Annotated in this window: 114 protein-coding genes and 1 tRNA gene (2 of these 115 cut by a window edge); 60 read left to right on the forward strand and 55 right to left on the reverse strand. The window is 71.7% G+C overall.

The features are described 5' to 3' along the window. Together BLW14_RS14080 and BLW14_RS14085 are read left to right on the forward strand one after the other, a co-directional pair. Positions 1-938, forward strand: partial view of a glucosyl-3-phosphoglycerate synthase gene (locus tag BLW14_RS14080; protein WP_093707629.1) — the 3' portion only. It extends 10 nt beyond the left edge of the window; 938 of the gene's 948 nt are visible here — the last part of the coding sequence; its start codon lies beyond the left edge, outside the window; its stop codon occupies positions 936-938. 64 nt (positions 939-1002) lie between these two features. After that, complete coding sequence (locus BLW14_RS14085; protein WP_093707631.1) at positions 1003-2397, forward strand: alpha,alpha-trehalose-phosphate synthase (UDP-forming); 1395 nt, start codon at positions 1003-1005, stop codon at positions 2395-2397. Here BLW14_RS14085 and otsB read toward each other — a convergent pair. The 3 genes from otsB to BLW14_RS14100 all read right to left on the reverse strand — a co-directional run bounded on the left by otsB (position 2394) and on the right by BLW14_RS14100 (position 4935). Further along, positions 2394-3227: a trehalose-phosphatase gene (gene otsB, locus BLW14_RS14090; protein ID WP_093707633.1), complete on the reverse strand. Its 834-nt coding sequence runs from the start codon at positions 3225-3227 to the stop codon at positions 2394-2396. The genes BLW14_RS14085 and otsB overlap by 4 nt on opposite strands. 202 nt (positions 3228-3429) lie before the next feature. After that, positions 3430-3690 carry a DUF3263 domain-containing protein gene (locus BLW14_RS14095; protein ID WP_093707635.1) on the reverse strand — a complete coding sequence of 87 codons (261 nt, stop codon included), beginning with the start codon at positions 3688-3690 and terminating at the stop codon, positions 3430-3432. A 27-nt stretch (positions 3691-3717) separates the two neighbouring features. Next, positions 3718-4935, reverse strand: a complete 1218-nt coding sequence (locus BLW14_RS14100; protein ID WP_256332773.1) for an extracellular solute-binding protein — start codon at positions 4933-4935, stop codon at positions 3718-3720. Positions 4936-5270: 335 nt separating this feature from the next. Between BLW14_RS14100 and BLW14_RS14105 the strand changes: the two genes are divergently transcribed. The 5 genes from BLW14_RS14105 (at position 5271) to BLW14_RS14125 (ending at position 10464) form a co-directional block, all read left to right on the forward strand. Further along, complete coding sequence (locus BLW14_RS14105; RefSeq protein WP_093707639.1) at positions 5271-6179, forward strand: SIS domain-containing protein; 909 nt, start codon at positions 5271-5273, stop codon at positions 6177-6179. Positions 6180-6362: 183 nt separating this feature from the next. Next, a complete protein-coding gene (locus tag BLW14_RS14110) occupies positions 6363-7256 on the forward strand; it encodes an ROK family protein (protein ID WP_371128121.1) in 894 nt (297 codons plus the stop codon). After that, positions 7256-8416: an N-acetylglucosamine-6-phosphate deacetylase gene (gene nagA / locus BLW14_RS14115; RefSeq protein ID WP_093707643.1), complete on the forward strand. Its 1161-nt coding sequence runs from the start codon at positions 7256-7258 to the stop codon at positions 8414-8416. Before BLW14_RS14110 ends, nagA begins: the two co-directional genes overlap by 1 nt. Before the next feature lie 161 nt (positions 8417-8577). Next, on the forward strand, positions 8578-9522 hold the full coding sequence (locus tag BLW14_RS14120; RefSeq protein WP_093707645.1) for a 1-phosphofructokinase family hexose kinase: 945 nt from the start codon (positions 8578-8580) through the stop codon (positions 9520-9522). A 90-nt stretch (positions 9523-9612) separates the two neighbouring features. Continuing rightward, positions 9613-10464: a class II fructose-bisphosphate aldolase gene (locus BLW14_RS14125; protein WP_093707647.1), complete on the forward strand. Its 852-nt coding sequence runs from the start codon at positions 9613-9615 to the stop codon at positions 10462-10464. A 67-nt stretch (positions 10465-10531) separates the two neighbouring features. On the opposite strand, the gene BLW14_RS14130 is transcribed toward BLW14_RS14125, so the two are convergent. Then, positions 10532-11524, reverse strand: coding sequence for a carbohydrate-binding protein (locus BLW14_RS14130; protein ID WP_093707649.1), 993 nt, complete (start codon positions 11522-11524; stop codon positions 10532-10534). Between the two features lie 143 nt (positions 11525-11667). Continuing rightward, positions 11668-13293 carry a diguanylate cyclase CdgB gene (gene cdgB, locus BLW14_RS14135; protein ID WP_093707651.1) on the reverse strand — a complete coding sequence of 542 codons (1626 nt, stop codon included), beginning with the start codon at positions 13291-13293 and terminating at the stop codon, positions 11668-11670. A gap of 315 nt (positions 13294-13608) precedes the next feature. On the opposite strand from cdgB, the gene BLW14_RS14140 reads away from it, so the two are divergent. Then, on the forward strand, positions 13609-14115 hold the full coding sequence (locus BLW14_RS14140; protein WP_093707653.1) for a flavin reductase family protein: 507 nt from the start codon (positions 13609-13611) through the stop codon (positions 14113-14115). Positions 14116-14129: 14 nt separating this feature from the next. Here BLW14_RS14140 and arfB read toward each other — a convergent pair whose 3' ends face one another. After that, positions 14130-14564 carry an alternative ribosome rescue aminoacyl-tRNA hydrolase ArfB gene (gene arfB, locus BLW14_RS14145; protein ID WP_093707655.1) on the reverse strand — a complete coding sequence of 145 codons (435 nt, stop codon included), beginning with the start codon at positions 14562-14564 and terminating at the stop codon, positions 14130-14132. 169 nt (positions 14565-14733) lie between these two features. Here arfB and BLW14_RS14150 point away from each other — a divergent pair, with 169 nt between their 5' ends. Both BLW14_RS14150 and BLW14_RS14155 read left to right on the forward strand, forming a co-directional pair. Beyond that, the gene (locus tag BLW14_RS14150; protein ID WP_018101589.1) at positions 14734-15309 is read left to right on the forward strand and encodes a TerD family protein; all 576 of its coding nucleotides are present in this window, start codon (positions 14734-14736) and stop codon (positions 15307-15309) included. Between the two features lie 240 nt (positions 15310-15549). Then, complete coding sequence (locus tag BLW14_RS14155; RefSeq protein ID WP_093707657.1) at positions 15550-17127, forward strand: M4 family metallopeptidase; 1578 nt, start codon at positions 15550-15552, stop codon at positions 17125-17127. A 32-nt stretch (positions 17128-17159) separates the two neighbouring features. Here the strand turns inward: BLW14_RS14155 and BLW14_RS14160 are convergent, their stop codons facing one another. From BLW14_RS14160 to BLW14_RS14170, 3 genes are all read right to left on the reverse strand, one after another. Beyond that, complete coding sequence (locus tag BLW14_RS14160) at positions 17160-18584, reverse strand: M1 family metallopeptidase (protein WP_093707659.1); 1425 nt, start codon at positions 18582-18584, stop codon at positions 17160-17162. A gap of 181 nt (positions 18585-18765) precedes the next feature. After that, positions 18766-19380 carry an ankyrin repeat domain-containing protein gene (locus tag BLW14_RS14165; RefSeq protein ID WP_093707661.1) on the reverse strand — a complete coding sequence of 205 codons (615 nt, stop codon included), beginning with the start codon at positions 19378-19380 and terminating at the stop codon, positions 18766-18768. 51 nt (positions 19381-19431) lie between these two features. Continuing rightward, positions 19432-19980 carry a GlcG/HbpS family heme-binding protein gene (locus BLW14_RS14170; protein ID WP_093707663.1) on the reverse strand — a complete coding sequence of 183 codons (549 nt, stop codon included), beginning with the start codon at positions 19978-19980 and terminating at the stop codon, positions 19432-19434. 252 nt (positions 19981-20232) lie between these two features. On the opposite strand from BLW14_RS14170, the gene BLW14_RS14175 reads away from it, so the two are divergent. The 3 genes from BLW14_RS14175 to BLW14_RS14185 are packed head-to-tail and all read left to right on the forward strand — an operon-like array spanning position 20233 to position 22643. After that, on the forward strand, positions 20233-21474 hold the full coding sequence (locus BLW14_RS14175) for a sensor histidine kinase (protein WP_093707665.1): 1242 nt from the start codon (positions 20233-20235) through the stop codon (positions 21472-21474). Beyond that, positions 21471-22112 carry a response regulator gene (locus BLW14_RS14180; protein ID WP_093707666.1) on the forward strand — a complete coding sequence of 214 codons (642 nt, stop codon included), beginning with the start codon at positions 21471-21473 and terminating at the stop codon, positions 22110-22112. Before BLW14_RS14175 ends, BLW14_RS14180 begins: the two co-directional genes overlap by 4 nt. Positions 22113-22145: 33 nt before the next feature. Beyond that, the gene (locus BLW14_RS14185; RefSeq protein WP_018519626.1) at positions 22146-22643 is read left to right on the forward strand and encodes a hypothetical protein; all 498 of its coding nucleotides are present in this window, start codon (positions 22146-22148) and stop codon (positions 22641-22643) included. Positions 22644-22652: 9 nt separating this feature from the next. Here BLW14_RS14185 and BLW14_RS14190 read toward each other — a convergent pair whose 3' ends face one another. The 3 genes from BLW14_RS14190 to BLW14_RS14200 form a co-directional block, all read right to left on the reverse strand. Further along, positions 22653-23303 (reverse strand): pentapeptide repeat-containing protein, encoded by a 651-nt coding sequence (locus BLW14_RS14190; protein WP_093707668.1) that lies wholly within the window; start codon positions 23301-23303, stop codon positions 22653-22655. Positions 23304-23384: 81 nt separating this feature from the next. Further along, positions 23385-23861, reverse strand: a complete 477-nt coding sequence (locus BLW14_RS14195; RefSeq protein WP_093707670.1) for a GNAT family N-acetyltransferase — start codon at positions 23859-23861, stop codon at positions 23385-23387. Between the two features lie 31 nt (positions 23862-23892). Then, positions 23893-24834, reverse strand: a complete 942-nt coding sequence (locus tag BLW14_RS14200; RefSeq protein WP_093710725.1) for an aminoglycoside phosphotransferase family protein — start codon at positions 24832-24834, stop codon at positions 23893-23895. Between BLW14_RS14200 and BLW14_RS14205 the strand changes: the two genes are divergently transcribed. Next, entirely contained in the window at positions 24833-25498 is a 666-nt protein-coding gene (locus BLW14_RS14205) for a rhomboid-like protein (protein ID WP_093707672.1), read from the forward strand. The two genes, BLW14_RS14200 and BLW14_RS14205, sit on opposite strands and share 2 nt — an antisense overlap. Positions 25499-25532: 34 nt before the next feature. Here the strand turns inward: BLW14_RS14205 and BLW14_RS14210 are convergent. Further along, positions 25533-25609 (reverse strand) — tRNA-Thr (locus BLW14_RS14210). Positions 25610-25789: 180 nt separating this feature from the next. Here BLW14_RS14210 and BLW14_RS14215 point away from each other — a divergent pair. The 3 genes from BLW14_RS14215 (at position 25790) to BLW14_RS14225 (ending at position 28323) form a co-directional block, all read left to right on the forward strand. Next, complete coding sequence (locus BLW14_RS14215; RefSeq protein WP_093707674.1) at positions 25790-26926, forward strand: ABC transporter ATP-binding protein; 1137 nt, start codon at positions 25790-25792, stop codon at positions 26924-26926. A 208-nt stretch (positions 26927-27134) separates the two neighbouring features. Beyond that, positions 27135-27566 carry a hypothetical protein gene (locus tag BLW14_RS14220; protein ID WP_093707676.1) on the forward strand — a complete coding sequence of 144 codons (432 nt, stop codon included), beginning with the start codon at positions 27135-27137 and terminating at the stop codon, positions 27564-27566. A gap of 46 nt (positions 27567-27612) precedes the next feature. Continuing rightward, positions 27613-28323 (forward strand): nucleotidyltransferase family protein, encoded by a 711-nt coding sequence (locus BLW14_RS14225; RefSeq protein ID WP_026242614.1) that lies wholly within the window; start codon positions 27613-27615, stop codon positions 28321-28323. Positions 28324-28393: 70 nt separating this feature from the next. Here the strand turns inward: BLW14_RS14225 and BLW14_RS14230 are convergent, their stop codons facing one another. From BLW14_RS14230 to BLW14_RS14255, 6 genes are all read right to left on the reverse strand, one after another. Next, entirely contained in the window at positions 28394-30016 is a 1623-nt protein-coding gene (locus BLW14_RS14230; RefSeq protein WP_093707678.1) for a DoxX family membrane protein, read from the reverse strand. Positions 30017-30206: 190 nt separating this feature from the next. Then, positions 30207-31163 (reverse strand): 23S rRNA (guanosine(2251)-2'-O)-methyltransferase RlmB, encoded by a 957-nt coding sequence (gene rlmB / locus BLW14_RS14235; protein ID WP_018519637.1) that lies wholly within the window; start codon positions 31161-31163, stop codon positions 30207-30209. A gap of 81 nt (positions 31164-31244) precedes the next feature. Continuing rightward, entirely contained in the window at positions 31245-32648 is a 1404-nt protein-coding gene (gene cysS, locus BLW14_RS14240) for a cysteine--tRNA ligase (RefSeq protein WP_093707680.1), read from the reverse strand. Between the two features lie 97 nt (positions 32649-32745). Next, a complete protein-coding gene (ispF, locus tag BLW14_RS14245) occupies positions 32746-33264 on the reverse strand; it encodes a 2-C-methyl-D-erythritol 2,4-cyclodiphosphate synthase (protein ID WP_093707682.1) in 519 nt (172 codons plus the stop codon). Beyond that, positions 33254-34000, reverse strand: a complete 747-nt coding sequence (ispD, locus tag BLW14_RS14250; RefSeq protein ID WP_093707683.1) for a 2-C-methyl-D-erythritol 4-phosphate cytidylyltransferase — start codon at positions 33998-34000, stop codon at positions 33254-33256. Before ispD ends, ispF begins: the two co-directional genes overlap by 11 nt. Positions 34001-34456: 456 nt before the next feature. Further along, positions 34457-34939, reverse strand: coding sequence for a CarD family transcriptional regulator (locus tag BLW14_RS14255; RefSeq protein WP_006380568.1), 483 nt, complete (start codon positions 34937-34939; stop codon positions 34457-34459). Positions 34940-35551: 612 nt separating this feature from the next. On the opposite strand from BLW14_RS14255, the gene BLW14_RS14265 reads away from it, so the two are divergent. Beyond that, positions 35552-36184, forward strand: coding sequence for a DUF461 domain-containing protein (locus BLW14_RS14265; protein WP_093707685.1), 633 nt, complete (start codon positions 35552-35554; stop codon positions 36182-36184). A 97-nt stretch (positions 36185-36281) separates the two neighbouring features. Here BLW14_RS14265 and BLW14_RS14270 read toward each other — a convergent pair whose 3' ends face one another. Further along, a complete protein-coding gene (locus tag BLW14_RS14270; protein WP_018519642.1) occupies positions 36282-36962 on the reverse strand; it encodes a two-component system response regulator PhoP in 681 nt (226 codons plus the stop codon). Then, positions 36959-38233, reverse strand: a complete 1275-nt coding sequence (locus BLW14_RS14275; RefSeq protein ID WP_093707686.1) for a two-component system sensor histidine kinase PhoR — start codon at positions 38231-38233, stop codon at positions 36959-36961. Before BLW14_RS14275 ends, BLW14_RS14270 begins: the two co-directional genes overlap by 4 nt. A 209-nt stretch (positions 38234-38442) precedes the next feature. Here BLW14_RS14275 and phoU point away from each other — a divergent pair, with 209 nt between their 5' ends. Next, positions 38443-39120 (forward strand): phosphate signaling complex protein PhoU, encoded by a 678-nt coding sequence (phoU, locus tag BLW14_RS14280; protein ID WP_093707687.1) that lies wholly within the window; start codon positions 38443-38445, stop codon positions 39118-39120. A 209-nt stretch (positions 39121-39329) separates the two neighbouring features. Continuing rightward, positions 39330-39479 (forward strand): hypothetical protein, encoded by a 150-nt coding sequence (locus BLW14_RS34485; protein WP_165946332.1) that lies wholly within the window; start codon positions 39330-39332, stop codon positions 39477-39479. Positions 39480-39514: 35 nt separating this feature from the next. On the opposite strand, the gene BLW14_RS14285 is transcribed toward BLW14_RS34485, so the two are convergent. Next, on the reverse strand, positions 39515-40873 hold the full coding sequence (locus BLW14_RS14285) for an MDR family MFS transporter (protein ID WP_093707688.1): 1359 nt from the start codon (positions 40871-40873) through the stop codon (positions 39515-39517). A 208-nt stretch (positions 40874-41081) separates the two neighbouring features. On the opposite strand from BLW14_RS14285, the gene BLW14_RS14290 reads away from it, so the two are divergent. The 4 genes from BLW14_RS14290 (at position 41082) to BLW14_RS14305 (ending at position 43284) form a co-directional block, all read left to right on the forward strand. Beyond that, entirely contained in the window at positions 41082-41840 is a 759-nt protein-coding gene (locus BLW14_RS14290) for a phosphoglyceromutase (protein ID WP_093707689.1), read from the forward strand. 97 nt (positions 41841-41937) lie between these two features. Further along, complete coding sequence (locus BLW14_RS14295; protein WP_093707690.1) at positions 41938-42738, forward strand: hypothetical protein; 801 nt, start codon at positions 41938-41940, stop codon at positions 42736-42738. Positions 42739-42796: 58 nt separating this feature from the next. Next, the gene (locus tag BLW14_RS14300) at positions 42797-43045 is read left to right on the forward strand and encodes a hypothetical protein (protein ID WP_018519649.1); all 249 of its coding nucleotides are present in this window, start codon (positions 42797-42799) and stop codon (positions 43043-43045) included. Beyond that, a complete protein-coding gene (locus BLW14_RS14305) occupies positions 43042-43284 on the forward strand; it encodes a hypothetical protein (RefSeq protein ID WP_093707691.1) in 243 nt (80 codons plus the stop codon). Before BLW14_RS14300 ends, BLW14_RS14305 begins: the two co-directional genes overlap by 4 nt. A gap of 19 nt (positions 43285-43303) precedes the next feature. Here BLW14_RS14305 and BLW14_RS14310 read toward each other — a convergent pair whose 3' ends face one another. Continuing rightward, positions 43304-44107, reverse strand: coding sequence for a hypothetical protein (locus tag BLW14_RS14310; RefSeq protein ID WP_093707692.1), 804 nt, complete (start codon positions 44105-44107; stop codon positions 43304-43306). A 200-nt stretch (positions 44108-44307) separates the two neighbouring features. Here BLW14_RS14310 and BLW14_RS14315 point away from each other — a divergent pair, with 200 nt between their 5' ends. Continuing rightward, positions 44308-45324: a phosphotransferase family protein gene (locus BLW14_RS14315; RefSeq protein ID WP_093707693.1), complete on the forward strand. Its 1017-nt coding sequence runs from the start codon at positions 44308-44310 to the stop codon at positions 45322-45324. A 7-nt stretch (positions 45325-45331) separates the two neighbouring features. On the opposite strand, the gene BLW14_RS14320 is transcribed toward BLW14_RS14315, so the two are convergent. Together BLW14_RS14320 and mshA are read right to left on the reverse strand one after the other, a co-directional pair. Continuing rightward, entirely contained in the window at positions 45332-45856 is a 525-nt protein-coding gene (locus BLW14_RS14320; protein WP_093707694.1) for a type III secretion system chaperone family protein, read from the reverse strand. 89 nt (positions 45857-45945) lie between these two features. After that, positions 45946-47310 carry a D-inositol-3-phosphate glycosyltransferase gene (mshA, locus tag BLW14_RS14325; RefSeq protein ID WP_093707695.1) on the reverse strand — a complete coding sequence of 455 codons (1365 nt, stop codon included), beginning with the start codon at positions 47308-47310 and terminating at the stop codon, positions 45946-45948. Between the two features lie 211 nt (positions 47311-47521). Here mshA and BLW14_RS14330 point away from each other — a divergent pair, with 211 nt between their 5' ends. From BLW14_RS14330 to BLW14_RS14340, 3 genes are all read left to right on the forward strand, one after another. After that, the gene (locus BLW14_RS14330) at positions 47522-48301 is read left to right on the forward strand and encodes a class I SAM-dependent methyltransferase (RefSeq protein ID WP_093707696.1); all 780 of its coding nucleotides are present in this window, start codon (positions 47522-47524) and stop codon (positions 48299-48301) included. 287 nt (positions 48302-48588) lie between these two features. Then, positions 48589-49668: a C40 family peptidase gene (locus BLW14_RS14335; RefSeq protein WP_093707697.1), complete on the forward strand. Its 1080-nt coding sequence runs from the start codon at positions 48589-48591 to the stop codon at positions 49666-49668. A gap of 394 nt (positions 49669-50062) precedes the next feature. Further along, the gene (locus BLW14_RS14340) at positions 50063-51406 is read left to right on the forward strand and encodes a PP2C family protein-serine/threonine phosphatase (RefSeq protein ID WP_093707698.1); all 1344 of its coding nucleotides are present in this window, start codon (positions 50063-50065) and stop codon (positions 51404-51406) included. Here the strand turns inward: BLW14_RS14340 and BLW14_RS14345 are convergent. The 3 genes from BLW14_RS14345 to BLW14_RS14355 form a co-directional block, all read right to left on the reverse strand. Beyond that, on the reverse strand, positions 51388-51723 hold the full coding sequence (locus BLW14_RS14345) for a DUF2516 family protein (RefSeq protein WP_026242615.1): 336 nt from the start codon (positions 51721-51723) through the stop codon (positions 51388-51390). The genes BLW14_RS14340 and BLW14_RS14345 overlap by 19 nt on opposite strands. A 113-nt stretch (positions 51724-51836) precedes the next feature. Next, on the reverse strand, positions 51837-52481 hold the full coding sequence (locus BLW14_RS14350; RefSeq protein WP_093707699.1) for a hypothetical protein: 645 nt from the start codon (positions 52479-52481) through the stop codon (positions 51837-51839). Between the two features lie 50 nt (positions 52482-52531). Next, complete coding sequence (locus BLW14_RS14355; RefSeq protein ID WP_093707700.1) at positions 52532-52963, reverse strand: helix-turn-helix domain-containing protein; 432 nt, start codon at positions 52961-52963, stop codon at positions 52532-52534. Positions 52964-53081: 118 nt separating this feature from the next. Here BLW14_RS14355 and BLW14_RS14360 point away from each other — a divergent pair, with 118 nt between their 5' ends. After that, on the forward strand, positions 53082-53402 hold the full coding sequence (locus BLW14_RS14360) for a hypothetical protein (protein WP_093707701.1): 321 nt from the start codon (positions 53082-53084) through the stop codon (positions 53400-53402). 30 nt (positions 53403-53432) lie between these two features. Here the strand turns inward: BLW14_RS14360 and BLW14_RS14365 are convergent, their stop codons facing one another. The 4 genes from BLW14_RS14365 to BLW14_RS14380 all read right to left on the reverse strand — a co-directional run bounded on the left by BLW14_RS14365 (position 53433) and on the right by BLW14_RS14380 (position 57139). Continuing rightward, positions 53433-54089, reverse strand: a complete 657-nt coding sequence (locus BLW14_RS14365) for a TetR family transcriptional regulator (protein ID WP_177153974.1) — start codon at positions 54087-54089, stop codon at positions 53433-53435. A 66-nt stretch (positions 54090-54155) separates the two neighbouring features. After that, complete coding sequence (locus BLW14_RS14370) at positions 54156-55409, reverse strand: GNAT family N-acetyltransferase (RefSeq protein WP_093707703.1); 1254 nt, start codon at positions 55407-55409, stop codon at positions 54156-54158. A 73-nt stretch (positions 55410-55482) separates the two neighbouring features. Further along, a complete protein-coding gene (locus tag BLW14_RS14375) occupies positions 55483-56469 on the reverse strand; it encodes an asparaginase (protein ID WP_093707704.1) in 987 nt (328 codons plus the stop codon). A gap of 46 nt (positions 56470-56515) precedes the next feature. After that, complete coding sequence (locus BLW14_RS14380) at positions 56516-57139, reverse strand: RsiG family protein (RefSeq protein WP_177153975.1); 624 nt, start codon at positions 57137-57139, stop codon at positions 56516-56518. 117 nt (positions 57140-57256) lie between these two features. Here BLW14_RS14380 and dtd point away from each other — a divergent pair, with 117 nt between their 5' ends. Further along, positions 57257-57706, forward strand: coding sequence for a D-aminoacyl-tRNA deacylase (gene dtd / locus BLW14_RS14385; RefSeq protein ID WP_093707706.1), 450 nt, complete (start codon positions 57257-57259; stop codon positions 57704-57706). 84 nt (positions 57707-57790) lie between these two features. Here dtd and BLW14_RS14390 read toward each other — a convergent pair whose 3' ends face one another. The 3 genes from BLW14_RS14390 to BLW14_RS14400 are packed head-to-tail and all read right to left on the reverse strand — an operon-like array spanning position 57791 to position 59895. Further along, positions 57791-58756, reverse strand: a complete 966-nt coding sequence (locus BLW14_RS14390) for a CAF17-like 4Fe-4S cluster assembly/insertion protein YgfZ (protein WP_093707707.1) — start codon at positions 58754-58756, stop codon at positions 57791-57793. 45 nt (positions 58757-58801) lie between these two features. Beyond that, positions 58802-59272 (reverse strand): Fur family transcriptional regulator, encoded by a 471-nt coding sequence (locus tag BLW14_RS14395; protein ID WP_093707708.1) that lies wholly within the window; start codon positions 59270-59272, stop codon positions 58802-58804. A 50-nt stretch (positions 59273-59322) separates the two neighbouring features. After that, positions 59323-59895 carry a heme-binding beta-barrel domain-containing protein gene (locus BLW14_RS14400; RefSeq protein WP_093707709.1) on the reverse strand — a complete coding sequence of 191 codons (573 nt, stop codon included), beginning with the start codon at positions 59893-59895 and terminating at the stop codon, positions 59323-59325. A gap of 298 nt (positions 59896-60193) precedes the next feature. On the opposite strand from BLW14_RS14400, the gene BLW14_RS14410 reads away from it, so the two are divergent. After that, entirely contained in the window at positions 60194-60556 is a 363-nt protein-coding gene (locus BLW14_RS14410) for a DsrE family protein (protein ID WP_093707710.1), read from the forward strand. Between the two features lie 9 nt (positions 60557-60565). Here BLW14_RS14410 and BLW14_RS14415 read toward each other — a convergent pair whose 3' ends face one another. From BLW14_RS14415 to BLW14_RS14445, 8 genes are all read right to left on the reverse strand, one after another. Continuing rightward, entirely contained in the window at positions 60566-60883 is a 318-nt protein-coding gene (locus BLW14_RS14415; RefSeq protein ID WP_093707711.1) for a DUF3099 domain-containing protein, read from the reverse strand. Positions 60884-61057: 174 nt separating this feature from the next. After that, a complete protein-coding gene (locus BLW14_RS14420) occupies positions 61058-61345 on the reverse strand; it encodes a DUF1416 domain-containing protein (protein ID WP_018519671.1) in 288 nt (95 codons plus the stop codon). 50 nt (positions 61346-61395) lie between these two features. Next, positions 61396-62241, reverse strand: coding sequence for a sulfurtransferase (locus BLW14_RS14425; RefSeq protein WP_093707712.1), 846 nt, complete (start codon positions 62239-62241; stop codon positions 61396-61398). Positions 62242-62401: 160 nt separating this feature from the next. Continuing rightward, positions 62402-62509: a putative leader peptide gene (locus tag BLW14_RS35735; protein WP_353961620.1), complete on the reverse strand. Its 108-nt coding sequence runs from the start codon at positions 62507-62509 to the stop codon at positions 62402-62404. 207 nt (positions 62510-62716) lie between these two features. Further along, positions 62717-63406, reverse strand: a complete 690-nt coding sequence (locus BLW14_RS14430; protein ID WP_093707713.1) for an LmeA family phospholipid-binding protein — start codon at positions 63404-63406, stop codon at positions 62717-62719. 167 nt (positions 63407-63573) lie between these two features. Continuing rightward, on the reverse strand, positions 63574-64878 hold the full coding sequence (locus tag BLW14_RS14435; RefSeq protein ID WP_093707714.1) for a hypothetical protein: 1305 nt from the start codon (positions 64876-64878) through the stop codon (positions 63574-63576). Between the two features lie 10 nt (positions 64879-64888). Further along, positions 64889-65143: a MoaD/ThiS family protein gene (locus BLW14_RS14440; protein WP_018101657.1), complete on the reverse strand. Its 255-nt coding sequence runs from the start codon at positions 65141-65143 to the stop codon at positions 64889-64891. A gap of 65 nt (positions 65144-65208) precedes the next feature. Further along, a complete protein-coding gene (locus BLW14_RS14445) occupies positions 65209-66093 on the reverse strand; it encodes an alpha/beta hydrolase (RefSeq protein ID WP_371128070.1) in 885 nt (294 codons plus the stop codon). A gap of 243 nt (positions 66094-66336) precedes the next feature. Here BLW14_RS14445 and BLW14_RS14450 point away from each other — a divergent pair, with 243 nt between their 5' ends. The 5 genes from BLW14_RS14450 to BLW14_RS14470 all read left to right on the forward strand — a co-directional run bounded on the left by BLW14_RS14450 (position 66337) and on the right by BLW14_RS14470 (position 71638). Further along, a complete protein-coding gene (locus tag BLW14_RS14450; RefSeq protein ID WP_093707716.1) occupies positions 66337-67122 on the forward strand; it encodes a response regulator transcription factor in 786 nt (261 codons plus the stop codon). A 24-nt stretch (positions 67123-67146) separates the two neighbouring features. After that, entirely contained in the window at positions 67147-68193 is a 1047-nt protein-coding gene (locus BLW14_RS14455) for a LacI family DNA-binding transcriptional regulator (protein WP_026242617.1), read from the forward strand. Between the two features lie 101 nt (positions 68194-68294). Beyond that, positions 68295-69434 carry a S1C family serine protease gene (locus tag BLW14_RS14460; RefSeq protein WP_093707717.1) on the forward strand — a complete coding sequence of 380 codons (1140 nt, stop codon included), beginning with the start codon at positions 68295-68297 and terminating at the stop codon, positions 69432-69434. 72 nt (positions 69435-69506) lie between these two features. Then, entirely contained in the window at positions 69507-70235 is a 729-nt protein-coding gene (locus tag BLW14_RS14465) for a response regulator transcription factor (RefSeq protein WP_093707718.1), read from the forward strand. Next, positions 70232-71638: a HAMP domain-containing sensor histidine kinase gene (locus BLW14_RS14470; RefSeq protein ID WP_093707719.1), complete on the forward strand. Its 1407-nt coding sequence runs from the start codon at positions 70232-70234 to the stop codon at positions 71636-71638. Before BLW14_RS14465 ends, BLW14_RS14470 begins: the two co-directional genes overlap by 4 nt. A gap of 298 nt (positions 71639-71936) precedes the next feature. On the opposite strand, the gene BLW14_RS14480 is transcribed toward BLW14_RS14470, so the two are convergent. Continuing rightward, positions 71937-72839 carry a phosphatidylinositol-specific phospholipase C gene (locus BLW14_RS14480; protein ID WP_093707720.1) on the reverse strand — a complete coding sequence of 301 codons (903 nt, stop codon included), beginning with the start codon at positions 72837-72839 and terminating at the stop codon, positions 71937-71939. A 173-nt stretch (positions 72840-73012) separates the two neighbouring features. After that, on the reverse strand, positions 73013-74878 hold the full coding sequence (locus BLW14_RS14485; protein WP_093707721.1) for a bifunctional metallophosphatase/5'-nucleotidase: 1866 nt from the start codon (positions 74876-74878) through the stop codon (positions 73013-73015). Between the two features lie 252 nt (positions 74879-75130). On the opposite strand from BLW14_RS14485, the gene mshD reads away from it, so the two are divergent. From mshD to pstB, 11 genes are all read left to right on the forward strand, one after another. Next, complete coding sequence (gene mshD, locus BLW14_RS14490; RefSeq protein ID WP_093707722.1) at positions 75131-76069, forward strand: mycothiol synthase; 939 nt, start codon at positions 75131-75133, stop codon at positions 76067-76069. Between the two features lie 90 nt (positions 76070-76159). Continuing rightward, positions 76160-76570: a GntR family transcriptional regulator gene (locus tag BLW14_RS14495; RefSeq protein WP_093707723.1), complete on the forward strand. Its 411-nt coding sequence runs from the start codon at positions 76160-76162 to the stop codon at positions 76568-76570. Then, entirely contained in the window at positions 76567-77457 is an 891-nt protein-coding gene (locus tag BLW14_RS14500) for an ATP-binding cassette domain-containing protein (protein ID WP_093707724.1), read from the forward strand. The genes BLW14_RS14495 and BLW14_RS14500 overlap by 4 nt, the downstream gene beginning before the upstream one ends. Next, positions 77454-78470 carry a hypothetical protein gene (locus tag BLW14_RS14505; RefSeq protein ID WP_256332778.1) on the forward strand — a complete coding sequence of 339 codons (1017 nt, stop codon included), beginning with the start codon at positions 77454-77456 and terminating at the stop codon, positions 78468-78470. The genes BLW14_RS14500 and BLW14_RS14505 overlap by 4 nt, the downstream gene beginning before the upstream one ends. A gap of 251 nt (positions 78471-78721) precedes the next feature. Continuing rightward, positions 78722-80977: an RNA degradosome polyphosphate kinase gene (locus BLW14_RS14510; protein ID WP_018519687.1), complete on the forward strand. Its 2256-nt coding sequence runs from the start codon at positions 78722-78724 to the stop codon at positions 80975-80977. Beyond that, positions 80943-81983: a CHAD domain-containing protein gene (locus BLW14_RS14515; protein ID WP_093707725.1), complete on the forward strand. Its 1041-nt coding sequence runs from the start codon at positions 80943-80945 to the stop codon at positions 81981-81983. Before BLW14_RS14510 ends, BLW14_RS14515 begins: the two co-directional genes overlap by 35 nt. Further along, a complete protein-coding gene (locus tag BLW14_RS14520) occupies positions 81980-82411 on the forward strand; it encodes an NUDIX hydrolase (RefSeq protein WP_093707726.1) in 432 nt (143 codons plus the stop codon). Before BLW14_RS14515 ends, BLW14_RS14520 begins: the two co-directional genes overlap by 4 nt. 220 nt (positions 82412-82631) lie before the next feature. Continuing rightward, complete coding sequence (pstS, locus tag BLW14_RS14525; protein ID WP_093707727.1) at positions 82632-83768, forward strand: phosphate ABC transporter substrate-binding protein PstS; 1137 nt, start codon at positions 82632-82634, stop codon at positions 83766-83768. Between the two features lie 129 nt (positions 83769-83897). Then, positions 83898-84884: a phosphate ABC transporter permease subunit PstC gene (gene pstC, locus BLW14_RS14530; protein WP_093707728.1), complete on the forward strand. Its 987-nt coding sequence runs from the start codon at positions 83898-83900 to the stop codon at positions 84882-84884. After that, entirely contained in the window at positions 84881-85960 is a 1080-nt protein-coding gene (gene pstA, locus BLW14_RS14535; RefSeq protein WP_093707729.1) for a phosphate ABC transporter permease PstA, read from the forward strand. The genes pstC and pstA overlap by 4 nt, the downstream gene beginning before the upstream one ends. A gap of 27 nt (positions 85961-85987) precedes the next feature. After that, a complete protein-coding gene (gene pstB, locus BLW14_RS14540) occupies positions 85988-86764 on the forward strand; it encodes a phosphate ABC transporter ATP-binding protein PstB (RefSeq protein WP_018519693.1) in 777 nt (258 codons plus the stop codon). 119 nt (positions 86765-86883) lie between these two features. On the opposite strand, the gene BLW14_RS14545 is transcribed toward pstB, so the two are convergent. Together BLW14_RS14545 and BLW14_RS14550 are read right to left on the reverse strand one after the other, a co-directional pair. Next, positions 86884-87882 (reverse strand): inorganic phosphate transporter, encoded by a 999-nt coding sequence (locus tag BLW14_RS14545; protein WP_093707730.1) that lies wholly within the window; start codon positions 87880-87882, stop codon positions 86884-86886. A 5-nt stretch (positions 87883-87887) separates the two neighbouring features. After that, entirely contained in the window at positions 87888-88508 is a 621-nt protein-coding gene (locus BLW14_RS14550) for a DUF47 domain-containing protein (protein ID WP_026242618.1), read from the reverse strand. Between the two features lie 200 nt (positions 88509-88708). Here BLW14_RS14550 and BLW14_RS14555 point away from each other — a divergent pair, with 200 nt between their 5' ends. Next, positions 88709-89086 carry a metal-sensitive transcriptional regulator gene (locus tag BLW14_RS14555; protein ID WP_018519696.1) on the forward strand — a complete coding sequence of 126 codons (378 nt, stop codon included), beginning with the start codon at positions 88709-88711 and terminating at the stop codon, positions 89084-89086. 11 nt (positions 89087-89097) lie between these two features. Here BLW14_RS14555 and BLW14_RS14560 read toward each other — a convergent pair whose 3' ends face one another. Together BLW14_RS14560 and BLW14_RS14565 are read right to left on the reverse strand one after the other, a co-directional pair. After that, a complete protein-coding gene (locus BLW14_RS14560) occupies positions 89098-89292 on the reverse strand; it encodes a hypothetical protein (protein ID WP_018519697.1) in 195 nt (64 codons plus the stop codon). A gap of 140 nt (positions 89293-89432) precedes the next feature. Next, a complete protein-coding gene (locus BLW14_RS14565; protein ID WP_093707731.1) occupies positions 89433-90293 on the reverse strand; it encodes an SCO4651 family lipoprotein in 861 nt (286 codons plus the stop codon). Positions 90294-90659: 366 nt separating this feature from the next. On the opposite strand from BLW14_RS14565, the gene BLW14_RS34490 reads away from it, so the two are divergent. Next, on the forward strand, positions 90660-90833 hold the full coding sequence (locus BLW14_RS34490) for a hypothetical protein (RefSeq protein WP_018101683.1): 174 nt from the start codon (positions 90660-90662) through the stop codon (positions 90831-90833). Positions 90834-90875: 42 nt separating this feature from the next. Continuing rightward, positions 90876-92465 (forward strand): FAD-binding oxidoreductase, encoded by a 1590-nt coding sequence (locus tag BLW14_RS14570; RefSeq protein WP_093707732.1) that lies wholly within the window; start codon positions 90876-90878, stop codon positions 92463-92465. Between the two features lie 90 nt (positions 92466-92555). Here BLW14_RS14570 and BLW14_RS14575 read toward each other — a convergent pair whose 3' ends face one another. The 5 genes from BLW14_RS14575 to BLW14_RS14600 all read right to left on the reverse strand — a co-directional run bounded on the left by BLW14_RS14575 (position 92556) and on the right by BLW14_RS14600 (position 99415). Beyond that, complete coding sequence (locus tag BLW14_RS14575) at positions 92556-93287, reverse strand: phosphatase PAP2 family protein (protein ID WP_093707733.1); 732 nt, start codon at positions 93285-93287, stop codon at positions 92556-92558. Between the two features lie 243 nt (positions 93288-93530). Then, positions 93531-94514, reverse strand: coding sequence for a C40 family peptidase (locus BLW14_RS14580; RefSeq protein WP_177154220.1), 984 nt, complete (start codon positions 94512-94514; stop codon positions 93531-93533). A 654-nt stretch (positions 94515-95168) separates the two neighbouring features. Further along, entirely contained in the window at positions 95169-97058 is a 1890-nt protein-coding gene (locus BLW14_RS14590) for an alpha/beta hydrolase (protein ID WP_093707735.1), read from the reverse strand. After that, positions 97055-97318, reverse strand: a complete 264-nt coding sequence (locus tag BLW14_RS14595) for a hypothetical protein (RefSeq protein ID WP_093710728.1) — start codon at positions 97316-97318, stop codon at positions 97055-97057. The genes BLW14_RS14590 and BLW14_RS14595 overlap by 4 nt, the downstream gene beginning before the upstream one ends. 336 nt (positions 97319-97654) lie before the next feature. Beyond that, positions 97655-99415: a hypothetical protein gene (locus BLW14_RS14600; RefSeq protein ID WP_256332781.1), complete on the reverse strand. Its 1761-nt coding sequence runs from the start codon at positions 99413-99415 to the stop codon at positions 97655-97657. A 160-nt stretch (positions 99416-99575) separates the two neighbouring features. Here BLW14_RS14600 and BLW14_RS14605 point away from each other — a divergent pair, with 160 nt between their 5' ends. Further along, a complete protein-coding gene (locus BLW14_RS14605; RefSeq protein WP_093707737.1) occupies positions 99576-100742 on the forward strand; it encodes a low temperature requirement protein A in 1167 nt (388 codons plus the stop codon). 7 nt (positions 100743-100749) lie between these two features. Here BLW14_RS14605 and BLW14_RS14610 read toward each other — a convergent pair whose 3' ends face one another. After that, positions 100750-101928, reverse strand: a complete 1179-nt coding sequence (locus BLW14_RS14610) for a hypothetical protein (protein ID WP_256332782.1) — start codon at positions 101926-101928, stop codon at positions 100750-100752. A gap of 299 nt (positions 101929-102227) precedes the next feature. On the opposite strand from BLW14_RS14610, the gene BLW14_RS14615 reads away from it, so the two are divergent. The 9 genes from BLW14_RS14615 to BLW14_RS14655 form a co-directional block, all read left to right on the forward strand. Beyond that, positions 102228-103010 (forward strand): DUF4232 domain-containing protein, encoded by a 783-nt coding sequence (locus tag BLW14_RS14615; RefSeq protein WP_093707738.1) that lies wholly within the window; start codon positions 102228-102230, stop codon positions 103008-103010. A gap of 89 nt (positions 103011-103099) precedes the next feature. After that, a complete protein-coding gene (locus BLW14_RS14620; RefSeq protein WP_093707739.1) occupies positions 103100-103534 on the forward strand; it encodes a DUF6892 domain-containing protein in 435 nt (144 codons plus the stop codon). 77 nt (positions 103535-103611) lie between these two features. After that, positions 103612-104301: a ribonuclease FAU-1 family protein gene (locus BLW14_RS14625; RefSeq protein ID WP_177153977.1), complete on the forward strand. Its 690-nt coding sequence runs from the start codon at positions 103612-103614 to the stop codon at positions 104299-104301. 279 nt (positions 104302-104580) lie between these two features. Continuing rightward, positions 104581-104889 carry a hypothetical protein gene (locus BLW14_RS14630; RefSeq protein ID WP_018101695.1) on the forward strand — a complete coding sequence of 103 codons (309 nt, stop codon included), beginning with the start codon at positions 104581-104583 and terminating at the stop codon, positions 104887-104889. Positions 104890-105079: 190 nt separating this feature from the next. Beyond that, a complete protein-coding gene (locus BLW14_RS14635) occupies positions 105080-105946 on the forward strand; it encodes a hypothetical protein (protein WP_093707741.1) in 867 nt (288 codons plus the stop codon). Positions 105947-105974: 28 nt separating this feature from the next. Next, the gene (locus tag BLW14_RS14640) at positions 105975-107294 is read left to right on the forward strand and encodes a hypothetical protein (protein ID WP_093707742.1); all 1320 of its coding nucleotides are present in this window, start codon (positions 105975-105977) and stop codon (positions 107292-107294) included. Beyond that, positions 107291-108841, forward strand: a complete 1551-nt coding sequence (locus BLW14_RS14645; RefSeq protein ID WP_093707743.1) for an SCO6880 family protein — start codon at positions 107291-107293, stop codon at positions 108839-108841. The genes BLW14_RS14640 and BLW14_RS14645 overlap by 4 nt, the downstream gene beginning before the upstream one ends. A gap of 38 nt (positions 108842-108879) precedes the next feature. Next, the gene (locus tag BLW14_RS14650) at positions 108880-110298 is read left to right on the forward strand and encodes an ATP-binding protein (protein ID WP_093707744.1); all 1419 of its coding nucleotides are present in this window, start codon (positions 108880-108882) and stop codon (positions 110296-110298) included. 1 nt (position 110299) lies between these two features. Continuing rightward, a protein-coding gene (locus tag BLW14_RS14655; protein WP_093707745.1) for a type VI secretion protein crosses the window boundary here: on the forward strand, positions 110300-110424 show its start. 1486 nt of this gene lie beyond the right edge of the window; only the first 125 of its 1611 coding nucleotides appear in the window; it begins with the start codon at positions 110300-110302; its stop codon lies beyond the right edge, outside the window.

The raw sequence follows: 110424 nt of genomic DNA on the forward strand, positions 1-110424 counted from the left end.
AGGTCGAACGCTGGCTGACCAGGCGTTCCTGGTCGGCGGCCGACCGCCCGTCCGCGAGCGCCCAGGCCGCGGCGCACGGTGCCCGGGGTACGGGCGTGAGCGTCGTCCTGCCCGCGCTGAACGAGGCGGAGACCGTCGGGGACATCGTCGCCACGATCCGGCGCGAGCTGATGGGGAAGGTCCCGCTGGTCGACGAGCTGGTGGTGATCGACTCGGGCTCCACGGACGCCACCGCCGAGGTCGCCCGCCGCGCGGGGGCGCGGGTCGTCCACCGCGACAGCATCCTGCCCCGGCTCCCGGCCGTCCCCGGCAAGGGCGAGGTGCTCTGGCGCTCGCTCCTGGTGACCGGCGGCGACATCCTGTGCTTCATCGACGCGGACCTGAAGGACTTCTCCGCGGACTTCGTCTCCGGCATCGTCGGCCCGCTGCTCGACGACCCCGAGGTGCAGTTCGTCAAGGCCATGTACGACCGGCCGCTCGGCGAGGTCGCGGGCCAGGGCGGCCGCGTCACCGAGCTGGTGGCCCGCCCGCTGCTCAACCTGCACTGGCCGCTCCTCGCGGGCTTCGTCCAGCCGCTGGGCGGCGAGTACGCGGTACGCCGCTCGCTCCTGGAGCGGCTGCCGTTCCCGGTCGGTTACGGGGTCGAGCTCGGGCTGCTCGTCGACGCGCTGCACACCGTCGGCCTGGACGCCCTCGCGCAGGTCGACGTCGGCGTCCGCGTCCACCGCCACCAGGACGGCCAGGCCCTCGGGCGGATGGCGGCCGCGATCTACCGCACCGCGCAGGTACGGCTCTCCCGCGGCCATCTGGTCCGCCCCTCACTCACCCAGTTCGAGCGCGGGACCGGCGGATTCGTCCCGCGCACCCACCCCGTCGACACGCAGGAGCGGCCGCCGATGCTGGAGATCGAGGAGTACGTGGCACGGCGCGCGGCCTGATCACGACCCCGGCCCGTCCGACTTCGTACGTTTGGGCGGATCGGGTTCGGGCTAGATTCCGGCCATGGTCTCCGAGCACGCCCCCCACCAGCCCGCTGCCCAGGTCCTCGTCGCGTCCAACCGCGGCCCCGTGACGTACACACGGGGCGAGGACGGCTCCCTCGAAGCGAAACGGGGCGGGGGCGGACTCGTCTCCGGCCTCAGCGCCGTCGACGACAAGATGTGGGTCTGCGCCGCCCTCGGCGACGGCGACCGCGAGGCGGTGCGCCGCGGAGTCGGCGAGCCGGGCGTCCGGATGCTCGACATCGACGCCGAGACGCACGCCGACGCGTACAACGGCATCGCCAACTCCGTGCTGTGGTTCGTCCACCACATGCTGTACCAGACGCCCGTCGAGCCCGTCTTCGACGCGGAGTTCCGCAGGCAGTGGGCCTCCTTCGAGGCGTACAACCGGGCCTTCGCCGAGGCGCTCGCCGAGGAGGCGGGCGAGGGCGCGGCCGTCCTGGTGCAGGACTACCACCTCTCGCTCGTCCCCGGCATGCTCCGCGAACTCCGCCCCGACCTGCGGATCGGCCACTTCTCGCACACCCCGTGGGCGCCCGTCGACTACTTCCGGCTGCTCCCCGACGACATCGCCGAGCAGCTGCTGCGCGGCATCCTCGGCGCCGACCGCGCCGCCTTCCTGACCCGCCGCTGGGCGGACGCCTTCATCGGCTGCTGTACGGAGATCCTGGGCGGCACCGGCCGCACCCGCATCGGCGTCCACGGCCTGGGGGCCGACGCCGGATTCCTGCGCCGCCGCGCGCACGAGGCGGACGTGGACGAGCGGATGGCGGCCCTGCGCGAGCAGATCGGGCCCGACCGGAAGACCGTCGTCCGGGTCGACCGCACGGAGCTGTCCAAGAACATCGTCCGGGGCCTGCACGCCTACCGCGCCCTGCTCGACGAGCGGCCCGAGTGGCGCGAGCGCGTCGTGCACGTGGCGTTCGCCTACCCCTCGCGGCAGGACCTCGCGGTCTACCGGGAGTACACCGCGGAGGTCCAGCAGGTCGCCGACGCGATCAACAAGACGTACGGCACGGACTCCTGGACCCCGGTCGTCCTCCACGTCAAGGACGACTTCGCCCGCTCGCTCGCCGCGTACCGGCTGGCCGACGTGGCCCTCGTCAACCCCATCCGGGACGGCATGAACCTGGTCGCCAAGGAGGTCCCGGTCGTCTCCGACGAGGGCTGCGCGCTGGTCCTGTCGCGGGAGGCCGGTGCGTACGAGGAGCTGGGCGAGCACGCGTTCACGGTCAACCCGTACGACGTCTCCGCCACCGCCGACGCGCTCCACGAGGCGCTGACGCTCCCGGACGACGTGCGCGCCGCCCGCTCGGAGCGCCTGGCCGACGCGGCGACCGCGCTGCCGCCGCAGCAGTGGTTCCTGGACCAGCTGGAGGCGCTGCGCGCGGGTTAGGGCCCGTCCGGCAGCCGCGCGGCCAGGTCGCGGAGGTACTCGACGACCGCGCCCGGACCGGGCAGGGCCAGGTCGGCGCGGCCGGCCAGCTCGGGCACCTCGGCACTGCCGCTGCAGACGAGCAGCCCGGGAACGGGGTCCTCGTCCCGCGTCCGGAGCTTCTCCACGGCGGCGTACGCGGCGAGGTCGCCCAGGTCGTCGCCCGCGTACAGCACGGAGGTGGCGCCGATCTCGCGCACGTACTCGGTGAGCGCGACGCCCTTGTCCATGCCCGGGGGCCGCAGCTCCAGGACCAGGCGCCCCGGTTCGACGATCAGCCCGTGCTCGGCGGCCAGCTCGCCCAGCGGCCCGCGCAGCGCGTCGAACGTGGCCTGCGGGTCGGCGGCGCGGCGGGTGTGCACGGCGAGGGCGCGGCCCTTGTCCTCGGTCCAGGTCTCGGACTCCGCCAGTACGTCGGGGAGTTCGGCGCGCACGGCCGCGACGCCCGGGTGCGGGGCGGGGGTGTGCACGGTCCCGGTGGCGGCGTCCCAGCGCTCTGCCCCGTAGTGCCCGAGGACGACGAGGTGGTCGAGCCCCTCGACCCCCGCGAACCCGCCGTACCGCACGGCGACCTCGGCGGGCCGCCCGGTGATCACCGCCACGGACCGGACCTTCGGCGCGAGGGCGGCGAGCGCCTCCACGGCACCGGGGTGCGCCCTGGCCTGCTCGGGGTCCGGCACGATGTCCGCGAGCGTGCCGTCGAAGTCGAGCGCGACGAGGGCCTCGGCCGGGCGGGCGAGGATGGCGTCGAGGCCGTGGTGGCCGGCGGGGGTGTGCGGATGGGTACCCATACGGACGAGCGTATCCGCCCCCGGGCCCACCGCCACGGGGGCTCCGCCCCCGGACCCCCGCTGCTCAATCGCCGCAGAGGCTGGAGGTGGCTGCCGCCCTCCCGGGGCTCCGCCCCGCACCCCGCTGCTCAATCGCCGCAGGGGCTTGATCTCGCTTCCGCCGGCGCTTGAGGCGCGGGGTGCGGGGCGGCGCCCCGGGGGCCTAGCGTCGGCCTCGTCGCGCATCGCGCACGCGCCGCAGCCGGTTCACCGTCACCGGGTCCTCCTCCAGGGCCCGCCGGTCGTCCAGGAGGGCGTTCAGGAGCTGGTAGTACCGGGTCGGCGAGAGGCCGAGCCGTTCTCGGATCGCCCGCTCCTTCGCCCCCGGCCCCGCCCACGACTGCCGCTCGACCGCCAGCACCGCGCGGTCGCGGTCGGACAGCGGGGCGGGGTCGGCGGGGCCGTTCGGGGGATGGGCGGTCATATCAGCCAATATATGGCGCGGCACTGACTACTCCGCGGCCTCCGCCGCGGTCGCCTCCCGCGATATGCGACCGAGCACGGTCTCCGGGCTCGACCCCGGCTCCACCGCCTGGCCGATGTTCTCCTTGATCGACTCGCTCGCCGCGGCCCAGGACGTCTTGCCGAACGGGTAGAACGCGGACTCCGGCAGCGCCTCCAGGAACTTGTGCAGCGGCTTGTACTTGGCGTCGTCCTCCATCGCCGCCGACGCGCTGTCCGTGACCGGCAGCAGGTCGTACATGTCGGCGAACTCGATGACGTTCTTGTCGTTGAACAGGAAGTTGAAGAACTTGCCTATCTGGGCCCGGTGGCCGTTCTGCTTGAAGCCCATGATCCAGTCGGCGACACCCATCGACCCCTGGGTGGGGCCCTTCTCGCCGGGCAGCGGGACCATGCCGACCTCGACGCCCTTCTTCTCGGCCTCCTCCATCAGCGTGGGGTGGCCGTTGAGCATGCCGACCTGGCCCTTGGTGAACGCCTCGAAGGCCTTCGCCCGGTTCAGCTTGCCGGGCGCGACGGGGCCGACGAGTCCCTTCTCGACGAGATTCGTCTTCAGCCAGTTGAACGTCTTGACGTTGTCCTCGGACTCGATGTTGTACGAGCCGACCTCGTCGGTGTAGCCGCCGCCACCGCTGAGCATCCACATCAGGGTCTCGGCCTGGGACTCCTCGGGGCCGAGCGGCAGCGCGAAGGGGTACGTCACCCCGTGCTGCTTGAGCGCGGCGGCGTCGGAGGCGATGTCGCTCCAGGTGCGGGGTGCCTGGAGGCCGGCCTGACTGAAGAACTTCTTGTTGTAGAAGAGCAGCCGGGTGCTGGCGACGAACGGCAGCCCGTACTGGATGCGGTTGACCCGCCCCGCGTCGACGAGCTTCGGCAGGAAGTTGGCCTGGGTGGGGATGCTGAGCATCTCGTCGGCGGAGTAGAGCTTCCCGGCCTTGGCGTAGTCCGCGTAGGCGCCGATCTGCGCGATGTCGGGGGCCTTGCCGTCCTTGACCATCTTGGCGACCTCGCGGTCGATGTCGGTCCAGGGCAGGACGGTGACGTCGACCTTGATCCCGGGGTGGGACGCCTCGAAGCTCCGGGCGACTCCGTCCCAGTACTTGTCGGACTTGTTCGCCTCGCCGGTGCCGTAGTCGGCCGCGACGACCGTCAGCGTGACGTCGCCCGAGCCGCCGTCGCTGCCACAGCCCGACAGCGTGGCCGTCATTCCCATCACGGCGACAGCCGCCGTCAGTCCCAAGTAACGCCGCTGCACAGCTCAGTCCGTCCTCGTCGATTGCATCGCCCGCGGCTCCCGCGTGCGCGCGGGGCCCTCCGGGTGAGCTGCGATTTTCCCCGGCACCGGCGTAGAGGTCTACACCATGGAGGTATCGCTTCCACAACGCAGCAGCATTGCACGGGCCGTGCGGCGGCTGCTAAGTAGGTCTCGACATACGAGCCCTATTGGTCCAGACCTTTCCTCAACTCCGGCCCGCCCCTTGGCCCGTGCGCCCCGCCTCCCGCCCAGTCGTCCCGACCGCTCACCGCAAGGAGCCGTTCCGCATGTCGCGCACCGCAACCGAAATTGCCACCCAGCCCAGTTGCTGGCGGCGTGCCGCGCAGGCGGGCGCGGAGTTCGAGGGCCTGCCGAGACCGGGCGAACGCGTCGCCGTCACCGGCTGCGGCACCTCGTGGTTCATGGCCATCGCCTACGCGGCACTGCGGGAGGCCGCGGGCCAGGGCGAGACGAACGCGTACGCCTCATCGGAGTTCCCGGTGGGCCGCCCGTACGACCGGGTGGTGGCGATCACCCGGTCCGGTACGACGAGCGAGGTGCTGGCACTCCTGGGCGGGCTGCGCGGGAAGACCGCCACCGTCGCGCTGACCGGCGATCCGAGGACACCGGTCATGGAGGCCGCCGACGCGGTCGCCGTGCTCGACTGGGCGGACGAGGAGTCGGTGGTCCAGACCCGGTTCGCCACCACCGCGCTGGCCTTCCTGCGCGCGGGCCTGGAGGCGGCCGGCCCGCTTCCGGCGGGCGTGAAGACGGTCGCCGAGGCGGCGGTGGACGCGGAGCTGGCGGTGACCGAGCCGCTGGACGAGGCGGTGGTCGCGGCCGAGCAGTGGACGTTCCTGGGGCGCGGCTGGACCTACGGGCTGGCCCAGGAGGCCGGGCTGAAGATGCGCGAGGCGGCGGGCGCCTGGACCGAGTCGTACCCGGCGATGGAGTACCGCCACGGCCCGATCGCGATCACCGGGCCGAACCGGGTCGCCTGGGTCTTCGGCGCCCTGCCCGAGGGGCTGGCCGGCGAGGTGGCGGCCGTCGGCGGGACGCTGGTCGCGCACCGCTCGGCGGACCCGATGGCCGACCTGATCCGCGCGCAGCGGCTCGCGGTGGTGCTGGCCGAGTCCAAGGGGTACGACCCGGACCACCCCCGCAACCTCTCGCGCAGCGTGATCCTGCCGGAGTAGGGCCGCCGGAGCAGACCCGCCGGGGGACGGTTCTCGACAATCCGGGACCGTTCCCCGTAACCGGTACCGGGATTTTGTATGGATGCGCAACAAACAGCGATAGTGGACTAGACCTTTTGGGTCCCTCGGGCGAAACTGTTTCCCGTGAAACACGTCATCGCCCTCGATGTGGGCGGCACCGGAATGAAGGCCGCACTGGTCGGGGCCGACGGCGCCCTGCTCCACGAGGCACGGCGCGCGACCGGCAGGGAGCGCGGCCCCGAAGCCGTCGTGGAGTCGATCCTGACCTTCGCCGCCGACCTGCGCGCGTACGGCGAGGAGCACTTCGGCGAGAGCGCCGTCGCGGCCGGAGTCGCGGTGCCCGGCATCGTCGATGCCGACAAGGGGATCGCCGTCTACGCGGCGAACCTGGGCTGGCGCGACGTACCCATGCGGCAGCTGCTCGGCGAACGCCTCGGCGGCGTGCCCGTGGCGCTCGGCCACGACGTCCGCACCGGCGGCCTCGCCGAGGGCCGGATCGGCGCGGGCAAGGGCGCCGACCGCTTTCTCTTCATCCCGCTCGGCACCGGCATCGCCGGAGCCATCGGCATCGCCGGAGCCATCGAGGAGGGCGCCCACGGCTACGCGGGCGAGATCGGGCACATCGTCATCCGCCCGGACGGCCCCGACTGCGGCTGCGGCCAGCGCGGCTGCCTGGAGACCCTGGCCTCCGCCTCAGCCGTCAGCCGCGCCTGGGCCGCCGCTTCGGGCGCCCCGGACGCGGACGCCGCCGACTGCGCCAAGGCCGTCGAATCGGGCGACCCGAAGGCGATCGAGGTCTGGCAGAACGCCGTGGACGCGCTCGCCGCCGGGCTCGTCACCGCGCTCACCCTGCTGGACCCGCGCACGCTCATCATCGGTGGCGGGCTCGCCGAGGCCGGGGAAACCTTGTTCACACCACTCCGTGCGGCCGTCGAGGAACGCGTCACGTTCCAGAAGCTGCCCCACATCGTCCCGGCGGCCCTCGGGGACACCGCCGGATGCCTGGGCGCAGGGCTGCTCGCCTGGGATCTACTCTCCACGGAGGTATCCGCCTGATGGCCGGACGCGCAGACAGCACCGTTCTCGCAGGGGCCCGGGTGGTACTGCCCACCGGCACCGTCGAGGACGGCCGGGTGACCGTCGAGGGCACCCGCATCGCCGGCGACGGGGCCGGGAACGCCCCGGTCGTGGACCTCTCCGGCCACTGGATCGTCCCCGGCTTCGTGGACATGCACAACCACGGCGGCGGCGGCGCGTCCTTCACCTCCGGCACCGTCGACGAGGTCCTCACCGGCATCCGCACCCACCGCGAGCACGGCACCACCACCCTGGTCGCCTCCACGGTCACCGGCGAGATGGACTTCCTCGCCGAGCGCGCCGGCATCCTCTCCGAGCTCGTCGAACAGGGCGACCTCGCCGGCATCCACTTCGAGGGCCCCTTCATCTCCCCCTGCCGCAAGGGCGCCCACAGCGAGGCCCTGCTGCGCCACCCGGACCCGGCCGAGGTCCGCAAGCTGATGGACGCGGCGCGCGGCACCGCGAAGATGTTCACCCTCGCCACCGAGCTGCCCGGCGGCATCGACTCCGTACGGCTGCTCGCCGAGCACGGCGTCATCGCGGCCATCGGCCACACCGACGCCACGTACGAGCAGACCGTCGAGGCGATCGACGCCGGTGCCACCGTCGCCACGCACCTCTACAACGCGATGCCGGCCATCGGCCACCGCGCGCCCGGCCCGATCGCCGCCCTCCTGGAGGACGAGCGCGTCACCGTCGAGCTGATCAACGACGGCACGCACCTGCACCCGGCCGCCCTCGAACTGGCCTACCACCACGCCGGCGCCGACCGCGTCGCCCTGATCACCGACGCCATGGACGCGGCCGGCTTCGGCGACGGCCGCTACCAGCTCGGCCCGCTCGCCGTGAACGTCGAGAACGGCGTCGCACGCCTCGTCGAGGGCAACTCCATCGCGGGCTCCACGCTCACCCTGGACACCGCTTTCCACCGCGCCGTGACCATCGACCGCATCCCCATCGAGGACGTGGTCCGCTCCATCTCCGCCAACCCGGCCCGCCTCCTCGGCGTGGACGACCGGGTCGGCTCGCTGGAGCCCGGCAAGGACGCCGACCTGGTCGTCCTCGACGCGGACTTCCGGCTCAAGGGCGTCATGCGCAAGGGCGAGTGGATCGTCCGGCCCGAGGCCGCGGCCGACTGAGGCTCCGCGCGGCGGCAACGTAACGAAGAGACGGCGGTTGGCCCCGGGGTCTGGGCCGACCGCCCCCTCTTTGGCATGATCGCCTGGGAAACCAGCACGGAAAGCGCGTTCCGGCAAGGAATCAGCGCTCAGCACGGATCGAAAGCGAAGGGGCGGCCGCGGTGATCCTCACGGTCACGCTGAACACGGCACTCGACCTGACGTACGGCGTCCCCGCCCTCGTACCGCACTCCAGCCATCGGGTCACCGATCTCTCCGAGCGCCCCGGCGGCAAGGGCCTCAACGTCGCCCGCGTCCTCACCGCCCTCGGCCACGACACCGTCGTCACCGGCTTCGCCGGCGGCGCCACCGGGGCCGTCCTGCGCGACCTGCTCGCCGCGCTGCCCCGGCAGAAGGGCGCCCTCACCGACGCGCTCGTCCCCGTCGCCGGCGACACCCGCCGCACCCTCGCGGTCGTCGACGCGGCCACCGGCGACACCACCCAGTTCAACGAACCCGGACCGCACGTCGGCGCCGACGAGTGGAACGCCTTCCTCGACGCGTACGCCGGCCTGCTGGAGACCGCCGACGCCGTCGCCCTGTGCGGCAGCCTCCCGCCCGGCATCCACGTCGGCGCGTACGGCGAACTCGTCCGGCTCGCCCGCACCGCCGGCGTCCCCGTCCTCCTGGACACCAGCGGCGAACCGCTGCGCCGGGGCATCGCCGCCCGCCCCGACCTGATCAAGCCGAACGCCGACGAGCTCGCCCAGCTCACCGGCTCCCGCGAGCCCCTGCGCGCCACCCGCGACGCCCGCCGCCGCGGCGCCCACGGCGTCATCGCCTCGCTCGGCCCGGACGGCATGCTCGCCGTCACCCCGGACGGCATCTGGCAGGCCTCGCCGCCCGCCGCCGTCAAGGGCAACCCGACCGGAGCGGGCGACTCGGCGGTGGCCGGCCTGATCTCCGGGCTCGTGGAGTCCCTGAGCTGGCCGGACCGGCTGCGCCGGGCGGTGGCACTGTCGACGGCGACCGTGCTGGCCCCCACCGCGGGCGACTTCGACCGCACGGCGTACGAGGAGCTGCTGCCGCGCGTGGCCGTCGAGGAACAAGGACCAGGAGCGGCCTGAGGGCCGCACCCGCAAGGGGACGGCCCGCACGCCGCCCCCGCCCCGCACCGGGCCCGCCCGCCGGACCCGGGGAAACAACAGAGGTCAGCAATGCCGCTCGTCAGCACCGGTGAACTCGTCTCCGCGGCCCAGGCCCGAGGGCGCGGGATCGCCGCCTTCAACGTCATCACGCTGGAACACGCGGAGGCCATCGCCACCGGCGCCGAACGCGCCGGCGCCCCCGCCATCCTCCAGATCTCCGAGAACGCCGTGAAGTTCCACGGCGGCCGGCTCACCGCCATCGCCGCCGCGGCCGCCGCCGTCGCCCGCACGTCCAACGCCCCGCTCGCCCTGCACCTCGACCACGTCGAGTCCGTGGACCTGCTCCACCGGGCCCACGACGAAGGCTTCGGCTCCGTCATGTTCGACGCCTCCAAGCTCACGTACGAGGACAACGTCCGGGCCACCGCCGAGGCCGTCGCCTGGGGTCACGAGCGCGGCATCTGGATCGAGGCCGAACTCGGCAAGGTCGGCGGCAAGGAGGGCGAGGCCCCGCTCGACGCCCACGCCCCCGGCGTCCGCACCGACCCGGACGAGGCCGCCGCGTACGTCGCCGCCACCGGTGTGGACGCCCTCGCCGTCGCCGTCGGCTCCTCGCACGCCATGACCGAGCGCACCGCCGCCCTCGACCACGCTCTGATCGGCCGGCTGCGCGACGCCGTCCCCGTCCCGCTCGTCCTGCACGGCTCCAGCGGTGTCCCGGACGAGGAGATCCGCCAGGCCGTCGCCGCCTCCGGCATGGTCAAGATCAACGTCGGCACCGCCCTGAACACCGCGTTCACCGGAGCCGTCCGCGCCCACCTCGCCGAAAACACCACGGGCGTCGACCCCCGCAAGTACATCGCCCCCGGCCGCGAGGCCATGGCCGCCACGGTGGCCGGCTTCCTCGCCCTGATGGGCTGAGCGCACCCGGGAAACGCACCGGCCCCCTCGCCCGTAGGCGAGGGGGCCGCAATGCGTGAGGCGCCGGTCAGCGGGTCTGGTGACCGGCCTTCAGCGACAGCTGGTCCAAATTGGCGTCGCACTGATCGCCCTCGTTGCACGAGATCTTCAGCGTGTTCGCGCCCTTGACGAGGTTGACGTAGGCGTACGTCGTCGTCCAGCCCTTCTCCAGATCGCCCTCGGGGGCCTTCGCGAAGTTGTTCATGTTGATGTCGCGCGGGTCCTCGGAGTTGACCGTCAGGGACGTCTTCGCGTCCTTGCCCGGCACGCCGTACGTCACGAACAGCGTGTACTCGCCGTCCTCCGGCACCTCCACCGACCAGGTCGCCGAACGGCCCACCTCGTTGAGGTTGATGTACTGCCCGTTCGCGCTCTTGGCGCCCTTCACGGAGTTGTCCAGCTGCGCCGTCCCGCCCAGCTGGAGCGAGGCCGCGTCCTGCTTCGGCAGCTCCACCGGGGGCGAGGAGGACGGAGACTTCTCCGGGGTCGGGGACTCCTCGACCTTCGAGCCGGGCCCCTCCGAGGACGTCGCCTCGGCCTTCTTGTCCTTGTCGCCGTCATCCGTCAGCAGCGCCGCGCCGATGCCGATGAGCACCACCGCGACCACCGCGACCGCGGCGATCAGCAGGCCCTTGGTGTTCGGACCGCCCCGGCCGGAACCGCCCGCACCGCCGCGCACACCCTGCTGCGGCACCTGCGAGGTGGCCGCGCCGCCGGGATACGTCTCCGGGGCGGCGTACTGCGGGCTGGGCTGACCGTACTGGCCGCCCTGCTGGCCCTGGGGCGCCTGCGGCGGGTACCCGTACGCCTGCTGCTGCGGCACCTGCTGCCCGTACTGGCGCTCGCCGACGGTCCGCACCTGGTTGTACGAGGTCCGGGGCACACCCGGCTGGGAGGCGGGTCCCGGGTAGCCGTAGCCGCCCTGTCCCGGCGGCTGCGCACCGGCCGCCTGCCCGTCCGCGTAGAGGTAGCCGAACGGATCGTCGTCCTCGGGTGTGCTCGCGCCGTTGTTCCCGGCCATCCCTGGGTCACTCCTCACCATGTCGCCGGCCGTCGCCGAATAGCGCCGGCCGTCGCCGACCGGCCGAGCCTACCTCGAATGGACGATGTCAAGAATTGACGCGGCCCCGGGCGGGAACCCGGACGGGGCCGCGCGGAGGAACGTCAGCCGGCCCTGCGGTGAACCTTCGACCGCGACCGCTTCTCGATGTACATCCGCTGGTCGGCGGAGCGCAGCACCTCTTCCGCGGTCATCCCGCACGCCGCCCAGCCGATCCCGAAACTCGCCCCGACCCGCACCGCGCGCCCATCCACCCGGATCGGCGGAATGATGGCGTTCCGCAGGCGAACGGCCAGGTCAGCCGCGTCCGCCGCGCCCAGCCCGTCCGCGAGGACGACGAATTCGTCACCCCCGAGCCGGGCGACGGTGTCCCCGTCCCGCACACACGTGGTGAGCCGGCGCGCCACCTCGATGAGAACCGCGTCACCCGTGTGGTGCCCGAAGCGGTCGTTGATCGACTTGAAGCCGTCCAGGTCGCAGAAGAGGACCGCCAGCCCCTTCGCCCCGTCGTCCCGCGATGTGTCCGGCGCCACGGCGTGCACATGGTGGTCGAACGGGTGGGCGCCCGGGTCCGGCAGGTAGTGCCCCCGGGTGTCGTCCCCGTACGCCGCGTCCAGCGCCTCCACGTCCGTGGTCGCCGCCGCGTCCGGCCGGGCGCACAGCCGGGCGCCGAGGCGGGCCCGCAGCTCCGCGCTGTTGGGCAGCCCGGTGAGCGCGTCGTGCGAGGCGCGGTGCGCGAGGTTCAGCTCGTGGCGCTTGCGCTCCTCGATGTCCTCGACGTGTGTCAGCAGGAACCGCGGCCCGTCCGCGGTGTCCGCGACGACGGAGTTGCGCAGCGACACCCACAGGTACGAGCCGTCCCGGCGGCCCAGGCGCAGCTCGGCCCGGCCGCCCTCGGCGGAGGTACGGAGCAGGGTGCCGATGTCCTCGGGGTGGACCAGGTCCGCGAAGGAGTAGCGGCGCAGCACCGAGGCGGGGCGGCCGAGCAGCCGGCACAGCGCGTCGTTGGTCCGCAGCAGCCGCCCCTGCTGGTCGCCGCCCAGCTCGGCGATGGCCATGCCGCTGGGGGCGTACTCGAAGGCCTGGCGGAAGGATTCCTCACTGGCCCGGAGCGCCTGCTGCTCGCGCTCGAGCCGGACCAGGGCCCGCTGCATGTTGGCCCGGAGCCTGGCGTTGCTGATCGCGATGGCGGACTGCGAGGCGTACATGTGGAGCGCCTCGCGGCCCCAGGCGCCCGGGCGGCGTCCGTTGCGCGGCCGGTCGACGGATATGACGCCCAGGAGGTCCGAGCCGCCGCCGGAGGCGTACATCGGGGCGTAGAGCCGGTCCTGCGGGTGCCACTCGTCCTCGAAGCGGGGCTCGGGGCCCTCGGTGTGCCACTGCGGTACGTCGTCGTCGAGGAGGACCCAGCCCTCGGTGTGCGGTATGAACCGCAGCCCGTCCCACGCCTGGCCCATGGCGAGCCGGCGCTCCCAGGACCCGCGGGAGCCGACCCGGCCGGTGATCAGGGCCTCGGCGGCGTGGTTCCCCGCCAAGGAGGCGACGACGAGATCGCCGTCGGGGCGGACGAGGTTGACGCAGGCGAGCTCGTACCCGAGGTTGGCGACGATCCCGTCGGCCACGGTCTGAAGGGTGTCGGCCAGGCTCCGTGCCGTGTTGAGGTCGGCGACGGCCTGGTGCAGCTGCCGCATCGTCGCGAGACGGACGTAGGGCTCCGACTCGGCGTCCATCGCTCGCACTCCCCGAGACCTCGACAGCACTCCAGAATTCATATCGACGTACGTGACGTACTTACTGCAGTGTCACGGCAACTGAATCACAGCGAGCTGTGCACCCGGTACACAGGGTCAACAAATATTGCACTCTGTGACTCAAGTCACAGCCGAGCCGGGTGTGATCGGAGCAGGTCAGCGCGCCGGTGGTCCTAGGACCCGGCTGGTCCCCTGGCCCGATGCGGGGGCGCGGGGCGCGCGGCTAGCGTTCTCGGTGTGTTGCAGACGAAGCCCCCCACACCACGTACCGAGCCCGTCCCCCATGCTGAGGGGGTGAGCAACGAAGAGTTCCGGGCCGCGCTGTCCCGGCTGGCGGCCGGCGTGGTTCTGGTCACGGCCCAGGAGCCGCCGCTCGACGAGGGCGGCCGCGGCGAGGACGTCGGGATGACCGCGACCGCCTTCATGTCGGTGTCCCTGGACCCGCCGCTGGTCATGGTGAGCCTGCGCAACGACTCCCGGATGGACGACCTGCTGGCGGAGCAGCCGCTGTGGGCGGTGTCCGTGCTGGCGGAGAGCCAGCGGCACATCGCCGGCCGGTTCGCCATGAAGGGCCGGATCAGCGACCGGCTGCTCTTCGAGGACATCCCGTACGTACGCGGCGAGGTCACCGGCGCCCCGCTGGCGGGCGGCGCGCTGGCGACGCTGGAGTGCCGCACGGAGCAGCGGGTGGTCGCGGGGGACCACACGCTGGTGATCGGCCGGGTGCTGAGCGCCCACGTCCCGAGCGGGGAGGGCGGGCCGCTGACGTACTTCCGGGGGAAGTACCGGCAGCTGGGCTGAGCGCCGGGACCGCTCTACCAGTCGCGGCCCGAGCGGCCCCGCTTGGTGTCGCCGCGCTGCTTCTTCTCCCGCAGCCGGCGTTCGTTGATGCCGCGGGGCACCTTCCGCTTCACGCGCGGCCTGGGCGGCGGCGCGGAGGCCTCCGCCAGCAGGGCCGCGAGGCGTACGGCGGCCGTCTCGCGGTTGCGCCACTGGGAGCGGTGCTCGGAGGAGCGGACCGCGAGCACGCCGTCGGTGAGCCGGCCGGCCAGCCGCTCCAGCGCGCGCTCCTTCCACACCTCGGGCAGCGCCTCGGTGGCCGCGAGGTCGAAGCGCAGCTCCACCTGGGAGTCGCTGGTGTTGACGTGCTGCCCGCCGGGCCCGGAGGACCGCGAGAAACGCCACATCAGCTCGGCCTCCGGCAGGGAGACCGAACCGCGGATGACATAGGGCCCGGACATGACACCCATGTTCCCCGCCCCACCAGGTGTTCGTCACTTCTTTTTGCCGTGCCCCGGCCCCTCTTCGGCAAAGAAAGTAAAGGCGGGCGGAACCTCCTGGTCCCCTGTCGGCGTTATGACCTGTGACGGTAGCTTCGTGACCGCGAAGCCCGCACCCGACAGATGAAAGGGACTTCCCATGGCAGTAAGCCTGTCCAAGGGCGGCAACGTCTCCCTCACCAAGGAGGCCCCCGGCCTCACCGCCGTCACGGTCGGCCTCGGCTGGGACGTCCGTACCACCACCGGCACCGACTTCGACCTCGACGCCTCGGCGATCGCGGTCAACGCGGGCGGCAAGGTCTACTCCGACGGCCACTTCGTCTTCTTCAACAACAAGGCGACGCCGGACCAGACCATCGTGCACACCGGTGACAACCTCACGGGTGCGGGCGAGGGCGACGACGAGCAGATCAACGTCAACCTGGCGGGTCTGCCGGCCGACGTCGACAAGATCGTCTTCCCGGTCTCGATCTACGACGCCGAGACCCGCAGCCAGAACTTCGGCCAGGTGCGGAACGCCTACATCCGCATCCTCAACCAGGCCGGCGGCGCCGAGATCGCCCGCTACGACCTGAGCGAGGACGCCGCCACCGAGACCGCCATGGTCTTCGGCGAGCTGTACCGCAACGGCGCCGACTGGAAGTTCCGCGCCGTGGGCCAGGGCTACGCCTCCGGCCTGCGCGGCATCGCCCAGGACTTCGGCGTCACCCTCTGACGCCCAGCAAGCCCTTACGAGGAGCCCCCGGCCGAACGTCCTGCGGCCGGGGGCTCCCGTATGTCCGCACACCCGGTCAAGGCCGGTCGGAGCCCGCCGGATAGCGGACATGACAGAGCCTCAGTCGGACAAGAACTGGTCAAGGAAATGTGAGGTAATTGTTCGTACACCGTCAATGACGGTCATCCAGTGGCAAGCTCCCCGCTCGTAACCCCCCACGGAACGAGCAACGGAGTTTGTATGACCCCCCACATGAACACCCGTCGCGCCGCAGCCCTGGCCGCCGTGGCCGCGATGGTCGTCGTCGGAGTGCAGACCGGTGCGGCGAACGCCCGCCCCGTCGCCACCGACGGCTCCCCCTCCGTCTCCGCCGCCACCCCGGCGTTCAGCAGCGCCTCCGCCCGTACCGCCGCCATCAAGTCCGCCCAGGCGGACACCTCCTCGACCGCCGACGCGCTCAAGCTCGGCGGCAAGGAGAAGCTGATCGCCCGTGACGTGATCAAGGACGCGAACGGCACCGTCCACACCCGCTACGAGCGCACCTACGACGGCCTGCCCGTCCTCGGCGGCGACCTCGTCACGCACACCGCCGCCAACGGCAAGCTCAAGAGCGTCACCAAGGCGACCGGCGCCCGCATATCCGTGCCGTCCACCACGCCGAAGATCAAGACCGCGGCGAGCGCCCGCAAGGTGATCTGGGCCGGCGGCTCCACTCCCGTCCTCGCCCTGGAATCCGTGAAGACCGGCGTCCAGAAGGACGGCACCCCCAGCCGCAAGCGCGTCATCACCGACGCCACCACCGGCAAGGTCCTGCAGAGCTACGAGGAGATCGAGACCGCCGGCGTCGGCAACAGCCAGTACAGCGGCAAGGTCGACCTCACCACCACCGCGTCCGGCTCCGGCTTCGAGCTGACCGACGGCGACCGCGGCGGCCACAAGACGTACGACCTCAACCAGGGCGAGAGCGGCACCGGCGACCTCGTCACGGACGACGACGACACCTGGGGCGACGGCACCGGCAACGACCGCCAGACCGCCGCCGTCGACGCCCACTACGGCGCCGCGAAGACCTGGGACTTCTACAAGTCCGCCTTCGGCCGCGACGGCATCGCGGGCGACGGCAGGGCCGCGTACTCCCGGGTCCACTACGGCGACGCGTACGTCAACGCCTTCTGGGACGACAGCTGCTTCTGCATGACGTACGGCGACGGCGAGGACAACAAGAGCGCCCTCACCGCCCTGGACGTCGCCGGCCACGAGATGAGCCACGGCCTCACCTCGTCCACCGCCAACCTGAACTACTCCGGCGAGTCCGGCGGGCTCAACGAGGCCACCAGCGACATCCTCGGCACCTCCGTCGAGTTCTTCGCCGACAACTCCACCGACGTCGGCGACTACCTCATCGGCGAGAAGATCGACATCAACGGCGACGGCAGCCCGCTGCGCTACATGGACAAGCCCAGCAAGGACGGCGGCTCGGCCGACTCCTGGGACAGCGGCGTCGGCGACCTCGACGTCCACTACTCCTCGGGCGTCGCCAACCACTTCTTCTACCTGCTGTCCGAGGGCAGCGGCGCGAAGACCATCAACGGCGTCGACTACGACTCCCCGACCTCCGACGGCTCCACCGTCACCGGCATCGGCCGGGACAAGGCCGTCCAGATCTGGTACAAGGCCCTGTCCGAGTACATGACCTCCACCACCGACTACGCGGACGCCCGCACCGCCACCGAGAAGGCGGCGACCGACCTCTACGGCGCCGACAGCGCCGAGCTCAAGGCCGTCGACGCGGCCTGGAGCGGCGTCAACGTGAAGTAACCCCTCCGCGAGGAGCGAGAACCAGGAGCCGGTCAGCCGTCCGCGGCGGGCCGGCTCCTGCCGTACAGCCACGCCTTCCACAGGTCCGACAGATCCTGGCCCGTCTCCTCCTCCACGTACGCCGTGAAGTCGGCCGTCGACGCGTTGCGGTGCCGGTACTTCTTCGTCCAGCCCTTCAGCAGCGCGAAGAACTCCTCGTCGTCGTCCACCGCCTCACGGATCTTGTGGATGACCATCGCCCCGCGTCCGTACACCGGTTCGTCCGAGATCTCCGCGGCCGACGGCGGATCGGCGGGCGGGAACGCCCAGTTGTCCTCGTCCTCGTAGGCGCCCTCGAACGACTCCTCGGCCGGGGTGTCCTCCTTCTCCTCCCCCCACAGCCATCCCGCGTACGTCGCCAGGCCCTCGTTCAGCCACATGTCGCGCCAGCTCTCCGGCGTGACCGAGTCGCCGAACCACTGGTGCGCCATCTCGTGGACGAGCGTTCCGAGGTCCGGCGGGCCGGGGAAGACCGGCCGGTTCTGGGTCTCCAGCGCGTACCCGGCGTCGTCCTCGCGCTCCACGATCGCGCCCGTCGCGGAGAACGGATACGGACCGAAGTGCTCCGCCTCCCACGCCACGACCTCGGGGATCCGGGCGACCGTCCGCGCGCTCGCCTTCGCCACCTCGGGGTCCACCGCCGTGAACACCGTGATGCCACCGGCCGTCGTGGACGTCTTCGTCCCGAACTCCCCGATGGCCAGGGTCGCGAGGTAGCTCGCCATCGGCTCGGCGGTGTGCCAGCGGAAGGTGGTGCGGCCCCTCTCGGTGACCGGCTGACCCGCCATCACGCCGTTGGAAACCGCCGTGAGCCCCTTCGGGACGGTGACCGTCAGGTCGTACGCGGCCTTGTCGCTCGGGTGGTGGTTGCCCGGGAACCAGGCCATCGACCCGGTCGGCTCCCCCAGGGCCAGCGCCCCGTCGTCCGTCGGCAGCCAGCCCTCCTCGGACTCGTCCGGGTCCGTGATGGTCTTCGGCGATCCGGAGTAGTGGACGACCGTACGGAACGTCTCGCCCTTGCGCAGCCGGTCCTCGACCTTCGCATCCGTACGCAGCGTCAACTCGTCGCCCGCCCGGTTCACGGCGGCCGGACGCCCCTCCACGGTCGCCGAGTCCACCGTCAGCCCGGCCAGGTCCAGATTGAACGAGCTGAGATCCTGCGTGGCCCGCGCGGTGATCTCGGCGGTCCCGCGCAGCGTCTGCTCGTCCGGGTCGACGTCGAGCGTGAGGGCGTAGTGCGTGACGTCGTAGCCGCCGTTGCCCAGCTTCGGGAAGTACGGGTCGCGCACGCCGGCCGCCCCCGGCTTGCCCTCCACCCCGCCTGTGCAGGCGGGCGCGAGAAGCGCGAGGGCGAGCAGCGGGAGGGTGGCGCGGGCCGCCCTGGGGGCCCTGCGACGTGCGGGGGTTCGGTGATCCACACCGATGATCCTATGTGCGGAATGTCGCAATCCGGAGGTACGTGGGCTCCGGCGGCGGTCGTTCGGCGCGCGGGCTCCGGGCGGCGACCGTCGCACAGCGTCCGGGCTCCGGGCAGCCTTCGCTCAGCGTCCGGGCTCCGGGCAGCCTTCGCTCAGCGTCCGGGCTCCGGGCGGGGGGCGCTCACCGCGCGCCTCCCTCGCCCGTCGCCGCCCGCAGCAGGCCCGCGATCCGGTCGAACCCGCGCCGCTCCGCGTGCTCCAGCGCCGTCACCCCGTCGCCGTCCGCGAGACCCGGCGTCGCGCCCGCCGTGAGCAGCAGCTCCACGATCTCCTGGTGCGGCCGGCCGCCGTCACCGAGGATCACCGCCTCCAGCAGGGCGGTCCAGCCCAGCCGGTTGACGTGGTCCACGTCGATGTCGGTGGCCCGCAGCAGCTCCCGTACGTACGCCACGTGTCCGCGCTCGCTCGCCGGGATCAGCGCGATCCCGCCGAACCGGTTGCGCAGCTTCAGGTCCGGCCCGGCCGGCAGCAGGACGTGCAGCATCTCCACGCTGCCCGTGACACCGGTGGCCAGCCAGGGGCTCTCCTCGCGCCGGTCCTGCGCGTCCGGGTCCGCGCCCGCCGCGACGAGCAGCCGGGCGGCCCCGACGTGGTCACCGTGGACGGCCAGGAGCAGCGGGGTGCGCAGCTCCTCGTCGCGGGCGTCGACCCGGGCGCCGCCCTCGACCGCGGTCCGCACTCCGTCGGTGTCGCCGGTGCGCGCGGCGTCGAGCAGCTGGTGATCGAGGGCGTTCATGTCCGTCTCCCGGGGTTCGGTCGCGTACGTACTGCTCGGGTCGCGTACGTACTACTTGGCGAGGGCGGCGACGCCGGCCTGCGCGAACTTCTCGTCCAGGTCGCCGCTCGGGGCGCCCGCGACGCCGATGCCCGCCACCGGAGCACCCTTGACCTGCACCGGGGCGCCGCCCGCGAGGAACAGCGTGCCAGGGATGTCCTTCAGGTTCGGGGCCTGGGCGAGGCGCTTGGCCAGCTCGGAGGTCGGGGCGTTCCAGGACACGGCGGTGTACGCCTTCTTCTCGGCCGACTCGTACGCCTGCGGGCCCGAGCCGTCGCCGCGCAGGGTCAGGATCGTGTTGCCGTTGCGGTCGACGACCGAGACGGCGACGCGCTGGTTCTCCTTCTTCGCCGCGTCCAGGGCGGCCTTCGCGGCCTTCGTCGCGGCGTCGAGGGTCAGGTGCGTGGTCTGCTGGAGGTTGCGGTTCGCGGTGTCGGCCTTGACGGTGGTGGCGGCCGGGGTGGAGGCGTTCGCGGACATCGCGCCGAAGGTGCCGGCCCCGAGGGCGGCGGCGACGACGGTACCGGTCAGGACACGGGTGCGCAGCGACATCTTCTTCATCAGGGGCTCCTCAGCGGGGGAAGGTCGGAGGCGGGTCGTTCCCGCGTCCTGTCATCCATCCTTGGCCCGGAACCGGGTCCGGACGGTCGTCGTACCGGCTCGTCCCCGCGCACGGGACGGCTGACGTCCCCATCGGCCGATCGGTTGATGCGCGGGCGTCCGTCCGGGGTGACGATGGAATGTCCACGCAGGTCAGCGGGGTCCCTTCGGGACCGGAGGGGGCTTTCACGGTCCGGAGAGCAGGGGTACGAGGTGGAGCAGCGGTACGAGGACGGGCTACGGCCCGCGCCGGAGCGGGACGCCGACGACGGGGGCACCCGCTCCCTGGCCCTCCTCATGCACGCCGCGTTCTTCCTGCTGCTCGGCGCCTCGCTCGCCCGGTTCCTGCTGCGGCACCCCGGGGAGGCCCGCACCCCGTGGATCATCGGGCTGTCCGTCGCGCTGGCCGCCCTCTACGTCCTCGGGCCGGTCCTCGGCTCCCGGCCGACGCCCCGCAGCCTCCTCTGGCTCGGAGTGCTCGTCGCCGTGTGGATGGTGGTGGTCGTCCTCGCGCCCAGCTTCGCGTGGTGCGCGGTGCCGCTCTTCTACACCGGGCTGCGCATCCTGCCGCCCCGCGCCGCGTACGCCCTCGTCGCCCTGCTCACCCTGTTCGTCGTCGCCGCGCAGCTCCGACTCGCCCAGGGCTTCGACCCGAACCTCGTCCTCGCCCCGCCCGCCGTCGCCGCCGTCGCCACCGCCGTGTTCGTCCACATGCGGCGCCAGGCCGCACGGCAGAGCCGGCTCATCGACGACCTGCTGCGCACCCGCCGCGAACTCGCCGCCACCGAGCGCCGCGAGGGCACCCTCGCCGAACGCCAGCGGCTGTCCATGGAGATCCACGACAGTCTCGCCCAGGGCCTGTCCAGCCAGCAGATGCTCCTCCAGGCCGCCGACCGCACCTGGGACGCCGACCCCGCCGCCGCCCGGCGCCACATCCGTACCGCCGAAGGCATCGCCGAACGCAACCTCGCCGAAGCCCGCCGCTTCGTCCACGACCTGGCCCCCGCCGACCTCGCCGAGGGCGGCGGCCTCGACGCGGCGCTCCACGCCCTCGCCGCCCGCGAGACCGCCGCCGCGCAGGGCAGGCTCACCGTCCGCTGCCACATCGAGGGCGCACCGCACACCGTCCTGCCCGACCGGACCCAGTCCGCCCTGCTCCGCATCGCCCAGGGCGCCCTCGCCAACGTCACCGAGCACGCCGGCGCCACCGAGGCGGCTCTCACCCTGACCCACCTCGACGACCGCACCGTCCTCGACATCGCCGACAACGGGCACGGCTTCACGCCCACCGCCGCCGCGGGCGCCCCCGCCGGGGTCCGCGGCCACGGCCTGCCCGCCATGCGCGCCCGGCTCCACCAGCTCGGCGGCACCCTGACCATCGAATCCGCCCCAGGCGAGGGCACGGTCGTCACCGCCACCGTGCCCGTCGCCCCCACCCACCGGGACCCCGCATGACCGCCGACCGCGCCGCCCACCGCATCCGCGTCCTGCTCTGCGACGACCACGCCGTCGTACGCGCCGGACTCCTCGCCCTCCTCGGCAGCGAGCCCGACATCGAGGTCGTCGGCGAGGCCGGCAGCGGTGAGGAGGCCGTCGCCCTCGCCACCCGGCTCACCCCCGACGTCGTCCTGATGGACCTCCAGCTCGGCACCGGCATCGACGGCGTCGAAGCCACCCGCCGCATCGCGGCCGGCCCCGGCACCCACGTCCTCGTCCTCACCACGTACGACACCGACGCCGACATCACCCGCGCCATCGAGGCCGGCGCCACCGGCTACCTGCTCAAGGCCGAACGCCCCGAGGAGCTCTTCGCCGCGATCCGCTCCGCCGCCCAGGGCCGTACCACGCTCTCCCCGCCCGTCGCCAGCCGCGTCATGGCCCGCATGCGCGCGCCCCGCCCCACCCTCACCGACCGCGAACGCGACATCCTCGGCCAGCTCTCCCAGGGCCTCGGCAACCGCGACATCGCCCGCGCCCTGTTCATCAGCGAGGCCACGGTCAAGACCCACCTCGGCCGCATCTACGACAAGCTCGGCGTGGACACCCGCGCCGGAGCCGTCGCCGTCGCCAAGGAGCAGCGCCTGCTGCCGTAACGGGCGACGCGCCGGGCATGACACCATCGAACCGTGCTCGACATCGGCTACTCCCTCTCCCGCCGCTTCCCGGACCCTCCGCAGACCGACTACCGCCGCGCGGACGTCCGCGCGCTGCGGCACGACCTGTTCTCCGGGGACGTCTACCTCGCGGACACCAAGGCGGACCGCGAAGTGTCCACAGCCTGGGGATGGGTGCCCGTGCTCGACTTCGCCTGGGCGCTGTGCGACATCGTCGAGCAGCTGGACCAGGACCCGCGCGGCAGCCGCTCGCACCGCCGCCAGCAGGCCGAACTCGACTTCACCGAGTCCACCGACCGCATGCTCTTCGAGCGCCGCTTCGGCTGGGTGGACATCGAGGCCGACTGGATGGACCCCGAGGAACCGCCCCTCACCTTCAGCCACTCGCTGCTGCGCCGCGAGGCCCGCGACTTCCTGCACGACCTGATCGCCGACCTCGCCGACATGCACGAGGGCCTGGCCGACAACCCCGCGGTCTGGAGCCTCCAGTCCCGCTTCCCCCGCCTCTGAAGAGCGCGTCTACGCCTCCACCCGCACCCCGATCTGCGCGGCGAACGCCGGAGCCAGCTCCATCAGCTGCACCGGACTGATCACCGCACCCGCCAGCCGCTCCACACCCCGCGCGATGTCCAGCTCCGCGGTCCCCCGCAGATCCACGTCCTCCATCCGCACCGCGCTGAAGTCCGCCCGCTTCAACACGCAGTCGCGGAACTCGACCCGCTTCAGCCGCGCACTCCCGAAATCCGGCTCCGCCAGCACACAGCCCTCGAAGACGACATCCGTCAGCCGGGCCTCCCGCAGATTCAGGTAGTCGATCTTCCCGCCCCGCACCAGCACCCGCTCCAGCACGGCACCGTGCAACTGCACCCCGCCCAGCCGCGCGTCCACCACCTCGACATCCCGCAGCGACGCCTCCGCGAGATCGGTGCCCACGCCCCGTACGCCCGTCAGCACCGAGTCGATGAACCGCGCCCGCATCAGCTCCGCCCGGTCCAGGGCGCACCCCTCCAGCGCGCAGTCCATGAACCGCGCACCCCGCCCCGACGCGTCCGCCAGATCGACGGACGCCCCGAACCTCACCCCGTCGTAATCCCCGTCCGCCTCCAGCCCACCGCCCTCGAACCCGACCAGCGGCGGCAGCCGCACCTCCGGCCGCCGCGCCGCCGCCACACCGCTCTTCCGACCACCACCGCGCACCATGACCCCATCGTGACGCACGCCACTGACAACGCCCGCGGGGACCGCGCGCGATCAGGCCCGGCCCAGCTCAGCCAGCGCCCCGTCCGTCAGCCGGTACACCGTCCACTCGTCCTGCGGACGCGCGCCCAGCGACTCGTAGAAGGCGATCGACGGGGCGTTCCAGTTCAGCACCGACCACTCCAGGCGCTCGTAACCCCGCTCCACACAGATCCGCGCCAGCTCCGTCAGCAGCGCCTTGCCGTGCCCGCCGCCCCGCCGGTCGGGGCGTACGTACAGGTCCTCCAGGTAGATCCCGTGCACCCCGCGCCACGTCGAGAAGTTCAGGAACCACAGCGCGAAGCCGACGGCCTCGCCGGTCTCGTCCGACTCCGCGATGTGCGCGAACGCGGCCGGCCGCTCGCCGAACAGGGCGTCCCGCAACTGCTCCTCGGTCGCACGCACCTCGTGGAGCGCCTTCTCGTAATCGGCCAGCTCGCACACCATGGCGTGGATGACGGGGACATCGGCGGGGGTAGCGGTACGAATCATGGGGGCAGCGTAAACAGCGCCCCGCCGCCCCCTACCCCCGGCCCAGCAGCGCCCGCGCGATCTCCGCCTGCTCCGGCCCCAGCCGCCGCGCCCCGCCCTCCACCGACCAGCACGCGTTCTGGAGCACCCGCCCCAGCGTCCACGCCACCGCCCGCCCCCGGTCCAGGCCCAGCACCCCGGTCAGCACATCGAACCGCGCCCCCACCGCGTCCGCGTCGAACCGGTTCACCAGAGCGGGCAGCAGCTCGAACCCCGGGTCCCCCACCAGCGGCTTCGGATCGATGGCCACCCACCGGCCACCGCCCTCCACCGCCAGCACGTTCCCGAAGTGCAGGTCCCAGTGCAGCAACCGGTCCCCCGGCTCCCCCGCCACCTCACGCACCGCCGCCGCACAGTCCCGTACGAGCCCCCGCTCCCCCTCGTCCGCCAGCGCCGCCACAACGTCCGGCGCACCGGCCAGCATCCGCGCGGCCGCCTCCCCCAGGCCCCGCAACCCGGCGTCCGGCCCCGGCCGCACCGCCGTCAGCCCGGCCAGCAGCTCCCCGGTCACCCGCACCGCCGCACCCGCGTCCGCCACGCCCTCCAGCGAACGGCCCGCGTCCAGTCGCTCCAGCAGCATCGTCCCGGTCGCCGGATCGTGCTCCAGCAACCGCACCGCCCCCGCTCCCGCCTCGCCCCAGCACCGCAGCGCGACCGGTTCGCCCGCCGTCTCCTCGTCCACCGGCTGCAACTTCAGCACCGCCGGGCACCCGTCCCCCACCCGCACCACCGGCAGCACCAGCGCGCACACCCCGTACATCGCCGCGCCGTCCCGCCGCAGCCCCCACCGCTCCAGGAACTCCGCCGCCAGCCCCGGCAACGCGGCCACGAACGCCCGCCCCGCCTCCCCGTTGTATGCGGACTGAGTAGCGATGAGCGCATCCGGAATGTCGATCACGCCACCGATCGTAGGAGCGTGCGTCAATCGGGCCATGCCCACCGGCCACCCCGCCCCGCCCGCACGGCCCCGCCCCACCCCCGCCACGTGGCTCCGCGCCACCGGCTCCTGGATCCGCAGCGCACCCGGCACCCACCTCTGGCTGACCGCCCTCTTCGTGACCACGGTCATCGTCCACCAGATGTCACCGGCCTTCGAGGAGGAGTTCCTCCGCCAGCGCTCCACCAACATCCACGAGCTGTCCCAGAACCCGGTGCGCGTCCTGATCAGCAGCGCCTTCTGGATCGACGGCGGCCAGTGGCTCCCCTACGCGGTCCTCTACACCGTCTTCCACGCCCCCGCCGAGCGCCGCCTCGGCACCCCGCGCTGGCTCGCCGTCGCCGCCACCGCCCACGTACTCGCCACCCTCGTCAGCGAGTCCGTCCTCGCCTGGGCCATCAACCACGGCCACGCGCCGCAGTCCGCCGTCAACACCCTCGACGTGGGCGTCAGCTACGCCCTCGCCGGCGTGGTCGCGGTCCTCACCTACTACGTCCCCCGCCCCTGGCGCCCCGCCTACCTCTTCGCGGTCCTGGTGATCTACACGGTCCCCCTGGTCACCAACCCGACCTTCACCGACATCGGCCACCTCACGGCGGCCCTGATCGGCCTGGGGTGCTACCCGCTGACGCGGCGCGGGGCACAGGCACGCGAGGCATGAAAAAACCAGGCCGGCGGAGCGCCGGCCTGGTGGGTGGAGCCCCCTGTCGGATTCGAACCGACGACCTACGCATTACAAGTGCGTTGCTCTGGCCAGCTGAGCTAAGGAGGCGTGCCGGAGCAGTCTAACCAACCCGGCACCCCGCACCGTGCAGAAATTTCACAGCCGGTGAACTACTGACAGATCCGAAACCGCCAGGTAGCGTCCTTGCAGGTTCACTCGCATGGACCAGACCACTCCCTTACCACGGATCGTCCGGCACGTACCTGCCGGTGGAGGAGAAGCATCAGCATGGCCAGTGTCACGTTCGACAAGGCGTCCCGCGTCTACCCCGGCTCCACGAAGCCCGCGGTCGACCAGCTCGAGATCGACATCGCGGACGGCGAGTTCCTCGTCCTCGTCGGTCCCTCCGGTTGCGGCAAGTCCACCTCGCTCCGCATGCTCGCGGGTCTCGAGGACGTCAACGGCGGTGCGATCCGCATCGGCGACCGCGACGTCACGCACCTGCCGCCGAAGGACCGGGACATCGCCATGGTGTTCCAGAACTACGCGCTCTACCCGCACATGACCGTCGCGGACAACATGGGCTTCGCGCTCAAGATCGCCGGTGTGAACAAGACCGACATCCGGGCGAAGGTCGAAGAGGCCGCCAAGATGCTGGACCTCACCGACTACCTGGACCGCAAGCCGAAGGCGCTCTCCGGTGGTCAGCGCCAGCGTGTGGCGATGGGCCGCGCGATCGTGCGTGAGCCGCAGGTGTTCCTCATGGACGAGCCGCTCTCGAACCTCGACGCCAAGCTCCGTGTCTCCACCCGTACGCAGATCGCCTCGCTCCAGCGCCGCCTGGGCATCACGACCGTGTACGTCACCCACGACCAGGTCGAGGCCCTCACCATGGGCGACCGCGTCGCGGTCCTCAAGGACGGTCTGCTCCAGCAGGTCGACTCGCCGCGCAACATGTACGACCGCCCGGCGAACCTGTTCGTGGCCGGCTTCATCGGCTCCCCGGCGATGAACCTCGTCGAGGTCCCGATCACCGACGGCGGCGTGAAGTTCGGCAACAGCGTCGTCCCGGTCTCCCGCGAGGCGCTGACCGCCGCCGCGAACCGCGGCGACACGACCGTCACGGTCGGCATCCGCCCCGAGCACTTCGACATCGTCGAGCACGGCGGCGCCGCCGCGAAGACCCTCACCAAGGACTCCTCCGAGGCCCCGGCCGGTCTGGCCGTCTCGGTCAACGTGGTCGAGGAGCTCGGCGCCGACGGCTTCGTCTACGGTGGCGCCGAGGTCGGTGGCGAGCACAAGGACCTGGTCGTCCGCGTCGGCGGCCGCGCCGTCCCGGAGAAGGGCACCAAGCTGCACGTCGTGCCCCGCCCGGACGAGCTGCACGTCTTCGCCACGTCGACCGGTGAGCGCCTCACCGACTGACGTCGCACACGCTGTACGGTGGCCCCGCACGATCTTCGTGCGGGGCCACCGCGTTGTGCGGGGGTTTGAAACGGCGGAGGCGAATTCCCCGGCACAACGGTCATTTCGCTCCGGTTCGTCAACACGCGATTCGAAAAGCACTCTCGAACCATCCCCCGCGAGAGTGACGTAATGTCGCCACGCCATCACCGGCCGCTACGCTCGCTGCGTGACCCACACCGTGCGCCGTATCGGCCGAACTCTCGCTTTCGTACTGCCCGTCGTCATGGTCCTGTCCGGGACCCTCGCGGTGACCGCCGTGCCGTGGGCAGCCGGCGACTCCGACTCGCAGCTGCTCGCCGCGTCGGCCCGCTCCGTCCCCGACGCCAAGGGCGCCGCCAAGGAGGCCAAGGTGCGCGCGCCCGAGGACGTCCTGCGCGACCGGCTCCTCCAGGACCTCCGCGCGAAGGACCCCGGCGTCGCCCTGACGGAGCTCCAGCGCGCCGTCGAGGGGCGCCCGTCGCTCGCCAAGCACTGCATGTCCATCGCGAAGACCCTGGGCAAGGCCGCCGTCGACAAGTACGGCCCGACGCGCGCGCACCGCTTCTCGCGCCCCGTCTGCGACACCTCGTTCGCCTCGGGCGTCGCCCAGTTCAGCTGACCGACGCGACACCCTCCGCTGCCGGGCACGGCTTATCGTGCCTGGCATGCATACGTTTCCGACGCAGGCCGTGATCCTGGCGGGTGGCCAGGGGTCACGGCTGCGCCCGTATACCGATGACCGCCCCAAGCCGATGGTCGAGATCCCGGGCACCGGGACTCCGATCATCGGCCATCAGCTTTCCTGGCTGGCCGCCGAGGGCGTCACGGACGCCGTGGTCTCGTGCGGGCATCTGGCCGAGGTCCTCCAGGAGTGGCTGGCCGACGCCGTGCTGCCGCTGCGCGTGACGACGGTGGTGGAGTCAGAGCCCCTGGGACGCGGGGGCGGGCTGAAGTACGCGGCGGAGCGGCTGCCTGCGCCCGACGAGCCGTGGTACGCGACCAACGGGGACATCTGGACGCGCTTCTCGCTGCGGGAGATGGCGGCGTTCCACGCGGAGCGCGACGCGACAGCGACCCTCGCGCTGGCCCGCCCCCGGATCCCGTGGGGCGCCGTGGAGACGGACGCGTTCGGCCACATCACGGACTTCATCGAGGCGCCGCCGTCGCCGTATCTGATCAACGCGGGCGTGTACGTGTTCTCCCCCGCCTTCACGGGGCTGCTGCCCGACCGGGGCGACCACGAGCGTACGACGTTCCCCCGGCTGGCCCGCGAGCGCCGGCTGGCGGGCTATCCGCTGCCGCACGGAGCGTACTGGCGGGCCATCGACACGGCGAAGGACCTGACGGAGGCCGCCAAGGAGCTGGACGGCCGGTAGGGCGTACGAGAAGGGGCGGGCCCGGAAGGAACAACCTCCGGGCCCGCCCCTTTTCCGTGGGCGCCCCCGGTCAGCCGAGGAGGCCGCCGATCGGGTTGCGGCCGGAGCCGCTGTCGTCGCCGCCGGAGGTGGACCCGGGGTCGGGTTCGGAGCCGCCGGTGGTGGAGCCGCCGCCGGTGCCGGTGGACCCGGAGGAGCTGGGGCCGGAGCTGGTGGCGGGGGGCTGCTGGGGGGTCGTCTGCTGCGGGGGCTGCTGGCCGGTGCCCTGGGTCTGGCTGGGCCGGCCGGTGCTCGCGCCCGCCGACTGGCCCGTCTCGCGGACGCTGTCCGACGAGGGGGTGGAGGCGTTGGCGGACGGGGTGCGCGGGGCGGTGCTGTGCGACGGCGTGGGGCGGTCGCCGGTGGGCGTCTTGGAGGCCTTGCCGCCACGGGACTTGTCGGGGAGCGGGGAGCCGGGGAGCTGGTTGGTGGGGACGCCGTTGGGGCCGGGAACGGTGACGACCCCGGAGGAGCGGACGGCGCCGCCGAGGACGGAGCCGATGAGCAGGGTCAGGCCGACGACGACGCTCGCGACGACGGCACCGCGGCGCAGGACGCGGCGGCGCAGGTCCCAGATCTCGGAGCGCGGGCCGAGCTTGCGCCAGGCCTCCCCGGCGAGCCGTCCGTCGATGGAGTAGACGGGGGCGCCCGCGATGATCAGAGGGCTCCAGGCGGCCAGGTAGATGATGTCGGGCGCGTCGTAGGCGGCGACAGTGCGCCAGCTGACGGTGACCAGGAGGGCGGCGGACAGCAGGGCGCCGACGCTGGCGGCGACGCGCTGCCAGAGCCCGAGGACGGTGAGGACACCGACGACGACCTGGAGGAAGGCGATCGAGAGTCCGGCACCGACCGGGTGCGAGAGCGCGAACTCGCGCAGCGGCTCGGCCAGCGCCCACGGGTGCAGCGAGTTGAGCCACTTGACCATGGAGCCGCGCTCGCCGCCGTCGAAGTAGACGGGGTCGCAGAGCTTGCCCATGCCGGCGTAGATGGAGATGAAGCCGAGGAAGACCCGCATCGGCAGGAGTACGACGCCGAGGTTCATGCGGCGGCCCGGGTAGTACGCGTGGCGCACGTCGTCCGCGCTGTCCCGGCGGCGGCCGCGGATGTCGCTGTCCTCGTCGGTGAGGTCGACGCCGGGCCCGTCGGCGTACGCGTCCCGCTGGTCGTAGCGGTCCGCGTCGTACGGGCCGGGCTCCACCGGGTCGTAGGCGCCGACGGCCCGGCGCATGGGGGGCAGCAGGGGGCCGCCGCCGGAGCGGGGCGCGCCGATGACGGGGGTGGGCTGGGTCTCTTCGAGGGGGAGCTCGTCGAGGCGCGGGATGACCTGGGTACCGGCGCCGCCGCGTCCGTGGTCGAACTCGTAGGAGGCGTACGGCTCGTAGGGGTCGTACGCGGTGTCGGGGCGGCCGGCGGTGGAGTTGCGTACGGCCTGGAGGAGTCCGGTGGCGCCGGGGTCGCCGGGCGCGGACTTGCCGCTCCAGACGACGGGCGCGCGCCTGCCGCGTCCGGCTCCGGCGGCGCTCATGGCGGGGATCCTGGGCGCGCCGGCGGGGGTCACACCGCGCAGCCGTGCGCGCTGGCCGGGGGCGAGCTGCACCCGGAAGCTGGCGTGGTTGACGATGACCTGCGCAGGGTCGCAGTCCACCTTGGTCATGCTCAGGGCGGGTAGTTCGTCGAACCGAGGCGTTCTGGTGTCCACACTCATCTAACCGAGTGATGTGTGATTAGGACACTGCCTCGACCGTGTCGAAGTGTCCGAGACCCGTCAATAGGTGGTGGGGGGTCACGCGGGGGCGCGCGCACGTGCGTTCGCGCCCCCGAGCGGCCCGGCGGGGCCCGGTGGATCAGGCGCGGCGGCGGGCGACCTCGTACATGACGATGCCGGCCGCGACACCGGCGTTGAGGGACTCGGCGCCGCCGGGCATGTTGATGCGGACGCGGTAGTCGCAGGTCTCGCCGACGAGGCGGCCGAGGCCCTTGCCCTCGCTGCCGATGACGATGACGACGGGTCCGGCGAGCGCTTCGAGGTCCTCGACGGTGTGCTCGCCGTCGGCGGCGAGGCCGACGACCGCGATGCCCTCCTTCTTGAAGGCTTCGAGGGAGCGGGTGAGGTTGGTGACCTTGGAGACCGGCGTCCGGGCGGCGGTGCCGGCGGAGGACTTCCAGGCCCCGGCGGTCATGCCGGCCGCGCGGCGCTCGGGGACGACCACGCCGTGGCCGCCGAAGGCGGAGACGGAGCGGACGATCGCGCCGAGGTTGCGGGGGTCGGTGACGCCGTCGAGGGCGACGATGAGCGGGTCCTCGCCGTTGTCGTAGGCGGCTTCGACGAGGTCCTGCGGGTCGGCGTACTCGTAGGGCGGGACCTGGAGGACGAGGCCCTGGTGGTTGAGTCCGCCGGTCATGCGGTCGAGCTCGGGGCGGGGGGCTTCCATCAGGTTGATGTTGCCGCGCTCGCCGGCGAGCTGGAGGGCCTCGCGGACGCGCTCGTCGTTGTCGATGTACTGCTGGACGTAGAGCGTGGTGGCGGGCACGCCGTCGCGCAGGGCCTCGAAGACCGGGTTGCGGCCGACGACCATCTCGGAGGTGCCCTTGACGCCGCCGCGCCGGGGGGCGGGGCGGCGGTTGGCGGCCTGCTTGGCCTTGGCGGTCGCGATGCGGTTCTTCTTGTGCTTCTTGCGCTGCTCGGCGGGCGGGGTGGGGCCCTTGCCTTCGAGGCCCCGGCGTCGCTGGCCACCGCTGCCGACCGTGGCGCCCTTCTTGTTGGACGTGCGGCGGTTCCTGCGCTGGCTGTTCCCGGCCATGACCTACCTGTTTCGTTGCTTCGGTCGTGCGTACGTATAAGTGAAGTGTGCCGCCCGGCGGACCGGGCGGCATGTGGTGGGCTACTGGCGCGGGCCGAGTGTCCACCGTGGGCCGGACGGACTGTCCTCGATGACGAGTCCGGACTGGTTGAGCTGGTCGCGGATGGCGTCGGCGGCGGCCCAGTCCTTGCGCTCGCGGGCGGACTGCCGCTGGTCGAGGACGAGCCGGACGAGCGTGTCGACCACGCCGTGCAGGTCGTCGCCGCGGTCGCTCTCGCCGGCCCAGTGGTCGTCGAGCGGGTCGAGGCCGAGGACACCGAGCATGGCGCGGACCTCGGCGAGGCGCGCGACGGCGGCCTCCTTGTCGTCGGCGGCGAGGGCGGAGTTGCCCTGGCGGACCGTGGTGTGGACGATCGCGAGCGCCTGCGGGACGCCGAGGTCGTCGTCCATGGCTTCGGCGAAGGCGGGCGGCACCTCGGCGGCGGGCGCGACGGTCTCGCCGGCCTTCTCGGTGACGCGCTGGATGAAGCCCTCGATCCGGGCGAACGCGGACTCGGCCTCGCGCAGGGCCTCCTCGCTGTACTCGATCATGGACCGGTAGTGCGGGGTGCCGAGGTAGTAGCGCAGGACGATCGGGCGCCAGGCCTTGACCATCTCGCTGACGAGGACCGAGTTGCCCAGCGACTTCGACATCTTCTCGCCGGCCATGGTGACCCAGCCGTTGTGCACCCAGTACTTCGCGAAGTCGTCGCCGAAGGCCTTGGCCTGGGCGATCTCGTTCTCGTGGTGCGGGAAGATCAGGTCGATGCCGCCGCCGTGGATGTCGAAGGCGGTGCCGAGGTACTTGTGCGCCATGGCGGAGCACTCCAGGTGCCAGCCCGGGCGTCCGCGGCCCCACGGCGTCTCCCAGCTGGGCTCGCCGGGCTTGGACGCCTTCCACATGGCGAAGTCGCGCTGGTCGCGCTTGCCCGTCTCGCCCTCGCCGGACGGCTGGCGCAGGTCGTCGAGCTCCTGGTTGGACAGCTCCAGGTAGCCGGGGAACGAGCGCACGTCGAAGTAGACGTTGCCGTCGGCCGCGTACGCGTGACCGCGCTCGATGAGACCGCGCATCATCTCGATCATCTCGGGGACGTGCCCCGTGGCGCGCGGTTCGTAGGTGGGCGGCAGGCAGCCGAGCGCGTCGTAGCCCGCGTTGAACGCGCGCTCGTTCTCGTAGCCGATCGCCCACCAGGGGCGGCCCTGTTCGGCGGACTTGGTGATGATCTTGTCGTCGATGTCGGTGACGTTCCGGACGAACGTCACGTCGTAGCCGCGGTAGGCGAACCAGCGGCGCATGATGTCGAAGTTCAGTCCGGACCTGATGTGCCCGATGTGCGGAGCGGCCTGGACAGTCGCGCCACAGAGGTAGATCGAGACACAGCCCGCTGCGAGCGGGACGAAGTCACGGATCTGCCGGGCGCTGGTGTCGTACAGGCGAATAGTCACCCCTCAAGGGTAGTGGGCCCGCACCAGTGCCCCGCGCCCCTGTGGATATTGCGGGCGCAGTTGTTACGAGGGCCGGTGCGGGCGTTCCCCGCGCGGGTCAGCCGGTGCGATATACGAGGGCGGTCGCGATACCCGCGATGCCCTCGCCGCGGCCGGTGAAGCCGAGGCCGTCGGAGGTGGCGGCGGACAGCGACACGGGGGCGCCGACGGCGTCGGACAGGACCCGCTGCGCCTCCTCGCGCCGCTTGCCGATCTTCGGGCGTACGCCGACGACCTGGACGGCCACGTTGCCGATCTCGAAGCCCGCCGCGCGGACGATGCGGGCGGCCTCGGTGAGGAGGGTGACCCCGGCGGCGCCTGACCACTCGGGGCGGCCGGTGCCGAAGTGCTGCCCCAGGTCGCCGAGACCGGCGGCGGAGAAGAGGGCGTTGCACGCGGCGTGGGCGACGACGTCGGCGTCGGAGTGGCCGGCCAGGCCGGGGCCCTCGCCGTCCCAGCGCAGACCGGCGCACCACAGCTCGCGGCCCTCTTCGAAGGCGTGGATGTCGGTGCCGATCCCGACGAGCGGGATGACGGGGGCGGGGCCCCGGGCTGGGCCGGGGTTCTCAGAAGCCATCGTTGGCCCTCCTGCGTGCGAGTACGGCCTCGGCCAGGACGAGGTCCAGCGGCCGGGTCACCTTGAAAGCCTCCTCGTGTCCGGGGACGACGACGACGGGCGCGCCGAGCTGTTCGACCATGCCCGCGTCGTCGGTCGCGCCCTCGCCGCTGACCGCGACCTCATCGTGCGCGCGGACGAGGGTGGCGCGGTCGAAGCCCTGCGGGGTCTGTACGGCCCTGAGCCGGGCGCGGGCCGGGGTGGAGAGCACCGGTTCGGGTGCGCCGGGGGGCCCGGGCTCGACCTCCTTGACGGTGTCGGCGAGCGGCAGGGCGGGGACGACGGCGAGGGCGCCGTCGCGGACGGCCTCGACGACCGCGTCCACGGTGTCGACGGGGACCAGGGGGCGGGCCGCGTCGTGGACGAGGACGGCGGAGATGGTGTCGGGGAGGGCGTCGAGGCCCCGCTTCACGGATTCCTGGCGGGTGTCGGCGCCGGGGACGACGAGGAAGTCGGTGCGCTCGGGCAGGGCGTGCTCGTCGAGGAGGTTGCGTACCTCGGCGGCACCGTCGGGCGGCGCGACGACGACGACCAGGGACACGTGCCGGGAGGCGGCCATGGCCCGTACGGCGTGGATGAGCATGGGCGTCCCGCCGAGCGCGCGGAGCGCTTTGGGGGCGCCGGGGCCGAGCCGTACGCCGCGGCCGGCCGCGGGGATCACGGCGGCCGTGCGGTAGGGACGCGGTTGTTCAGACATCGGTTGCACTCCGAGGCTTCGGCATGTTTGTGTCCACGGCCGACGTGGGTATGGCCACAAACGAGCCGGGCGCCGCGCCATGACTCGACCGGGACCCTTTCCGTGACCCCGGGCGGGTAGGTGCACGCCGCGGCCGCTCGGGGTCGGCCTCGCACGCCGGATTCAGCAAGATCGCGAGCAACGTACCAAGGACGTGTGACGGGGGATCATCGGCGGGCGCCGGGAAATCCGGCCGGATCTCGCCGTTGGTGGCTGAAACAGTATCCAGCCGGGTTGGCATATGGCTGGAATTCGCCGTTCGATTACGGTCCATCCGTACCGTTCGATGGTGTCCACAGGCCCGGACATGCCGCAGCGCCCGACGACACAGCGTGAATACGGCTGGTCAGCGGGCACCGCGGCACATTTTCCATGGCCGGTGCGAACCGGTCGTCAGGACGACCGGTGCCGTCCGGTTCAGGAGGCGAGGACCTCGTCGAGGAGCGCCTCGGCCTTGTCCTCATTGGTGTTCTCGGCGAGGGCCAGCTCGCTCACCAGGATCTGGCGGGCCTTGGCGAGCATCCGCTTCTCACCTGCGGAGAGTCCGCGCTCGCGCTCGCGGCGCCACAGGTCGCGCACCACTTCGGCGACCTTGATGACATCGCCGGAGGCGAGCTTCTCAAGATTTGCCTTGTAGCGCCGGGACCAGTTCGTCGGCTCCTCGGCATACGGTGCGCGCAGCACCTCGAAGACGCGGTCCAGCCCTTCCTGCCCGACTACGTCGCGCACACCCACGAACTCCGCATTGTCCGCCGGTACACGCACCGTCAAGTCGCCCTGAGCGACCTTGAGCACCAAGTAGGTCTTGTCCACGCCTTTGATCTGGCGAGTTTCGATAGCCTCGATCAGCGCGGCCCCGTGATGGGGATAGACCACGGTGTCGCCAACCTTGAACGTCATGTGACAGGTACCCCTTCCGTGGCTATCAAGCGTAACACGAGAATCGCCACTCCTGAATGGCGTTTTCGCAGGTCAGGGCATATCTCGGGGCTTGACAACTGCGACAGGGACGTGCTGCGGACGGCCCCGGGAAGACGGTATCCGCAGGTCGGAGCGGCTGTGCGGGGACGGAGAAACGCGGACGTTACACGCACTCCGCCTCGCTCCGAAGGAGCCGAACGTCCCGATTTGTCGGGTTCTGGTTGCTGAAGTTTCCGTAGCCCGTTCGGAGATGGATCACCCGTTCGGGCGTAACTGCCGATGGCCAATGAAATTGATCAACGTACGGCCGCGGCGGGGATTATGCACAATGAATGCGCCACCGTCCGTGAACAGCCACGAAGCACGGGGTGAACGCGCGGCCGGAATTTGATCAAGCGCGTTATGCGAAGCGCCCGCGAATGCGCGTACGCGGCCGGGGCCCGGGATCGCCGCTCCGTCAGGGGCGGGTCGGGTGCGGGGCGGCGAGGAGGGCTCGGTAACCTGACCGCTGACAGACCCTTAGGGCGGCTTTACACCACCCGCCCGACCCGTCCATATCACCGTCCGCTCGTTCAAGGAGTTGCCGCCGCCGTGAGCCGCAGCCTTCGACACGGCGCCCTCGCCGCCACTGCCATCGCGTTCTCGTTCGCCGCGCTCACCGCATGCGGTGCGGGCAATAACGCGCAGACGCTCGAAGTCAGGCCTGACAACGCCGCCACCTCGGCCGGCACGATCAAGATCCAGAACGTCAACGTCATCACCCAGCCCGAGCGCGACGCCAAGGGCCCGGCGGTCGTCTCCGCCACCGTGTTCAACACCGGCTCCAAGGCGGAGACCCTCGACTCCATCACCCTGACGGGCAGCAGCGGCTCCGTGCAGCTGAACCCCGCCAAGGGCTCGGGTCCGGTCGTCGTCCCGGCCGGCGGCCGGGTCGTCTTCGGCGGCAAGGGCAACGCCTCCGCCGTGATCGAGAACGGCGACGAGGCCACGCAGAACGGCAACGTGCAGCCCCTTGTCTTCAAGTTCAGCCGCACCGGCGAGGTCTCCCTGGGCGCCTCCGTCGTCCCGGCGGCCCACTACTTCAAGGGCTTCGGCCCCAGCGCGCTCCCGGAGACGCCGAAGACGCCGGACGCCTCGCCGTCCGGCTCCCCCTCCGGCTCCGCGTCGCCGAACAGCTCCGAGAGCCCGTCCGGCGAGGCGTCGCCCTCCTCCTCGGCGAGCTAGTCCGGCCGGCCCGGCTGAGCCGGGCCCGTACACACATGGCTGAGGCGCCTTCCCCGCCGGGGAGGCGCCTCAGCCATGTCGGACGTACGCGTACGGCCTACGGCTCGAACTTGTAGCCCAGACCGCGCACCGTCACCAGGAACCTGGGCGCGCCCGGGTCCGGCTCGATCTTGGCGCGCAGGCGCTTGACGTGGACGTCGAGGGTCTTGGTGTCGCCCACGTAGTCCGCGCCCCAGACCCGGTCGATGAGCTGCATCCGGGTCAGCACCCGGCCCGCGTTGCGCAGCAGCATCTCCAGCAGGTCGAACTCCTTGAGCGGCAGGTCGACCTTGCCGCCGGAGACCGTGACGACGTGCCGGTCCACGTCCATGCGGACCGGGCCGGCTTCCAGGGCCGCGGGGGCGACCTCCTCGGGCTCGCCGCGGCGGCGCAGCACCGCGCGGATGCGGGCGACGAGCTCGCGGGAGGAGAAGGGCTTGGTGACGTAGTCGTCGGCCCCTATCTCCAGGCCGACGACCTTGTCGATCTCGCTGTCCTTGGCGGTGACCATGATCACCGGCACGTTGGACCGGCTGCGCAGCTGGCGGCAGACCTCGGTGCCGGGGAGCCCGGGCAGCATCAGGTCGAGCAGTACGAGGTCGGCGCCGTTGCGCTCGAACTCGTCCAGGCCGTCGGGTCCGGTGGCCGCGATGGCGACCTCGAAGCCTTCCTTGCGGAGCATGTAGGACAGGACGTCGCTGAAGGATTCCTCATCCTCGACGACAAGCACTCGGGTCACGGAAGGGCCTCCGGGGCAGGGAAGGGTACGTAGGAGTCGGGGGTGGCGCCACGGTGGGACGCCTCGTCGCCGTTGACGATGAGCGGGCCGCCCGCCGTACGGTCGCGGTCGCGCGCGGAGCCCGCTTCGGGCAGCCGCAGGGTGAAGGTGGAGCCCTGTCCCTCCGAGCTCCACACGGTGACCTCCCCGCCGTGCGAGGCGGCCACGTGTTTGACGATGGCGAGGCCGAGGCCCGTGCCACCGGTGGCGCGCGAGCGGGCCGGGTCGACGCGGTAGAAGCGTTCGAAGACCCGTTCCCGGTCCTTCTCGGAGATGCCGATGCCCTGGTCGGTCACGGCGATCTCGATCTCGTCCCCGCCGGGCACGACCACACGGCGGGCGGCGATGCCGACGCGGGTTCCTGCGGGGCTGTAGTTGACGGCGTTCTCGACGAGGTTGCCGAGAGCGGCGGCCAGCTGGCCGCGGTTTCCCCATATCCGCAGGTCGGCGGTGCCGCCGGCGGCCATGGTGATCTGCTTGGAGCCGGCCTGCTGGCGGCAGCGGTCGATGGCCTCGGCGACCAGTTCGTCGACGCGGACGGGCTCGGCGTCCTCCAGCGGGTCGTCGTTCTGCACCCGGGAGAGGTCGATGAGCTCCTGGACGAGGTTGGTGAGCCGGGTCGCCTCGATCTGCATACGGCGGGCGAAGTGCTCCACCGCCTCCTGGTCGTCGGAGGCGTCGAGCACGGCTTCCGAGAGCAGGGACAGGGCGCCGGTCGGGGTCTTGAGCTCATGGCTGACGTTGGCGACGAAGTCGCGCCTGACCGCCTCGATGCGACGGGCCTCGGTGAGGTCCTCGACGAGCAGCAGGACCAGCCGGGAGCCGAGCGGGGCGACCCGGGCGGAGACGGCCAGCGCCTCGCCCCGGCCCGTGCCGCGGCGCGGGAGGTCCAGTTCGACCTGGCGTATCTCGCCGTCGCGGCGGGTGTCCCGCGCCATGTTGAGCATCGGCTCGACGGCGAGGCGGCCGCCCCGGACGAGCCCCAGCGCGTACGCGGCGGAGCTGGCCTTGACGACGCTGTCGCTCTCGTCGAGCACGACCGCGGAGGAGCTGAGCACGGACAGGACCGTGTCGACGCCCGGGGGGAGCGGGGCGTTGCTGTCGGGCCGCGGGGAGATGCGCGTCGGCTTCTTCTGGTCGCGCTCGCTCCAGCGGAACGCCAGCATGGCGATCACACCGGTTCCGACACCGGCGATCGCGGCAGCTGCGGCGACCGCCGCGTTCACGTCCATGTGCCCAGGTTATGCGGCACCTCGGACACACTCCCAGCGGTGCGGGCGCCTCCTCGGCCACTCGTCGCCCAGAGTTCACCGAGGGGCAAGCGACGGTTCACTTGGCCGGTCGGAATCCGACGCGTACGCCGGTCACGGTGGCGTCGTGGGGTTCGGAGCCGGTCGTCGGCGGGCCCCGGCCTCGGTCAAGGACTGGAGAGGGACATCCCATGCGTGACGCGTACCACGAGGAACTCGACTCGATCGGAGAGGACCTGGTCGAGATGGCCAGGCTCGTCGGGTCGGCGATAGGCCGGGCGACGACGTCGATGCTCGACGCCGATCTCAAGCTCGCGGAGTCGGTGATCGCCGCCGATCAGAAGGTGGACGACCTCCAGCACGAGCTGGAGGCGCGGGCCATCGCCCTGCTGGCGCGCCAGCAGCCGGTGGCGACGGATCTGCGGATCGTGGTGACGTCGCTGCGGATGAGCGCGGACCTGGAGCGCTCGGGCGACCTGGCGCAGCACGTCGCGAAGCTGGCCCGGCTGCGGTTCCCGCAGTCCGCGGTCCCGCACGACCTGCACGCCACGATCCTGGAGATGGGGCAGCTCGCGCAGCGCCTGATGGCGAAGGCGGCGGAGGTGATCGTCACCAAGGACGTCGACCTGGCGCTCCAGCTGGAGCAGGACGACGACGAGATGGACCTGCTGCACCGCGCGCTGTTCCGGCACCTGATGGACGACCGCTGGAAGCACGGCATCGAGACGGCCGTCGACGTGACGCTGCTCGGCCGCTACTACGAGCGGTTCGCCGACCACGCGGTGTCGGTGGCCAAGCGGGTGGTCTACCTGGTGACGGGCGAGCACGCCGACGAGATCCAGCAGCCCACCCCGGTGGACGGGGCTTGAGAGGATCCCTGCGCGGGAAGGGCGGGGCGCGGGACGGTGAGGCGCACGCCCGCGCGCACGGCTCGCACATGCGTTCCTGCGCGTGTGCGCCGTTGATGCGCCCGTCCGGGTGGGCATGCAATGGGGTGGGGCGGCACGACCTGTCCGTACGCCCCGGTCGCGGGCCCCGTGCGGGCGTGCGGCCCTGTCGTACGCCTTGAGGAGGAACCATGGCCGATTCCCCCATGACCGAACCCGAGCAGGAGGCCCCCGTCGAGGTGGTGCACCTGACCGTGCTGGGCGCCTGCGGCTGCGGCTCGGGCTGCGGGTGCGGCTGCCAGTCCGGTGCGCCGTGCCAGTGCGGGGGCTGCTCGGGCTGACGCCTGACCGGTCGCGAGCCGTTGGGCCGTACGGGTTACGAGGGCGACGCCTCCGCCTTCGTGACCCGTACGCCGGTGTCCTGCGGGGCCACCGGGGCGGTCTCCGTCGCCGCGGCGATCTCCGTCGCGGCGATCGCCTGCGCCACGGAGGGCTCCTTCGTCGCGTCCGTCCCCGCCGGCAGGCCGCGCATCAGCAGCCAGTAGCCGGCGGCGGCCACGGTGCCCAGCAGCGCGCAGGTCGCCCAGAGCCACCCGGCGCCGAAGTGGTCGATGACCACGCCGGACATCAGGGGGGCGACGAGCGCGGCGGCCGACCAGGACAGGGTGTACATGCCCTGGTAGCGGCCCCGGCCGTGCGCCGGGGAGAGCTGGACGACCAGGCCGTTCTGCACGGGCGCGTTGATGATCTCGGCGACGGTCCACACGCAGATCGTCAGCGCGTACACCCCGACCGAGCCGGCGAAGGCGGTCAGCCCGAAGCCGTACCCCGCGAACACCGAGGAGACGACGAGCAGCCGACGCGGGTCTCGGCCCTGGATGAACCGGGTGACGGGGATCTGGAGCGCGACGATGAGGACGCCGTTGACCGCGATCGCCGTACCGAAGTCGGAGCTGCTGAGCCCGTCGGCGCCCATGGCCACCGGCAGGCCCACGTAACCCTGCTGGAAGATGAGCGCGATCACGAACGACAGGCCGACGACGCCCATGAACCGGCCGTCGCGCAGCACGGTGGAGAGCCGTACGCCGTCGTCGGACGGGACACCGCCCGCCGTGGGCGCGCCCGGCCGCTCCGGACGGGACTCCGGCACCTTCAGGAAGACCACGATCGCGCAGACCAGGGTCATCGCGGCCTCGCCGAGGAAGCCCGCGAGGTAGCTGTACTCGGCGACGAACCCGGCGCCGGCCGAGGAGACCGCGAAACCGAGGTTGATGGCCCAGTAGTTGAGCGAGAAGGCCCGCACCCGGTCCTCGGCGGGGACGATGTCGGCGATCATCGCCTGGACCGCCGGGCGCGAGGCGTTGCTCGCCATGCCGACGAGGAAGGCGACGCCTGCGATGGCCACCGGATGCGACATGAACCCGAGCACGGCGACCGCCGCGGCGGTGGAGAGCTGGGCGGCGAGCATCGTGGGCCGCCGCCCGAAACGGTCCGTCATCACCCCGGCCCCGAGCGAGGAGACGACCCCGCCGAGGCCGTGCAGGGCGGCGACCAGACCGGCGTACGAGGCGGAGTAGCCGCGGTCCAGGGTCAGGTAGAGGGCCATGAAGGTGGCGACGAACGCCCCGAGGCGGTTGACCAGCGTGCTGGTCCACAGCCACCAGAACTCCCTGGGGAGACCGGAGACCGTTTCCCTGGTGGCCCGGGTGGCCCGTCCGAGACCGGTGGCAGACATACGGGTTCCCCCCAGGGACGTACGACGGATGACGCCGGGGAGGTAAGCGGCCCACCGGCGATCCGAACATTACGAATCCGCGGGGCTCCGCTGCCACTCAATTGACGGTCCCCGTCAAACGTCGGAGAGAGCCCCACCGCCCCGCCCGGCCTGTCCGCCCTGTGACCGGTCGCGCGCCGCTCGGACGGGTTCGATTACGCTCGGACTCATGGCCGACGCACCGTACAAGCTGATCCTCCTCCGCCACGGCGAGAGCGAATGGAACGCGAAGAACCTGTTCACCGGTTGGGTGGACGTCAACCTCACCGAGAAGGGCGAGAAGGAGGCGGTCCGCGGCGGTGAGCTGCTGAAGGACGCCGGCCTGCTCCCCGACGTGCTGCACACCTCGCTCCAGAAGCGCGCCATCCGCACCGCCCAGCTCGCGCTGGAGGCCGCGGACCGCCACTGGATCCCCGTCCACCGCTCCTGGCGGCTGAACGAGCGCCACTACGGCGCCCTCCAGGGCAAGGACAAGGCCCAGACGCTCGCCGAGTTCGGCGAGGAGCAGTTCATGCTCTGGCGCCGCTCGTACGACACCCCGCCGCCCCCGCTGGAGGACGGCACCGAGTTCTCCCAGAGCGACGACGCGCGTTACGCGACGATCCCGCCGGAGCTGCGCCCGCGCACGGAGTGCCTCAAGGACGTCGTCACCCGCATGCTGCCGTACTGGTACGACAGCATCGTCCCGGACCTCCTGACCGGCCGCACGGTCCTGGTCGCCGCCCACGGCAACAGCCTCCGCGCCCTGGTCAAGCACCTCGACGGCGTCTCCGACGCCGACATCGCGGGCCTGAACATCCCCACGGGCATCCCGCTCACCTACGAGCTCGACGCGGACTTCCGCCCCCTGAACCCGGGCGGCACCTACCTCGACGCGGACGCCGCCCAGGCGGCCATCGAGGCCGTGAAGAACCAGGGCAAGAAGTAGCACCCGCCCCCGAGAAGGCCCCCGACCTGCACCGTCAGGCGGGGGCCTTCTCGCGTGGTACTGCGGAGCACCGGCTTCCTCGCATAGGTTCGGCCCCGTGCCCGAACAGACGGCCGATCACCGGTCCACCATCGAAGCGATCCTCGACAACTGCCGCCGCTCGACGCTGCCGTATCAGCAGGCCCACCGCGGGGATTCCTTCGGGACGGCGTTCTGGTTCAACGATCTGGTGTCCGAGGACGACGACAGCGAGACGTACGTGCGGTACCTCATGACCGCGGGGGCGTCGACCCGGTACGACCTCGCCGAGATACGGCTGCGGCCCGAGCTGTCGGACACGCCCATGAGCGCGAACGGCCTGATGATGCCGCGGTTCCAGGAAGGCTGGATACCGCTCGGCGACTCCGGCGTCTCGGTCCTGCCCGCCGCCGTGCTGCACGCGCTCGCGCGGCGGAAGAAGTGGGCGTGGGCGACCGACGAGATCACCGACGGCATCGCCGCGAAGCCGGAGGACATCGCACTGCTGGACGACGGTCCCTTGCCGGCGTACGCGCTGGGCCACGACGTGGGGCCGGACCGCACGCAGCGCGAACAGGCCGTGGTCATCGGGGAAGTCGCGCGCAGCGGTGACGGCCGTGAGTTCGTATGGCACGGGCACGCACCCCAAGGATGCGCCGGGGCGCCGGTCTTCGTCGGGCTCCACCTGGCGGACCGCAGCTTCAAGCTCGTGTGTCTCGGTGTGCTGTTGCCCGCCGAAGGCGAAGGCGAGACGACGCGTCATCCCGTGGCTACCTTCGATCACATACGTACAGCCGTACGGGATCTGTCGCAGCGACCCGCTGACGACGCCGATGTCGCGGCGCCCGCCCCGACCCGGTGGTGGCGCAGGCGGAAGTGACGCCCGTCACCCCGCCCCCGTACCCTGACCCCACGCGGGGAAGAGCGGGAGGGCGGTCATGGGTGAGCCGTTGAAGACCTTTGTCGGGGGTGCCGAGGTCGAGGTGCCCAACAGCATTCCGGCGATCCGTGACGCATTGCCCGAGGAGCGGCGGGCGGAGTTCGAGCGGGCGATCAACGAGGCCGGGGTGCACGAGATCCAGGCCGTGATGCGGCACTGGATGCTGGAGGCCGTGCCCGATCCGGAGGCCGAACGGATCCTGGACCGGCTGGCGCGCGACGAGGCCGAGAGGCGGAGCGTCGCTTGAGCTTCCGGATCTCCTACGCGCCGCCCGCCGACGACACCCTGGCCAAGATGGGGGACGGTGACACCTTCCGGGACCGGATGGCGGTGACCCTGGGAGTCGAGCCGTACGGGCACGGGTCGACCGCCGTGAAGGGGGAGCACGATCGCCGTGAGGCGACGGTAGCCGGGGCGATCGTGCTCTACTACGTCTCCGGATCGGTCCTGACCGTCACCGTCGTACGGCTCGTCCCGCTGCCCTGACTCCGGGTCAGGCTCCGGGTCAGGCGAGCTTCTTCGCCTGTGCGCCGATCACCGCGGTCGGCAGGTCGTAGTCGCCGCCACCGTCCATGGCTGCGAGGTTCATCGAGCTGAACGAGGCGAGCGTGGTGCCCTGGCGCAGAGCGGTGAGCTTGAAGGTCATCTTGTCGCCGCCCGACTCCACGCCCACGGTCCAGGCCGCCGCCTCCTCGCCGCCCTCGACCTGCTCCTCGGTGATCTTGGTGACCTTCTGCTTGTCCCCGGCGACGGTGAGCGCGAAGCCGCCCGCGCACTCCGTCGCGGCGGTGCGCAGCGAGGCCAGCGCCTCCTCGGCGCCCTTGCCGTCGTACGAGGCGAGCGTGGTCAGCGTGGTCGTGATGTCGAAGGCGGCCTTGAACGCCTCCTCCGGGTCCGCGGTGTCCTTGTCCGCGCCCTTCTTCGGCTCACTGGCCGCCTTGCGCTGCGTGGAGGCCGCGGGCGAACCGGCCTTGGCGCCCATCAGCAGGTCGCCGAAGACGTCGCAGGCGGCCTTGTCCGCGGTCACGTCCTTGGCGTCGACCGCGTCGGCCGGACCCGCCTTGGTGATCTTGTGACCCTTGACGTCGCCCTGCGCCAGCGAGACCTTCTCCAGCTCGGCCGCGGACAGCGCCTTCGCGGACGCCTGGTCGGCGCCCTTGTCCGCGCCCTTCTCGGACGGCTGGGCCGAGGAGCCGGCCGCCTTGCCGCCGTCCTTGTCGTCGCCGTCCGAACCACAGGCCGCGGTGAGCAGGGCCAGGGACATCACAGTGGCGGCAACGGCGGTACGGCGTATGGCAGTGGGTCGCATGGCCCGTCCTTCTGTCTCAAAGTGTTTCGCCCGCACGAGAGCAGCCCCGCCGGGTTCGGCGCGGCTGTGAATGGGGGTGCGTGGGGGTGATCCAACTCTATGAGCCCGCTGTGGTTCAGCAAACCTTTACCGTGGGCATCGCAGGTGATCGTGACGACGTCGTGATCACTTCGCGCACACGGTTCAGGGGGAGGCAGTCCGTGGCGATCGATTCCGTTCTCTCCGATGTGCTGGGCTCATTGGGCATACCACCCGACGCGGTCGCCTCACGCGAACCGCTCACCGGGGGCACGTACAACGCCGTCACCCGCGTCCGCCTGACGGACGGCCGGGAGTGGGTGGTGAAGACGCCGCCTCCGAACTCCGGGGTGTGCCTGTCGTACGAACACGACCTGCTCGTCAACGAGGTGACGTACTACGACGCCTGCGCCTCGCTCGCCGAGGAGACCGCCGTGCCCGCCGTGGTACGCGCCGAGCCGGCCCCGGCCGCTCCCGCGGGGGCGTACGTGGTCATGACCGCGCGCCCGGGACAGCCCTGGCACGAGCTGACCGGTGCGATGGCCGACGGCGAGGAGGCGCGGCTGCGCACCGCGCTCGGGCGGATCGTCGGCCGGCTGCACGGCGTGCCCTCGCCGGGCGGGTTCGGCTACCCCTCGGGCGCGCTCGGTCCGCTCGCGCCCACCTGGCGGGAGGCGTTCACGGGGATGACGGACGCGGTCCTGGACGACGCGCGGAGGTACGCGGCGCGGCTGCCCCGTACTGCGGCGGACATCGGTGCCGTGCTCGGCGCGGTCTCGTACGTGCTGGACGACGTGACCCGGCCCGCGCTGGTCCACTTCGACCTGTGGCAGGGGAACATCCTGGTCACCGGCGGTCCCGGGGAACGCCGGGTGGGCGGGGTCATCGACGGGGAGCGGATGTTCTGGGGCGACCCGGCCGCCGACTTCGTCTCGCTCGCCCTGTTCGGGGACATCGCGGACGACAAGGACTTCCTCGCCGGGTACGGGGAGGCGGCGCCGGGCGGTCCGGTGGAGTTCGACGGCTCGCTGCGGCTGCGGCTCGCGCTCTACCGGGCGTATCTGTATCTGATCATGCTGGTGGAGACCGTGCCGCGCTCCACGTCCGGAGACCGGCTGGAGTGGACCTGGAACGAGGTCGCGCCCCGCCTGGAGGCCGCGCTGACGGAGATCGAGTCCGCGCCGCGCGGGCGGGAGTGACGCGGGATCAGCTCTCGGTACGCCTGGTCAGGTGCGCGAAGGCGTCGAGGTTACGGGTGGACTCGCCGCGGGACACCCGCCAGGCGTACTCCTTGCGGATCGCGGTCGCGAAACCGATCTCCAGCAGGGAGTTGAAGGCTCCGTCGGCGGCCTCCAGTACGGAGCCGAGCAGCCGGTCCACCTCTTCGGGCGTCACCACGGAGAGCGGCAGCTTGCCGGTGAGGTAGATGTCCCCGAGCGGGTCGATGGCGTAACTCACGCCGAACAGGCGCAGGTTGCGCTCCAGCAGCCAGCGGTGCACCGCCGCGTCGTTCTCGTCCGGGTGCCGGATGACGAACGCGTTGAGCGAGAGGCTGTGGGCGCCCACGATCAGGGAGCAGGTGGTGGCGAGCTTCCGGGTGCCGGGGAGCTGGACGACGTAATTGCCCGGCGCGGGGCTCTCCCAGTCGAGCCCGGCATCCGCGAGGGCCGCTTCGAGGACCTGGGCGGCCCGGGTGACCTCGTTCTTCGCCGGTACGGGTGCGTCAGCCATGTTTCGAGCGTACGTCAGCCGGTAAGGGCGCGCGGTCCGGGGCGGGGGCGCGCGGTTTCACCTGTGCCGGGTGCGGGAAGGGCGCGAGGTCACACGTGGCGGGTGCGGGTCCGCCTGCGGTGTTCCTGGATCGCCTCCGTGTACACCTCGGCGGTGGCGGCCGCCGCCGTGTCCCAGCCGAACCGCTGGGCGTGCTCCGCCGCCGCCCCGCCCATCCGGGCGACGAGCTCGGGCGCCGCGGCGAACCGCTCCAGCGCCTGCGCGTACGCCGCCGGGTCGTGCCCCGGGACGAGAAAGCCGCTGACCCCGTCGCGCACGGCCACCGGGAGGCCGCCCACGGCCGCCGCGACGACCGGCGTCCCGGCCGCCTGGGCCTCGACCGCGACCAGGCCGAAGGACTCGCTGTAGGAGGGCATGACCAGCACGGACGCGGCCCGGAACCAGTCGGCGAGCTGGTCCTGCCCGACCGGCGGGTGGAACCGTACGACGTCCGCGATGCCCAGCCGGGCCGCGAGCTTCTGAAGCCCCTCCGGCTTGGCGAGGCCGCTGCCGCTGGGGCCGCCGACGACGGGCACGACGATCCGTGAGCGGAGCGACGGGTCGCGGTCGAGCAGCACGGCGACGGCGCGCAGCAGCACGTCCGGGGCCTTCAGCGGCTGTATGCGGCCGGCGAAGAGGGGGATCAGCGCGTCCTGCGGCAGACCCAGGCGGTCGCGGGCGGCGGCGCGGCCGTCGGCGGGGCGGAAGCGGTCGAGGTTGACCCCGGGGTGGACGACCGCGACGGCGTGCGGATCGGCGTCGTAGAAGCGGACGAGCTCGTCGGCCTCCTCGGCGGTGTTCGCGATCAGCCGGTCGGCCGCGTCGACGATCTGTGTCTCGCCGATGACCCGGGCGGCGGGCTCGGGGGTGTCGCCCTCGGCGAGCGCGGCATTCTTGACCTTGGCCATGGTGTGCATGGCGTGCACGAGGGGAACGCCCCAGCGCTGCGCGGCGAGCCAGCCTACGTGTCCGGAGAGCCAGTAGTGGGAATGGACGAGGTCGTAGTAGCCGGGGCGCTGGCCGGCCCACGCCTGCATCACGCCGTGCGTGAAGGCGCAGAGCTGGGCGGGCAGCTCCTCCTTGGCCAGGCCCTCGTACGGTCCCGCGTCGACGTGCCGGACGAGGACGCCGGGCGCCAGCTCCACGGCGGCGGGCAGGCCGCCGGTGGTGGAGCGCGTGAAGATCTCGACCTCGATGTTGATGGCCGCGAGCCGCTTGGCCAGCTCCACGATGTACACGTTCATGCCACCGGCGTCGCCCGTCCCCGGCTGGTGCAGCGGGGAGGTGTGCACGGAGAGCATCGCGATGCGGCGGGGCCTGCGGTGACCGGCGGTGAAGGAGCCGGTGAGTCCTGCGGGGAACCTGAGACGCGGTGCGCCACGACTGCTGCCGAGCCGAGAGACGTACTGGGTCACGTCGTCCGTCCTCCTCGCTGGGCCCCGGTGCCGGCATGGTTCACGGCATGGCACCGAAGGGGCGCACGGTCCCTTCGAAGGTGGGGAACAGCGGAATCCCTCCTTTCATTTCCGCTTTGCCAAATCATTACGGTGTACACGCGGCGTGTCGTCACGATGCTCTGCTGCCCGCCCTGCGCCCGCATCCGCCCGGATCGTTACGCTCTGTGTCATGCGCCCGATCGGCACCGCGACCCGCGGGACCACCAACCCGAACCGGCTGCGCCGCATGGACCGCTGGATCGCCGCCACGCACGGCCCCGCCCTGCGCCGCGCCGACTCCCCCGTCGCCGTCGACCTCGGTTACGGCGCCGCCCCCTGGACCGCCGTCGAGCTGCTGGAGCGCCTGCGCACCGCCGAGCCGCGCACGACGGTGGTCGGAATCGAGATCTCCCCCGAGCGGGTGGCCGCCGCGCAGCCGTACGTGCGCGACGGCCTCACCTTCCGGCACGGCGGCTTCGAGATCCCGCTGCCGGAACGGCCGGTGCTGATCCGCGCGGCGAACGTGCTGCGCCAGTACGACGAGGCCGAGGTGGCGGCCGTCTGGCAGCGGCTGTGCGACCGGCTGACCCCGGACGGACTGCTGGTGGAGGGCACCTGCGACGAGATCGGGCGCCGGCACGTGTGGGTGGCCCTGGGGCCGGAGGGGCCGCGCACGGTGACGTTCGCGACCCGGCTCGGCTCGCTGGACCGCCCGTCCGATCTCGCCGAGCGGCTGCCGAAGGCACTGATCCACCGCAATGTCCCGGGCGAGCGGGTGCACGCGTTCCTGCGCGACTTCGACCGCGCGTGGGCGGCCGCGGCGCCGTACGCGTCACTGGGTGCCCGGCAGCGCTGGATCACGGCGGTGCGGGCGCTGTCCGGCGACTGGCCGCTGACGGACGGGGTACGTCGGTGGCGCCAGGGCGAGGTCACGGTGGAGTGGGCGGCGCTGAAGCCCGGGGGGTCGTGAGGGGGCGCGTATCCGCGATGCCACGGTGCGCCCCCGTCGCACCGGGATTCACCCGTTCGGTGGGAACGGCGGACTGGCACCGTTCGTCGGAGTCTGTGGAGCACCGATGGGGTGGGGTTGGCGGGGAGTGACGAATCAGCGAAGTGGTGCCCGTAGGCCGGGATGTGTCTGCCTCTGTTGCTTTTCGGTACGGCATGGCACGATCTCGTCGAGACCACATGTTACTGACGGTTAATCAGATTGTTGGGACTGCTCGAACAGTTGGGAACTGCTCGGAGGGGGAGCTCGTGTACCGACGTCACTGTGGAGCCGCCGCGATCACTCTGGTCTGCGCGCTGGCGGTCCTCGCCTCGCCCGCCCAGGCGTTCGCCGCCCCGGCACCGCCCGGAGCGGACGGACCCGACGCCGCCGTCACGGCCACGGGATCCGGCGGGAAGACCCTCGAAGAGGTGCGGGCCGAGATCGACGAGCTGTACCTCAAGGCGGGCGCCGCCACGGACGCGTACAACCTCGCCGAGGAGAAGGCGAAGAAGCAGTCGGGCGAGCTCGTCGAGCTGACGCAGGCCATAGCCGAGGGCCAGGCGAAGATCGCCGACCTCAAGAGCCGGGCGGGCGCCCAGGCCCGCGAGCAGTACCGCAACGCCGGACTGCCGCCCGGCGCACAGCTCATGCTCAGCGGCGACCCGCAGCTCTTCCTCGACGGGATCAGCCGCGCCCGCCAGGGCCAGCAGGCCACCAAGGGACTCCTGGGACAACTGACCAGGTCGCAGGAGGACTTGGAGACCTACACCAAGGACGCCAACACCAACTGGGCCAAGCTCGAGGCGAACCGGGTCAAGCAGGCCAAGGCGAAGAAGAAGATCAACGCGCAGATAGCGGCGGCGAAGAAGCTGGAGTCGCGGCTGGAGAAGGAGGAGCGCGCCCGGCTCCTCAAGATGGAGCAGGAGGAGGCGAACCGGGCCCAGACCACCTGGCTCGGCTCCGGAGCGCTGAAGGAGATCAACCGCGAGGCGAGCCCGCTCGGCAAGAAGGCAGTGGCCTTCGCGACCGCGCAGATCGGCAAGCCGTACGTGTGGGGCGCGGAGGGCCCCAAGTCGTACGACTGCTCCGGGCTCACGTCCCAGGCATGGGCGGCGGCGGGCCGCCCGATCCCGCGCACCTCGCAGGAACAGTGGCGCCTGCTCCCCCACATCGAGATCAAGGACATGCGCCCCGGCGACCTGATCATCTACCACGCGGACGCCACGCACGTCGGCATGTACGTGGGCGACGGCCGGATCGTCCACGCCCCGCGCCCCGGCCGCGACGTCACTCTGGCGGGCGCCGGCTCGATGCAGATACTCGGCGTGGTCCGGCCCGACGCGTAGTCCTCGGACGGACGGCGAGCCGTGGCGGTGCGCCGCGGGCGCGGGTGCGCCGGGGGCTGGTGCGCCGGGCGGCGGCGCCCCCCGGCGGACCGGGTCGTGCCCCGGCGGACCGGCCGGGGCCCAAGCGGACTGCGGCGGCGCCCCCAACCCCGCGTGAGGCGGGCCACTTCGCGCGTCACGGGCCGCGTGACCTTTGTCATGTCGGTGCGGCCCCCGTATCGCGGCGCAGCGTGCCTGATCCGTGGTGGGACGCGGCTTATGGCGGTGCGTATGCCGGACGGCGCCCGCGGGTCGGCATTCCGTTCGTGCGGGCCGTAACGCTATGGTCCCCGTCTGGCGGAACGTCGTTCGTCGTTCCGCCGCGCCCTCGGGGGAGGGAAGGAAACCCGAACCGATGCCCGTACCCGTACCGCAGCAGTGTTCCGCGCCCGCCGAGGAGACCAGCTCCGGCACCGGCCTCACGCTCCTGGTGATCGAGGACGACCCCGCGGGCACCTTCACCGCTCCGGAGCTCTCCGTCGCGGCCGGTGCCCGGGTCCGTATCCGTGCCGCCCGCAACCTCACCGAGGCCGGCCGGCTCCTCACCGACGACGTGGACTGCATCCTGCTGGACCTGGCCCTGCCGGCCGGCACGGAGACGCGCGGCGACCGGGACGGCGAGGAGGACGGGCTCGCCACGCTCAAGCACGTGCTGCGGATCGCGCCCCGGCACGCCGTGCTCGCCCTCACCGCGGAGGACGACGCCGAGCTGGCCGCCGAGGCGGTCCGGGTGGGCGCGCAGGACTACCTGTTCCGGGGCGAGCTGGACAGCAGGCTGCTCAGCCGGGCCATCCGCTACGCCGTGGAGCGCAAACGCGCCGACGTGGCGCAGCACCAGCTCACCGAGTCCCGGCTGCGCGCCCAGGAGAACGCCCGGCTGGAACGCGGGCTGCTCCCCACCCCGCTGCTCGACGGCTCCGACCTGCGCTTCGCGGCGCGTTACCGCCCGGGCCGCAGCCGCGCGCTGCTCGGCGGGGACTTCTACGACACGGTCCGCACCCCGGACGGCACGGTCCACGCGATGATCGGCGACGTCTGCGGGCACGGCCCGGACGAGGCGGCGCTCGGCGTGGAACTGCGCATAGCCTGGCGGGCGTTGACGCTGGCGGGGCTGTGCGGCGACGAGTTGCTGTCCACGCTCCAGCAGGTCCTGGAGCACGAGCGGGAGAGCGAGGAGATCTTCGCGACGCTCTGCACCGTGGACATCGCCCCGGACGGCCGCCGCGCGGGCCTGTGCCTGGCAGGTCACCCCGCACCGCTGATCACCCGTCGGGGACGGCCCGCGCAGCTGCTCCCGTACGAGGACGGCGGACCGGCCCTGGGCCTGCTCCCACGTGCGCGGTGGCCGCGCCGGCAGGTGGAGCTGGGCGGTTCCTGGAGCCTCATGATGTACACGGACGGCCTGATCGAGGGCCGCGTCGGCGACGGTACGCAGCGGCTGGGCCAGGACGGCATGGTCGCGATGGTCAACCGGCAGCTGGCCGACGGGCTGACCGGCGAGGACCTGCTGGAGGCCGCGGTCACCCAGGTGCGGGAGCTGAACGGCGGCGAGCTGACCGACGACGTCGCGGTCCTCCTGCTCGACCGCGACGAGGAGACCGCCCGCCCCCGGACCGCGGGCGGCGGACGGACGTTGAACATCCCGCGCCCGCGCCCCGGCCTGGCCGCACCTGCGGGGGTTCAGCGCCCGCCGTTGTAGGGGCCGTACGGACCGTCGCTGCTGGAGCCGCCGCGCCGGCGGCCACCGCCGGAGACGGCCTTGAGGGCCGGCCGCACGTCCACGAAGAAGACGATGCTGGCGATCAGCCCGGCGAGCTGGAGGAAGAGGAAGGGCACCCAGAGGTTCACCGCCACCGCGACGCCGAGGATGATCAGCCAGAACGACTTCTTCTGCTTGTCCGCGGCGCGGTAGGCGTCCTCCCGGGCCATCAGGGCCATGACCAGCGCGACCACGGCGAGGACGAGCATGGCCGTGTAGATCAGCCCGAGGAACGAGTTGAAGCCTTCGAGCAACATGATGTGCACCGCCTAGTCAGTGGATAGCGCCTCGCGGCCAAGGTACCGGGACAACGACCGGACCATCCGAAATGTGCCCACCCGCCGTCCCGGCACACCTGCCGGACACACGGCTACTTGGCGGAGGGCGGCGTGGCCTTCTTCGCGGCGGGCTTGCGCGCGGGCGCCTTCTTCGCGGCGGCGGGCTTCGGCTTCGCCGCGGCGGGCTTGGCGGTGGCGGCGGGCTTCGCGGCGGGAGCGGGCTTCGCGGCCGGGGCGGGCTTCGCGGCGGTGGCCGGCTCGGTCGCGGCCGGCTCCGACTCCTTGCGCGGCTCGACGACGACGGCGATCTCCACGATCTCGTCGGCCGTCTCGCCCCGCCACGTCCGCACGGTGCGCTCGCCGCGCTCGGCGACCTTCTCGTACGTCTCCCGGGCCCGTACCGCGTACTCGGCGGCCACGCCCACGCCGCGCAGCGCCAGGTCCTGGGCGTTCTCGCCGAGCTTCTTCAGGTCGGTGTCGAAGGCGCCGATCACCTCGGTGACCTTGGCCTGAAGGGTGGCCTGCGCCTCCCGGGCCTGCTCGGCGACCTTCTCCTGGACCGCCTTGGGGTCGGTGTTGCGCACGGCCTCGATGCGGTCGGGCGCCTCGGCCCGCAGCTGTTCGAGCAGCGCCGGGACCTTACGGGCCTGGCGGACGGCCAGGTCGGCGGTGCCGGCGGCGAAGTAGAGGGGGGTCGGGTCGGTGAGGGTCTTGCGCAGGTCATCGGTGATGGCCATGACTGTGGTCCTCCCGGATCATCAGGCTCGGTGTGAGGGTGGTGGAGCTCTCAAGCTGTATCGGCAGCACTGCCGTCCGCATTGAAGGGAGCGTCCTCGCCGGACGTGTCCCCGTCGCCTGCCCCGGGCTCGTCGTCCAACCCGTTCTCCTTGCGGAAGGAGGCGTAGATCTGGAGCAGCACGCTTTTCTGGCGCTCGTTGATCGACGGATCGGCGAGGATCACCGCCCGCGTCTCCAGCTCGTCCGGCTGCCGCTCGTCCAGGATCCCGGCCCGTACGTACAGGGTCTCGGCGGAGATGCGCAGCGCCTTCGCGACCTGCTGCAGCACATCGGCGCTGGGCTTGCGCAGCCCGCGCTCGATCTGGCTGAGGTACGGGTTGGACACCCCGGCGGCCTCGGCGAGCTGCCGCAGCGAGAGCTGCGCCGTGCGGCGCTGCTCGCGCAGGTACTCGCCGAGATTGCCGACGTTGAGTGAGGCCATGACTCGATGCTGCACCCACTTGCTAACTTTTGCAAGCAGCCGCTTGCAAAAGTGTCCCCCGCCACTCGGTGTCTCCAGGGCGACGACGCCCGGTGCCCCGGACCGTAGGCTCGGCGGCATGGACCAGTTGCTACCGCTCCTCGTCTGCGCCGGCGCCCTCGCGGCGGTCATGGGCTTCCTCGGCTGGGTGGCCGTACGGGCCCGGCGGCGCGGGGTCGCCGGGGCGGCGCTGCAGGCAGCGATGGCCTCGTACGACGAGGCGTTCCGGGTGACGTCCCACGAGTCGTACTACGAGATCCGGGCACAGGCCGACCGGCAGGCACCGATGGCCGCGCCGGACGACCCGTGGCGCTCCCCGTACGATCTGCCCCGGGCGTCGCGCGTCCAGGGCCCGCGGGGTGCCGGCAGGACGTTCCGGCGGTGGTGGCGCAGGGGCTGACCCGCGCACCCGGCCCCGGCCGCGCACGCCTTAGAGCGGGCCCTCCAGTCCCGACCTCAGCTGCGCGAACCCGCTCTCCGCCGCCTCCACCGCCTCCGCGTACAGCTCGTCCGCCGTCGCGCCGCTGTTGATGCGGTGCCAGTTCTCCGAGGCCAGGAGGCGCTGGACCACGATGATCTGGCCCGCCGCCAGGCGGGCTCGGAGGCTGCCGCCGAGGGCGCGGGCGAGGGCGTCCTCGGAGCGTCTCAGGTAGGCGTGGAGGCGGGCCACCAGGGCCGGGGTGCCGTAGAGGAGCGCGTGGTACGCCAGCACCTCCGGCGCGTCGCACAGGCCGGTGATCGGGTCGCGGCGCTCCAGGCCGTCCAGGAAATGGGCCCGGAGCGCGGCCAGCGGGGTCGTGCCGGACGGGCGGGCGGCGACCACCCGCGCGGCCTCGTCCTCGTGGTCGGCGAACCGGTGCAGGGCCAGGTCCTCCTTGGCCGGGAAGTACCGGAAGAGCGTCGGCTTGGAGATGTCGGCCGCCGCCGCGACCTCCGCCACCGACACCTTGTCGAACCCGCGCCGGAGGAACAGGGCGATCGCCGCGTCCGAGACCGCCTGGTAGGTCAGCTGCTTCTTGCGCTCCCGCAGGCTCATCGGCGCATGCCCGTCCGCCGACCCGTCCGACCTGGCCTTCTCTGCGCTCATGACTCCGAAGCGTACGCCCTTGACCTCAAGCGGAGTTGAGCCCTCCGCCCGCCCGGCCCCCGCACGTCAGAAGACGTCCGGGCACCAGGCCCGCCGCGCCGCCCGGAACACCGCGTCCGCCGTCGCCGCCGCGCCCTGGGTCAGCTCCTCCACCCGGCCGAGCGCCGCCAGCCGCAGGACCGATTCGTCACCGAGCCAGAGCGTCCCCAGCTCCCTTACGTCCAGGGCCAGGTCCGCCGAGCGGGTGGTCGAGGCGCAGGTGGCACCGTCCGGCGAGGCGTCCAGATGGAAGCGGCCGGTCGCGAGGCCCGCGTCGTCCCGGATCTCCAGCACCAGGGAACCGGGCACCGCGTAGGTGCGGGTCTCCAGCGCGCGTACGACGTCGAGGACGCGCACCCACAGGAAGTCCGCCTGGGTCACCACGCGCGCGGCACGCGGGTCCGGCAGCAGCAGTGGGAGCAGGTCGTCGGCGGGCCGGTTGCCGGTGCGGATCGTCGAGATCCAGTCCACCGAGCCTAGGAAGTGCCACAGCGACCGCTCGGCCGCCGGAGTCACCGCGACCATGTCGCGCACCTGCGCACCGTTCAACGGCTGCTTGGCGTCGCTCCAGTTCTCGTCGGCACGGTAGACCAGCATCCCGTCGACCGTGCCGTCGTCGCCCCGGTACACGGCGTAGAAGGGTTCGGTCCAGTGGTCCCGGGCGAAGACCCCCTCCCCCGTGACCTTGTCCCACCAGCGGGCGTCACGGCTCACCGCACCGTGCTGCCGGGCCCGCAGCCGGTCGTGCAGGGCGGGGCCCAGCTTCCGCGCCTCCGCGCCGTCCACCAGGTCGATCCGGCCGCCGTCGCCGTCCGCCGGGACCCGGCGGTGCGGGTCGAGGCCCGTGCGGTGGACGTCGATCTCCCAATGCGTGGTCCAGGCCGCCGGGCCGAACCCGTACCGCCCGTAGATCGGGTACTCCGCGGCGATCAGCGTCGCCGCCACGTCACCGCGCTCCTTCGCCTCGGCCAGATCCACCGCCATCAGCCGCGAGAGCAGGCCCCGGCGGCGGTGGGTCGGCGAGACGGTGACGTTGGTGACGGCGTCGGTCGGCACGGTGGCACCGCCGACCACCGTCAGCTCCTGGGCGAACGAGCGGAACGTCGCCACGCACCGCCCGGCGTCGAACGCCCCCCGCGTGCGCGCGAGATCCATGTACGGCAGGCGCCCGGTCACCTCCTCCTCGGGCGGCGTGGGCTGCCTCAGGAAGCCGGTGTTCAGGGCGCGCAGCCAGTCGGCGAACTCGGACGGGGTGACAGGGCGGATATCAAGGGCGTTCATGCGCCCCACGCTAGGCAGCGCGATGCGCGATGTCGCCCGGTTTTGGCGCCCGTACGCGGGGAAGGGACGCGTCTCAGAAGACCGCCCGGATCTCCCCCACCTCCGCCGCCCCGCCCAGCAGCGGGGCCCGGCCGATCCGCCCGACCACCGGGGCGTCGATCCCCAGCAGCCCCAGCGCGCGGGCCAGCACCGGGCCCAGCGCCCGGGTCGAACCGTCGTCGATCTTGAAGGCCAGCGCCCGGCCGTCCGCCAGGGCCACCGCCTGCACGGCCTCCGCGCCCATCTTGGACAGGGTCCCGGGCACCTCGCGCATCAGCCAGGTGTCGGGGCGCCGCGTGCCCGCCACGTACTCCGGGTGCGCGCGCATCGCGTCCGCCACCCGGCGCTCCGCCGTACCCGGCTCGGCCGTGACGAAACCGCGGAACGCCCGCGCGAGGCCCACCAGCGAAATCGCCATCAGGGGCGCCCCGCACCCGTCCGTGCCGACGGCGGCGACCTCTTCGCCGGCGGCCTCCTCGACGACCTGGTGCACCAACTGCTGGAGGGGGTGCGCCGGTTCCAGGTAGCCCGCCCGGTCCCAGCCGTTGAGCGCGCAGGCGGCGAGCATCGCCGCGTGCTTGCCGGAGCAGTTCATCGTGATCCGCTCGCGGACGTGGCCGACGGCCAGGTACGACTCGGCCTCGACCTGGTCCAGCGGCAGGTCCGGAGGGGTCCGGAGGTCCTCGGGCGACAGTCCGTGCTCGGCGAGCATCTTGCGTACGAGATCGAGGTGGAAGCCCTCGCCGGAGTGGCTCGCGGCGGCCAGCGCCAGCCGCTCCCCGGACAGGTCGAGCCCGGCCCGCAGCACCGCCGCGGCCTGCATCGGCTTGTTGGAGGAGCGCGGGAAGACCGGTGCCGCCGGGTCGCCCAGGGCCAGTTCCACGCTGCCGTCGGCGGCCAGCACGACCAGCGAGCCCCGGTGGTGGCCCTCGGTGAAGCCGGACCGCACGACCTCGGCCAGCACGGGCAGGCCGGGGGCCGGGTCGGATATGGCGGGGGTGCGGGCTGCGCTGGAGGTCATGGTGGCCTTCCGGGGACGGACGGGACCCGCCCCCGGAGGGATCGCCTCAGGCGAGCAGGTCGTCTACTTGTGCTTCCCCGTCACGGTACCTGCGGGCGATCTCCGCGCCGCACCCGTCCGCAGTGCGCTGGAGCCGGCGCCGGCGCCGGGAGACCTGCTGCTCGTAGCGGACCAGGCGCCCCATCGCGGTGTGCAGCTCTTCGTCCGTCCGGGCGTCCAGGTCGGACAGCTCGATCTCGGCGAGCGAATCGGCCGCGAGCCTGCGGTACTCGTCGCTGCGCGGCGTGGACAGCGTCACGTGCCGGGAGGAGCGCTGCGGGGACGGGGCGTCGGCGAGGATCTCCGACAGCCGGTCCACCACCGGCGACTCCGGGTCCCGGCGCCGGGCCAGCTCCGCCCGCAGGATGTCGATCCGCCCCTGGACGAGCCGCCGCACATAGCTCAGGTCGGCCTCGTCGCGCTGCGCGTCGCGGCGCAGGGCGCGCAGCTCCGGCAGGTTCAGGGTGCCGAGATCGGGCCGGGCTCCGTCGCCGGTGTCGTCGCCCTGCCCGGTCCTCTGTACGGGCGGGCGCATGGTGCTGATACTCGTACCGGTACCGCTGCTGCCGCTGATGCCGGGGCGCGCGACCGGCACTGCGCCCGGGGACTGCCCGGTTCCATGGGTGCTCATGCTTGTGTCCATCCCCTCGACCGGTGCGTCGGCGCACCGCCTCCCGAGCATGGTGCCACCCCGAGGGCCTCTGTGAGGTTGCTCTGTACCCGTTCGGCCCAAGATAGGTTGGTCTGTATGCGTGCAGTGGTACAGAGGGTGGATGGTGCGAGCGTCACGGTGGCGGACGCCGCGGACGGCGGCGGGGGTTCCCGTGTCGTCGGGGAAATAGTCGGCGAGGGCCTGTGTGTGCTGGTGGGGGTGACCCACGAGGACACCCCGGAGAAGGCGGCGCAGCTCGCCCGCAAGCTCTGGTCGGTCCGCATCCTGGAGGGCGAGAAGTCCTGCTCCGACGTGAATGCGCCGCTTCTGGTGATTTCGCAGTTCACCCTCTACGGGGACGCCCGCAAGGGCCGCCGCCCCACCTGGAACGCCGCCGCGCCCGGTGACGTCGCCGAGCCGCTGGTCGACGAGGTGGTGGCGCGGCTGCGGGCGCTCGGGGCGACGGTGGAGACGGGCCGGTTCGGGGCGGACATGCGCGTCTCGCTCACCAACCACGGCCCGTTCACCGTCATCGTCGAGGTCTGAGCCCTCGTACGTCTGAGCCCTCGTACGTCTGAGTCCTCGTACGTCCGAGCCCTCGTACGTCTGAGCCTTCGTACCCGGGGGTGCTTACGGCTCGACGACCGTCTCCTGGGCGGCCGCCGTGTCCCCGGCGAGCAGCTCCGCGTCGACCGCCACGTTCCGCTTCACCAGGGCCAGGGCGATCGGGCCCAGCTCGTGGTGGCGGGCGGACGTGGTGACGAAGCCCAGCTGGCGGCCCTCGGGCCCGTCCGACGCGAGCCGGACCGGGGTGCCGGGGCCCGGCAGGTGGACCTCGCTGCCGTCCAGGTGCAGGAAGACCAGGCGGCGGGGCGGCTTGCCCAGGTTGTGCACCCGGGCGACGGTCTCCTGACCCCGGTAGCACCCCTTCTGGAGGTGCACCGCGACGCCGATCAGGCCCAGCTCGTGCGGGATGGTGCGGTGGTCGGTCTCGAAGCCGAGCCGCGGCCGGTGGCCCTCCACGCGCAGCGCCTCGTGGGCCAGCACCCCGGCGAGCGGTCCGTGCGCCGCCGCGTACGTCTCCAGGTCGGCACGCGGCAGGAACAGGTCGCGGCCGTGCGGCGTCTCGCGTACGACGACGCCCTCCGGGACCTCGGCGATCGAGCCGGCCGGGAGGTACACCACAGCGAAGTCCTCGGTGCGGTCGGCGACCTCGACCCGGTAGAAGAACTTCATCGACTCCAGATAGGCGATGAGCTCGCTCTGCGTACCCGGTTCGACGTGCATCCACACCGTCTCGCCGTCGTCGACGAGATAGAGGGCGTGCTCGATGTGCCCGTTCGCGCTGAGGATCAGGGCCTCGGTGGCCCGGCCCGGGGCGAGTTCGGTGACGTGCTGGGTGATCAGGAGGTGCAGCCAGGCCAGCCGGTCGCTCCCGGTGACGGCGACGACGCCGCGGTGCGAGAGGTCGACCAGTCCCGAACCGTCGGCGAGGGCGCGCTGCTCGCGGAACAGGTCGCCGTAGTGCGCGGCGACACCTTCGTCGCGGCCCTCGGCGGGGACGGCGCCGGGCTGGGACAGCAGGGGGCTCTTCATGCGACCAGCGTACGACTGGTTGTCGGGCCCCGGCCGCCGGTGCTCTCAGTCCCCGGCCGCCGGTGCCGGACCTGCGGCGTCCGTACCCTTCTCCGCCGCCTTCGCCGTGCAGTCGGCGCAGCGGCCGAAGATCGCGAAGTGCTTCATGTCCGTCTCGAAGCCGAACGCGCCGCGCAGCTTCTCGGTGAACTCCTGGACGACGCTCACATCCGCCTCGATCACGTCCGCGCAGTCACGGCAGACGAGGTGGATGTGGTGGTGGCGGTCTGCCAGGTGGTACGTCGGGGCGCCGTGGCCCAGATGGGCGTGGCTGACGAGCTCCAGCTCCTCCAGGAGCTCCAGCGTCCGGTAGACCGTCGAGATGTTCACGCCCGACGCGGTCCGGCGCACCTCGGAGAGGATGTCGTCGGGCGTCGCGTGTTCGAGCGTGTCGACGGCTTCCAGGACGAGCTGGCGCTGCGGCGTCAGCCGGTAGCCGCGCTGCCGGAGATCGGTCTTCCAGTCGGTGCTCACCACAGCCCCCAGTGTAGATCCGCGCCCGGCGCCCTCTCCGGGGAAAGCGACGGCTACTTGAAGAACGCGATCCCGTCGTCCGGCAGGTCACCGAGGCTCTTGGCCATCGCCTCGACCTCCTCGGGCGTGACGGTCTTCTTCAGGTGCGCCGACATGTACGGACGCAGCTCGACCTCGGGCGTCGCCTTCTCGCCGACCCACATCAGGTCGCTGTTCACGTACCCGTAGAGCCGCTTGCCACCGCTGTACGGGCCGGAGGCCGCGGTACGGGCGACGGCGTCGGTGACCAGGTCGATCTGCGGCTTCTTGTCGGCCAGCTCGCCGTACCAGATCTCGATGACGCCCTGGTCGCGGGCCATGACGACCTCGACCTTGCGGTCCTTGTCGATGCGCCAGTAGCCGGTCTCGGTCTCCAGCGGGCGGACCTTGTTGCCCTCGGAGTCGAGGACCCAGGAGTGCGAGGTGTACTCCAGGAAGTCGCGGCCGTCGTGGCTGAACGTGACCTCCTGGCCGAAGTTGCACTTCTCGGCGCCCGGGAAGTCGGAGACGCCCGCGCCCGCCCAGTTGCCCAGGAGGAAGGCCAGCGGGACGAGGTCCGGGTGGAGGTCGGACGGAATCTCGATCATGAGCGGCTCAGACGATCTGTGAGGCGGGAGGCGGGGACGCCGGGAACAAGGAGGGGGTCAGCGCTGACCCTGGTACAGCTTCTTCACGGTCACGCCGGCGAAGGCGAGCACGCCGACGCAGACCAGGACCAGCAGGGCGGAGAAGAATGCCTCAAGCACGGGGGGCTCCTCGAACGAGCGGTATGGCGGCATACAGGGCCGGCCCCCAGCCTAATGGGTGGGGTCCGGCCCTGCCGTTCCGGGGCGTGCCGCCGCGCATCGGGGCGGGCCCGTGCGGGCGGCGATTACAGTTCCGTATATGCCGAAGAAGCTCGTGATCAAGGTGACCGCAGGTGCCGATTCCGCCGAGCGCTGCTCGCAGGCGTTCACCGTGGCGGCGGTGGCCGTCGCCAGCGGGGTGGAGGTTTCGCTCTGGCTGACCGGGGAATCCGCGTGGTTCGCCCTGCCGGGGCGCGCCGCCGAGTTCGAGCTTCCGCACGCGGCACCGCTGCCCGATCTGATCGAGTCCGTCCAGGCGGGCGGCCGGATCACGCTGTGCACGCAGTGCGCGGCCCGTCGCGACATCACCGAGCAGGACGTCCTGGAGGGCGTCCGGATCGCCGGGGCGCAGGTCTTCGTCAGCGAGATCATGGCCGACGGCGTGCAGGCGCTCGTCTACTGAGAGCCGTCCTCAGCGCCGCTTCCTGCCGTCCAGCTCGTCCCACCACGCGTCGGACTCGGGGTCGCCGGTGGCACCGCCGCCCCTGCCGGTCCGCCGCGTGTCACCGGGCGGGGGCTCCTGCCGTCCGCCGGGCTCGTCCCACCAGCGGTCCTCCGGTCCCTTGCGGTTGCCCACCATGGCCGCGACGGGCGGGATCACCATCGCGACCACACACATCGCGATGGCGGCGGGCATCGACCAGAGCCTCACGAAGGCCCAGGCCGATACGAAGAGGACGAGGCATACGCCCATCAGTACGAAGTAGGCGCGCCGGCGTCGGCGGTACATGAGTCCAGCGTAGGCCCGATCGGGCCGCTCGCACGTCCTGGAAAACGGACACTTCGTCCGGGCGGCGCCGGGACCCTCCGGGCAGCGCGAAGGGCCGTACCCGTGCCAGGCAAGCGTCCAAACCCCCTGGGGTACGGCCCTTCGGCCGGTCGTCGGCTGTCACCGACGGCGGTGCTAGACGGCGATGGCCACCTCGGCCAGGCCGCCGGTCTGCGCGACGACCGTGCGGTCGGCGCTGCCGCCGGGGACGAGCGCGCGGACGGTCCAGGTGCCCTCGGCCGCGTAGAAGCGGAACTGGCCGGTCGCCGAGGTCGGCACCTCGGCGGTGAACTCGCCGGTCGAGTCCAGCAGGCGGACGTAGCCGGTGACGGGCTCGCCGTCGCGGGTCACGCTGCCCTGGATGGTGGTCTCACCGGGCTTGATCGTCGAAGCGTCGGGGCCGCCGGCCTTTGCTCCACACATGGTGTTCAGTCCTTCTGGTCGGGTGGTCGTGCTGGTGCGGGACGTGCGGGTTACTTGTTGGCGCCGAGCTCGATCGGGACGCCGACGAGGGAGCCGTACTCGGTCCACGAACCGTCGTAGTTCTTGACGTTCTCCTGGCCGAGGAGCTGGTGCAGCACGAACCAGGTGAGCGCGGAGCGCTCGCCGATGCGGCAGTAGGCGATGGTGTCCTTCGACAGGTCGACCTGCTCGGCCTCGTAGAGCGCCTTGAGCTCTTCGTCGGACTTGAAGGTGCCGTCGTCGTTGGCGTTCTTCGACCACGGGATGTTGCGGGCGCTCGGCACGTGGCCGGGGCGCTGCGACTGCTCCTGCGGGAGGTGGGCCGGGGCGAGCAGCTTGCCGCTGAACTCGTCGGGCGACCGCACGTCGACCAGGTTCTGGGTGCCGATGGCCTTCACGACGTCGTCGCGGTAGGCGCGGATCGACTCGTCCTGCGGCTGGGCCCGGTACTGCGTGGCCGGGCGGGACGGGATCTGGTCGCCGTCGACGAGGTCGCGGGAGTCGAGCTCCCACTTCTTGCGGCCGCCGTCGAGCAGGCGGACGTCCTGGTGGCCGTAGAGCTTGAAGTACCAGAAGGCGTAGGACGCGAACCAGTTGTTGTTGCCGCCGTAGAGGACGACCGTGGTGTCGTTGCCGATGCCCTTCGCGGACAGCAGCGCCTCGAACCCGGCCTGGTCGATGAAGTCGCGGCGGACCGGGTCCTGGAGGTCCTTGGTCCAGTCGATCCGGATCGCGTTCTTGATGTGGTTCTTCTCGTACGCGGAGGTGTCCTCGTCGACCTCGACGATGGCGACCTGCGGGTCGTCGATGTGGGCCTCGACCCAGTCGGCGTCTACCAGGACGTCACTGCGGCTCATTGTGTTTCTCCTCCGGGGCAGTCTGCGGCGAGATGGTGCACGGATCGTGCGTGATGCGGATGTGCGGGACGCGGGCCGGGCCCACGAGCACGGGCGACATGCGGGATGGCCCCGACGTGCGGTCGAAGGGCCTGGGAATGCGGGAAACCGGACGTCCCGCTCAGACAGTGCGACAGAGCATGGCGGCGACGCGGCACAGGTCCACTGCCCGCCGCTTCGTGAGATCCGCCTGGCCACCCTGGGGGAGGCCGCTAATAGAGCACTGCATGGGTCCGATCGTAGGGACGTACGGGCGGACATGTCACCGTTGTGTCGCATCCTGAGACAGCATCGTCCGCATTGCGGAACGAGCGCCGCTGCGGAAAGGGTCCTCCGCAGTCGCGCGAGGCGTCGCGGCCGTCGGCCATCTGCGGACCGGACTCGCCCGTCTCACTATGTGGCGGGGCCACCGATCCCTACCCGTTCGCGGGGCCGGTCATCCCGACAGGCGCACGTCCGTGCCGGTCACCGAGATCTCCAGGCCGTCGGCGGTCGGCTGGATCTTCTCCAGCTTCAGGCCGTTCGGCAGCCCGCCGACCTCGCGCTCGAAGTCGGTCTTCTGGCGGACCAGCTTCTCCAGGCCGGGAATGCCCTCGCCCGGCACCTTGTCCGCGTGGACGCGGACGGTGTGGCCGTCGGCCAGGGTGACGGTGGACAGCACGCTGCGCGTGATCGGCTGCCCCAGGATGTCGACCGTTCCGGTCACCTTCACCTTGCCCTTGCCGCCGTACTCGACCGCGACCCCGTCGCTGGCGGCCTCAGTGAGGTCGTCGTACGAGATGACGGCCGTCCCGGTGGCGCGGGTCGCGGTGGCGCCGGAGAAGCCGTCGGTGAGGTGCACGTCGCGCAGTTCGGCGTCCATGGTGGAGATCCGCAGCGAGCGGCCGGCGGCGTGGGTCTCGATGCCGTCCATGCTGACGTCCACCTCGTCGAGCGACGATCCGGCGACCTGGGTGAGGAACGGGAAGCCCTTGATGGAGACGTCGGTGGAGCCGATCTGCGCCCCCGGGACCTTCACCCGGTCCTCGACCTGCGACTCGGCGACGTACACCGCCACCCGGTCCACGGCGATGAACACCGCCACCAGGACCACCAGGACGACGGCCGATATTCGCAGTGCACGCATGCCTGTCCTTCCCCCACCCTGCCGTCCGTACGGACCCCGGGGCCGCGGGCCACCTGACGGCCGCACGGCACTTTCCCCGGGTGATCGACGCGCGGAAGCCCCCCAACGGTTCCCCGTGGAGGGCTTCGCCATGCGCGTCGAGCGGTACGAATCCGGGCGGTACGGGACTACGTCAGCACGCGCCCCAGCAGATAGACGGCCGGCGCGGCCGCGGTCAGCGGAAGGGCCACACCCGCCGTCATGTGGACGAAGCGTGACGGGTAGTCATAGCTCGCCACCCGCAGCCCGATCAGCGCGCAGACCCCGGCGGCGAGGCCCAGCAGCGCTCCCTTCGCGCCCAGGTCGCCGGCGGCCCCCGCCAGCGCCCCAGCCCCCGCCGCGACGGCCAGGGCCGCCACGACGGAGACCGGCCCGGGCAGCGGCAGCGCCCGTACGAGCACGGCACCGGCCACGGCGACCGCGCCCACCGTCACCGCGTCCGGGACGGCCGCGAGGTGCCCGGCCGCCAGCACCGCGAGCGCGGCCGAGGCGACGGTGGCCAACAGGCCCTGCATCCGCTCGTCGGCCCCGGCCCGGCTGCGCAGCTGGAGGACCACCGTCAGCAGCACCCAGACGCCGAGCGTGCCGATGATCGCGGCCGGACCGTGCTCCCGGCCCGCCGCGAGGAGCGCCACATCGGCGACCAGGCCGCCGGCGAAGGCCAGCGCGATGCCCTGCCGGGCCGGCCACATGCCGTTGAGCCGGAACCAGCCCGCCGCCGTCACCGCCTGGAGCAGCACCAGCGGCACGGCCAGCGCGTACGAACCGATCGCCGCGCCGAGCGCGAGCAGCAGCCCGAGCACCGCGGTGATCGCGGCCGGCTGGATTCCCGGCGCGATGACCGGGGAACGCCCCTCTGCCCGGGCGCGCTGCGCGTCGGTGATCCGGGCGTTGCCGAGCGTGGTGGGCGCGCTGTAGCCGTCGGCATCAGTGCCGGCCGGGGCGACGGGCGCCGGAGCGGGGGCGGGCGCGGGTTCCGCGTGGACCTCGGGCGGCAGCGGGTACGAGCCGGTGCCGGGCGCGGGGGTGTGCTGCGGCGCGGGGGTGTGCTGCGGCGCGGGGGTGTGCTGCGGCGCGGGGGCGGCGTGGTGGTCCCCCTGCGGCGCGGGCCCGTCCGTGCGCCGGACCGTCGGCTGGTACTGGGTGTCCCAGGTCTGGCCCTGCCAGACCTGGGCGGCGCCCTGTTCCGGCTGCCCGGCAGAGGTGTCCGTGTACCCCTGCCCGCCGTACGCGGGACCGCCGTAGGACGGGTCGCCGTACGCCTGCTGCTGCGGGTACGCGTCCTGCTGCGGGTGGCCGTACTGCTGCGGCGCCTGCCCGTACTGCTGGGGGTCCTGCCCCTGCGGGTACTGCTGCTGCGGGTCCTGTCCGTACCCGTACTGCGGCTGCTGCTCGGGACCCGGGTAGTACGGATGCTGCTGATCGTTGCTCATGTGCTGCGGTTCACCCTCCTGCGAACGGCGGGAGCACCTCGACCGTGCCGCCCTCGGCAAGGCGTACGGTCTCATGGCTCCGGGTCCCGACGGGGTCGCCGTCGATGAGGAACGAGCACCTTCGCAGGACGCTGCTCAGCTCGCCGGGGTGCCGCTCGCGCACCGCGTCGAGCGCCTCCTTGAGGGTCGCGGCGGCGTACGGCTCCTCCGCGGTCCCGGCCGCGGCCTTGGCGGCTGCCCAGTAGCGGATCGTTCCCGCAGGCATGGCGGCGCTCCTTTCGTTCCGTCCGGTCGGTGCCCGTTCGGGTGACACCGGCTGCCCATCATGGTTCACCGTCGCGCCGCCCAGTCGGCGATGCGGGTGAGCAAGGTCTCGTCGGCCGCGTTCTCCGCGTGCCCCATTCCGCGCTCCAGCCACAGCTCCGCCGCATCGCCCGCGGCGGCGGCCAGCATGCGGGGGTGGTCGAGCGGGAAGTACGGGTCCCGGTCGCCGTGCACGATCAGCAGGGGCACCGGGGCGATCAGGGCGGCGGCCGCGACCGGGGAGAGCGGGACCGGGTCCCACGCCTCGCGGTGGATGCGGGTGCGGAAGCCGTAGCGCCCGACCAGCCGGCCCGTGGGGCGGGTCACCATCCAGTGCAGGCGGCGCATCGGAGCCGTACCCCGGTAGTACCAGCGCGCCGGGGCGCTCACGGACACCACCACGTCCGCGTGTGCATCCGTACGCGCCCCTGTGCGCCCCCCGCGCTCCGCAATGCACCCGTCGCCGCCACCGTCCCCGGCGTCCGCCGCCTGCTTCCCGTACAGCGCGCCGTGCCGCAGCACCACCGAGCCGCCCATCGAGAAGCCGACCGTCACCACCCGCCGGTGTCCGAGCGAGCGCGCCCATGCGACCGCCGCCGCCAGGTCCAGCACCTCGCGGTCGCCGACCGTGGACAGCCCGCCGGACCTGCCGTGACCACGGAAGGAGAAGGTCACCACCGCCGCGTACCGGGAGAACGTCTCCACCGCCCGCCGCACCGCCGGGCGGTCCACCGAACCGGTGAATCCGTGCGCGACGACGATCACCGTGCCGGTCGCGTCATCCGCCGTACACGGGTCGTACACCGCCTCGATCCGGGTCCCGTCATCCGCCCGCAACACGGCCCGCACCCCACCGTGCGTGACGGAGCGAACAGAGGAATCCGGAATTCTCCCCTCGGACACTGAACTCATGTGGGTTATTCTCCTGTGAAGAGGATCCGGGCAAAGCAGCCCCCGGGTCCTTTTGTGCTTTCCGGACGTTGTTACGGCGACGTTTCGACAAGCTCAGCGGGACACAAACGTACGAAGCAGAGCCGCATACTCCCCCGGGTCCCACCCGGGAGTGCCCCTCTCGCAGGGAACGAGGAGGACCGACGTCATGGGCGAGCCAACCGTGCACGATCACCGACCGACGAACCGGGCAGGTGAGCGGCGATGAGTTCCCTGCTGCTCCTGACCAACGCCCTCCAGCCGTCCACGGAGGTGCTTCCCGCGCTCGGCCTCCTGCTGCACAGCGTGCGCGTCGCGCCCGCCGAGGGCCCCGCGCTCGTCGACACCCCCGGTGCCGACGTCATCCTCGTGGACGGGCGCCGCGACCTGCCCCAGGTCCGCTCCCTGTGCCAGCTGCTGCGGTCCACCGGACCCGGCTGTCCGCTGATCCTCGTCGTCACTGAGGGCGGCCTCGCGGCCGTCACCGCGGACTGGGGCATCGACGACGTACTGCTGGACACGGCCGGCCCCGCCGAAGTCGAGGCGCGGCTGCGTCTGGCGACCGGGCGGCAGCAGATCACCGCCGACGACTCCCCGATGGAGATCCGCAACGGTGATCTCTCCGTCGACGAGGCGACGTACAGCGCGAAACTCAAGGGCCGGGTCCTCGACCTCACCTTCAAGGAATTCGAACTGCTCAAATACCTCGCCCAGCACCCGGGCCGGGTCTTCACCCGCGCCCAGTTGCTCCAGGAGGTCTGGGGCTACGACTACTTCGGCGGTACGCGCACGGTCGACGTGCACGTACGGCGGCTGCGCGCCAAGCTCGGCCCCGAGCACGAGTCGCTGATCGGTACCGTGCGCAACGTGGGTTACCGGTTCGTCGCTCCGGAGAAGGTCGAGCGGGCGGCGGAAGAGGCCAAGGCGGCCGCGCGAGAGGTCACCCGTTCGGAGCAGTCTCGCATCGTGGACGTTCCGGAAGAAGCCCCGGTCCGGCCCGCCAAGAGGTAGTTCCATCCGCGTAGACTGCCGCGCGTGGCCAAGGTGACGCGGGACGATGTGGCGAGACTGGCGGGGACGTCGACCGCAGTGGTCAGTTACGTCATCAACAACGGACCCCGGCCGGTCGCCCCGGCCACGCGCGAGCGGGTGCTCGCCGCGATCAAGGAGCTGGGCTACCGGCCCGACCGGGTCGCCCAGGCCATGGCCTCGCGGCGGACCGATCTCATAGGGATGATCGTGCCCGACGCCCGGCAGCCGTTCTTCGCGGAGATGGCGCACGCGGTCGAACAGGCCGCCGCCGAGCGCGGGAAAATGGTCCTCGTCGGCAACTCCGACTACCGCGACGAGCGCGAGGTCCACTACCTGCGGGCCTTCCTCGGCATGCGGGTCTCCGGCCTGATCCTCGTCAGCCAGGGCCCCAGCGAGCGCGCGGCGGCGGAGATAGAGGCGTGGGACGCCCGGGTGGTGCTGCTGCACGAGCGGCCCGAGGCGATCGACGACGTCGCGGTCGTCACGGACGACATCGGCGGCGCCCAGCTCGCCACCCGACACCTCCTCGAACACGGCAACGCGTACGTGGCCTGCCTCGGCGGTACGGAGGAGACCCCGGCCGTCGGCGACCCGGTCGCGGACCACGTGGAGGGCTGGCGCCGCGCGATGCACGAGTCCGGCCGCTCCACCGAGGGCCGCCTCTTCCAGGCCCCGTACAACCGCTACGACGCCTACCGGGTGGCCCTGGAGCTGCTCTCCGGCCCCGACAGGCCGCCGGCCATCTTCTGCGCCACGGACGACCAGGCCATCGGCGTGCTGCGGGCCGCGCGCGAGCTGCGCATCGACGTACCGGGCGAGCTGGCGGTCGCGGGCTTCGACGACGTCAAGGAGGCCGGGCTGACCGATCCGCCGCTCACCACGGTCTTCTCGGACCGGCCGGCGATGGCCCGGGCGGCGGTGGACCTGGTCCTCGACGACTCGCTGCGGGTCTCGGGGTCGCGGCGGGAGCGGCTGAAGCAGTTCCCGTCGGCGCTGGTGGTCCGCCGCTCGTGCGGCTGCGGTGAGCCCGCGGGGCGCGCGCTTCCGTAAAGGGTCGCCCGGTGGCCCTTTATATCGGGCATACGAGGTTCTGCCGGGCTTCTCAGGGCGCCCTCACGCTCCTCTCATCTTGGCCGGACAGTCTCATAGGCATGACAGAGAGCCAGCGCCCGAGCGGCGAGTACCCGATGTACCCCTCGTACGGCAACGGCGACGCGGCCTACCCGCCGCCGCCGTCATACCAGCCCGTCCAGCCGGTTCCGATGGGCCCCGGGACCACCGTGTGGCCCGCCCCCGCCCCGGCCGACGCGCACTACGGCGGTGCCGGCGACGGCGGCGGTGACGGCCCGTACGGGCACGGCACCGCCGAACCGCCCGCCGCCCGGCGCCGCCTCCGCAAGCCGGTCGCGCTCCTCGCGGCGGTGGCCATCGCGGCGGCGATCGTCGGCGGCGGCACCGCCACGGTGATCGCGAAGCTCACGGACGGCGGCACCGCGACCACCGCCGGGGGCGGCGTCATCCCCGGCACCACCGTCTCGCAGAGCAGCAAAGGCACGGTGGCCGGTGTGGCCGCGGCCCTCGCGCCGACCATCGTGGAGATCGGCGCGACCTCCACGGCCGGGCAGTCGACCGGGTCCGGGGTGGTCATCACGTCGGACGGCGAGATCGTCACCAACAACCACGTCATCGCGGGCGCCTCCCAGATCAAGGTCACCCTGAGCACCGGCAAGACGTACACCGCCGACGTCGTCGGCACCGACGCCGACAAGGACCTCGCGCTGATCAAGCTCCAGGGCGCGAGCGGCCTGAAGACGGCCACCCTGGGCGACTCCTCCAAGGTCGCCGTCGGCGACGAGGTCGTGGCGATCGGCTCGCCCGAGGGCCTGACCGGCACCGTCACCAGCGGCATCGTCTCCGCGCTCGACCGCGACGTCACCGTCGCCAAGGACGGCGACAGCGGCCAGGACCAGAGCCAGGGACAGGACCAGCAGGGTGGCGGCCGCCAGTGGCCCTTCGAGTTCGGCGGCCAGCAGTTCAACGGCAACACCGGCGAGTCCACCACCACGTACAAGGCGCTCCAGACCGACGCCTCCCTCAACCCGGGCAATTCCGGCGGCGCGCTGATCAACATGGACGGCGAGATCATCGGCATCAACTCGGCCATGTACTCGGCGAGCTCGGCGAGCGGTGGGAGCAGCTCCACCGCGGGCAGCGTCGGCCTCGGCTTCGCGATCCCGGTCAACACCCTGAAGGCCGACCTCGACACCCTGCGCGCCGGCAACGGCTCCTGAGGCGTGCGGGGCTGAGAAACTGGGCCCGCCGCGCCCCGGCCCCGTACCGAAAGAGAAGAGGACGAGACAGCGATGAGCCCCGCCGAAGACGATCCCCAGCGCATCCTGATCGTCGACGACGAGCCCGCCGTGCGCGAGGCCCTGCAACGCAGCCTCGCGTTCGAGGGGTACGGCACCGAGGTCGCCGTCGACGGACTCGACGCGCTCGCCAAGGCGGAGTCGTACGCCCCCGACCTCATCGTCCTGGACATCCAGATGCCCCGCATGGACGGCCTGACCGCCGCGCGCCGCATCCGCTCCACGGGCGCCACCACACCCATCCTGATGCTCACGGCCCGGGACACCGTCGGCGACCGCGTCACCGGACTCGACGCGGGCGCCGACGACTACCTGGTCAAGCCCTTCGAACTGGACGAGCTGTTCGCCCGCATCCGCGCGCTGCTGCGCCGCAGCTCGTACGCGGCCGCCGCGGGCCCCGTCCCCGACGACAACGTGCTCTCCTTCGCCGACCTGCGCATGGACCTGGCGACCCGCGAGGTCATGCGCGGCAACCGGCGCGTGGAGCTGACCCGTACCGAGTTCACCCTCCTGGAGATGTTCCTCGCGCACCCGCGCCAGGTCCTGACCCGCGAGCAGATCCTCAAGGCCGTCTGGGGCTTCGACTTCGAGCCGAGCTCCAACTCCCTGGACGTGTACGTGATGTACCTGCGCCGCAAGACGGAGGCCGGCGGCGAACCGCGCCTCGTCCACACGGTGCGCGGCGTGGGGTACGCGCTGCGCGCGGGCGGGGGCGAGGGGTGACGGGCCCGCTGCGCCGGTTCCGCGCGCTGCCCCTGCGCTCCCGGCTGGCCCTGCTGGTCGCCACGGCGGTCGCGGTGGCGGTGGCGGCGGTTGCGGTGGCGTGCTGGTTCGTGACGCGGGAGCAGTTGGAGAAGCAGCAGGACAGGGCGTTGCGCGGCGCCAACGTCGACGCGCGGTATCTGACCAACCTGTACGACTACTGCCGCGGGGCCAGCCAGATCCTGCCCCAGCCCTACACAGGGCTCACCGTCCAGCTCATCGACGACCAGGGCACGATCTGCGTCGCCCCCGGCTCCTCCAAGCTCCCCGTGAGCCAGGCAGACCTCGCCGTGGTCACCCACGACCGCCGGGACGCCCTGCGCACGGTGAAGGATGCGAACGGCGTCGAGATGCGCGTGTACACCGCTCCCGTGAAGGGCCCCATCGACCTCGCCGTCTCCATCGCCCGCCCCATGAGCGAGATCGACAAACCCCTCTCCACCCTCGCCTGGGTCCTCCTCCTCGTCAGCGGCATCGGCGTCGTCGGCGCCGGCGCCGCCGGTCTCTGGGTCGCCCGCTCCGGCCTGCGCCCCGTCGACGAGCTGACCGAGGCCGTCGAGCACGTGGCCCGGACCGAGGACCTGACCGTCCGCATCCCGGTCGAGGGCGAGGACGAGATCGCCCGGCTGTCCCGTTCGTTCAACTCGATGACCGCGTCCCTGGCGACCTCCCGCGACCGGCAGGCGCAGCTCATCGCGGACGCCGGGCACGAGCTGCGCACCCCGCTCACTTCGCTCCGCACCAACGTGGAGCTGCTCGCCCGCAGCGACGAGACGGGCCGGGCGATCCCGCCGGACGACCGCAGGGCGCTGATGTCCTCGGTGAAGGCGCAGATGACGGAGCTGGCCGCGCTCATCGGCGACCTCCAGGAGCTGGCCCGCCCGGACGCCGCCCAGCCGGGCCCGCTCCAGGTGGTGGCCCTGCACGACATCACCCGGGCCGCGCTCCACCGCGCCCGGCTGCGCGGCCCCGAGCTGACGATCACGGAGGACCTGGCCCCCTGGTACGTACGCACCGAACCGGCGGCCCTCGAACGGGCGATCGTCAACGTCCTTGACAACGCGGTGAAGTTCAGCCCGTCCGGCTCCACGATCGACGTGGTGCTGCACCGGGGCCGGCTCACGGTCCGGGACCACGGCCCGGGGATCCCCGCCGACGAACTCCCCCACGTCTTCGAACGCTTCTGGCGCTCCCCGTCCGCCCGCCAGCTCCCCGGCTCGGGCCTCGGCCTGTCGATCGTGGCCCGTACGGTCCAGCAGTCGGGCGGCGACATCACCCTGTCCCCGGCCGAGGGCGGCGGCACGGAGGCGTCGATCACCCTCCCGGGAGCGCCCCAGCCCCCGCCGGGCGCCCCGCAGGAGTAGCCGCATCGGAAAGAGGACGCAGGTGTCCAGGGCCACGCACTGCACATCGTTCCGTATGACTCGGATGCCATGACGGCCCGGCCGCCGCAGCGAACCGCATCCTCGGCCGGTTCGATCAGCTCGTCGAGGCCCCGGCTCCTTCGGGAGCGCCGCTTCTCCTTGTACGCCGGCACGTCGGCCAGCAGCACTCTGCGGTGGCGCCCGGGCGGGAGTACGGCACCTCACCCTCAGGCGGAAAACGGAGGGGCTGCGGGCCGGTCGAACCGGTCCGCAGCCCCTCCCCCCTCGCTGGGCCGGGTCAGGACGCCGGGTTGTGGCGGATCAGGGACTCCACGAGGCCGGAACGGGTAGCGGGGAAGTCCAGCGGCACGATGCCGAGGCCGGTCCAGCCGGCCGTCTCCGCCGAGTCCAGGAACGAGTGGACCTGCGGGTTCAGCCGGTCCGCGTTCCAGCGGGGCGGAAGCAGGGCCGCGGTGCTCACGTAGTTCATGAACAGCTTCCCGGGCCCGGCCGCCGCCCTGCGGAACTGGGCCTCGATCTTGGGGTACTTGGCGAACGGCTCCGCCATGTAGTCGTCCTGGATGTCGAAGAGCGCCGGGTCGGCGTACCGCACCCCGGGCAGCCCGCCGTTGTCGGCGAGCAGCACCACCTTGCCGCGGGCCCCGCCCAGCGTGGGCAGCACGTCGCCGATGTGGAACAGCGGTCGCCAGCCCCTGTTGTCGAGGTAGTCGTCGAAGACCGCCCGGAACGCCGCGTCGCTCTCCTCCGAGTACTCCTGCTTGACCCGCATCAGGACGGTCTCGGTCGGCCGCCCCGCCAGGAAGTCCCAGCAGGCACCGAGGACGTCACCGAACATCAGGTTCTGGTACGAGGCCCCGTGGTGGATCGCGAAGGAGCCACCGGTGATCCGGCACCGTACGTCCAGGAAGCGCACCCCGCTGTTCAGCTGCTCCGCGATCGTGGTGTTCTGGCACTCCGTCCAGGGGCCGCCGTAGCGGGCACCGGAGTCGTGCGAGCCGGGGATCGTGAGGCGCTGGAGCGCGGTGCCGTCCGCGATGCCGCTCATCCAGTTCTGCACGGTGAGCGCCTTCGGCGCCGCCGCGCGGGCCGGTGCGGCGCCGACGAGGGCGGCGGCGGAGACGGCCAGCGCCCCGGTCAGGAAGTGTCTGCGGCTCGCGGTGTACGTACGCGTCTGGCCCATGGGGTTGCCTCCGGCTGAGTGGGGGGTCGGGACCGGCCCGCGCATTATGTCCCGTACACGTCACGTGCGGAACAGGGCCGAGGACGCAGCGCCCGCACGCGGCGCGGAAACGACGGATGCGCGGGCCGGGGCAGCCGCCCCGGCCCGCGCATCCGCGTCCGCTCACATCCTGCTTACTGCACGATCGTGATCCGGTCCGTCGCCGGCGGGGCCAGCGGGGCCGAGGCCGTGGAGTGCGCGGCCAGGTAGGCGTTGAACAGGTCCAGGTCGGAGGCGCCGACGAGCTTGTTGGTGCCCTCGCCGAGCGCCGCGAAGCCGTCGCCGCCGCCCGCCAGGAACTCGTTCATCGCGACGCGGTACGTCTTGCCCGGGTCGATCGCCTCACCGTTCAGCTTGATCGTGTCGGTGACCACGCGAGCCGCGCCGGACTTCGTCATGTCCAGCGTGTAGGTGAGGCCCTTCGAGACCTGGAGGATCTTCGGGCTGGCCTCGTTGGAGCCGCTGACCTGCTGCTGAAGCGCGCTGACGAGCTGCGCGCCGGTCAGGTCGACGACGTTCATCATGTTGGTGAACGGCTGCACGGTGAACGACTCTCCGTACGTGACGACACCGTCGCCCTCACTGCCGGAGGCCTTGTACACCAGGTCCGCGCGGATGCCGCCCGGGTTCATGAAGGCGACGACCGCCCCGCCCTTGTCCGCCGGGGCCAGGCCCTCCAGCTGGGCGTCGGCGATCAGGTCGCCGAGCGGCTTCTCCGGGGCCGTGGAGCCGCGGCCGTTGATGTCCGCCGAGATGTAACCCTGCGGCCGGTTCGAGATCGGCGCCGCGAGCGTGTTCCAGCGGGCGATCAGGTCCGTCATGTCCTTGGCCGGCTTCTGGTCCCGGCTGACGAGGTGGTTCGCGGAGACCGGGTTCTTCGGGGCCGGGCCGTGGTGCTTCGAGCCCTTCTTGCTGCTCCCCTTCACCGCCGTACGCACGATGTCGCCGGTACGGCGGTCGTACGTGAGCGTCGTGTCCGTGTACAGCCGGCCGAACGAGGCGGCCGACGTGACCAGGCGCGGGTTGCCCGCCGGGTCCGGGATGGTGCAGACGTACGCCTGGTGCGTGTGGCCCGTGACCAGCGCGTCCACCTTCGGCGTGATGCCCTTGGCGATGTCCGTGATCGGCCCGGAGATGCCGTCACCGGCGCCCGGGCTGTCGCAGTCGTAGTTGTACGACGCCGAGGCGGGCGCGCCGCCCTCGTGGATGAGCGCGACGATCGACTTCACGCCCTGGCGGTCCAGCTCCTTGGCGTACTTGTTGATCGTCTCGACCTCGTCGTGGAACTTCAGTCCCTTGACGCCGTTGGCCGTCACGATGTTCGGCGTGCCCTCCAGGGTCACCCCGATGAAGCCGATCTTGACGCCGTTCTTCTTCCACACCGTGTACGGCTTGAGGATCGGCTTCCCGGTCTTCTCGCTCGTCACGTTGGCGGCGAGGTACGGGAAGTCGGCGCCCTTGAACTTCTTGCCCTTCTCGTAGCACCCCTCGACCGGGTGGCAGCCGCCGTTCTGGAGGCGGGCCAGCTCGACGGCGCCCTCGTCGAACTCGTGGTTGCCGACGCTCGTCACGTCGAGGTCGATCTTGTTGAGCGCCTCGATGGTCGGCTCGTCGTGGAAGAGCCCCGACAGCAGCGGGCTCGCGCCGACCATGTCGCCGCCGGCCGCGGTGATCGAGTACGGGTGGCCCTCGCGGGCGGTGCGCAGCGAGGAGGCGAGGTACTCGACGCCTCCGGCCGGGATCGCCTTCGTCGTGCCGTCGGCCTGCGTCTCGGTGACCGTACCGGCCGAACCGGCCGGCGGCTCCAGGTTGCCGTGCAGGTCGTTGAAGGACAGCAGCTGTACGTCGACGGTCGAGGCCGGCGTGTGGTGCCCGTGGCCGTGGCCGCGCCCGTGTGCGCCGGCCGGCATGGCGGCGACCAGCGCGCCCATGGTGGCGAGACCGGCTGCGGCGGCGAGCACCCGCCGGGACGCGCGGTTCTTCTGCGGAGTCGCTGACATCGGTCCCCTTGTGAGTTCAGCGGGTGGAAGTTCGAGCCGCAGCCTAGAGTCAACGCGCGTAGCGCGACAGATGTTTGGGGTTACGAACTGGTTGCCGACCGGTCGGAACCGGGATCATTCACCCATCCGCGGGCGGGAGCCCCCGGGCCCGAGCGCCTGTTTTCAGCCGTCCGGCGATGGAGGACGGAACCGTCGCGCCGGACCGGGCAAGAGGCCGGGACCCCCGGGCCACAGGCCCGTACGCTCGGACACATGACGACAGACGCACCCCTCCCCGCCCCCGGACGCGAGATCCAGACGCTCGACTCCCTCTCCCCCGACCAGGCCGCGGCCGTCTCCGACCTGCTCGCCGAGGCCGCTCGGTCCGACGGCCGGCAGGCCGTGTCGGAGCAGGGGCGGCTGCAACTGCGGGGCGGGGAGCGGGAGGGCGTACGGCACTTCCTGCTGTCCACCGGGGGCGTGCTCGCCGGATACGCGCAGCTGGAGGACACCGACCCCGTGGAGGCGCCGGCCGCCGAGCTGGTCGTCCACCCCGCGCACCGGGGCCACGGCCACGGCCGGGCGCTCGGGGCCGCCCTGCTCGCCGCCACCGGGAAGCGGCTGCGGGTGTGGGCGCACGGCGGGAAGGCCGCGGCGCGCCACCTCGCCCAGGTCCTCGGCCTCTCCCTGTTCCGGGAACTGCGCCAGCTGCGCCGCCCGTTGAGCCCGCTGAACCTCGCCGAGCCGGCCTTTCCGCCGGGCGTCACCGTGCGCACCTTCGTCCCGGGCGAGGACGACGCCGCCTGGCTCGCGGTGAACCGCGCGGCGTTCGCCCATCACCCCGAGCAGGGCTCGCTGACCCAGCGCGACCTGGACGACCGCAAGGCGGAGCCCTGGTTCGACCCGAAGGGCTTCTTCCTGGCGGAGCGGGAGGACGGCGCGGGCTCCACCGAACTGATCGGCTTCCACTGGACGAAGGTGCACGCCGATGAACAACTCGGCGAGGTGTACGTGGTCGGCATCCGGCCCGACGCGCAGGGCGGCGGCCTCGGCAAGGCGCTCACCGCGACCGGGCTGCGCCACTTGGCCGCCGAGGGGCTGCCGACCGCGATGCTCTACGTCGACGCGGACAACCCGGCGGCCCTCGCCGTGTACGAGCGGATGGGCTTCGTGACGCACGAGGTCGATCTGATGTACCGCACGGAGTCCTGACCGCTCCTCAACTCTTCTCGGGGCGGCGTCGCTTGACGCCGCCCCTTCCTTACGCCACCCTTTCACTACTCAATTAGTGAAAGGGTGCAGATGGCAGAGTCCGCGGCAGTCGAGTTCCGCATAGACCGGCGCAGCGGCGTCGCCACGTACCTCCAGATCGTCCAGCAGACCAAGCAGGCCCTGCGCCTGGGCCTGCTGGAGCCCGGCGACCGGCTGCCCACCGCCCGCGAGGTGGTCGAGGCCACCGCGATCAACCCGAACACCGTGCTCAAGGCGTACCGCGAGCTGGAACGCGAAGGGCTCGTCGAGGGCCGTCGCGGCCTCGGCACCTTCGTCACCGGAACGCTCGGCGGCGCGGCGGCCGCCGACGACTCCCCGCTGCGCGCCGAACTCACCGGCTGGGCGGGCCGGGCAAGGGCCGCCGGTCTGGACCGGGACGACGTGAGCGCACTCTTCACCGCCGTACTGGACAGCACCTTCGAGGGGGACCAGGACCGATGACAGGTACAGCGCTGATGGCCGACGGCCTCGGCATGAGATACCGGGGCAGGCGGGGCGGCTGGGCCCTGCGCGACTGCGCGTTCCGGCTCCCGGCCGGCGCGGTCTGCGCGCTCGTCGGCCCCAACGGCGCCGGCAAGTCCACCCTGCTCGCCCTGGCGGCGGGCCTCCTGCGGCCGGCCGAGGGAACGATCCGGGTCCTGGGCTCGGCGCCCGGCGAGGCCCGCGCCCGGATGGCGTACGTGGCCCAGGACAAGCCGCTGTACCCGGGGCTGACGGTCGCCGGGACGCTGTGGGCGGGGGCCGAACTGAACCCCGGCAGCTGGGACCGGGACGCCGCCGAGCGCGTCGCCGGACCGCTGCCGTCCGACGCGAAGGTCCGCGAGCTGTCCGGCGGGCAGCGCACCCGCCTCGCCCTGGCCCTCGCGCTCGGCAAGCGGGCCGAACTCCTGCTGCTCGACGAGCCGATGGCCGACCTCGACCCGCTCGCCCGCCACCAGCTGATGGGCGTCCTGATGGCCGAGGCCGCCGAGCACCGGACCACCATCGTGATGTCCTCGCACATCCTCGGCGAACTGGAGGGCGCCTGCGACCACCTGCTCCTCGTCGACGGCGGCCGCGTCCGCCTCGGCGGCGAGACGGACGACCTCATCGCCGCCCACGCCGTCCTCACGGGCCCGGTCCGCGACCTGACCCCGCACACGGTGGTCGAATCCCGCACCACGGGCCGCGCCCTGACCGCCCTGGTCCGCCCGGAGGGCCCGGTCGACCCGGCCTGGGACCGGGCCGAGCCCTCCCTCGAGGAACTGCTGCTCGCCCACCTCCGCTCCCCCGAGGTCCCCACGCTGCTCACGCCGAGCGCGACGGTCCACGAGGCGGTGCCGGCATGAGCGCGCTCACCGACGTCACACCCGCCGCGCCGCGTACGGCCCGGCCCGGGCCCGCCCTGGGCGCCGGTGCCCGCGTTCTCCTGCGCCAGCACCGGTGGGCCCTGTGGCTCATGGTCGCCCTCGCCCTGGTCTGGATCGCCGTCGTGGTCGGCTTCACGCTGTGGGCCGGACACGTCAACGACGCGTTCGAGGCGAGCCCCTGCACGACGACGGTGACCGACCGCGTCTGCGACGGCCGGTGGCAGGAGTTCGACCTCGCCCTGTCGGTCCGGCAGAAGGTGCTCGGCTATGCGGGCCTCTGCGTGACCGTGATGCCCGGACTCGTCGCCGCGTTCGTCGCGGGCCCGATGATCGCCAGGGAGTTCGAGAGCGGTACGTACAAGCTCTCCTGGACGCAGTCGGTGTCCCCCGTCCACTGGCTCCTCGCCAGGCTCGCGGTACCGGCCGCACTGCTGGTCGCGGGGGTGTCCGTCCTGTCCGCCGTCTTCGCCTGGGCACGGGCGAGGACGGAGGGCCTGTACCCGGTCAACCGGTTCGGCGACGCCGCCTTCGGCGCGCTGGGAACGGCACCCGTGGCGTACGCCCTGCTCGGGCTCGCTCTCGGAGCGCCGGCCGGACTCCTGGCCCGCCGCACCGTGCCCGCGACGTCCATGGCCGTGCTCGCCACCGCCGCGGTCGCCATGGCGCTGAACCGGGTGCGCGGCCGGCTCTGGCCGCTGAACACGCAGACCAGCACCGGCTCGAACCCGCCCCAGACGCCCGAGGGCACGTGGCTCGTCGAGACCGGCCGACTCACCGGCGGCGGTGGCCGGCTGCCGCTCGACACGTGTTGGGAGGCCGGATCCGGAGCCGACCGCTGTCTCGCGGACCGCGGCGTCACCGGCTACTACGTCGACTACCACCCCGTATCCCATTTCTGGCCCCTCCAGCTCACCGAGACCGGCATCCTGCTCGTCCTCGCCGCGGCCGCCACCGCCCTCGCCTTCCGGGTGCTGCGCCGCTACCACGCCTGAGGGGTTCCCAAACCCGCCCGGGGCTCCGGCCCCGGGCGGGCCGCCACACACGGCCACTCACCGCTTCCCGCACGTCATGTCGTCGTAACCGGGCATTCAGACGGCCTTGCGACCCTCGCAGGATGCAGCCAGCTGTGCCGTCCCCCCGCAACGGCCGAAATCCCGGCAGAACGCGCCCCGGCCGCGCCGTTCCCGCGATCTCGTCCTCCTCCGACGCGCCCCCGGAGCGCTCCGCGCGGAACAATGGGCTCATGAGCCAGCAGCCCAGCTCCGAGGTCCCGGTCCAGCCCGCCGCCCAGCCCTCCGTCGGCGCCCTCGCCGCACACCGGCCGCACGCCGTCGCCTCCCCCTCGTCCCACGGGCCCGGTCTGTCCACCGCGGCGGACCTCGATCCCGACATCGACGCGGACGCCGACGCCTACGAGCCCGATGTGGACGGGGACGAGCTGCCCCAGGGCCGGTTCCTGGACCGGGAGCGCAGCTGGCTCGCGTTCAACGAAAGGGTGCTCGAACTCGCCGAGGACCCCACCACGCCCCTCCTGGAGCGGGCCAACTTCCTGGCGATCTTCGCGTCCAACCTGGACGAGTTCTTCATGGTCCGGGTCGCGGGCCTCAAGCGCCGCATCGCGACCGGGGTCGCCACCCGGTCCGCGTCCGGCCTCCAGCCCCGCGAGGTGCTGGACCTGATCTGGACCCGGTCCCGCGAGCTCATGGCCCGGCACGCCGCCTGCTACCAGCAGGACGTCGCCCCCGCCCTGTCCGACGAGGGCATCCAGCTGATCCGCTGGCCGGAGCTGACCGAGAAGGAGCAGGCCCGCCTGTTCACCTTCTTCCGCCAGCGCGTCTTCCCCGTCCTCACCCCCCTCGCCGTGGACCCTGCGCACCCCTTCCCGTACATCTCCGGCCTCTCGCTGAACCTCGCCGTCGTCGTACGCAACCCGGTCAGCGGCCACCGCCACTTCGCCCGGGTCAAGGTGCCGCCGCTGCTGACCCGCTTCCTGGAGGCGTCGCCGCAGCGCTACGTCCCCATAGAGGACGTCATCGCGGCCCACCTGGAGGAGCTGTTCCCGGGAATGGAGGTGCTGGCGCACCACATGTTCCGGGTCACCAGGAACGAGGACCTGGAGGTCGAGGAGGACGACGCCGAGAACCTCCTGAAGGCCCTGGAGAAGGAGCTCATGCGGCGCCGCTTCGGCCCGCCGGTCCGCCTGGAGGTCGAGGAGTCCATCGACCCGTACGTGCTGGACCTGCTCGTCCGCGAGCTGAAGGTGTCCGACGCCGAGGTCTACCCGCTGCCCGGACCGCTCGACCTCACCGGGTTGTTCGGCATAGCGTCGCTGGACCGGCCCGAGCTGAAGTACCCCAAGTTCATCGCCGGCACCCACCGCGACCTCGCCGAGGTGGAGTCCGCGTCCGCACCGGACATCTTCGCCGCCGTACGCGAACGGGACGTGCTGCTGCACCACCCGTACGACTCCTTCTCCACCTCCGTCCAGGCCTTCCTGGAACAGGCGGCCGGCGACCCCGACGTCCTCGCGATCAAGCAGACGCTCTACCGGACCTCCGGCGACTCCCCGATAGTGGACGCCCTCATCGACGCCGCCGAGTCCGGCAAACAGGTCCTCGTCCTCGTCGAGATCAAGGCCCGCTTCGACGAGCAGGCCAACATCAAGTGGGCGCGCAAGCTGGAGGAGGCGGGCTGCCACGTCGTCTACGGGCTCGTCGGCCTGAAGACGCACTGCAAGCTCTCCCTCGTCGTCCGCCAGGAGGGCGACACCCTGCGCCGCTACTCGCACGTCGGCACCGGCAACTACCACCCGAAGACGGCCCGGCTCTACGAGGACCTCGGCCTGCTCACCGCCGACCCCCAGGTCGGCGCGGACCTCTCCGACCTCTTCAACCGGCTCTCCGGCTACTCCCGTCGCGAGACCTACCGCCGCCTGCTCGTCGCCCCCAAGTCGCTGCGCGACGGCCTGGTCGCCCGCATCACCAAGGAAGTCACGCACCACCGGGCCGGCCGCCCCGCCTACGTACGGATCAAGGTCAACTCGATGGTCGACGAGGCGATCATCGACGCCTGCTACCGGGCCGCCCAGGCCGGCGTCCCCGTCGACATCTGGGTACGCGGCATCTGCGCGATCCGCCCCGGCGTCACCGGCCTCTCGGAGAACATCCGGGTCCGCTCGGTCCTCGGCCGCTTCCTCGAACACTCCCGGGTCTTCGCATTCGGCAACGGCGGCGAACCCGAAGTCTGGTTCGGCAGCGCCGACATGATGCACCGCAACCTCGACCGCCGCATCGAGGCCTTGGTCCGGGTCACCGACCCCGCCCACCGCGCCGCCCTCAGCCGCCTCCTGGAGACCGGCATGGCCGACACCACCTCCTCCTGGCACCTGGGCCCCGACGGAGACTGGACCCGGCACTCCGTCGACGCGGACGGCAAGCCCCTGCGACACGTACAGGAAATGCTCATTGACGCCCGGAGGCGCCGGCGTGCGACGCCCTGACCAGCAGACCACGGCCGCCGCCCCGGCCCACGCACCCGGCACCACCGGCGTGAGCGCGGCGGCGGTACTCGGCCCCTACCTGCGCACCCAGGCCGCGGACTTCCTGCGCAGCCTGCGCCTGCACCGCGAGAGCACCGCCCCCACGGACGCCGGCTCCCGCGCCGCCGAACAGGCCGCCACCGCGCTGCGCCGCTCGTCCCGCCGGATCGGCTCCGCCCTGCGCACCTTCCGCACCGCGCTCGACCCCCTCTGGGCCGAGCAGCTGCGCACCGAACTGACCTGGCTGTCCGGCACCCTGGCCCGCGAGCACGCGTACGCGGACCGGCTGGCCCGCCTCCTCGAAGCGCTGCACGGCCTGTCCGGCGACCCCGTGCTCCCCGCCGCCCGCACCCCCGGCGACTCCGCCGGACAGGGCCGCCCCGTCCTCGGCGTCGGAGCCGCCCGCGCCGGCGCCCTGCTGGAACGGCAGCTCACCCTCGCCCGGACCCGCGCCCACTCCGCCGCCCTCCAGGCCCTCGGCTCCGCCCGCTTCCACGCGGTCGCCGACTCCGTCGCGCTGCTCGCCTCCGAGGTCCCGCTCTCGCCCGCCGCGGCCGGCCCCGCCCGCGAACTGCTGGGCGAACCCGCGTACCGGGCGGAACAGCGGCTGCTCGGGGCCGTCGCCGCGCTGCCCCCCGACGAGTCGGCGGAACCGTACAACGAGGCGCACGACGCGCCCTGGCACCAGATCCGGCTGCTGCTGCGGCTGCACCGGTACGCGCACGAGGTGGTGCACGGCGCCCCCGACCCGGTCCTGGCCGCCCCGGTCCGCGCCCTGGACCTGCACCGGGACGCGGCAGAGGCGGCCGGCGCGGCTGCCGCGGCCGCCCGCACACCGAGGATCGCGCCGGCGACCGCGTACGCCCTCGGCGTGCTGCACGCCGACCAGCGCCACGAGGTCGAGGCGGCGCGCACGGTGTTCCGCGGCAGCTGGCCCTACGCGACGACGGGCGCGGCCCGGTCATGAGCGGCACGGTGCGGGCGGCGGGCTGCGTGCTGTGGCGCCGGCCGCCCGCGTCCGCCGGCGGCGTGGAGCTCTGCCTCGTACACCGGCCGCGTTACGACGACTGGTCCTTCCCCAAGGGCAAGCTGAAGCGCGGCGAGTCCCCGCGGGACGCGGCGCTCCGCGAGGTGCTGGAGGAGACGGGCCACCACTGTGTGCCGGGGCCCGTGCTGCCCGTGGTCCGGTACGTCGCCAACGGCCGCCCGAAGGAGGTCACGTACTGGTCCGCCGAGGCCACGACGGGCTCCTTCACCCCGAACGACGAGGTGGACGCGGTGCTGTGGCTCCCCCCGACGGCCGCCCGCACCCGCCTGACCCAGCCCCGCGACCGCGAGGTCCTCGAAGCGGCGCTGACGACACTTCCGGGGAATGCCGGCCCGTCCGGCGTCTGAGGACGGAACCCGACGCCCACGACCGGGGTGCCGCGCGTGCCGCCGCCCGCGGAACCCAAGGGCCCGCCACGGTTCACCCCCCGTTCACCCACCCCCGTAAACCACGTCACCTGATCTGCCTAATTTCAGACCTACCGGGTGCAGCGATCAGCCACTGCACCGCCCGCGTCGCACGCCGCCCGCAAGCAGCCGCGGCGGCTTCTGGAAGGAACACCCGAAAGTGAAGCTTCAGCGCAAGAACCGGCTTCGTGCCACCGCGCTCGGTGCCCTCGCCGTCTCCGGCGCCCTGGTCCTCACGGCGTGCGGTTCGGACGACAACAGCGGCGACACCTCCACCACCGGCGGCGCCAAGACGAAGGCCGCGTCCAACGTCAAGTGCGACGGCGCCAAGGGCCAGCTGCGCGCCTCCGGCTCCAGCGCGCAGAAGAACGCCATGGACCTCTGGGTCAAGGAGTACATGGCCGCCTGCTCCGGCGTGGAGATCAACTACAACTCCTCCTCGTCCGGCGAGGGCATCGTCGCCTTCAACCAGGGCACCGTCGGCTTCGCCGGCTCCGACTCGGCGCTGAAGCCCGAGGAGGTCGCCGACTCCAAGAAGATCTGCAAGACCGGCCAGGGCATCAACCTCCCGATGGTCGGCGGCCCGATCGCGGTCGGCTTCCACCTCGAAGGCGTCGACAGCCTGACCCTGGACGCCCCGACCCTCGCCAAGATCTTCGACACGAAGATCAAGAAGTGGAACGACGAGGCGATCGCGAAGCTCAACCCCGACGCCAAGCTGCCGGACAAGGCGATCCAGCCCTTCCACCGCTCCGAGGACTCCGGCACCACCCAGAACCTCGGCAAGTACCTCGGCGCCGCGGCCCCGAAGGACTGGAAGTACGAGGCCGAGAAGAAGTGGCCCGCCCCCGGTGGCCAGGCCGCGTCCGGCTCCTCCGGCGTCGCCACCCAGGTCAAGCAGGTCGACGGCTCCATCGGCTACTTCGAACTGTCCTACGCCACCTCGCAGCAGATCTCCACGGTCTCCATCGACACCGGCGGCTCCGCCCCGGTCAAGGCGTCCTCCGAGAACGCCTCCAAGGCCATCGCCGCCGCCAAGGTCAAGGGCACCGGCAAGGACCTGGCGCTCGACCTCGACTACACCACCAAGGCCGACGGCGCCTACCCGCTGGTCCTCGTCACGTACGAGGTCGTCTGCGACACCGGCAACAAGGCCGACACCCTCGGCACCGTCAAGTCCTTCCTGACCTACACCGCCTCGGCGGACGGCCAGAAGCTCCTCACCGAGGCCGGCTACGCGCCGATCCCCGAGGAGATCAACGCCAAGGTCCGCGAGACCGTCGCCGGCCTCTCGTAACCAGCCGTACGACACCCGACGCAACCGGCGGCCGGTCCGGAACACCCCTCCGGACCGGCCCGCCACCCAGCCCCTCCGGTGCACCGCCGCCAGGGGAGCCCCGGCTCCCCCACACAGACCGGAAAGACCATGGCTTCCACCACACAACAGATACAGACCCCGCCGGGCAGGCGCTTCCGCCCCCGGTCCACGGGCCGCGCGGGCGACCGGATCTTCCTCGGCCTCTCCCGCGGCTCCGGCATCCTGCTCCTGGTGATCATGGCGTCGATCGCCGTGTTCCTCAGCTACCGCGCCGCCATCGCCATCTCGAAGGACGAGGGCAACTTCCTCACCACCTTCGACTGGAACCCGGCCGGTGACCCGCCCGTCTTCGGCATCGCCGTCCTGCTCTTCGGGACCGTCGTCAGCTCCGTCATCGCGATGGTCATCGCGGTCCCGGTCGCCGTCGGCATCGCCCTGTTCATCTCGCACTACGCCCCGCGCAAGCTGGCCGGCGCCATCGCGTACGTCATCGACCTGCTCGCCGCGGTCCCCAGCATCGTCTACGGCATCTGGGGCGCCCTCGTCCTCGTGCCGTACCTGGAGGGGCTGAACCTCTGGCTCGACCAGTTCTTCGGCTGGACGTACGTCTTCGAGAAGACCGAGATCGGCGTCGCCCGCTCGCTGTTCACCGTCGGCATCCTCCTCGCGGTCATGATCCTCCCTATCGTGACCAGCGTCAGCCGCGAGGTCTTCCTCCAGGTCCCCCGGATGAACGAGGAGGCCGCGCTCGCCCTCGGCGCCACGCGCTGGGAGGTCATCCGCCTCTCGGTACTGCCCTTCGGCCGCTCCGGCGTGATCTCCGCCTCGATGCTCGGCCTCGGCCGCGCGCTCGGCGAGACGATGGCCGTCGCCACCGTCCTGTCGCCGAACTTCCTGATCTCGCTGCACGTGCTCAACCCGGGCGGCGGGACCTTCGCCCAGAACATCGCCGCGAAGTTCGGCGAGGCCGACGCGTTCGGGCGGGACGCCCTGATCGCATCCGGCCTGGTCCTCTTCGTCCTCACCCTGCTGGTCAACGGCGCCGCGCGGCTCATCATCGCCCGCCGCAAGGAGTACTCGGGGGCCAACGCATGAGCCACGCCACCACCGTCCGGGACATCCCGACGCCCGCACCCGCCGCGCCGAAGCCCGGCCTCAGCAGCCGGTCGCTGCCCCGCCTCGCCCCGCTCGGCTTCGCCGTCGCCGCGATCGTCCTGGGCGTCGGCCTCGGCCTCGCCGCCGGCTGGCAGAGCCGTGTGCAGTGGGGCCTGATCTCCGCGCTGTTCTTCCTGGTGATCTCGTACGTCACCACCAGCGTCGTCGAGAACCGGCGCCAGGCCAGGGACCGCCTCGCCACCAGCCTCGTCTGGGTCTGCTTCCTGCTCGCCGTCGTCCCCCTCGCCTCGCTGCTCTGGACCACCGTCAGCCGAGGCTCCGAGCGCCTGGACGGCTACTTCCTGACCCACTCGATGGCCGGCGTCCTCGGGCCCGAGGCCAGCGGCGGCGTCTACCACGCCCTGATCGGCACCCTGGAACAGGTCGGCATCGCCACCCTGATCTCCGCCCCGCTCGGCCTGCTCACCGCCGTCTACCTGGTGGAGTACGGCAAGGGCGCACTCGCCAGGGCCGTCACCTTCTTCGTCGACGTGATGACCGGCATCCCGTCCATCGTGGCCGGCCTCTTCATCCTCTCGATCATGCTGATCGCGGGGCTGGAGCCGTCCGGCCTGATGGGCGCGCTCGCCCTCAGCATCCTGATGATCCCGGTCGTGGTCCGCTCCACCGAGGAGATGCTCAAGCTCGTCCCGAACGAGCTCCGCGAGGCATCGCTCGCCCTCGGCATCCCGAAGTGGCGCACCATCCTGAAGGTGGTCCTGCCGACCGCGATCGGCGGCATCGCGACGGGCGTCATGCTCGCCGTCGCCCGCATCGCCGGCGAGACCGCGCCGATCATCCTGCTGGTCTTCGGCAGTCAGCTGATCAACACCAACCCCTTCGAAGGCGCCCAGTCGTCACTGCCGTTCTACATCTACGAGCAGTACAAGATCGGTGAGGCCGCGTCCTACGACCGCGCCTGGGCAGCGGCCCTGGTCCTGATCGCCTTCGTCATGATCCTCAATCTGGTGGCCCGCGGCATCGCCCGCTGGAAGGCCCCCAAGGCCGGGCGCTAGGCCCGCCGGAAAGCAGCAGTGATTCAGATGGCCAAGCGCATTGACGTCAGCGGACTGTCGGCCTACTACGGCAGCCACAAGGCGATCGACGACATCTCCATGACCGTGGAACCCCGCTCGGTGACCGCCTTCATCGGCCCCTCCGGCTGCGGCAAGTCCACCTTCCTGCGCACCCTGAACCGGATGCACGAGGTCACCCCCGGCGGCCGCGTCGAGGGCAAGGTGCTCCTGGACGACGAGAACCTGTACGGGGCCGGCGTCGACCCGGTCGCCGTGCGCCGCACGGTCGGCATGGTCTTCCAGCGCCCGAACCCGTTCCCCACCATGTCGATCTTCGACAACGTGGCGGCGGGCCTGCGCCTCAACGGCTCGTACCGCAAGAGCGCCCTCAACGACATCGTCGAGAAGTCGCTGCGCGGGGCGAACCTGTGGAACGAGGTCAAGGACCGGCTGAACAAGCCCGGCTCCGGCCTCTCCGGCGGCCAGCAGCAGCGCCTGTGCATCGCCCGCGCCATCGCCGTCGAGCCGGACGTGCTGCTGATGGACGAGCCGTGCTCCGCCCTCGACCCGATCTCCACCCTCGCCATCGAGGACCTGGTGGGCGAGCTGAAGGAACGGTTCACGATCGTCATCGTGACCCACAACATGCAGCAGGCGGCCCGCGTCTCGGACCGGACGGCCTTCTTCAACCTGGCGGCGGTCGGCAAGCCCGGCAAGCTCATCGAGATCGACGAGACGGAGCGCATCTTCTCCAACCCGTCGGTCCAGGCCACCGAGGACTACATCTCCGGCCGCTTCGGCTGATCCGTCCCGGTCCCCCGTACGGCCTTGGGGTGCTGCATGGCGGTGCCACCACAAGGCGAAAAGGGTCCGCCCCGCACTCCCTCGGGAGTGCGGGGCGGACCCACGTACAGCAGCCGGCGTCAGCCGAACATCAGGTAGACGACCCCGTAGCTCCCGGCGGCGACAAGCGCCGCCGCCGGCATCGTGATGAACCAGCCGAGGATGATGTTCTTCGCGACCCCCCAGCGCACCGCGTTCACGCGCTTCGTCGCGCCCACACCCATGATCGCCGAGGTGATCACGTGCGTGGTCGAGATCGGCGCGTGGAAGAGGAAAGCCGAGCCGAACATGATCGACGCGCCCGTGGTCTCCGCGGCGAACCCCTGCGGCGGGTCGAGCTCGATGATCTTCCGGCCGAGCGTACGCATGATGCGCCAGCCGCCCGCGTACGTGCCCAGCGACAGCATCAGCGCGCAGACGAGCTTCACCCAGACCGGGATCGGGTCGTTCGGGGACTCGACGTCGGCGATGACCAGGGCCATCACCACGATGCCCATCGTCTTCTGCGCGTCCTGGAGGCCGTGACCGAGCGCCATGCCCGCGGCAGACACCGTCTGCGCGATGCGGAATCCGCGCTTGGCCTTGTGCGGGTTGGCCTTCCGGAACATCCACATGATGGCGACCATCACCAGATAACCGACCACCAGGCCGATCACCGGGGAGACGAACATCGGGATGACGACCTTGTCGAGCACCCCGTCCCAGTGCACCATCGTCCCGCCGGCCAGCGCCGCGCCGACCATGCCGCCGAACAGCGCGTGCGAGGACGACGAGGGCAGCCCGAAGTACCAGGTGATCAGGTTCCAGATGACGGCGCCGACGAGCGCGGCGAAGAGGATGCCCATCCCCTTGTGGCCCTCGGGCGTCGCGATCAGGCCCTCACTGACGGTCTTGGCGACCCCACTGCCGAGGAACGCGCCCGCGAGGTTCATCACCGCCGCCATCGCCAGCGCCGCACGCGGGGTCAGCGCCCGCGTCGAGACCGACGTGGCGATCGCGTTCGCCGAGTCGTGGAAGCCGTTGGTGTACGTGAAGCCGAGCGCGACACCGATGGTCACGATCAGTACGAAGGTGTCCACGTGGTTCAGGACTCCTTGACCGCGATGGTCTCCACCGTGTTCGCGACGTGCTCGAACGCGTCGGCAGCCTCTTCCAGCACGTCCACGATCTGCTTCAGCTTCAGCACCTCTATGGCGTCGTACTTGCCGTTGAAGAGGTGGGCGAGCAGCTTGCGGTGGATCTGGTCGGCCTGGTTCTCCAGGCGGTTGACCTCGATCCAGTACTCGGTGAGGTTGTCCATCGTGCGCAGACCCGGCATGGCCTCGGCGGTCAGTTCGGCCGCCCGCGCCAGCACCTCGACCTGCTGCTCCACGCCCTTGGGAAGCTGGTCGATCTGGTACAGCACGACCAGGTCGACGGCCTCCTCCATGAAGTCCATGATGTCGTCGAGCGACGACGCGAGGTTGTAAATGTCCTCGCGGTCGAACGGCGTAATGAAGGAGGAGTTCAGCTGGTGGAAGATCGCGTGGGTGGCGTCGTCCCCCGCGTGCTCCGCTGCCCGCATACGCTCCGCGATCTCGACTCGGGAGGCAGAATCCGCCCCGAGCAGTTCCATCAGGAGTTTCGAGCCCGTGACGATGTTGTCCGCGGATGCGGAGAACATGTCGTAGAAGCTCGTCTCCCTGGGGGTCAGACGAAAACGCACGTGGGGTCCTCGGGGTGCTTTGGATTCGGTCAGGCTGATGCTAGGCGCATCATCCGGCCACGGCTAACCGGCATTCTTCAGTGTCGCGCATCAGGCACAGTGATCAGCACGGGACCCCGGTCACGTTTCAGCTGAATTCGTTAGGATATACCCACCAGGGGTATTCAAACGGCAGGGTAAAGGGAAAACGGGAGGCAGCAATGACGACCACCGAGGCCACGGGCACGCAACCCGCACCGGACGCGGCACCCGGCGCGGCCCCCGTCGAAGCCGTCGTGACCGACCACGACCGCGGAATACACGGCTACCACCACCAGAAGACCGAGCACCTCAAGCGCCTGCGCCGCATCGAGGGCCAGATCCGCGGCCTCCAGCGCATGGTCGACGAGGACGTCTACTGCATCGACATACTCACCCAGGTCTCGGCGTCCACCAAGGCCCTCCAGTCCTTCGCGCTCCAGCTCCTGGAGGAGCACCTGCGCCACTGCGTCGCCGACGCGGCCCTCAAGGGCGGCGAGGAGGTCGACGCGAAGGTCGAGGAGGCCACCAAGGCCATCGCCCGCCTGCTGCGCACCTGATTCCGCCCCCGTCAGCCCTGGTGGTGGCCCTGCCGGGGAACGGTGGTGCGGTCGGTGCCCGCCTTCACGTCGAGCACCTCGTCGATACGGTCCGCGCTGAGCCGTTCCCCGATCGCCGCCGAGGCCGCGATCATCAGTTCCCCGCACAGCTCGATCTCGGCGAGCGCCACATGGTCCGATACGGCCGGGGCCCCGAGCGTCACCACGTCACTCACCTCTCACTGCCGTCACCGGCTTTCCAGGGTAGAGAGCCCGACACGCGCCGCGCATGGCACGGACGGACCATTTCGCCGCCACCGGAGGGCTAGGGCGTGTCCCAGGAGACGCGGGGCCGGTGCGATTCATCTCACGCCCGCCCCTGCTCGATCTCACCGGTGTAGATGTCCCGCTCCGCCGGCAGCCGTACGGCCACCGGCGCCCCGAACCCGTACAGCAGCGTCGTCGAGACCACCTCCGCCGCCGCGCCCTCGTTGGCGAAGCTGAACCGGTGGCGCACCTTGCGCAACCGGCCCTCCTCGTCCAGATACGCGTCGAACGGCACGGTCCGCGTGCGGAACCCTTTCGCCGCCGCCGCCAGCGACGCCCGCGAGCCGGGACCCGCCTGCCGCGCCGCCCGGCCGATGTCGGCCGTCCCCCGGTAGTGCCGTACGGTCACCCCGGCCAGGTCCGTCTCGCCCACGTACGTCACGGCCCCCGCGCCGCGCAGCAGTTCGGCGGCGGCCAGCGGATCGGTCACCCCGCCGGTGACGAGGTTCCCGTCCTCCAGCGTCGTCGTGTCGATACGCACCCACTTGCCGGCGGGCACCCCGGCGCCCCGGTTCATCATGTACAGCGCGCCCGGGGCCAGCAGCTCCGTGATCGGCCGGTGCTCCTCCTCGCCCGCCGCGTCCGGCGGCAGCACGACCTTCAGCCGCCCCGCCCCGGCCCGGAAGTCGTACGCCCCGGTTCCGCGGATCGTGACCCGGGTGCCACCGGCCGCCGTCTCCATCGACGTACTCACCCCGGCGCTCGCGACCCCCTCGCCGGCGAGCACCGACGCCGCCCGCCGCACCACATCGGAGGCCCCGTCCCGGGCGTCCGCCGCGGCGGCGGCGCGGTCGACGCCCCCGTCGCCCGCGCACCCGGCGGCCGCCGCCACCACGCCCGCCACGGCGAGGGCACGCAGTGCGCGCACCCCGCCTCCGGCCCTGTGCTGCTGCACCACCATCGCCTGCCATCCCCAACGACGTACCGCTTGCCCGAGGCCCCACCCGCTTCGCATAACGACAGCCCCTGGCGCCTGTAACGTCCTGGACCCCGATTGGCACCATGCGGTGGGCCGGGCGGGGGGCGGGGCGGGTCCGGGGGGTCTGCCGGGCGGGGGGGCGGGGCCGTGTCCGGTCCGAGGCTGTCCGGCCGGCCGGCGCGGGCCCGGTCCGAGGCTGTCCGGCAGGCCGGGGCGGGCCCGGTCCGAGGCTGTCCGGCCAGGCCGGCCCGCAGCGGCCAGGTCCGCGGCACCCGGGACGTCACCCCCCCGGTGGCCCGTTCCCCGGACCCCTCCCGGCCGGGCCGCCCCGCCCAGTACCGTGGTCGCGTGTACGACCAACACGCCGCCGAGGTCCCGCCGGCCCGGCCCGCCCATGAGCCCACCACCGTCGAACGCGGCTCGTTCTGCACCGCCCGCTGCGCCTGCGGCTGGTCCGGCCCCGCCCGCCGGTCACGCGACCGGGCCCGCGCGGACGCCGATGAACACCGCACCACGGCCTGAGCACCGGCCCTCCCCTCCCCCTCTCCCCCACCCGGAGGTCCGATGACCCCGCCGACCCGGCGCTCCCTCCTCGCGGCCGGCGCCGCCGCCGCCCTCACCGGTGCCACGACGACCGCCTGCGAGGGCGCCGACTCGACGGACCCGGCACCCGGCGACACCCCGGCGCCCACCAGGTCCGACCCGTCCCCGGCCCCCTCGAAGTCCGCGCCCTCCGGCCCGGCGGACTGGCCCGCGCTGGCCAAGAGCCTCGACGGCCCCGTGATCCGCCCCGGCGACACCGCCTACCCGACGGCCCGTCAGCTCTACAACACCCGCTTCGACGGCCAGAAACCGGCCGGGATCGCCTACGTCCGGCACGAGGACGACATCCGCGAGTGCCTCGCCTTCGCCCGCCGCGCCTCCGTACCGGTCGCGATCCGCAACGGCGGCCACTCCTACGCCGGCTGGTCGAGCGGCAACGGGCGCCTGGTCATTGACGTCTCGTCGCTCTCCCGCGTGGAGGGGAACGGCACGATCGGCGCGGGCGCCAAGCTCCTCGACGTCTACGAGGGCCTCGCCGCGCACGGCGTCACGATCCCCGGCGGCTCCTGCCCCACGGTCGGCATCTCCGGTCTCACCCTCGGCGGCGGCCACGGAGTCGCCGCCCGCGCCTACGGCCTGACCTGCGACAACCTCACCTCCGCCACTCTCGTCACCGCCGACGGCCACACGGTGACCGCCGACGCCAAACGCAACCCCGACCTCTTCTGGGCGCTGCGCGGCGCGGGCAACGGAAACTTCGGCGTCGTCACGAAGCTCCGCTTCCGTACGCACTCCGCCCCCCAGACCGTCACCGCGTACATGTCCTGGCCGTGGTCGCGCGCCCGGAACGTCGTCACCGCCTGGCAGGCCTGGGGCCCCGACCAGCCCGACGAGATCTGGTCCGCCGTGCACCTCGCGGCCGGCCCCGGCGGCAGCAACCCGACGGTCTCGGTCTCGGCGTTCAGCCTCGGCACGTACGGGGACCTCCAGAACGCCGTCGACCGCCTGGCCGACCGCATCGGCGCACCCGCCACCTCGGTCTCGCTGCGCCGCCGCGGCTACCGGGAGGCGATGCTCGTGTACGCGGGCTGCTCGGGCATCACCGACGCGCAGTGCCACCTGCCTGGCACCACGCCGGGCCGCACCGCGCAGGGCACCCTCCAGCGCGAGACGTACGCCGCCGCCTCCGACTTCTACGACCGCTCACTGCCCCCGGCGGGCGTATCGGCCCTGCTCTCCGCGGTCCAGGCGTTCACCAAGCTCTCCCCCGGCCGGGGCGGCGGCGGCTCGGTCGCGCTGACCGCGCTGGGCGGGGCGGTCAACCGCGTCGACCCGAAGGCCACGGCGTTCGTCCACCGCCGCTCCCGGATGCTCGCCCAGTACATCGGCGCCTGGCGCCCGGGTACCCCGGGCACCGCCCAGCAGAAGTGGCTGAAAGACACCCATGCGGCGATGCGCCCGTACGCCTCCGGCGCGGCGTACCAGAACTACACGGACCCGTCCCTGTCCAACTGGCGCCAGGCGTACTACGGCACGGGGACGACCCGCCTGGCCCAGGTGAAGAAGCGGTACGACCCGGAGGGGCTGTTCACGTACCCGCAGGGGGTGTAGGAGCGGGAGCGCGCTGCGACCGCCCTGACCCCGGAAACACCTGTGCCCCGGAAGCCGATGCCTTCCGGGGCACACGTCAATGCCGGTCCCTCAGGCCGCCAGGCCCTTCTCACCGTCGGAGCCGCCGCCGCGCGAACCGGGCCGCGGCTCGGGGATCCCGACCGCGTCGTCCCGGCCGGAGGCCACCACCCGGGGCCGGCGCGAACGGACGAGCGGGCCCAGGCGGGGCGACCGGGAGACCGCCCCCACCAGAGGCGTCAGCAGCATCATGGCCAGCGGGGCGAGGAGCAACGCGACGGCTGTACCGAGGGCGAAGCCGCCGATGACGTCGGTCGGATAGTGGACGCCCATGTAGATCCGGCAGAAGCCCTCCAGCAGAGCGAGCCCGATGGCCGCGATGCCGAACTTCCGATGGGCGACGAAGAGCCCGACGCCGAGCGCCATCGCCATCGTGGCGTGGTCGCTGACGAACGAGAAGTCGTTCTTGCCGTCGACCAGGACGTCGAGACCCGAGTGGTCCTTGAACGGCCGCGGCCGTTCGACGAATCCGCGGATCGGGATGTTGATGAGCAACGCGATACCGGCCGCGAGCGGAGCCCAGACGAGCCCGGCCACCGCCGACACCGACTCCTCGGCCGTGCCGCGCCGGCGAACGCTCCACCAGCACCACAGGACCACGAGGACCATGCCGAGCATGATCCCGTACTCTCCGACGAACTCCATGACCCGGTCGAACCAGGTGGGAGCGGACTTGGCGAGCCCGTTGATGTCGTAGAGCAGGCTGACGTCGGGGTTCGACCCATCCAGTGCGAGTCCAGCCATCTGCTGCTGCCCCTTGCCTTGTCTGCTGCTGCGGCACACGTCCCTGTGCGCCGCGATTCACGAACCCCCGTGTTGTTCGGTTCGCCCAGGTCGATCAATCACACGCCCACCAGAGAACGACGCGCACCGCGTGTACGTTCCACTCTCCACCGAATGATCACCATGACGTTATCGAAGAGTGACACAACGTCGCAGCTCAGGGCCCGGGCTTCACGGAGAGTTCCGGCCACCGGCACGCGTGGGTCAGGCCGCGGGCTGCGTGGTCGGCAGAGCCGCGGCGCCGTCCTTGGTCACGCGTGTGGCACCGAAGTAATCGGGCGTGTCGATCTTGTCGAACCGGATGACCGCCCCAGTGTACGGAGCGTTGATCATGTACCCGCCTCCGACGTAGAGGCCGACGTGATGAATGGCACGCGAATTCGTCAGATCGTCGGAGAAGAACACCAGGTCGCCGGGGAGCAGTTCGTCACGCGAAGGATGCGGCCCGGCGTTGTACTGGTCGTTCGCCACGCGGGGCAGCTCGATGTCGACCGTGCGGTACGCGGCCTGGGTCAGCCCGGAACAGTCGAACCGCCCGCCCTGCTCGGGCGTACCGTTGCCGCCCCACAGATACTTGGTGCCGAGCTTCTTCTGCGCGAAATAGATGGCCCCGGCCGCCTGCTGGGAGGGCTGCACCCGCCCGACGGGCCGCGCGAAGCTCTTCTCCAGGGACCGGATGATCTTGACGTAGTTCCTGGTCTCGGAGATGTTCGGGACCCCGCCGGACTTGATCACGCGGTACGCCCCCGCGTTGTAGGCGGCGAGCATGTTGTCCGTGGGGTCGCCGGCCACCTTCTTCACGTACCCGGCGAGCTCGCAGTCGTAGGACGCGGCGGACGGGATGGCGTCGGCCGGGTCCCACACGTCCCGGTCCCCGTCCCCGTCCCCGTCGATGCCGTGCCCGGCCCAGGTCCCGGGGATGAACTGCGCGATGCCCTGCGCGGCGGCGGCACTCTGGGCGCGGGGGTTCCAGCCGCTCTCCTGGTAGAGCTGCGCGGCGAGCAGTGCGGGGTTGATGGCGGGACAGAGGTTCCCCCACTTCTGCACGAGCCCCTGGTACTTGGCCGGCACCGCCCCCTTGGCCAACGCGACGGCCCCCCCACCGCCACCCCCCACGAGCCCGGCGGCAGCGGAGTAGGTCCCGACGACAAGCAACGCCACGAAACACGCAGCGCCCCCGACACCCATCCCCACGGCCAACCAGAATTTACGCACCCGTCAACCATCCCCCATCGGGGCGGGTTTCGGGGAGCGCTTTCGACGGTGTGTACGAGTCAACGGGGCGCACGGATGGCGCTCACGAAGCGCCGGCAGACCAGAAGTCGTCGCGGACGTTGGGCGCTGGGATCGGTTCGCCCACGTGCTGCGCCCCCCCGGGCCGCGGAAGAGGTTTTGAGACCGAGGACCGTTCCACGCAGGGCGTAGCCACCTCAAAGAACGCCTGCCCGCGCCCCCCGATAAGCAGCCTCACACGAAATTTGTCTGGTGTTTCAAAATAGGTCGCAGGACTTTGCGCACTGGCATTAACTCCTACTTGACGATACCCCGCCCTCTGCCACTCGCGCTCAACTACACCCAGAAAGCTTCCCCTACGCTCCTCCGAGATCACTGTTGTCACTGCCCTCCTGCGCGATACGTCGCAGCTACCTTCAGTTGACTCCCCGTGCACCCACTCTACCGGCGGCTCGATTCCAGAAAATGTCTCGTCGAGAATCCTATCTGCCCGGTCGGCAGCCTCTTGCATGTTCACTCCGCCACTCCTCCCCTCATCCCCGGATCCACTTGTCGGCGCACAACTCGAAAGCACCAGCACTGCTGCAATCATGGCGCTCGTTCGGACCTTCACCTCGGACCCTCCCGCTCAATCTCGTCTGACTTCCCGGCAACAATTCTTGCGATATTGTCCGCAGATTGCTGATCCTTCGTCGGGTCAAAGTAGTTGGAGTGCGCTTCAGCGGGGCGATGCCCTGACTCGAACACCCGAGGACCGTCGCTAACCGCGAACCTGGTAGCTCCGAAATCCCGGTGCGCGGGATCTGTGCCAAACCAAGTATCACTTTCCTCGGTGTGAGAATCCTGAGCCGCATACCCCGCGGCACCGCCAGCAAATCCACCGGCCACACCACCGAATACCGCCCCGACAGGCCCTCCGCTCAACCCCAGCACAAACCCCGTCGACGCACCTCCCACGACTCCCGTTCCCAAGCCACTTGCTTCCCGGTCGTTAGGCAACTTGGTGACCACATCGTTTTCCGCAGCTCCCACGAAGACGTGTTCCCTCCCAACACCAAGCTCATCCGCAGATCGCGCGTTCGTGCCGGGGCTTCCCACCAGAACAACGTCGTCCACTCCCGGGATCCCGCCTCTCTGCTGAGCCGCGACGCCTACCGTCAACGAGCCGTAGGAATGGCCGATCGCCGTTACGTGAGGATCCGAATTTTGATTCGTAGCAGAAATCCCCGCCATGAATTGGTTGTAAGTAGATGCCCCTGCCTTGGCATTCGCGTCACCCGACACATCCAAACTGCCCACCGGGTCCCCGATCTCCGTCTGCGGCGCGTCGTATCCGAGCCAAACGATTGACGCGACCGTCGAACTCGGATCCATCTCCTTGGCGCCGATTGCAGTATCACGCGCCCGCTTAAGGTCCCCCGTAGCAAAGTCCTTATCCAACGACGTATTCAACCCCGGCACATAAGCCGCAACATTCCGCGCCGTATCCGGGTTCCCGAACGACACGATCGCCCGGCCGTTTCCCTCGTCGCCGATGCCGAGGAGGTACATCGGCGGCTGGCCGCCCTCGTTCAGTTGACGTTGGATCTCCCGCAGCCCCGCCAACCGCACCCCGGACGTCTCGTCCGACCGTCCCTCCAGCTTGCCGATCAGGAGCTGGAGGTTGTCCCGGTTCGCGGTGTCGCGGACAAGGGACGGGATGCCGTCCAGGTTGCCGATCTGGTCCGGGTACACCGCGAGGTACTCCTCGCGCTGTTCGTCCGTCAGGTGCTCCCACCACTCACGCCTCGCCGCAGGCGACGCGTCGCGCGGGATACGGGACTTCAGGTAGCCGCGCGCAGCCTCCCGTACCGCCGCCGCGTCCCCCGCCGCATCGGTCCAGGTGCGGTCCGGGACCTTCAGGCCCTCCTCCGCCTTGAGCCGGCGCAGCACCCGCGCGAAGCGCCAGTCGATCTCCACGGCCGTCCCGACCGCCTTCGCGATCCGGTGCGCGATGTCCTGGGCCTTCGCGGCGTGCGGGTTCGGGCCGACCAGGCCCGAGGGAGGGTACAGACCGGGGTCCGACGTCACCCGCGCCGTGCCGCCCGGGGGTAACGGCGCGCCCTCGACGACACTCGCGCCCCCGGCGGGATACGTCACCGAGCCGTCCGGGTGCACGGTGTACTTCAGCGACTCCGCCTCGTCCAGCGCCCGCCGCAACGCCGTCTGCTGCACCCTCAGGTCGTGCGCGAGGCTGTTCAGCGCGGTGCGGACCAGACCGCACTCGGTGTACACGTACTGCAGGTTCCGGCCCATCCGCCGCAACCGCCCGACCGCCGCGTCGGCGGCCGCGCCATGCTGGTTCTCGCGCAGACCGGTGAGCAACTGCTTCTCGATGCGGTCCCGCCCCGCGTCCGCACGGTTGCTCGCCCTGCCCCAGCCGTCGGCCGCGCTCTCCAGCTCGGCGCATTTGATGTCGCGCAGCTGGGCCCACGTCAGCGCGGCGTCGAGCGCGGTCATCGCTCGACCCCATGGGTCCGGCGCGCGACGGGCGAGAAGGACGACCGCACGGACTCGTTGGTCTCGCCCTGCGCCCGCGCCACGGCGCGAAGGCTGCCCGCGAGCGCCCCGCACTCATGGCGGGCGGACTCGAAGCGCCGGACCCAGGACTCCTGCACGACGCCCAGCTCGGCGAGGGCGCGCAGGCCGGCGGTCCCTGCGGCCAGCCCCTCGTGCGCGGTCGTCAGTTCCGCACGTACGGGCCCGAGATGCGCACCCATCCCCTCCGCACCCCCGGCGGCCCGCAACCACGCACCCCCGCTGTGCCGCAGCTCGCCCCCGCCGACGGAACCCCCACCGACGGGACCCCCACCGGCGGAGCCCCCCGCGGCGGAGCCGCCCCCCGTACCGCCACCCGCCAGATCGCTCAGCCTCAGCCGCGCACCGCTCACCGTTCGCCCCGTTCCTGATCGTGAAGATCGTGGAGCGGCACTGTGCCAAACGCGGCAACCGCGACGCGCCGGACAAGAGGCTGCCGGGGAGCGGGTATCGCCTCGCTCCCCGGGTCTGCCAACGCCTCGCCCCCACCGACGGATCACCCGAACGGTGGACCGGCGCTAACGCCCGTACGTCCTCGGGTCCTCCCTGGTCAGCCGGTCCAACGCCGCCGCCGCGCGGCCCTCCGGCGGGGTGCCGTCCTCCGGTAGGCGCCAGATGATCTGCCGCGCGGTGCCGTCCTCGGCGTGGTACAGGAGGCTGATCGCCGTCTCGTCGGGGTCCCGGAATGCCGTCCCGGCCCAGCCGAGCCGGACGTTCCAACGGGTGAGGAGGTCCGGCCGGCCCCGCAGTCCGGCGGCGATCAGCCGGGCGGCCCGGCGGGCCGGCCACGACCAGCCGTCGTCGCTCTCCGCGCGGGCGACCTCGGCGTCGTACGCGGCGGCGTCGAAGCGGAGCTCGGGCAGCTCGCGTCTGCCGCCCGGCGGAACCGGGCAGCGCCACCCGGACCAGACGACCTGGTCCCCGTCCCGCCGCACGGTGACGTACAGCGCACCGCAGCAGCCCTCGGTGCAGTACGCCTCGGCGAGCTGCACCTCGTGGGGCTCGTCCGTGGCCCGCAGGAGGCCGGTGTCGAGCAGCTCCTCGGGCCCGTTGGCGGGCCCCCGGCCGAAGCAGTCCGGCACGAGCGGGCGCCCGTCGACGAGGATGCGCGCCTCGACCACGGCGGGATCGTCGGGGTCACGATGGTGGACCTCGATGCGCAACGGCGCGGAGGGGGCGCACGGGGAGCGCAAAACGCGCGCCCGCGTACGCCGCATCCACGCGAGCCGCCTCCGCCTGCCGGAATCGTCCCCCTCCAGGCCGAGTACGGCCTGCCACTCCGGCCGGCTCAGGACGGCCGTCAGCTCCGCGAGCGCCGCCTCCCGACGCCCCGGACCCCAGTCGTGCAGCATGACGGGCCCGGTACGCAGCTCCTGGACGGCGGACAGCAGAACCGCCTGATGGCCGGGGGTGGGCGTCAGCAGACCGGCATGCCGCGCGAGTTCCCCGTACGCACGCGGCGCGTCCGGGTAGGAGAGGATCTCGGGCCGGTAGTCCCGCAATGTCGTCATGCGGAACAGCAACCGCCCCGCCCGGGCCACCAGTACGGCACCCTGCGAGGGCGGCAGTTCATCGACCCCTGCCATCAGTTCGGCCAGCCCGGACGCCTCGGCGGCCCTCCGCCCCGTCTCGGGCGACACGTCCGCAGGCAGCGCGGCCACCCGTTCCCGTACGGCGGCACGGTCACCGGAGTCGAGCGCGGCGAGGAGCGGCTTCAGCTCGGGCGCCCCGTCGCGGTTGCGCAGGTCGAGCACGGCGGCGGCCGGCCGGTCCAGGGCGTCGAGCGCGTGGACGACGGGACGTACGAGGGTGCGCAGCACGCCGAGGGTACGGAGATACGGCACGTCCTCCGGTTCGCCCAGGTCCCGCAGGAGGGCGAGGCCGACGCAGACGGCCGGCCGGCTGTAGCCCGTACGCACCAGGACGCGCGCCAGGTCCCGCGCCCGTTCCTCGTTCTCCACCGGCAGCCCGGCGACGAGAAGGCACAGGGTGCGGTGCCGGACGGGCGGATCCAGGGACGCCAGCCGCCGGTGCACCTGCTCCGCCGCCTCGACGGCGTCCGGAGCGACCAGCAACTGCCCCAGCATGCCTTCTACTTCGTCCCTGGTCCGGGTGAAGTCACGGCTCGCCGGGTCGGACGGGACAGGGCGGGGTACGGGTGGTGCCGCGTCGGCCAGGGACCACCGCCCCTCGGGCTCGGCGCGCTGGACACGCAGCGCGCACGCGTAGAGGGACGAGGGCCGGGAAGTGAGCGCTCCGCGCTCTTCCGGGGCGCTCAACGGGCGGGGTGGTTCTCGATTCCACAGGTCATGGACGGGAGTGTGACAGGACCGCCCGCAGACGGGCCATCGCTTTTCCCCCGCACCGGGCCCCGTACACACCCAGGCCCGGGCGCGGCCCGCCCCGCCCTACCCCGCCCAGCCGGAAGAATGCGCCCCCATGAGCTCATCGCCCCCCTCCCCCAGCTTCTGGCACCGCCCGATGGTGGCCCGCCGCGCCGACGAGCAGCATCGCGCATCGACGATGCTGGAGCTGTTCTTCGACCTCTGTTTCGTCGCCGCCGTCGCCCAGGCCGCCTCCGCCTTCGAGCACGAACTCGCCGCCGGCCGCATCGGCCACGCCGTCCTCGGGTACGCGATGGTGTTCTTCGCGATCTGGTGGGCGTGGATGAACTTCACGTGGTTCGCCTCCGCCTACGACACCGACGACGTCCCGTACCGGCTCCTGACGCTCGTACAGATCACCGGCGCGCTCGTCCTCGCGGCGGGCGCCTCCGAGGCGCTGGAACACGAGGACTTCACCGTCATCACCTGGGGCTACGTGATCATGCGGCTCGCCATGGTCACCCAGTGGCTGCGCGCCGCCCGCTCCGACCCTGAGCGACGCCGCACCTGCCTGGGGTACGCCGCCGGGATCTTCCTGGTGCAGATCGGCTGGGTCGTACGGCTGGCCCTCCCCGACGACACCGGGCTCGCCACTTTCGCCGTCCTCGTACTGGCGGAGATCGCCGTTCCCGCACTGGCGGAACGCAAAACCACCACCACCTGGCACCCGCACCACATCGCCGAGCGGTACGGCCTGTTCACACTGATCGTGCTGGGCGAATCCATCACCGCCGCCACCGGAGCCGTACGCACCGCCCTGGACACCCACGCGGCGCTCGGCGACCTCGCCGCCCTGGTCGCGGGCGGCCTGCTGACCGTGTTCGCCCTGTGGTGGCTCTACTTCGCGCAGAGCGCTCCCCGGCTGCTGACCAGTCTGCGTACGGCGCTGCTGTGGGGGTACGGCCACTACCTGGTCTTCGCGTCGGCGGCGGCCGTCGGCGCCGGGCTGGCCCTCAACGTCGCGCACACCGAAGGCCACGGCCACATCTCCGACCGCACCGCGGCAGCCGTCTACACCGTCCCGGTCGCCGTCTTCGTCGTCCTCGTCTGGCTGCTGCACCACCGCACCGCCGGCCTGCGCCGCGCGGCCGACGTCCTGCACCCGGTGGCGGCGCTCGCGGTCCTGGCGGCCACGTTCGCACCGTCACCCATCCTGACGACGGGCATCGTCACCGCACTCCTCATCGCCGCGACGCTGCTCCTGGCCTCCCGGAAGGAATGACGCGCGCTCAGCGGCCGCCCCGCGCCACCTGCCCCGGCAGGACGATCCCCTGCGCGTGGGCGGTCTTCCCCGGCCGCAGGGTCCACGGCACCGGGGGCGTGGAGGTCAGCCAGCCCTCGTCGATGAGCGTGCGCACGATGACCCCGCGCAGCTCCCGGGAGAGCTTCCGCCACCCCAGGCCCTTGCACAGCTGCCCGTACGACGGCCCGTGGCCGTGCCCCGTACGGAAGGCCACGGTGAACTGCGCGGCCTCGCGGCCGCTCTCCGGGTGGGCGGCCCGCCAGGTGTCGTAGGCGTCGAGGGCCGACCTGGGCATGGGCAACGGGGAGGGCGGGGTCATGAACCCGTTCGCGACGCGGATGAAGGCGAGATGGCAGAGCCGGCAGTTCTCGACGGCCTCCACGTGCCGCAGCAGCGCGGGGCTGACGTCCGCCTTCCAGGCCGCCCAGCTCTCCGGCGTGGCCTCGGCGGCGGCCGCCGCTTCCCGCGCCGCCAGCCGTTCCTCTTCCTCGCGGGCGAGTGCGGCGAGCTCCTCCGGGGTACGGAAGAGGCCCGCGAGATGCCCCACCGTCGGGCCGAGCCGGTACGTCTGCCCCTTCACCTCGGCGAGGAATCCCTTTTCCAGGAGCGTGGGCACCGCCCCGTAACAGGCGACGGGCAGCTCGGCCGGAGCGTGGCCGACCAGCTCGGCGGAGGCGTGGGCCGCGAGGAACAGCGCGGCCAGCCGGACCCCCGACGAGCTCTTCCGCACGGGCTTGGCCACCCGCGTACGCATGGACCAGCCCGACACCTTCGACCGCGCCTCCTTACCCAGGGGCAGCGCATGGCCCTGACCGGGAGTCATGCCCGGCACGACGATGCCGGCCGGCTTGTCCGGGTCGCCGTCGATCAGCTCACCGGACACCTCCCACCCGGCCGCGGACAGCTCGGCCACAGCCGCTTCCGGGTCCTCCAGCCGCAACGACCGCAGGTCGGTCCCCGTGAGGTTGCCGGTGCCCGTCCGGGCGGCCCGGATCCCCACGACGACCGCGAGGAGCTGCGCGTCGACGGAGTTGAGCGGCAGGGCGGCCACGTACGACAGGAGCGCGCGGGCGGCCTCCCCCTGGCGCGGTGTGAGCAGGAAGGGCGGCGGGGCGGCGGCACCGTCCCCGGCGGAAGCGGTCGTCAGGGGCGGCACGGCTGACACGGCTGACACGGCAGGCTTGGGCACATCACATCTAACGGTGATCGCACCGCCGAAGTCACGCGCGCGGACCGAACCCTTCCCGAATGACCACCGGCTCATGCCTGTCCCCGGTAGCCCGAAGGGGTGTCCGAAGCCCGTCCGGAGGGACGTCAGCGGGACGTCAGGGAGGCGTTAGCAGAACATGAGCGGCGGACGAGAGTCTTCTTGTGTCAGCCCGGAGGGGGAGCGGTTCGCCGCAGGTCCCGGGCCCTGACCGCACCGAGCCGATCATCCGACCGCCACACACTTCGGGGAATTCCATGCGTACGATCCGCAACCGCAAGCGCACCGCCGCCCTCGGCACCGCCGTCACCGCCGTGCTCGCCCTCGCACTCACCGCCTGCGGCGACGACGGCGGCACCAAGTCGGCCGGCCCGGCGGACAACTCCGCGTCCGCCGAGGCCACTGTGGCCGCCAAGGACACGGCCAAGGGCACCAGCAAGGACGACGCCCAGGGCGGCACGGCCTCCGACGGCGCGAAGACGGGCGGCTCCACGGACACGGTCTCCTCCAGCTCCGGCAAGTCCACGGGCGGCGCCGCGAAGACGGGCGGGGCCACCGGCGGCAACACCAGCGACGACTACGCCTACAAGCACCCCTGCAAGAGTTCCGACCTGTCGGTGCGCGTGTACGCCCGCGAGGGCTCGGCCACCCAGCACGTGATCGAGGTCAACAACACCGGCAAGAACTCCTGCGGCCTGAGCTACTTCCCGCGGGTCAGCCTGGGCGCCTCGAACGCCACGGACCACAGCGGCGACATCACCCCGCTGGTCCCGGGCGGCCTGGGCGGCGCCCCCGCGTACCCGGTGAAGCCGAAGACCGCCGCGATCGCCGTCATCGACCTCAATCCCGGCGGCGGCAACGGTGTGACCTGGGTCAACGAGCTGAACGTGCTCGCCGACGGCGACCACATGCCCAACGCCGACCAGCTCAACTTCCCGCTCGGCCCGGACGTGAAGGTCGGCGCCCCGAAGCTGGGCCTGTACGAAAGCAGCATCGCGGACGCGGTGGCCTCGATGAAGCAGGCGAACACGAAGCCCTGACCGGACGGGCCGTGGCCGACGGCAGCGAAGCACCCGGGCCCTCGGGCGGACCAGGACGGTCTGTCCGAGGGCCCCGCTACGATCCCGGCATGCCTGCCTTCCGCGACTTCAACTTCAAGCTCCTCGTCATCGAGAAGCTCATGTACGACGACGAGACGCTCACGCCGGCGTTCCGCATAGCCGACTGCCTGAAGGCGAAGGGCATCGACGACCCGCAGACCTACGCCTACGACAACGACCTCGCCTTCACCGTCCTCGACGAGGCCCGCGCCCACTTCGAGGCGCTGGAGATCAGCCCGGAACTGCTGGCGACCGTGGAGACGCTCGCTCTCGACGGCGGGCTCCGCGTGTACCAGGAGTGCTCCCCCGTCTGGGACGGCGAGGACGACCTCTACGACGTGGGCTCCCTCGACGACCTGGACCTGCTGCCCAACCTGCGGCTGATCTCGGGGGTGGACGACTGCGGCATGGGCGCCGCGTTCGACCTCGACGTCCTCGCGAGCCGGGGCATCGCCACCGACTGACGGCCCGTGAGCCGGCCCCGCGCGGGCCCAGGCGTCCGTACGTGTCCGCCATGCGCGTGGCGGGCATGATCAAACGCATGAAAGAGGACAAGAGGGACGCCGCAAGCAGCACTCCGGGCCAGATCCTGCACTGGAACTTCTTCATAGGCGGCCATCTCAGCGCCTCCGTACCCGTGCGCCTCGTCGAACGCACGGACGCGGGACAGCTGGTGTGGATGAAGTCGGGCACCCCGATGTGGCACACCGCCCTGCCACGCGGCATCACCCACCTCCGGGACATCGACCCGCACGAACGTCCGGCCGACGGCTTCCCCGTGGTCGCCGGCCGTTGGCCGATGGGCGACGCCCTCTTCTACCAGCCGACGGGGGCCGCGCACTCGGTGCTCTGGCTCTTCGGCCGCAGACACAAGTTCCGCGGCTGGTACGTCAATCTCGAACGGCGCGTCCACCACGGCGCCGACATCGACATCAGCGACCACGAGCTGGACATCAACGTCGCGCCGGACCGTACGTGGGCCTGGAAGGACGAGCAGTCCTTCGCGGAGAAGACCGGCCACCCGGCGTACTGGACGGCCGAGGAAGCCCGCGCGATCCGGTCCGAAGGAACGACGGTCGCACAGCTCGCCGAGGCCGGAACCTTTCCCTTCGACGGGTCCTGGTGCGATTTCCGGCCACCGTCCTCATGGAGAACCCCTCCCCGCCCGCCTACCCCGCGCCACCCGCTGCTCCGACCGACGAGCGCTCAGACCTGGCACCCCACGACTTGAACAGCGCGTCTCGATCACTTCGGGGCATCTCAGCCGGTCTGGCGCGATGACGATCATTGCCCGGCGTCACTCTCCGTGATACACAGAGTAACCATACGCATTTCGCCCACACACCGATTCGATCCGCAGGTCAGGGCGGCCAGACCGGTCAAACGTGCGAGATCCGGGTAAAGAGAGCCATGAAGCCGTCGTACGAATCCAGTTTCATCAGCGAAGATAGAGAGTGACTCGTGCCGTGCGGCACGGGCGCCGAACTACCCAATAGGGGCGGTGACTTACATGATCCTGGCAGCTGAAAAGGGCGACATCACCACCATCATCGGCGGAATCGCCCCGAACTGGGGGCCGTTCGGGACCCTGGGCAACGAGGCGCGCGTCATGATCGAGGTGGTGATGGCGATCGCCATCCTGCTCTGCCTCGGCATCGCGGTCTGGGGAGCGGCCAAGCAACGGATCGGTGCCACGGCTCTGCGCGACACGTTCAGCGCGGAACAGGGCAAGGGGCTGATCGTGGCCGGCCTGACCGGTGTGTTCATCATCGGATCGCTCGGAACCTTGTTCACCATTGTGTACGGGATGGCGGTCTGACCGGGCGTCACCCCTGACCGGGTCCCTCGTCCGCCCGTCCGCCCCACCCCTCCCATCCGTCCGTCGTGCCCACCGGCAGAGGTTGCGTACCCCTGATGTCGAGTCACCACACCGCGTCCACGCGGAGAGCAGCACGGCTACCGTCGTACTACGACACGGTCCGAGCAACGGTTGAGAGGGCGTACGCGGCATGAGTCTCGGCGACGAGGACGGCTACGGCAGCGACGCGGGACGCACGAGCGACGCCTACAGCACCATCGGCGGCACCCGCCAGACCCGCACCCGCCTGCCCGACGGCCCGGCCGGCGACGCCTACGGCCCCCGCCGCCCGGCCCGCAACTCCCGCTCCCTCATCACCTTCGTCGGCGTGGTGGTCCTCCTCCTGGGCGCCATCGCCTTCGCCAACATGGGCGGCGACGACGGCTCCGGCGGCAAGTCGGGCTCCGGCACCAAGGACAAAACCGGTGCGGCCCCGACAGCGGCAACGGGCACGAAGCCGGTAACCGGCAAGAACGGCACCATCCCCTCGGGCTTCGCCCACGACCAGCAGGGGGCGGAGAGCGCGGCCTCCAACTACGCGGTGGCGCTGGGGTCCGCCGACATGTTCGTCGCGTCCTCCCGCCAGACCATCGTGCAGGCGACGCATGACCCTGCCGTAGTCGGCAAGCTGACTACCGACCTTGACACGGCCTACTCGCCGAGCTTCCTCAAGAACGTGGGTCTGAACGAAGACGGCAGCGCCCCAAGTGGCCTGACATTTGTTTCCCGCACCGTCCCAGTTGGCACGAAGGTGGTCGAGCATGCCGCTGACTCAGCGACCGTCGAGGTTTGGTGCACCGGTCTGGTCGGCATGGCTGGTGAAGGTTCCACGAAGCCGGTGACCGAGACCTGGTTCACGATTTCGGAGAAGCTCAGGTGGACCGGAAACGACTGGAAGATCGAGTCGTCGAGTCAGACGGAGGGGCCCACTCCGGTCAGCGGTGACAATCGGGCGTCCTCGGCCGACGAAATCGCTGGCGCGGTGGAGGGATACGGAGGTTTCGTTTATGCCCGATAGCCGTCGCCGGAGCATCCGCTCCCTGACCATGCTGTCCGTTATTCCCCTGACGGTCCTGCTGACCTCACAGGCTGTGGCGGCACCATCTCCATCGCCGTCGCCCAGCAAAGAGGGCAATGAGGCCTGCGACCTCATCGTGGGGCTTGCCAAGGACTACTGCGAAGGGGACGGCGCCGGCTCGCACAAGTCCACCCCGCCCAACAGCACCGACCCCGCCCTGGACCCCCTCACCTCCCTCGGCCGCGGCTGCGCCGACGCCGCCGCGTGGATCGTGGGCAAGCTCAGCGACGCGGTCAAGGACACCGCCAACGTCGACTTCACGAACACCCGCTTCCTCCAGCAGTACGCCATCGTCTTCGCCGCCTCCACCGTCCTGACGCTCGTCCTCTGGCTCCTCGCCGTCGCCAAGCGCGCGATCCGGGGCGTGCCGCTCACCACCGCCATCTCCGAGGCCATCGGCTTCCTCTGGCTCACCGTCCTCGCCTCCGCGTTCACCCCGCTCATCCTCTACACGGTCGTCTCCGCGACCGACGGCGTCACCGAGGTCATCGCCTCCTCGTCCGGCGGCCAGACCGACGTCTTCTTCGGGTCGTTCGCCGAAGCGCTCAAGAAGGACTCCGACATCGGCGGCGGCCCGATCATGCTGATCGTCGTCTCGCTCGTGTCGATCCTCGCCGCCGGCATCCTCTGGCTGGAGCTCGTCATCCGCGCCGCCCTGCTCTACGTCGGCGCCCTCCTCGGGACCGCCGTGTACGCCGGGCTCGTCGACAAGAACATGTGGGGCCACGTACGCCGCTGGGCGGGCATCATGATCGCGGTGATCATGGTCAAACCGGTCATCGTCATCGTCCTCGGCCTCGCCGGTGCGCTCTCCTCCGACGACGGCCCCGACGCGTTCTCCGCCGTGGTCTCCGGCCTCGCGATCATCCTCCTGGCCATCTTCGCCTCGGGCATGATCTACCGCTTCGTCCCCGGCTTCGGCGACGAGATCCAGGGTGCCCGTACCAACCGCAAGCAGGCCACCGACGGCTCCCAGGCCGCCGCCATGATCAGCTCCCCCGCCGCGCTCGTCTCCCAGGGCATCAAGACCCACAGCAGCCGCGGCGGCCAGAACAGCGGCGCCACCGGCAGCGGCGGCGGCCGGCCCGCCAACCCGGTCAGCGGCGGAGTCGCCGCGCACAGCTCCCGCAACAGCGGGAGCGGAGTCGGCGGCGGATCTGTCCCCTCCGCCGCACCTCCGCCCCGCAGCGGCGCCGGCCCCACCTCCGGCACCCCCCACAGCAGCCGCAACGCACGCGGCGGTTCAGGCAGTACAGGTAACAACCGCACAGGAGGTGGCGGGCGTTGAGCACACAGTCCCATCCGATCACGCCCCGCCGTACGTATCTCATCGGCCGCGCCCGGCCGAACGCGATCGTCGGCAAGAACCGTGAGACGGGCGAGATCGCCCTGATCATCGCCGGCGCGTTCCTCGGCATGATGAGCGGCCTGCTCGTCCCCGTCCTCTCCCTGCGCATCGTGCTGCTCACCGGTTTCCCGCTCCTCGCCATCGCCATGGTGTACGTCCCGTACCGGCACCGGACCTTCTACAAGTGGTTCGAGATCAACCGCAGCTACAAGCGCTCCCTGCGCCGCGGCACCGCCTACCGCTCCTCCGCCATGGAGGCCGGCACCGGCGCCGACGGCCGCGAGGTCGAGATCGGCCCGCCCCCCGGCATCGGCCGGATCAACTGGCTCGCCGCCCCCTTCGGCCCCGACGAGATCGCGGTCCTCCTCCACGCCGACCGCCGCACCGTCACCGCCGCCATCGAGATCGAGGGCCCCGGCGTCGGCCTGCGCGACAGCGAGGACCAGGAAGCCCTCGTCGACCGGTTCGGCACCCTCCTCAAGCACGTCGCCAACGGGGACGGCTTCGTCACGCGCCTCCAGATGCTGGCCCGTACGCTCCCCGCCGACCCCGATGCCCACGCCAAGGACGTCGCCCAGCGCGGCGACAAGGGCTCCCCCCGCTGGCTCCAGGACTCCTACGACCAGCTCCAGTCCATGGTCTCCACCTCCAGCGAGCAGCACCGCGCCTACCTCGTCGCCTGCATGCACTTCAACCGCGAGCTCGCCGCCGAGGCCAACGCCATGGCCCGCGCCGCCCGCCCGCACGGCGGCCGCAAGCTCGACCGCGACGCCGGCCTCGCCGTCGTCATGGCCCGCGAGCTCACCGACATCTGCGCCCGCCTCGCCGAGGCCGACATCCGGGTCCGCCAGCCCCTCGGCCAGAGCAGGCTCGCCTCCCTCGTGCACTCCATGTACGACCCCGACCACCCCATCGACCACATCCAGGCCATGACCAGGCGCAACGCCTGGCCCGCCGAGCTCGACGCCGTCGAACCCACCTACCTCCAGGCCAAGACCCGCGAATCGACCACCCGCGCCCCCTGGTGCCACTCCACGGCCTGGGTGAAGGAGTGGCCGATGACCCCCGTCGGCGTCAACTTCCTGGCCCCCCTCCTCGTCCACACCCCCGACGTCATCCGCACGGTCGCCGTCTGCATGGACCTGGAACCCACCGAGATCGCCATCGAGCGCATGCTCACCGAGAAGACCAACGACGACGCCGAAGCCAGCCGCCAGGCCAAGATGAACCGCACCGTCGACCCCCGCGACATCGCCGCCCACGGCCGGCTCGACCAGCGGGGTGAAGATCTCGCCAGCGGCGCCGCCGGCGTCAACCTCGTGGGGTACATCACCGTGTCATCCCGCTCCCCCGAGGCCCTCGCCCGCGACAAGCGGACCATCCGGGCCTCCGCCGGCAAGTCGTATCTGAAGCTGGAGTGGTGCGACCGCGAGCACCACCGCGCCTTCGTCAACACCCTGCCGTTCGCCACCGGCATCCGCCGCTAACGCCAGTCCGCGACACCGAGAGGGAGGTCAGTCACGCCATGCGAGATCCGCTGTCCGCGTTGTCGGACGCCTTTACCGCCTTCCTCTTCGGGAAGGTGGAGACCACCCGGCTGCCCGTCCGTACCTCGACCGGCCAGGCCCAGGCCGTCTACCTGCCCACCGCCGCCCCCGGCCTCGGCGACTCCGGCGTGATCATCGGCCGCGAGGTGTACTCCGGCAAGGGCTACATCTACGACCCCTTCCAGCTCTACGGACAGCAGCTCCCCGCCCCGCACTGGCTGGTGCTCGGCGAGTCCGGCAACGGCAAGTCCGCGCTGGAGAAGACGTACGTGCTCCGCCAGCTCCGCTTCCGCGACCGCCAGGTCGTCGTCCTCGACGCCCAGGGCGAGGACGGCGTCGGCGAGTGGAACCTCATCGCGGAGGAACTGGGCCTCACGCCCATCCGCCTCGACCCCACCTCCGCCCTCAACGGCGGCATCCGGCTCAACCCGCTCGACCCCGCGATCACCACCACCGGCCAGCTCGCCCTGCTGCGCACCATCATCGAAGTCGCCATGGGCCACGGCCTCGACGAGCGCTCCGGCTTCGCCCTCAAGGTCGCCCACGCCTACGTCAACGCGACGACGACCGACCGCCAGCCGGTCCTCACCGACATCGTCGAGCAGCTGCGCCACCCCGAACCGGAATCCGCCCAGGCGATGAACGTCGACATAGACGACGTACGCGCCTGGGGCCTGGACGTCGCCCTCGTCCTCGACCGGCTCGTCGACGGCGACCTGCGCGGCATGTTCGACGGCCCGACGTCCTTCGGCATCGACCTCGACGCCCCGCTGATCGTCTTCGACCTCTCGCACATCGACCGCAACTCCATCGCCATGCCCATCCTGATGGCGATCGTCGGCGTCTGGCTCGAACACACCTGGATCAGGCCCGACCGCAAGAAGCGCATCTTCCTGGTCGAAGAGGCGTGGCACATCATCAACTCCCCCTTCGTCGCCCAGCTCTTCCAGCGCCTGCTGAAGTTCGGCCGCCGGCTCGGTCTCTCGTTCGTCGCCGTCGTCCACCACCTCAGCGACGTGGTCGACGGCGCCGCCGCACGGGAAGCCGCGGCCATCCTGAAAATGGCGTCGACCCGCACGATCTACGCCCAGAAGGCCGACGAGGCCAGAGCCACCGGCCGGGTCCTCGGGCTGCCCCGCTGGGCGGTCGAGATCATCCCCACCCTCACCCCGGGCATCGCGGTCTGGGACGTCAACGGCAACGTACAGGTCGTCAAGCACCTGATCACCGAAGCCGAACGCCCCCTCGTCTTCACCGACCGCGCCATGACCGAGTCGTCCGCGAGCGACCTCGTCCCCGACGACGTACGCGCCGCCGACCTCGAAGCGGAGGAACGCGCGGCCAGAATCGAGCACCAGCAACGGCTGAACGAGTCGTCCGAGTCAACGGTGGCGTGACATGGCAGGGAACGGCGGCGGGGCACGGCCCGGCGACGGCAAGGGGGGCGGCATCCCCGACGGCCTGCTCATAGGGCTGCTGGCCTTCCTCCTCGGAGTGACCCTGATGGCCTGGACGGCCACCGG

Origin of the sequence: Streptomyces sp. 2131.1, assembly GCF_900105515.1 — a bacterium.
Lineage (GTDB): Bacteria > Actinomycetota > Actinomycetes > Streptomycetales > Streptomycetaceae > Streptomyces > Streptomyces drozdowiczii.

Coding starts and splice junctions, on each gene's coding strand:
- BLW14_RS14085 (WP_093707631.1), top strand. CDS start 1,003: ATGGTCTCCGAGCACGCCCCCCACCAGCCCGCTGCCCAGGTCCTCGTC.
- otsB (WP_093707633.1), bottom strand. CDS start 3,227: ATGGGTACCCATCCGCACACCCCCGCCGGCCACCACGGCCTCGACGCC.
- BLW14_RS14095 (WP_093707635.1), bottom strand. CDS start 3,690: ATGACCGCCCATCCCCCGAACGGCCCCGCCGACCCCGCCCCGCTGTCC.
- BLW14_RS14100 (WP_256332773.1), bottom strand. CDS start 4,935: ATGACGGCCACGCTGTCGGGCTGTGGCAGCGACGGCGGCTCGGGCGAC.
- BLW14_RS14105 (WP_093707639.1), top strand. CDS start 5,271: ATGTCGCGCACCGCAACCGAAATTGCCACCCAGCCCAGTTGCTGGCGG.
- BLW14_RS14110 (WP_371128121.1), top strand. CDS start 6,363: ATGAAGGCCGCACTGGTCGGGGCCGACGGCGCCCTGCTCCACGAGGCA.
- nagA (WP_093707643.1), top strand. CDS start 7,256: ATGGCCGGACGCGCAGACAGCACCGTTCTCGCAGGGGCCCGGGTGGTA.
- BLW14_RS14125 (WP_093707647.1), top strand. CDS start 9,613: ATGCCGCTCGTCAGCACCGGTGAACTCGTCTCCGCGGCCCAGGCCCGA.
- BLW14_RS14130 (WP_093707649.1), bottom strand. CDS start 11,524: ATGGCCGGGAACAACGGCGCGAGCACACCCGAGGACGACGATCCGTTC.
- cdgB (WP_093707651.1), bottom strand. CDS start 13,293: ATGGACGCCGAGTCGGAGCCCTACGTCCGTCTCGCGACGATGCGGCAG.
- arfB (WP_093707655.1), bottom strand. CDS start 14,564: ATGGGTGTCATGTCCGGGCCCTATGTCATCCGCGGTTCGGTCTCCCTG.
- BLW14_RS14150 (WP_018101589.1), top strand. CDS start 14,734: ATGGCAGTAAGCCTGTCCAAGGGCGGCAACGTCTCCCTCACCAAGGAG.
- BLW14_RS14155 (WP_093707657.1), top strand. CDS start 15,550: ATGACCCCCCACATGAACACCCGTCGCGCCGCAGCCCTGGCCGCCGTG.
- BLW14_RS14165 (WP_093707661.1), bottom strand. CDS start 19,380: ATGAACGCCCTCGATCACCAGCTGCTCGACGCCGCGCGCACCGGCGAC.
- BLW14_RS14170 (WP_093707663.1), bottom strand. CDS start 19,980: ATGAAGAAGATGTCGCTGCGCACCCGTGTCCTGACCGGTACCGTCGTC.
- BLW14_RS14180 (WP_093707666.1), top strand. CDS start 21,471: ATGACCGCCGACCGCGCCGCCCACCGCATCCGCGTCCTGCTCTGCGAC.
- BLW14_RS14195 (WP_093707670.1), bottom strand. CDS start 23,861: ATGATTCGTACCGCTACCCCCGCCGATGTCCCCGTCATCCACGCCATG.
- BLW14_RS14205 (WP_093707672.1), top strand. CDS start 24,833: ATGCCCACCGGCCACCCCGCCCCGCCCGCACGGCCCCGCCCCACCCCC.
- BLW14_RS14200 (WP_093710725.1), bottom strand. CDS start 24,834: ATGGCCCGATTGACGCACGCTCCTACGATCGGTGGCGTGATCGACATT.
- BLW14_RS14215 (WP_093707674.1), top strand. CDS start 25,790: ATGGCCAGTGTCACGTTCGACAAGGCGTCCCGCGTCTACCCCGGCTCC.
- BLW14_RS14225 (WP_026242614.1), top strand. CDS start 27,613: ATGCATACGTTTCCGACGCAGGCCGTGATCCTGGCGGGTGGCCAGGGG.
- BLW14_RS14230 (WP_093707678.1), bottom strand. CDS start 30,016: ATGACCAAGGTGGACTGCGACCCTGCGCAGGTCATCGTCAACCACGCC.
- rlmB (WP_018519637.1), bottom strand. CDS start 31,163: ATGGCCGGGAACAGCCAGCGCAGGAACCGCCGCACGTCCAACAAGAAG.
- ispF (WP_093707682.1), bottom strand. CDS start 33,264: ATGGCTTCTGAGAACCCCGGCCCAGCCCGGGGCCCCGCCCCCGTCATC.
- ispD (WP_093707683.1), bottom strand. CDS start 34,000: ATGTCTGAACAACCGCGTCCCTACCGCACGGCCGCCGTGATCCCCGCG.
- BLW14_RS14255 (WP_006380568.1), bottom strand. CDS start 34,939: ATGACGTTCAAGGTTGGCGACACCGTGGTCTATCCCCATCACGGGGCC.
- BLW14_RS14275 (WP_093707686.1), bottom strand. CDS start 38,233: ATGGACGTGAACGCGGCGGTCGCCGCAGCTGCCGCGATCGCCGGTGTC.
- phoU (WP_093707687.1), top strand. CDS start 38,443: ATGCGTGACGCGTACCACGAGGAACTCGACTCGATCGGAGAGGACCTG.
- BLW14_RS34485 (WP_165946332.1), top strand. CDS start 39,330: ATGGCCGATTCCCCCATGACCGAACCCGAGCAGGAGGCCCCCGTCGAG.
- BLW14_RS14285 (WP_093707688.1), bottom strand. CDS start 40,873: ATGTCTGCCACCGGTCTCGGACGGGCCACCCGGGCCACCAGGGAAACG.
- BLW14_RS14290 (WP_093707689.1), top strand. CDS start 41,082: ATGGCCGACGCACCGTACAAGCTGATCCTCCTCCGCCACGGCGAGAGC.
- BLW14_RS14300 (WP_018519649.1), top strand. CDS start 42,797: ATGGGTGAGCCGTTGAAGACCTTTGTCGGGGGTGCCGAGGTCGAGGTG.
- BLW14_RS14310 (WP_093707692.1), bottom strand. CDS start 44,107: ATGCGACCCACTGCCATACGCCGTACCGCCGTTGCCGCCACTGTGATG.
- BLW14_RS14320 (WP_093707694.1), bottom strand. CDS start 45,856: ATGGCTGACGCACCCGTACCGGCGAAGAACGAGGTCACCCGGGCCGCC.
- BLW14_RS14330 (WP_093707696.1), top strand. CDS start 47,522: ATGCGCCCGATCGGCACCGCGACCCGCGGGACCACCAACCCGAACCGG.
- BLW14_RS14340 (WP_093707698.1), top strand. CDS start 50,063: ATGCCCGTACCCGTACCGCAGCAGTGTTCCGCGCCCGCCGAGGAGACC.
- BLW14_RS14345 (WP_026242615.1), bottom strand. CDS start 51,723: ATGTTGCTCGAAGGCTTCAACTCGTTCCTCGGGCTGATCTACACGGCC.
- BLW14_RS14350 (WP_093707699.1), bottom strand. CDS start 52,481: ATGGCCATCACCGATGACCTGCGCAAGACCCTCACCGACCCGACCCCC.
- BLW14_RS14355 (WP_093707700.1), bottom strand. CDS start 52,963: ATGGCCTCACTCAACGTCGGCAATCTCGGCGAGTACCTGCGCGAGCAG.
- BLW14_RS14360 (WP_093707701.1), top strand. CDS start 53,082: ATGGACCAGTTGCTACCGCTCCTCGTCTGCGCCGGCGCCCTCGCGGCG.
- BLW14_RS14365 (WP_177153974.1), bottom strand. CDS start 54,089: ATGAGCGCAGAGAAGGCCAGGTCGGACGGGTCGGCGGACGGGCATGCG.
- BLW14_RS14370 (WP_093707703.1), bottom strand. CDS start 55,409: ATGAACGCCCTTGATATCCGCCCTGTCACCCCGTCCGAGTTCGCCGAC.
- BLW14_RS14375 (WP_093707704.1), bottom strand. CDS start 56,469: ATGACCTCCAGCGCAGCCCGCACCCCCGCCATATCCGACCCGGCCCCC.
- BLW14_RS14380 (WP_177153975.1), bottom strand. CDS start 57,139: ATGAGCACCCATGGAACCGGGCAGTCCCCGGGCGCAGTGCCGGTCGCG.
- dtd (WP_093707706.1), top strand. CDS start 57,257: ATGCGTGCAGTGGTACAGAGGGTGGATGGTGCGAGCGTCACGGTGGCG.
- BLW14_RS14390 (WP_093707707.1), bottom strand. CDS start 58,756: ATGAAGAGCCCCCTGCTGTCCCAGCCCGGCGCCGTCCCCGCCGAGGGC.
- BLW14_RS14400 (WP_093707709.1), bottom strand. CDS start 59,895: ATGATCGAGATTCCGTCCGACCTCCACCCGGACCTCGTCCCGCTGGCC.
- BLW14_RS14410 (WP_093707710.1), top strand. CDS start 60,194: ATGCCGAAGAAGCTCGTGATCAAGGTGACCGCAGGTGCCGATTCCGCC.
- BLW14_RS14415 (WP_093707711.1), bottom strand. CDS start 60,883: ATGTACCGCCGACGCCGGCGCGCCTACTTCGTACTGATGGGCGTATGC.
- BLW14_RS14420 (WP_018519671.1), bottom strand. CDS start 61,345: ATGTGTGGAGCAAAGGCCGGCGGCCCCGACGCTTCGACGATCAAGCCC.
- BLW14_RS14425 (WP_093707712.1), bottom strand. CDS start 62,241: ATGAGCCGCAGTGACGTCCTGGTAGACGCCGACTGGGTCGAGGCCCAC.
- BLW14_RS35735 (WP_353961620.1), bottom strand. CDS start 62,509: ATGCAGTGCTCTATTAGCGGCCTCCCCCAGGGTGGCCAGGCGGATCTC.
- BLW14_RS14430 (WP_093707713.1), bottom strand. CDS start 63,406: ATGCGTGCACTGCGAATATCGGCCGTCGTCCTGGTGGTCCTGGTGGCG.
- BLW14_RS14435 (WP_093707714.1), bottom strand. CDS start 64,878: ATGAGCAACGATCAGCAGCATCCGTACTACCCGGGTCCCGAGCAGCAG.
- BLW14_RS14440 (WP_018101657.1), bottom strand. CDS start 65,143: ATGCCTGCGGGAACGATCCGCTACTGGGCAGCCGCCAAGGCCGCGGCC.
- BLW14_RS14445 (WP_371128070.1), bottom strand. CDS start 66,093: ATGAGTTCAGTGTCCGAGGGGAGAATTCCGGATTCCTCTGTTCGCTCC.
- BLW14_RS14450 (WP_093707716.1), top strand. CDS start 66,337: ATGAGTTCCCTGCTGCTCCTGACCAACGCCCTCCAGCCGTCCACGGAG.
- BLW14_RS14460 (WP_093707717.1), top strand. CDS start 68,295: ATGACAGAGAGCCAGCGCCCGAGCGGCGAGTACCCGATGTACCCCTCG.
- BLW14_RS14465 (WP_093707718.1), top strand. CDS start 69,507: ATGAGCCCCGCCGAAGACGATCCCCAGCGCATCCTGATCGTCGACGAC.
- BLW14_RS14480 (WP_093707720.1), bottom strand. CDS start 72,839: ATGGGCCAGACGCGTACGTACACCGCGAGCCGCAGACACTTCCTGACC.
- BLW14_RS14485 (WP_093707721.1), bottom strand. CDS start 74,878: ATGTCAGCGACTCCGCAGAAGAACCGCGCGTCCCGGCGGGTGCTCGCC.
- mshD (WP_093707722.1), top strand. CDS start 75,131: ATGACGACAGACGCACCCCTCCCCGCCCCCGGACGCGAGATCCAGACG.
- BLW14_RS14495 (WP_093707723.1), top strand. CDS start 76,160: ATGGCAGAGTCCGCGGCAGTCGAGTTCCGCATAGACCGGCGCAGCGGC.
- BLW14_RS14500 (WP_093707724.1), top strand. CDS start 76,567: ATGACAGGTACAGCGCTGATGGCCGACGGCCTCGGCATGAGATACCGG.
- BLW14_RS14505 (WP_256332778.1), top strand. CDS start 77,454: ATGAGCGCGCTCACCGACGTCACACCCGCCGCGCCGCGTACGGCCCGG.
- BLW14_RS14510 (WP_018519687.1), top strand. CDS start 78,722: ATGAGCCAGCAGCCCAGCTCCGAGGTCCCGGTCCAGCCCGCCGCCCAG.
- BLW14_RS14520 (WP_093707726.1), top strand. CDS start 81,980: ATGAGCGGCACGGTGCGGGCGGCGGGCTGCGTGCTGTGGCGCCGGCCG.
- pstC (WP_093707728.1), top strand. CDS start 83,898: ATGGCTTCCACCACACAACAGATACAGACCCCGCCGGGCAGGCGCTTC.
- pstA (WP_093707729.1), top strand. CDS start 84,881: ATGAGCCACGCCACCACCGTCCGGGACATCCCGACGCCCGCACCCGCC.
- pstB (WP_018519693.1), top strand. CDS start 85,988: ATGGCCAAGCGCATTGACGTCAGCGGACTGTCGGCCTACTACGGCAGC.
- BLW14_RS14555 (WP_018519696.1), top strand. CDS start 88,709: ATGACGACCACCGAGGCCACGGGCACGCAACCCGCACCGGACGCGGCA.
- BLW14_RS14565 (WP_093707731.1), bottom strand. CDS start 90,293: ATGGTGGTGCAGCAGCACAGGGCCGGAGGCGGGGTGCGCGCACTGCGT.
- BLW14_RS14570 (WP_093707732.1), top strand. CDS start 90,876: ATGACCCCGCCGACCCGGCGCTCCCTCCTCGCGGCCGGCGCCGCCGCC.
- BLW14_RS14575 (WP_093707733.1), bottom strand. CDS start 93,287: ATGGCTGGACTCGCACTGGATGGGTCGAACCCCGACGTCAGCCTGCTC.
- BLW14_RS14580 (WP_177154220.1), bottom strand. CDS start 94,514: ATGGGTGTCGGGGGCGCTGCGTGTTTCGTGGCGTTGCTTGTCGTCGGG.
- BLW14_RS14590 (WP_093707735.1), bottom strand. CDS start 97,058: ATGACCGCGCTCGACGCCGCGCTGACGTGGGCCCAGCTGCGCGACATC.
- BLW14_RS14595 (WP_093710728.1), bottom strand. CDS start 97,318: ATGGGTGCGCATCTCGGGCCCGTACGTGCGGAACTGACGACCGCGCAC.
- BLW14_RS14605 (WP_093707737.1), top strand. CDS start 99,576: ATGAGCTCATCGCCCCCCTCCCCCAGCTTCTGGCACCGCCCGATGGTG.
- BLW14_RS14615 (WP_093707738.1), top strand. CDS start 102,228: ATGCGTACGATCCGCAACCGCAAGCGCACCGCCGCCCTCGGCACCGCC.
- BLW14_RS14620 (WP_093707739.1), top strand. CDS start 103,100: ATGCCTGCCTTCCGCGACTTCAACTTCAAGCTCCTCGTCATCGAGAAG.
- BLW14_RS14625 (WP_177153977.1), top strand. CDS start 103,612: ATGAAAGAGGACAAGAGGGACGCCGCAAGCAGCACTCCGGGCCAGATC.
- BLW14_RS14630 (WP_018101695.1), top strand. CDS start 104,581: ATGATCCTGGCAGCTGAAAAGGGCGACATCACCACCATCATCGGCGGA.
- BLW14_RS14635 (WP_093707741.1), top strand. CDS start 105,080: ATGAGTCTCGGCGACGAGGACGGCTACGGCAGCGACGCGGGACGCACG.
- BLW14_RS14640 (WP_093707742.1), top strand. CDS start 105,975: ATGCTGTCCGTTATTCCCCTGACGGTCCTGCTGACCTCACAGGCTGTG.
- BLW14_RS14650 (WP_093707744.1), top strand. CDS start 108,880: ATGCGAGATCCGCTGTCCGCGTTGTCGGACGCCTTTACCGCCTTCCTC.